This is a genomic window from Actinospineispora acaciae DSM 45401, from assembly GCF_000620785.1.
GTDB lineage: Bacteria > Actinomycetota > Actinomycetes > Mycobacteriales > Pseudonocardiaceae > Pseudonocardia > Pseudonocardia acaciae.
Window position 1 is genome coordinate 1 of record NZ_JIAI01000015.1, and the last position, 112519, is coordinate 112519.

The 112519-nt window shown below is 72.3% G+C and carries 119 protein-coding genes (1 of these 119 cut by a window edge); 23 read left to right on the forward strand and 96 right to left on the reverse strand.

Translation table 11 applies throughout. From position 1 onward, the window contains the following. Positions 1-381, forward strand: a 381-nt coding sequence (locus N912_RS64745; protein ID WP_245645772.1) for an HNH endonuclease signature motif containing protein, incomplete at its 5' end; no start/stop codon positions are given. Here N912_RS64745 and deoC read toward each other — a convergent pair. Genes deoC through N912_RS0140090 form a run of 4 tightly spaced genes read right to left on the reverse strand, consistent with a single transcriptional unit; the run spans position 382 to position 3585 of the window. Then, positions 382-1032, reverse strand: coding sequence for a deoxyribose-phosphate aldolase (gene deoC / locus N912_RS0140075; protein WP_245645773.1), 651 nt, complete (start codon positions 1030-1032; stop codon positions 382-384). Between the two features lie 26 nt (positions 1033-1058). Beyond that, positions 1059-1496, reverse strand: coding sequence for a (deoxy)nucleoside triphosphate pyrophosphohydrolase (locus N912_RS57630; protein ID WP_051581466.1), 438 nt, complete (start codon positions 1494-1496; stop codon positions 1059-1061). Further along, positions 1493-2902 carry an ATP-binding protein gene (locus N912_RS0140085; protein WP_028926861.1) on the reverse strand — a complete coding sequence of 470 codons (1410 nt, stop codon included), beginning with the start codon at positions 2900-2902 and terminating at the stop codon, positions 1493-1495. Before N912_RS0140085 ends, N912_RS57630 begins: the two co-directional genes overlap by 4 nt. Then, positions 2899-3585 carry a response regulator transcription factor gene (locus N912_RS0140090; RefSeq protein WP_211261568.1) on the reverse strand — a complete coding sequence of 229 codons (687 nt, stop codon included), beginning with the start codon at positions 3583-3585 and terminating at the stop codon, positions 2899-2901. The genes N912_RS0140085 and N912_RS0140090 overlap by 4 nt, the downstream gene beginning before the upstream one ends. Before the next feature lie 187 nt (positions 3586-3772). Between N912_RS0140090 and N912_RS0140095 the strand changes: the two genes are divergently transcribed. From N912_RS0140095 to N912_RS64125, 5 genes are all read left to right on the forward strand, one after another. Beyond that, the gene (locus N912_RS0140095; protein ID WP_028926863.1) at positions 3773-4837 is read left to right on the forward strand and encodes a LolA family protein; all 1065 of its coding nucleotides are present in this window, start codon (positions 3773-3775) and stop codon (positions 4835-4837) included. Continuing rightward, positions 4834-5820, forward strand: a complete 987-nt coding sequence (locus tag N912_RS0140100; protein ID WP_051581467.1) for an ABC transporter ATP-binding protein — start codon at positions 4834-4836, stop codon at positions 5818-5820. The genes N912_RS0140095 and N912_RS0140100 overlap by 4 nt, the downstream gene beginning before the upstream one ends. Then, positions 5817-6650: an ABC transporter permease subunit gene (locus tag N912_RS57635; protein ID WP_037069097.1), complete on the forward strand. Its 834-nt coding sequence runs from the start codon at positions 5817-5819 to the stop codon at positions 6648-6650. The genes N912_RS0140100 and N912_RS57635 overlap by 4 nt, the downstream gene beginning before the upstream one ends. Positions 6651-6668: 18 nt before the next feature. Next, a complete protein-coding gene (locus N912_RS0140110) occupies positions 6669-6965 on the forward strand; it encodes a 4a-hydroxytetrahydrobiopterin dehydratase (protein WP_028926865.1) in 297 nt (98 codons plus the stop codon). 126 nt (positions 6966-7091) lie between these two features. Then, positions 7092-7511, forward strand: a complete 420-nt coding sequence (locus N912_RS64125; protein WP_037069099.1) for a hypothetical protein — start codon at positions 7092-7094, stop codon at positions 7509-7511. Here the strand turns inward: N912_RS64125 and N912_RS0140120 are convergent. From N912_RS0140120 to N912_RS0140145, 6 genes are all read right to left on the reverse strand, one after another. After that, positions 7508-8479, reverse strand: a complete 972-nt coding sequence (locus N912_RS0140120) for a 5-oxoprolinase subunit C family protein (RefSeq protein ID WP_028926866.1) — start codon at positions 8477-8479, stop codon at positions 7508-7510. The two genes, N912_RS64125 and N912_RS0140120, sit on opposite strands and share 4 nt — an antisense overlap. After that, positions 8469-9362 (reverse strand): 5-oxoprolinase subunit B family protein, encoded by an 894-nt coding sequence (locus tag N912_RS0140125; protein WP_037069100.1) that lies wholly within the window; start codon positions 9360-9362, stop codon positions 8469-8471. The genes N912_RS0140120 and N912_RS0140125 overlap by 11 nt, the downstream gene beginning before the upstream one ends. Continuing rightward, the gene (locus N912_RS0140130; protein WP_028926868.1) at positions 9359-10705 is read right to left on the reverse strand and encodes an acetyl-CoA carboxylase biotin carboxylase subunit; all 1347 of its coding nucleotides are present in this window, start codon (positions 10703-10705) and stop codon (positions 9359-9361) included. Before N912_RS0140130 ends, N912_RS0140125 begins: the two co-directional genes overlap by 4 nt. After that, complete coding sequence (locus tag N912_RS0140135) at positions 10702-10959, reverse strand: acetyl-CoA carboxylase (RefSeq protein ID WP_028926869.1); 258 nt, start codon at positions 10957-10959, stop codon at positions 10702-10704. Before N912_RS0140135 ends, N912_RS0140130 begins: the two co-directional genes overlap by 4 nt. 26 nt (positions 10960-10985) lie before the next feature. Further along, entirely contained in the window at positions 10986-11708 is a 723-nt protein-coding gene (gene pxpA / locus N912_RS0140140) for a 5-oxoprolinase subunit PxpA (protein ID WP_084211697.1), read from the reverse strand. A gap of 67 nt (positions 11709-11775) precedes the next feature. Beyond that, complete coding sequence (locus N912_RS0140145) at positions 11776-12768, reverse strand: pirin family protein (protein WP_028926871.1); 993 nt, start codon at positions 12766-12768, stop codon at positions 11776-11778. A 109-nt stretch (positions 12769-12877) separates the two neighbouring features. Here N912_RS0140145 and N912_RS0140150 point away from each other — a divergent pair, with 109 nt between their 5' ends. After that, a complete protein-coding gene (locus N912_RS0140150; RefSeq protein ID WP_028926872.1) occupies positions 12878-13327 on the forward strand; it encodes a MarR family winged helix-turn-helix transcriptional regulator in 450 nt (149 codons plus the stop codon). A 58-nt stretch (positions 13328-13385) separates the two neighbouring features. Here the strand turns inward: N912_RS0140150 and N912_RS0140155 are convergent, their stop codons facing one another. Further along, positions 13386-13760 (reverse strand): tetratricopeptide repeat protein, encoded by a 375-nt coding sequence (locus tag N912_RS0140155; protein ID WP_028926873.1) that lies wholly within the window; start codon positions 13758-13760, stop codon positions 13386-13388. Between the two features lie 170 nt (positions 13761-13930). Between N912_RS0140155 and N912_RS57645 the strand changes: the two genes are divergently transcribed. Beyond that, positions 13931-15496: an FAD-dependent monooxygenase gene (locus N912_RS57645; RefSeq protein WP_051581469.1), complete on the forward strand. Its 1566-nt coding sequence runs from the start codon at positions 13931-13933 to the stop codon at positions 15494-15496. Here the strand turns inward: N912_RS57645 and N912_RS0140165 are convergent. Further along, complete coding sequence (locus tag N912_RS0140165) at positions 15456-16598, reverse strand: GuaB3 family IMP dehydrogenase-related protein (RefSeq protein WP_028926874.1); 1143 nt, start codon at positions 16596-16598, stop codon at positions 15456-15458. The genes N912_RS57645 and N912_RS0140165 overlap by 41 nt on opposite strands. A gap of 118 nt (positions 16599-16716) precedes the next feature. After that, positions 16717-18234 (reverse strand): IMP dehydrogenase, encoded by a 1518-nt coding sequence (guaB, locus tag N912_RS0140170; RefSeq protein ID WP_028926875.1) that lies wholly within the window; start codon positions 18232-18234, stop codon positions 16717-16719. 152 nt (positions 18235-18386) lie between these two features. On the opposite strand from guaB, the gene N912_RS0140175 reads away from it, so the two are divergent. Then, on the forward strand, positions 18387-18767 hold the full coding sequence (locus tag N912_RS0140175) for a DUF5319 domain-containing protein (RefSeq protein WP_084211699.1): 381 nt from the start codon (positions 18387-18389) through the stop codon (positions 18765-18767). A 68-nt stretch (positions 18768-18835) separates the two neighbouring features. Here N912_RS0140175 and N912_RS61165 read toward each other — a convergent pair whose 3' ends face one another. The 4 genes from N912_RS61165 to N912_RS57655 form a co-directional block, all read right to left on the reverse strand. Then, the gene (locus tag N912_RS61165) at positions 18836-20419 is read right to left on the reverse strand and encodes an anti-sigma-D factor RsdA (RefSeq protein ID WP_051581470.1); all 1584 of its coding nucleotides are present in this window, start codon (positions 20417-20419) and stop codon (positions 18836-18838) included. Between the two features lie 20 nt (positions 20420-20439). Next, entirely contained in the window at positions 20440-21009 is a 570-nt protein-coding gene (locus N912_RS0140185; protein WP_037069101.1) for a sigma-70 family RNA polymerase sigma factor, read from the reverse strand. Positions 21010-21275: 266 nt separating this feature from the next. Further along, positions 21276-21872: a response regulator transcription factor gene (locus tag N912_RS0140190; RefSeq protein WP_028926878.1), complete on the reverse strand. Its 597-nt coding sequence runs from the start codon at positions 21870-21872 to the stop codon at positions 21276-21278. 84 nt (positions 21873-21956) lie between these two features. Next, on the reverse strand, positions 21957-22943 hold the full coding sequence (locus tag N912_RS57655) for a hypothetical protein (protein ID WP_051581471.1): 987 nt from the start codon (positions 22941-22943) through the stop codon (positions 21957-21959). Between the two features lie 406 nt (positions 22944-23349). Here N912_RS57655 and N912_RS0140200 point away from each other — a divergent pair, with 406 nt between their 5' ends. Beyond that, entirely contained in the window at positions 23350-23646 is a 297-nt protein-coding gene (locus tag N912_RS0140200) for a WhiB family transcriptional regulator (protein WP_028926879.1), read from the forward strand. A 96-nt stretch (positions 23647-23742) separates the two neighbouring features. Here N912_RS0140200 and groL read toward each other — a convergent pair whose 3' ends face one another. Then, complete coding sequence (groL, locus tag N912_RS0140205) at positions 23743-25374, reverse strand: chaperonin GroEL (RefSeq protein ID WP_028926880.1); 1632 nt, start codon at positions 25372-25374, stop codon at positions 23743-23745. A 262-nt stretch (positions 25375-25636) separates the two neighbouring features. Further along, complete coding sequence (groES, locus tag N912_RS0140210) at positions 25637-25933, reverse strand: co-chaperone GroES (RefSeq protein WP_028926881.1); 297 nt, start codon at positions 25931-25933, stop codon at positions 25637-25639. A gap of 216 nt (positions 25934-26149) precedes the next feature. Between groES and N912_RS0140215 the strand changes: the two genes are divergently transcribed. The 3 genes from N912_RS0140215 to N912_RS0140225 are packed head-to-tail and all read left to right on the forward strand — an operon-like array spanning position 26150 to position 28404. Then, entirely contained in the window at positions 26150-27724 is a 1575-nt protein-coding gene (locus tag N912_RS0140215) for an alkaline phosphatase D family protein (protein WP_037069103.1), read from the forward strand. A 48-nt stretch (positions 27725-27772) separates the two neighbouring features. Beyond that, a complete protein-coding gene (locus N912_RS0140220; protein ID WP_028926883.1) occupies positions 27773-27994 on the forward strand; it encodes an AbrB/MazE/SpoVT family DNA-binding domain-containing protein in 222 nt (73 codons plus the stop codon). Continuing rightward, on the forward strand, positions 27991-28404 hold the full coding sequence (locus N912_RS0140225) for a type II toxin-antitoxin system VapC family toxin (protein WP_051581472.1): 414 nt from the start codon (positions 27991-27993) through the stop codon (positions 28402-28404). The genes N912_RS0140220 and N912_RS0140225 overlap by 4 nt, the downstream gene beginning before the upstream one ends. Here N912_RS0140225 and rimI read toward each other — a convergent pair. From rimI to N912_RS0140260, 7 genes are read right to left on the reverse strand one after another with little or no spacing between them, the layout of a single operon-like run. Then, positions 28373-28849: a ribosomal protein S18-alanine N-acetyltransferase gene (gene rimI, locus N912_RS0140230; RefSeq protein ID WP_051581473.1), complete on the reverse strand. Its 477-nt coding sequence runs from the start codon at positions 28847-28849 to the stop codon at positions 28373-28375. The two genes, N912_RS0140225 and rimI, sit on opposite strands and share 32 nt — an antisense overlap. Continuing rightward, positions 28846-29577: a tRNA (adenosine(37)-N6)-threonylcarbamoyltransferase complex dimerization subunit type 1 TsaB gene (tsaB, locus tag N912_RS0140235; RefSeq protein ID WP_028926886.1), complete on the reverse strand. Its 732-nt coding sequence runs from the start codon at positions 29575-29577 to the stop codon at positions 28846-28848. Before tsaB ends, rimI begins: the two co-directional genes overlap by 4 nt. Positions 29578-29598: 21 nt before the next feature. Further along, positions 29599-30327 (reverse strand): HAD family hydrolase, encoded by a 729-nt coding sequence (locus N912_RS0140240; protein ID WP_037069105.1) that lies wholly within the window; start codon positions 30325-30327, stop codon positions 29599-29601. Next, positions 30324-30779, reverse strand: a complete 456-nt coding sequence (gene tsaE / locus N912_RS0140245; protein ID WP_028926888.1) for a tRNA (adenosine(37)-N6)-threonylcarbamoyltransferase complex ATPase subunit type 1 TsaE — start codon at positions 30777-30779, stop codon at positions 30324-30326. The genes N912_RS0140240 and tsaE overlap by 4 nt, the downstream gene beginning before the upstream one ends. Positions 30780-30784: 5 nt before the next feature. After that, positions 30785-31900, reverse strand: coding sequence for an alpha/beta fold hydrolase (locus tag N912_RS0140250; protein ID WP_051581474.1), 1116 nt, complete (start codon positions 31898-31900; stop codon positions 30785-30787). Next, the gene (gene alr / locus N912_RS57660; RefSeq protein ID WP_037069106.1) at positions 31897-33087 is read right to left on the reverse strand and encodes an alanine racemase; all 1191 of its coding nucleotides are present in this window, start codon (positions 33085-33087) and stop codon (positions 31897-31899) included. The genes N912_RS0140250 and alr overlap by 4 nt, the downstream gene beginning before the upstream one ends. A gap of 39 nt (positions 33088-33126) precedes the next feature. Then, complete coding sequence (locus N912_RS0140260; RefSeq protein WP_028926890.1) at positions 33127-34611, reverse strand: bifunctional ADP-dependent NAD(P)H-hydrate dehydratase/NAD(P)H-hydrate epimerase; 1485 nt, start codon at positions 34609-34611, stop codon at positions 33127-33129. A 50-nt stretch (positions 34612-34661) separates the two neighbouring features. Between N912_RS0140260 and N912_RS0140265 the strand changes: the two genes are divergently transcribed. Further along, positions 34662-35393 (forward strand): aspartate/glutamate racemase family protein, encoded by a 732-nt coding sequence (locus N912_RS0140265; protein WP_028926891.1) that lies wholly within the window; start codon positions 34662-34664, stop codon positions 35391-35393. Here the strand turns inward: N912_RS0140265 and glmS are convergent. Both glmS and N912_RS57665 read right to left on the reverse strand, forming a co-directional pair. Continuing rightward, a complete protein-coding gene (gene glmS / locus N912_RS0140270) occupies positions 35380-37239 on the reverse strand; it encodes a glutamine--fructose-6-phosphate transaminase (isomerizing) (RefSeq protein WP_028926892.1) in 1860 nt (619 codons plus the stop codon). The two genes, N912_RS0140265 and glmS, sit on opposite strands and share 14 nt — an antisense overlap. Before the next feature lie 10 nt (positions 37240-37249). Then, entirely contained in the window at positions 37250-37843 is a 594-nt protein-coding gene (locus N912_RS57665) for a TetR/AcrR family transcriptional regulator (protein ID WP_051581475.1), read from the reverse strand. A 69-nt stretch (positions 37844-37912) separates the two neighbouring features. Between N912_RS57665 and N912_RS0140280 the strand changes: the two genes are divergently transcribed. Together N912_RS0140280 and N912_RS0140285 are read left to right on the forward strand one after the other, a co-directional pair. Then, positions 37913-38377 carry a cupin domain-containing protein gene (locus N912_RS0140280; protein WP_028926893.1) on the forward strand — a complete coding sequence of 155 codons (465 nt, stop codon included), beginning with the start codon at positions 37913-37915 and terminating at the stop codon, positions 38375-38377. Between the two features lie 22 nt (positions 38378-38399). Beyond that, positions 38400-39239 carry a dienelactone hydrolase family protein gene (locus N912_RS0140285; protein ID WP_245645775.1) on the forward strand — a complete coding sequence of 280 codons (840 nt, stop codon included), beginning with the start codon at positions 38400-38402 and terminating at the stop codon, positions 39237-39239. A gap of 48 nt (positions 39240-39287) precedes the next feature. On the opposite strand, the gene N912_RS0140290 is transcribed toward N912_RS0140285, so the two are convergent. From N912_RS0140290 to N912_RS0140330, 9 genes are all read right to left on the reverse strand, one after another. Continuing rightward, on the reverse strand, positions 39288-40127 hold the full coding sequence (locus N912_RS0140290) for a hypothetical protein (RefSeq protein WP_028926895.1): 840 nt from the start codon (positions 40125-40127) through the stop codon (positions 39288-39290). Continuing rightward, a complete protein-coding gene (locus N912_RS0140295) occupies positions 40118-40438 on the reverse strand; it encodes a hypothetical protein (protein WP_028926896.1) in 321 nt (106 codons plus the stop codon). Before N912_RS0140295 ends, N912_RS0140290 begins: the two co-directional genes overlap by 10 nt. Before the next feature lie 125 nt (positions 40439-40563). Beyond that, the gene (gene glmM / locus N912_RS0140300) at positions 40564-41916 is read right to left on the reverse strand and encodes a phosphoglucosamine mutase (RefSeq protein ID WP_028926897.1); all 1353 of its coding nucleotides are present in this window, start codon (positions 41914-41916) and stop codon (positions 40564-40566) included. Between the two features lie 19 nt (positions 41917-41935). Beyond that, positions 41936-42373 carry a 30S ribosomal protein S9 gene (gene rpsI, locus N912_RS0140305; protein WP_156994332.1) on the reverse strand — a complete coding sequence of 146 codons (438 nt, stop codon included), beginning with the start codon at positions 42371-42373 and terminating at the stop codon, positions 41936-41938. A gap of 44 nt (positions 42374-42417) precedes the next feature. Beyond that, complete coding sequence (rplM, locus tag N912_RS0140310) at positions 42418-42861, reverse strand: 50S ribosomal protein L13 (RefSeq protein WP_028926899.1); 444 nt, start codon at positions 42859-42861, stop codon at positions 42418-42420. Positions 42862-43078: 217 nt separating this feature from the next. Then, the gene (locus N912_RS0140315) at positions 43079-43366 is read right to left on the reverse strand and encodes a WXG100 family type VII secretion target (RefSeq protein WP_028926900.1); all 288 of its coding nucleotides are present in this window, start codon (positions 43364-43366) and stop codon (positions 43079-43081) included. A 22-nt stretch (positions 43367-43388) separates the two neighbouring features. Next, positions 43389-43700 carry a WXG100 family type VII secretion target gene (locus tag N912_RS0140320; protein WP_028926901.1) on the reverse strand — a complete coding sequence of 104 codons (312 nt, stop codon included), beginning with the start codon at positions 43698-43700 and terminating at the stop codon, positions 43389-43391. Positions 43701-43824: 124 nt separating this feature from the next. Continuing rightward, positions 43825-45054 carry a type VII secretion-associated protein gene (locus N912_RS0140325; protein ID WP_028926902.1) on the reverse strand — a complete coding sequence of 410 codons (1230 nt, stop codon included), beginning with the start codon at positions 45052-45054 and terminating at the stop codon, positions 43825-43827. Continuing rightward, positions 45051-49031 (reverse strand): type VII secretion protein EccC, encoded by a 3981-nt coding sequence (locus tag N912_RS0140330; protein ID WP_028926903.1) that lies wholly within the window; start codon positions 49029-49031, stop codon positions 45051-45053. Before N912_RS0140330 ends, N912_RS0140325 begins: the two co-directional genes overlap by 4 nt. 182 nt (positions 49032-49213) lie before the next feature. Here N912_RS0140330 and eccD point away from each other — a divergent pair, with 182 nt between their 5' ends. Next, positions 49214-50704 carry a type VII secretion integral membrane protein EccD gene (eccD, locus tag N912_RS0140335; protein ID WP_084211672.1) on the forward strand — a complete coding sequence of 497 codons (1491 nt, stop codon included), beginning with the start codon at positions 49214-49216 and terminating at the stop codon, positions 50702-50704. Next, positions 50701-52131: a type VII secretion-associated serine protease mycosin gene (gene mycP / locus N912_RS57670; RefSeq protein ID WP_051581476.1), complete on the forward strand. Its 1431-nt coding sequence runs from the start codon at positions 50701-50703 to the stop codon at positions 52129-52131. Before eccD ends, mycP begins: the two co-directional genes overlap by 4 nt. A gap of 143 nt (positions 52132-52274) precedes the next feature. Here the strand turns inward: mycP and eccB are convergent, their stop codons facing one another. The 5 genes from eccB to N912_RS0140365 are packed head-to-tail and all read right to left on the reverse strand — an operon-like array spanning position 52275 to position 58499. Then, positions 52275-53711, reverse strand: a complete 1437-nt coding sequence (gene eccB / locus N912_RS0140345) for a type VII secretion protein EccB (RefSeq protein ID WP_028926905.1) — start codon at positions 53709-53711, stop codon at positions 52275-52277. A gap of 36 nt (positions 53712-53747) precedes the next feature. After that, the gene (locus tag N912_RS57675) at positions 53748-55187 is read right to left on the reverse strand and encodes an ABC transporter ATP-binding protein (protein WP_051581477.1); all 1440 of its coding nucleotides are present in this window, start codon (positions 55185-55187) and stop codon (positions 53748-53750) included. Next, the gene (locus N912_RS0140355; RefSeq protein ID WP_084211674.1) at positions 55184-56020 is read right to left on the reverse strand and encodes an ABC transporter permease subunit; all 837 of its coding nucleotides are present in this window, start codon (positions 56018-56020) and stop codon (positions 55184-55186) included. The genes N912_RS57675 and N912_RS0140355 overlap by 4 nt, the downstream gene beginning before the upstream one ends. Further along, positions 55996-56943 (reverse strand): ABC transporter permease, encoded by a 948-nt coding sequence (locus N912_RS57680; RefSeq protein ID WP_051581478.1) that lies wholly within the window; start codon positions 56941-56943, stop codon positions 55996-55998. The genes N912_RS0140355 and N912_RS57680 overlap by 25 nt, the downstream gene beginning before the upstream one ends. After that, the gene (locus tag N912_RS0140365) at positions 56928-58499 is read right to left on the reverse strand and encodes an ABC transporter substrate-binding protein (protein ID WP_037069110.1); all 1572 of its coding nucleotides are present in this window, start codon (positions 58497-58499) and stop codon (positions 56928-56930) included. The genes N912_RS57680 and N912_RS0140365 overlap by 16 nt, the downstream gene beginning before the upstream one ends. Before the next feature lie 273 nt (positions 58500-58772). Between N912_RS0140365 and N912_RS57685 the strand changes: the two genes are divergently transcribed. Genes N912_RS57685 through N912_RS0140390 form a run of 5 tightly spaced genes read left to right on the forward strand, consistent with a single transcriptional unit; the run spans position 58773 to position 64443 of the window. Beyond that, the gene (locus N912_RS57685) at positions 58773-59765 is read left to right on the forward strand and encodes a TauD/TfdA family dioxygenase (RefSeq protein WP_211261569.1); all 993 of its coding nucleotides are present in this window, start codon (positions 58773-58775) and stop codon (positions 59763-59765) included. After that, the gene (locus N912_RS0140375) at positions 59762-60745 is read left to right on the forward strand and encodes an ornithine cyclodeaminase family protein (protein ID WP_211261570.1); all 984 of its coding nucleotides are present in this window, start codon (positions 59762-59764) and stop codon (positions 60743-60745) included. The genes N912_RS57685 and N912_RS0140375 overlap by 4 nt, the downstream gene beginning before the upstream one ends. Then, positions 60736-62049 carry a type III PLP-dependent enzyme domain-containing protein gene (locus N912_RS0140380; RefSeq protein ID WP_028926909.1) on the forward strand — a complete coding sequence of 438 codons (1314 nt, stop codon included), beginning with the start codon at positions 60736-60738 and terminating at the stop codon, positions 62047-62049. Before N912_RS0140375 ends, N912_RS0140380 begins: the two co-directional genes overlap by 10 nt. Next, positions 62039-63061 (forward strand): PLP-dependent cysteine synthase family protein, encoded by a 1023-nt coding sequence (locus N912_RS0140385; RefSeq protein ID WP_028926910.1) that lies wholly within the window; start codon positions 62039-62041, stop codon positions 63059-63061. Before N912_RS0140380 ends, N912_RS0140385 begins: the two co-directional genes overlap by 11 nt. Then, complete coding sequence (locus N912_RS0140390) at positions 63058-64443, forward strand: MATE family efflux transporter (protein ID WP_028926911.1); 1386 nt, start codon at positions 63058-63060, stop codon at positions 64441-64443. Before N912_RS0140385 ends, N912_RS0140390 begins: the two co-directional genes overlap by 4 nt. A 105-nt stretch (positions 64444-64548) precedes the next feature. Here N912_RS0140390 and truA read toward each other — a convergent pair whose 3' ends face one another. The 54 genes from truA to N912_RS0140660 form a co-directional block, all read right to left on the reverse strand. Then, complete coding sequence (gene truA / locus N912_RS66850; protein WP_084211676.1) at positions 64549-66390, reverse strand: tRNA pseudouridine(38-40) synthase TruA; 1842 nt, start codon at positions 66388-66390, stop codon at positions 64549-64551. A 71-nt stretch (positions 66391-66461) separates the two neighbouring features. After that, positions 66462-67211: a 50S ribosomal protein L17, sunset domain variant gene (gene rplQ, locus N912_RS0140400; RefSeq protein ID WP_028926912.1), complete on the reverse strand. Its 750-nt coding sequence runs from the start codon at positions 67209-67211 to the stop codon at positions 66462-66464. Between the two features lie 80 nt (positions 67212-67291). Then, positions 67292-68335, reverse strand: coding sequence for a DNA-directed RNA polymerase subunit alpha (locus N912_RS0140405; protein ID WP_028926913.1), 1044 nt, complete (start codon positions 68333-68335; stop codon positions 67292-67294). Between the two features lie 83 nt (positions 68336-68418). After that, positions 68419-69024, reverse strand: a complete 606-nt coding sequence (rpsD, locus tag N912_RS0140410; protein WP_028926914.1) for a 30S ribosomal protein S4 — start codon at positions 69022-69024, stop codon at positions 68419-68421. Positions 69025-69041: 17 nt separating this feature from the next. Further along, positions 69042-69449 carry a 30S ribosomal protein S11 gene (rpsK, locus tag N912_RS0140415; protein WP_028926915.1) on the reverse strand — a complete coding sequence of 136 codons (408 nt, stop codon included), beginning with the start codon at positions 69447-69449 and terminating at the stop codon, positions 69042-69044. Next, positions 69449-69829 (reverse strand): 30S ribosomal protein S13, encoded by a 381-nt coding sequence (rpsM, locus tag N912_RS0140420; protein ID WP_028926916.1) that lies wholly within the window; start codon positions 69827-69829, stop codon positions 69449-69451. Before rpsM ends, rpsK begins: the two co-directional genes overlap by 1 nt. A gap of 150 nt (positions 69830-69979) precedes the next feature. Then, on the reverse strand, positions 69980-70093 hold the full coding sequence (gene rpmJ, locus N912_RS0140425) for a 50S ribosomal protein L36 (RefSeq protein ID WP_010148647.1): 114 nt from the start codon (positions 70091-70093) through the stop codon (positions 69980-69982). Positions 70094-70121: 28 nt separating this feature from the next. Beyond that, entirely contained in the window at positions 70122-70343 is a 222-nt protein-coding gene (infA, locus tag N912_RS0140430) for a translation initiation factor IF-1 (protein ID WP_028926917.1), read from the reverse strand. A 173-nt stretch (positions 70344-70516) separates the two neighbouring features. After that, positions 70517-70954, reverse strand: a complete 438-nt coding sequence (locus N912_RS0140435; protein ID WP_037069112.1) for a DUF1707 SHOCT-like domain-containing protein — start codon at positions 70952-70954, stop codon at positions 70517-70519. A 75-nt stretch (positions 70955-71029) separates the two neighbouring features. Continuing rightward, positions 71030-72415 carry an NAD(P)(+) transhydrogenase (Re/Si-specific) subunit beta gene (locus N912_RS0140440; RefSeq protein WP_028926919.1) on the reverse strand — a complete coding sequence of 462 codons (1386 nt, stop codon included), beginning with the start codon at positions 72413-72415 and terminating at the stop codon, positions 71030-71032. After that, positions 72412-72741, reverse strand: coding sequence for an NAD(P) transhydrogenase subunit alpha part 2 (locus N912_RS0140445; RefSeq protein WP_211261571.1), 330 nt, complete (start codon positions 72739-72741; stop codon positions 72412-72414). Before N912_RS0140445 ends, N912_RS0140440 begins: the two co-directional genes overlap by 4 nt. Beyond that, positions 72741-73829 (reverse strand): Re/Si-specific NAD(P)(+) transhydrogenase subunit alpha, encoded by a 1089-nt coding sequence (locus N912_RS0140450; RefSeq protein ID WP_245645790.1) that lies wholly within the window; start codon positions 73827-73829, stop codon positions 72741-72743. Before N912_RS0140450 ends, N912_RS0140445 begins: the two co-directional genes overlap by 1 nt. 239 nt (positions 73830-74068) lie before the next feature. Beyond that, the gene (gene map, locus N912_RS0140455) at positions 74069-74911 is read right to left on the reverse strand and encodes a type I methionyl aminopeptidase (protein WP_084211703.1); all 843 of its coding nucleotides are present in this window, start codon (positions 74909-74911) and stop codon (positions 74069-74071) included. A 22-nt stretch (positions 74912-74933) separates the two neighbouring features. Then, positions 74934-75482, reverse strand: a complete 549-nt coding sequence (locus N912_RS0140460; RefSeq protein ID WP_028926923.1) for an adenylate kinase — start codon at positions 75480-75482, stop codon at positions 74934-74936. Positions 75483-75541: 59 nt separating this feature from the next. Continuing rightward, entirely contained in the window at positions 75542-76852 is a 1311-nt protein-coding gene (gene secY, locus N912_RS0140465) for a preprotein translocase subunit SecY (protein WP_028926924.1), read from the reverse strand. A 187-nt stretch (positions 76853-77039) separates the two neighbouring features. Beyond that, the gene (gene rplO / locus N912_RS0140470; protein WP_028926925.1) at positions 77040-77483 is read right to left on the reverse strand and encodes a 50S ribosomal protein L15; all 444 of its coding nucleotides are present in this window, start codon (positions 77481-77483) and stop codon (positions 77040-77042) included. Then, entirely contained in the window at positions 77480-77671 is a 192-nt protein-coding gene (rpmD, locus tag N912_RS0140475) for a 50S ribosomal protein L30 (RefSeq protein ID WP_028926926.1), read from the reverse strand. Before rpmD ends, rplO begins: the two co-directional genes overlap by 4 nt. After that, positions 77671-78312, reverse strand: coding sequence for a 30S ribosomal protein S5 (gene rpsE / locus N912_RS0140480; RefSeq protein WP_028926927.1), 642 nt, complete (start codon positions 78310-78312; stop codon positions 77671-77673). Before rpsE ends, rpmD begins: the two co-directional genes overlap by 1 nt. A 28-nt stretch (positions 78313-78340) precedes the next feature. Beyond that, positions 78341-78778, reverse strand: a complete 438-nt coding sequence (rplR, locus tag N912_RS57695) for a 50S ribosomal protein L18 (protein WP_037069114.1) — start codon at positions 78776-78778, stop codon at positions 78341-78343. Then, complete coding sequence (rplF, locus tag N912_RS0140490) at positions 78779-79318, reverse strand: 50S ribosomal protein L6 (protein ID WP_028926929.1); 540 nt, start codon at positions 79316-79318, stop codon at positions 78779-78781. It lies immediately after the preceding gene. Between the two features lie 13 nt (positions 79319-79331). Continuing rightward, positions 79332-79730, reverse strand: coding sequence for a 30S ribosomal protein S8 (rpsH, locus tag N912_RS0140495; protein WP_028926930.1), 399 nt, complete (start codon positions 79728-79730; stop codon positions 79332-79334). Between the two features lie 79 nt (positions 79731-79809). Next, positions 79810-79995 carry a type Z 30S ribosomal protein S14 gene (locus N912_RS0140500; protein WP_028926931.1) on the reverse strand — a complete coding sequence of 62 codons (186 nt, stop codon included), beginning with the start codon at positions 79993-79995 and terminating at the stop codon, positions 79810-79812. 7 nt (positions 79996-80002) lie between these two features. Beyond that, complete coding sequence (rplE, locus tag N912_RS0140505; protein WP_028926932.1) at positions 80003-80572, reverse strand: 50S ribosomal protein L5; 570 nt, start codon at positions 80570-80572, stop codon at positions 80003-80005. Continuing rightward, positions 80572-80898: a 50S ribosomal protein L24 gene (rplX, locus tag N912_RS0140510; protein WP_028926933.1), complete on the reverse strand. Its 327-nt coding sequence runs from the start codon at positions 80896-80898 to the stop codon at positions 80572-80574. The genes rplE and rplX overlap by 1 nt, the downstream gene beginning before the upstream one ends. Next, positions 80899-81267, reverse strand: coding sequence for a 50S ribosomal protein L14 (rplN, locus tag N912_RS0140515; RefSeq protein WP_028926934.1), 369 nt, complete (start codon positions 81265-81267; stop codon positions 80899-80901). It lies immediately after the preceding gene. A 4-nt stretch (positions 81268-81271) separates the two neighbouring features. After that, positions 81272-81562 (reverse strand): 30S ribosomal protein S17, encoded by a 291-nt coding sequence (gene rpsQ / locus N912_RS0140520; RefSeq protein ID WP_028926935.1) that lies wholly within the window; start codon positions 81560-81562, stop codon positions 81272-81274. A 166-nt stretch (positions 81563-81728) separates the two neighbouring features. Then, positions 81729-81980, reverse strand: a complete 252-nt coding sequence (gene rpmC, locus N912_RS0140525) for a 50S ribosomal protein L29 (RefSeq protein WP_028926936.1) — start codon at positions 81978-81980, stop codon at positions 81729-81731. Beyond that, positions 81980-82399, reverse strand: coding sequence for a 50S ribosomal protein L16 (rplP, locus tag N912_RS0140530; protein ID WP_028926937.1), 420 nt, complete (start codon positions 82397-82399; stop codon positions 81980-81982). The genes rpmC and rplP overlap by 1 nt, the downstream gene beginning before the upstream one ends. Before the next feature lie 3 nt (positions 82400-82402). Beyond that, on the reverse strand, positions 82403-83272 hold the full coding sequence (rpsC, locus tag N912_RS0140535; protein WP_028926938.1) for a 30S ribosomal protein S3: 870 nt from the start codon (positions 83270-83272) through the stop codon (positions 82403-82405). Then, a complete protein-coding gene (rplV, locus tag N912_RS0140540) occupies positions 83272-83730 on the reverse strand; it encodes a 50S ribosomal protein L22 (RefSeq protein WP_051581479.1) in 459 nt (152 codons plus the stop codon). Before rplV ends, rpsC begins: the two co-directional genes overlap by 1 nt. Before the next feature lie 34 nt (positions 83731-83764). Next, positions 83765-84046, reverse strand: coding sequence for a 30S ribosomal protein S19 (gene rpsS, locus N912_RS0140545; RefSeq protein WP_028926940.1), 282 nt, complete (start codon positions 84044-84046; stop codon positions 83765-83767). Between the two features lie 16 nt (positions 84047-84062). Further along, positions 84063-84899, reverse strand: coding sequence for a 50S ribosomal protein L2 (rplB, locus tag N912_RS0140550; protein WP_028926941.1), 837 nt, complete (start codon positions 84897-84899; stop codon positions 84063-84065). 13 nt (positions 84900-84912) lie between these two features. Next, positions 84913-85212, reverse strand: a complete 300-nt coding sequence (rplW, locus tag N912_RS0140555) for a 50S ribosomal protein L23 (RefSeq protein ID WP_028926942.1) — start codon at positions 85210-85212, stop codon at positions 84913-84915. Continuing rightward, positions 85209-85874, reverse strand: a complete 666-nt coding sequence (rplD, locus tag N912_RS0140560; protein WP_028926943.1) for a 50S ribosomal protein L4 — start codon at positions 85872-85874, stop codon at positions 85209-85211. Before rplD ends, rplW begins: the two co-directional genes overlap by 4 nt. Continuing rightward, positions 85871-86536: a 50S ribosomal protein L3 gene (gene rplC, locus N912_RS0140565; protein WP_028926944.1), complete on the reverse strand. Its 666-nt coding sequence runs from the start codon at positions 86534-86536 to the stop codon at positions 85871-85873. Before rplC ends, rplD begins: the two co-directional genes overlap by 4 nt. A gap of 9 nt (positions 86537-86545) precedes the next feature. Beyond that, positions 86546-86851 carry a 30S ribosomal protein S10 gene (rpsJ, locus tag N912_RS0140570; RefSeq protein ID WP_003938093.1) on the reverse strand — a complete coding sequence of 102 codons (306 nt, stop codon included), beginning with the start codon at positions 86849-86851 and terminating at the stop codon, positions 86546-86548. A 258-nt stretch (positions 86852-87109) separates the two neighbouring features. Next, positions 87110-88303 carry an elongation factor Tu gene (tuf, locus tag N912_RS0140575; RefSeq protein ID WP_028926945.1) on the reverse strand — a complete coding sequence of 398 codons (1194 nt, stop codon included), beginning with the start codon at positions 88301-88303 and terminating at the stop codon, positions 87110-87112. 123 nt (positions 88304-88426) lie between these two features. After that, on the reverse strand, positions 88427-90526 hold the full coding sequence (fusA, locus tag N912_RS0140580) for an elongation factor G (protein WP_028926946.1): 2100 nt from the start codon (positions 90524-90526) through the stop codon (positions 88427-88429). A gap of 85 nt (positions 90527-90611) precedes the next feature. After that, the gene (gene rpsG, locus N912_RS0140585; protein WP_028926947.1) at positions 90612-91082 is read right to left on the reverse strand and encodes a 30S ribosomal protein S7; all 471 of its coding nucleotides are present in this window, start codon (positions 91080-91082) and stop codon (positions 90612-90614) included. Next, the gene (gene rpsL, locus N912_RS0140590) at positions 91082-91456 is read right to left on the reverse strand and encodes a 30S ribosomal protein S12 (RefSeq protein WP_028926948.1); all 375 of its coding nucleotides are present in this window, start codon (positions 91454-91456) and stop codon (positions 91082-91084) included. The genes rpsG and rpsL overlap by 1 nt, the downstream gene beginning before the upstream one ends. A 557-nt stretch (positions 91457-92013) precedes the next feature. Then, the gene (locus N912_RS0140595) at positions 92014-92796 is read right to left on the reverse strand and encodes an HAD family hydrolase (protein WP_028926949.1); all 783 of its coding nucleotides are present in this window, start codon (positions 92794-92796) and stop codon (positions 92014-92016) included. Between the two features lie 177 nt (positions 92797-92973). Beyond that, positions 92974-93762 carry a trehalose-phosphatase gene (gene otsB, locus N912_RS0140600; protein ID WP_037069116.1) on the reverse strand — a complete coding sequence of 263 codons (789 nt, stop codon included), beginning with the start codon at positions 93760-93762 and terminating at the stop codon, positions 92974-92976. Between the two features lie 90 nt (positions 93763-93852). Then, the gene (locus N912_RS0140605) at positions 93853-97761 is read right to left on the reverse strand and encodes a DNA-directed RNA polymerase subunit beta' (RefSeq protein WP_028926951.1); all 3909 of its coding nucleotides are present in this window, start codon (positions 97759-97761) and stop codon (positions 93853-93855) included. Between the two features lie 61 nt (positions 97762-97822). Further along, positions 97823-101353: a DNA-directed RNA polymerase subunit beta gene (rpoB, locus tag N912_RS0140610; RefSeq protein WP_028926952.1), complete on the reverse strand. Its 3531-nt coding sequence runs from the start codon at positions 101351-101353 to the stop codon at positions 97823-97825. Between the two features lie 391 nt (positions 101354-101744). Then, positions 101745-103532, reverse strand: a complete 1788-nt coding sequence (locus N912_RS0140615) for a hypothetical protein (protein WP_156994327.1) — start codon at positions 103530-103532, stop codon at positions 101745-101747. A gap of 19 nt (positions 103533-103551) precedes the next feature. After that, positions 103552-104070 carry a hypothetical protein gene (locus N912_RS57700; protein WP_051581481.1) on the reverse strand — a complete coding sequence of 173 codons (519 nt, stop codon included), beginning with the start codon at positions 104068-104070 and terminating at the stop codon, positions 103552-103554. Then, positions 104067-104972: a hypothetical protein gene (locus tag N912_RS65365; RefSeq protein WP_211261572.1), complete on the reverse strand. Its 906-nt coding sequence runs from the start codon at positions 104970-104972 to the stop codon at positions 104067-104069. The genes N912_RS57700 and N912_RS65365 overlap by 4 nt, the downstream gene beginning before the upstream one ends. Positions 104973-104992: 20 nt before the next feature. Next, a complete protein-coding gene (locus N912_RS57705) occupies positions 104993-105580 on the reverse strand; it encodes a hypothetical protein (protein ID WP_051581483.1) in 588 nt (195 codons plus the stop codon). Between the two features lie 106 nt (positions 105581-105686). Beyond that, the gene (locus tag N912_RS57710; RefSeq protein ID WP_051581484.1) at positions 105687-107021 is read right to left on the reverse strand and encodes an MlaD family protein; all 1335 of its coding nucleotides are present in this window, start codon (positions 107019-107021) and stop codon (positions 105687-105689) included. Then, entirely contained in the window at positions 107018-108232 is a 1215-nt protein-coding gene (locus tag N912_RS0140640) for an MCE family protein (RefSeq protein ID WP_028926955.1), read from the reverse strand. Before N912_RS0140640 ends, N912_RS57710 begins: the two co-directional genes overlap by 4 nt. Continuing rightward, positions 108229-109497, reverse strand: a complete 1269-nt coding sequence (locus N912_RS57715; RefSeq protein ID WP_051581485.1) for an MCE family protein — start codon at positions 109495-109497, stop codon at positions 108229-108231. Before N912_RS57715 ends, N912_RS0140640 begins: the two co-directional genes overlap by 4 nt. After that, positions 109494-110510, reverse strand: coding sequence for an MCE family protein (locus N912_RS57720; protein WP_051581486.1), 1017 nt, complete (start codon positions 110508-110510; stop codon positions 109494-109496). The genes N912_RS57715 and N912_RS57720 overlap by 4 nt, the downstream gene beginning before the upstream one ends. After that, positions 110507-111607: an MCE family protein gene (locus N912_RS57725; RefSeq protein WP_064745528.1), complete on the reverse strand. Its 1101-nt coding sequence runs from the start codon at positions 111605-111607 to the stop codon at positions 110507-110509. The genes N912_RS57720 and N912_RS57725 overlap by 4 nt, the downstream gene beginning before the upstream one ends. Further along, on the reverse strand, positions 111604-112519 hold the 3' portion of the coding sequence (locus N912_RS0140660) for an MCE family protein (RefSeq protein ID WP_028926956.1). Its footprint extends 614 nt past the window's final position; 916 of the gene's 1530 nt are visible here — the last part of the coding sequence; the start codon falls outside the window, past its right edge — the gene reads right to left on this strand; the stop codon is at positions 111604-111606. Before N912_RS0140660 ends, N912_RS57725 begins: the two co-directional genes overlap by 4 nt.

Below are 112519 nucleotides of genomic sequence, written 5' to 3' on the forward strand. Positions count from 1 at the left end.
CGACTGCTCTGCGACGCCTGCGTCGTCCCGGTCGTACTCGGCGGCAACAGCGAAGTCCTCGACGTCGGCCGCACACAACGCACCGCCACCAAACCACAACGCGACGGACTCACCGCACGAGACCGCGGCTGCGCCTACCCCGGCTGCGACGCCAAGGCCTACCGATGCCAAGTTCACCACGTCGTGCACTGGGCTCACCGAGGCCGCACCGCGATCCATTCGATGGTGATGCTCTGCGTCACCCACCACCGCATGATCCACCGCGCCGGCTGGACCATCCACATGGTCGACGGATGGCCAGAATTCATCCCACCAAAATGGCTCGACTACACCCAAACACCACGACGCAAACCCAAACCATACGACATACTGCGAACCTGATTAGGTCGTTGCGGCCAGTTCCTCGTTGATGAGTGCGATGCTCGCGCTTGCTCCCAGGCGGGTGGCGCCGGCAGCGATCAGGTCGGTTGCGAATGCATAGGTACGGATTCCGCCGGACGCTTTGATGCCGAGCGGGGCATTGCCGAGCGCTTTTCGGATCAGGGTGACGTCGGTGAGCCTGGCGCCACCGGTTGGGTGGTATCCGGTGGAGGTTTTGACGAAGTCGGCGCCGGCGGCGGCGACGATTCCGACCAGTCGGGTCAGTTCCTGCTCGGTCAGCGCGGTGGCCTCGATGATGACCTTGAGGGTGGCGCCCTCGGTGGCGTCGCGGACGGCGCGGATGTCGGACTCGGCCGTGTCGAAGTCACCACCTTTGACGGCGCCCAGGTTGACCACCATGTCGATCTCGGTGGCGCCTTCGGCGCGGGCCTGGGTGGCCTCGGCGGACTTGATTGTGGAGCGGGACGCGCCGAAGGGGAAGCCGACGACGGTGCACAGTGCGACGGTCGAGCCGGTGAGGGTGGCGGCGGCGTGGCTGGCCCAGTAGGGGTTGACGCAGACCGCTTTGAGCTCGTACTGGATGGCTTCGGCGCAGAGCCGCTCGATGTCGGCGGCGGTCGCCTCGGGTTTGAGCAGGGTGTGGTCGATCATGGACCCGAGGGCTGACGGCATGGCGGTCAGGGTGCCGGCGAGTTCGGCGGGCTGTCAATCGGGTGGTGGTGGGCGCGGGCGAGCAGGGCGGCCAGGTCGGGGAGCAGGGCGCGGTCGGCATCCAGCCAGTCGAGGTCGGCGAGGGTGGCGGGGTGGAGCCAGCGCACGGCGGCGTGTTCGACGGCGCGGGGTTCGGGCGAGCGGGCCAGCAGGGTGGCGGCGTAGATCCGGAGGAGCTTGGTGGTGCCCAGCGGCTGGTCGGCGCCGACGCGGTGGGTGACGGTGATCCGGGCGCCGAGTTCTTCCCAGCATTCGCGGCGCAGCGCGGCCACCTCGGACTCGCCGGGCTCGACCTGGCCGCCCGGCAGCTCCCAGCGGCCGGCCAGCTCGGGTGGCTCGGCGCGCCGCTGTGCCAGCAGACGGCCGGCGCGCACGATCGCGGCGCCTACGACTATGCCCGTCATGCGATCGAGTCGTCCGGCGGGGTCGCGGCGGGCCAGCGGGCCTCGACTCGGGCGCCGCCGTCGGGGGCGGTGGACATTCGGACGGTGCCGGAGCGGCCGGTGACCAGCGCGGAGACCAGCGCCAGCCCGAGCCCGGCACCGCCGCTCACGCCGCCGCGGTCCGCCTCCAGGCGGGTGAAGCGGTCGAACACCCGCTGTTGGTCCGCCTCCGGGACGCCTGGGCCGTCGTCGTCCACCACCAGGCGCGCGGCCCGACCCGCCGGCAGCACCGACACCCGTACCCGTGACCGGGCGTACCGGCACGCGTTGGCCAGCAGGTTGTCCAGCACCAGCGCCACCTCGCCCGGAGACGCCGCCGCCCACACCGGGACCGGGGCGGTGAGCGTCACGGCGGGACCGGGGGCGGGTTCGGGCGCGGAGGTCTGGGTGGCGCGCGCGATGGCGGTGCTGGCCTCGGCGACCATGTCCACGGCGGTGGCGGGTGGGCGGGCGCCGGCGTCCGCGCGGGCCAGCGCGAGCAGGTCGGAGAGCAGCTCGGACAGCCTGGCCGCCTCGGTGGCGACCGAGCGCAGGGTGTCCTCGGCCAGGGCCGGGTCGGGGTGCATCACGGCCACCTCGGCCTGCGCGCGGATGGCCGCGACGGGGGAACGCAGCTCGTGGGCGGCGTCGCCGGTGAAGCGTTCCAACCGGGCGGACGCGCTGTCCCGGCGGGCCAGCAGCTCGTTGAGCTCCTCGGCGAGCGAGCGCAGCTCGTCGGTTGCCGGTGGGACCGGCAGGCGCTCGCCGGGCGGGAGGCTGGCGGCGGCGGAGCGCATCCGGCCCACCGGCCGCAGCGCCAGGCCCACCGCGGTCCAGGCGGCCAGCGACACCCCGAACGCGGCGAGCACGGCGGCCAGGCTCAGGCCGATGGCGCCGCGGCGCAGCACCGAGCTGTAGCCGACCAGGTCGGCGGCGGCCAGCACCAGCCGGGGCGAGCCGTCCGGGGCGATCGCCGAGACCCCCAGCCAGCGGGTCGGCGCGCCCGGGCCGTACTCGGTGACCGAGTCCCCGCTGGCCAGCCGGCGCAGCAACTCGGGGCTCAGCGGCAGCGGGCGACCGTCGTCGAGGGGGCGGCCGGCGGTGTCCGAGACCCGGATGTGGATCTCGCCGGAGACGCCGTCCAGGGAGGCGTCGCCGGGCACCACCGAGTCTTCCGGCACGCCGGCGGAGAGCCGGCCGACGGCGGTCGCGGCGGCGCGGGCCAGCTCGACGTCCACCGCGCCGGTGATGGTGATCCCGACCAGGCCGGTCGCCACCCAGGCCAGTGCGCCGGAGGCGAGCATGGCCACGCCGGCGACGGCGACCGTGATACGCACCCGCAAGCTGCGGCGGGCCCACCAGCCGGCGAGCACCGCCGGCGTTTTCACCCCGAGGCTCCCACCCGGTAGCCGTGGCCGCGCACGGTGCGCAGCAGGTGTCCGGCTCCCACGGCCTGCAGCTTACGACGCAGGTAGCCGACGTATACCTCGACCGCGTTGCGACTCGCCGCCTGCTCGCCGCCCCAGGCCAGTCGCAGCAGCTCGTCCTTGCTGAGCACCGTGTCCGGCCGGCTGGCCAGGGCGTGCAGCACCGCGAACTCGCGCGGGCTCAGCTCCACCGAGTGGCCGGCCCAGCTGACCTGCTTGGTGGCCGGGTCCACGGTCAGCTCGCCGAGGCGCAGCCGCCGCCCGGACCCGCCGCGCTCGGCGTCCCGGCGCCGCAGCAGCGCCTTGACCTGCGCCACCAGCACCACGAACGAGAACGGTTTGACCAGGTAGCCGTCCGCGCCGAGGTCCAGCCCGTCGGCCTGGTCCACCTCGCCGTCCTTGGCCGAGATCAACAGCACCGGGGTGTCCACGCCCTCGCGGCGCAGTTGCTCGAGCACCCGGTAGCCGGACAGGCCGGGGATGATGATGTCCAGCAGGATCAGGTCGAAGCTGCCGGTGAGCGCGGCGCGCAGCGCGGTGGGGCCGTCGGCGGCGGTGACCACGTCGAGGCCCTCGGCGGTCAGCCCACGGCCGAGGGCGGTCCGCACCCCGGCCTCGTCGTCCACAACCAGCACCCTTGGCATCGGGAACGAAGCTACGCCCACAACCGTCTCACCCGGATCGGCCCCTCTCAGGGCGTTCTCAGAGCGGATGGTTCAGGCTGAGGCGCATGAATCCCCGAGGCCCGGCGGTCCTCGGCCCAGGCATGACGGCCGGGGTCGGGCGCGCAGGCTGCCCGGGGGGCGCCGCACCCGAGCCGACGAGCCGCGCATGAGCACCGTCAAGATCGCGCTGATGGTGTCCGGGGTGGCCGCCGTGGCGCTGGTATCGGTGCTGGTCACCGGGCCGTTCGGAGGTCCGGCCCCGGCGCCGGCCGGAGCGCCGTTGCCGCCGGTCAGCGCGGGTGAGCTGATCGCCTCGATCCGCGGCGCCAAGCCCGGCCCGATGGCCGGCACGGTGTCGGTGGACGTCCGGCTCGGGCCGGCCGCCGCCTCGCTGTGGCCCCGGCGGGGCTCGGAGGTGGCGCGGCTGTGGTCGGACGGCGACGGGCGCCGGCGCGTCTCGCTGCCCGGGGCGGACGGCGAACGCACGATCGTGGACGACGGCGACACCGTCTGGTGCTGGAACTCGACCACCCGATCGGTCATGAAATTTCCCTCCGGCCCGGCGGCGGGCGGCACGGGCACGAACGCGAGCCCGGGTCCGCTGGGCCTGCTCGCCGGCGACGAGCCGCTGGCCAACCCCGCCGACGCCACCACCGCGGTGCTCGGGCTGCTGGCGTCGGACAGCATGGCCAGGGTGGACCCGCCGACCAGCGTCGCCCGCCGCGACGCCTACCAGCTCGTGCTCGCCCCGCTGCCCACCGAGCGCACCATGCTGCGCGAGATCAGGGTCGCGGTGGACACCCAGACGCGGCTGCCGCTGGAGGTGTCGGTGCTGGCCAACGGGCTGCCCGAGCCGGCGCTACGGATCGCGTTCACCGACGTCGGCTTCGGCCGGCAGGACCCGGCGCTGTTCCGGTTCGCCCCGGCGCCCGGCGTCGCGGTGCGGGAGCGCCCGGCCCCGCCGCCCGCCCCCACCCTGGTCGGCAAGGGCTGGGACACGGTTGTGGTGCGCCGGGACCGTGGCGCCGCGGCGACCTGCGGCGGCGGGCGGGCGGCGCCGTTCCCGCCCCGGTTGAGCAGCCCGATCAGCGGCCCGTGGGGGCAGGGACGGCTGGTGAGCACGCCGATCGGCACCGCCGTGCTCACCGCCGACGGCCGGCTGGCCACCGGCGCGGTCCCGGTCCAGGTGGTCACCGAGGCGCTGGCCGGCACCGAGGCCCCGGCCCGATGAGGTCGCCCGGCTCGACCCGACCGCCGAGGGGGACCGACCTGCCGGCCCCGCCCACCGCGCACCGGCTCCCGCCCGCGGTGCGGCTGCGCGCGCTGCGCAAGGTGTACCGGCACGTGGTGGCGCTGGAGTCGGTGGACCTGGACGTGCCGGCAGGCTCGATCCTGGGCCTGGTCGGCTCGAACGGCTCCGGCAAGACGACGCTGCTGCGCCTGATGCTCGGCCTGGCCCGGCCCACCTCCGGCAGCGTGCGGCTGCTCGGCGAGCCGATGCCGGCCAGCGCCGCGTCGGTGCTGCCGCACGTGGGCGCGCTGGTCGACGGGCCGGGGTTCCAGCCGTTTCTGTCCGGGCGCGACAACCTGACCCGCAGCGCCAGCGCCGAACCGCTGCTCCCGACCGCCGCGATCCCGGGCGCCGTGGACGCCGCGCTGCACCGGGTGGGGCTGGACCGCACCGCCGCGGACCGCCGTTACCGCTCGTACTCCCTCGGCATGAAGCAACGCCTCGGCCTGGCCGCCGTGCTGCTGGCCCCGCGCCGGCTGGTGGTGCTGGACGAGCCGACCAACGGGCTCGACCCGGCCGGCACCCACGAGGTCCGCCGGCTCATCACCGAGCTGCACGCCGCCGGCTGCACCATCCTCATCGCCTCGCACCTGCTCGCCGAGGTGGAGCGGACCTGCACGCACGTGGCGGTGCTGACCGGCGGGTCGGTGGTGGCCACCGGCGAGCTGGCCGCGCTGCCGACCGCCGACGACGCCGCGCTCGAAGTGACCACCGCCGAGCCCGACGCCGCGCTGTCCGCCCTGCGCTCCGCGCGCGTCGCCGGGTACGTCGAGCGCGGCATGGTGGTCGCGCCGCTGGCCGGGACGTCGCCGGAGGAGGTGCTGCGCACGCTGGTACGGGCCGGGGTCCCGGTCACCGAGGCCCGCCGCACGCGCACCGGGCTGGAGGAGCTGTTCGTCCGCCTCACCGAAGAGGGATCATGATCGCCAGGCTGCTGCGCGCCGAGCTGGTCTACGTGCTGCGCCGGCGCCGGACGGTGGTCGCGCTCGGGGTGCTCGCGGCGGTGCCGGTGGTGCTCGGCGTCGGGGTGGCGGCCAGCTCGGGACCCGGCGGTCCGGGGGTCGGGACGGAGGCCGGCATGCCCCGGTCCGGGCTGATGGCGGCATCGGCGGAGAACGGGCTGATGCTGCCGGTCATCGCGCTGGTGGTGGCGCTGGCGCTGCTGTTGCCGCTGGCGGTGAGCATCCCGGCGGCGGACGCGCTGGCCGGCGAGGCCGCGCACGGCAGCCTGCGCGGACTGCTGCTGGCGCCGGTGAGCCGGCCGAGGCTGGTCGCGGTCAAGGCGGCCGGCGTGCTCGCGGTCGCCGCGCTGGCGGTGCTGGCGGTGACGGTGGCCGGCGTGCTCGCCGGGCTGGGCATCGTGGGCGGCGGCGGGGCGCTGCTCACCCTGTCCGGGACGACCATAGAGCCCGGCGCGGCGCTGGCCAGGGTGGCGCTGGCGGCGGGCTGGACGTTGCTGCAGGTGCTCGCGGTCGGCGCGGTCGCGCTGGCCGTCTCCTCGGTCACCGACCGCGCGATGGTGCCGGTGGGCACGGTGGTCGGCGGCGTGGTCGTCTCCGGCCTGCTCGCCGGCGTGCCGTCGCTGGACTGGCTGCGCCCGTGGCTGCTGACCACCCGCTGGCCCGCGCTGGTCGACGTCCTGCGCGACCCGCTGCCCGGCGACACCCTGGCCCGAGGCGCACTGCTCGCGCTCGGCTACCTCGCACTCGGTCTGGTGATCGCGGTAGCCGGCACCGTGCGTCGGGAGGCGTGAACGGGCACCATGCCCGGCATGGCCGAACTTCTGAACGATGATGCCGTCACCGAAGCGCTGCGCGGGCTGCCCGGATGGGAACGTGACGGCAACACGATCGTGCACTCCGCGAAGCTGCCCAGCTTCCCGGCCGCCATCGCGGTGGTCGACCGGGTGGCCGAGCTGGCCGAGCGCGCCAACCACCACCCGGACATCGACATCCGCTGGCGAACCCTGACTTTTCGCTGCTCGACGCATTCCGAGGGCGGCATCACCGACCTCGACATCGCGCTGGCCGCCCAGATCTCCGAGCAGATCCGCTCCGCCCAGTCCTGACGTCACCCCACCGGGCACCGAACACCACGATTGTTATCTCATGTAACACGCTTCGCGGCGCCACCGATCCCACCGGCAACCTCGCAACATCAAGTCAACCTCAAGCCGCGCCGCGAAGGATCCACCATGAGCCAACCCGGCCCCGACCGGCAACTACCGCAACTACCCCGCTACCCGCACCCGCCGCTCGCCTCGCGCCTGCCCCAGCGCCCGCTCCCCGGCACCCGCCCGCAGGCCCTACCGCCCCCACCGAAACCACCGGCCAACGGCTTCGGGATCGCCGCGCTGGTGCTCGCCGTCATCGGCCTGGTCTTCGAGTTCGTGCCGCTCAGCGGCTTCGTGTCGTTCATCAGCGGCGCGGTCGGCGTCGGGTTCGGCGTCCTTGGCGTGCTCCGCGACGGCAGGGGGCTGGCCAACCTCTGGCTCTGTGGCCTCGGCGCGGCGCTCAGCCTCACCGCCCTGGTGCTGGGCATCTGGAACATGGCGGCCACCACCCAACCGACCGCCGCACCGGCCGACGACCCCGGCTCGGCCGGCCGCCGCTAACCGAGCGCGGCGGCGAGGCGTTCGGCCCGCCGGCGGTGGTCGCGGCGGGCGGTCAGGGCCTCGTCGAGGGTGACCTCCACGAACCTGGTCCGGGTGTTGGGCGCGGACTGCGCCACCACGTCCAGGTCGCAGCTGATCACCGTGGCGATCATCATGTAGCCGCCGCCGGACACCGCGTCCCGGTGCAGGATGATCGGCTCGACGCTGCCGGGGACCTGGATGGACCCGATCGGGTACGGCGCGTCGACGATGTTGGACGGGTCCTGCCCGGCACCGAACGGCGGCGTCCGTTCCACCGTCTCCAGCCCGGGTCCGTCGTAGCGGAACCCGACCCGGTCGGCCACCGGGGTGAGCGTCCAGGTGGTGGACAGGAACGTCTCCCGCCCGGCCGGGGCCAGCACGTGGTCGTAGAGGCCCATTACGACCCGGACCTCGACGTCCTTGGACAACACCGGCCACAGCTCCTCGGGCACCGCCCGACCCGGGGTCGACGGACCGGACCCGGCACCGACCGGCAGCACGTCCCCGGCCACCAGCGAGCGGCCCTCCACCCCGCCCAGCGCCCCCAGCGCGTACGTCGACCGGCTGCCGAGCACGACCGGCACGTCGATCCCGCCGGCGACCGCGATGTACGCCCGGGCACCGCCCTTCACGAACCCGAAGTCCAGCACGTCCCCCGCCGCCACCGCGAACGACTCCCACAGCGGCCGCTCCTCGCCGTTGACCTTCGGCGGCAGCGACGCGCCGGTCACCGCGACCACCGCGTCCTCGGTGAACACCAACTCAGGCCCCAGGTAGACGCACTCCAGCGCGGCGTCCCCGGGCGAGTTGCCGACCAGGCGGTTCGCGGCGGCCAGCGAGTACAGGTCCAGCGCCCCGGACGGCGGGATGCCCAGGTCGTAGTAGCCGTTGCGGCCGGTGTCCTGCACCGTGGTGGACAGGCCGGGCTTGCGCACCTCAATCGGCACGGAGCACCTCCAGCAGGCGGGCGTTGAAGCCGTCCGGGTCCTCCAGGAACGGCCGCGGGCCGAAGTCGACCTCGCGGGCGCGGATCCGGTACTCACCGGCGGAGACCTGGCCGAGCAGCGAGTCGTACTCGTCGCGCTCGACCGGCGTGAACTTCACGATGTCGCCGGGGCGGAAGAAGACCATGAAGTCCGCGAAGTCGGGCATCGACTGGGACGGGTCGTAGATCGGCGCGGGGGTGATGCCGAACATCTGGTAGCCGCCGGCGCCGCGCACGGAGTAGATGCAGCCGAAGCAGCCGCCGTGCCCGACCGTCTGCTTGGGCGTGTCGGTGCGGGGGCGCAGGTACTTGGGGACCACGAGCTGGCGCTCCCGGGGCACCATCTGGAACATGAACGGCAGCCCGGCCACGAAGCCGACCATCGAGGTGAACCACGGCGAGCCGGAGTGCGCCGCGATGAACTCCTCGGCGCCGGACAGCCCGTTGATCCGCGCCGCGTACTCGATGTCGGTGGCGTCCGGGTCCTGGTGGCGGTCGCGGAAGCGCAGCAGCGTCTCGGTCGTCCACGGGTCGCGGTAGAGCACCGGGATCTCCACCACCCGGGTGGCCAGGCTGAAGTCCGAGGCGTCGCCGACCTTGCGCTCGATGTCGCGCAGGTGCTCCAGCAGGGTGTCCGGCTCCAGCACGTCCGGGTCGTAGCGGACCTGGTAGGACGCGTTCGCCGGGCAGATCTCCAGCACGCCGTCCGGGCGCTGCGCGCGCAGCGAGGTGGTGATCGCCATGGCCCGGAAGTTCGCCCGCAGGCTCATCTCCTCGGCCAGCTCGACGAAGATGTGCTCGTCCCCGCCCCAGCTGTACCGGGCCGGCGTGGCGTTCTCGCTCATGATCCACCCTCCGACAGCCACCGTTCGAGCGTGCCGGTGTCGAACGTGCCCTCGACGAACCACGGCTGGTCCAACAGCTCGAGGAGGAACGCCGTGGTGGTCGGGACGCCCTCGATGACCAGCTCGCCGAGCGCGCGCCGCGACCGCGCCAGCGCCGTCGGCCGGTCCGGACCCCACACCACGACCTTGGCCAGCAGCGAGTCGTAGAACGGCGTGACCTGCCCGCCCTCAGCGACCCAGGTGTCCGTCCGCACCCACGGCCCGCCGGGCAGCTCGACGGCATCCAGACGCCCCGGCGCCGGCAGGAAGCCGCGGTCCGGGTCCTCCGCGCACACCCGGAACTCGACGGCGTGCCCGCGCGCGGTCACGTCCTCCCGCCGGGGCAACGGCGCCCGGGACGCCAGCCGCAGCTGGGCGGCCACCAGGTCCAGACCGGTGACCATCTCGGTGACCGGGTGCTCGACCTGGATGCGGGTGTTCATCTCGATGAAGAAGTACTCGCCGGACTCCTCGTCGACCAGGAACTCGCAGGTCCCGGCGCCGCGATAGCCGACATGCCGGCACAGCCGCACGGCCGCCGCCGTCATCTCCTCCCGGGTCCGAGACGAGATGCCAGGCGAGGGCGCCTCCTCCACGACCTTCTGCCGGCGCCGCTGCAGCGAGCACTCGCGCTCGAACACATGGATGGCGTCCGAGCCGTCCCCGAGCACCTGCACCTCGACATGCCGGGCGCCGCGCACGAACCGCTCCAGGTACATCCGTCCGTCGCCGAACGCGCTCGCCGCCTCCCTGGACGCCTGCCCGAACGCACCCGCCAACTCACCGGAGTCGGAGACCACCCGAATGCCGCGCCCACCACCGCCGGCCGCCGCCTTGAGCATCACCGGATAGCCGACCTCGGAAGCGGCGGCCACCGCGGCGGCCACGTCGTCGACTCCGTCCTCCGTGCCGGGCACCGTCGGCACCCCGGCCTCCGAAGCGACCCGCCGCGCCCGCACCTTGTCGCCCATCCGCTCGATCACCGCCGCGTCGGGGCCGACGAACGTCAGGCCCGCGTCCGTGACCGCCGCCGCGAACCCGGCCCGCTCGGACAACAGCCCGTACCCCGGGTGCACCGCGTCCGCCCCGGACTCCCTGGCCGCCGCCACGATCGCGTCAGCCACCAGGTAGCTCTTGGCCACCGGCGCCGGGCCGATGTTCACCACGGCGTCCGCCAGCCTGGCGTGGGCCGCGCCGGCGTCCGCGTCACTGGCCACCGCCACGGTCTCGATGCCCAGGTCACGAGCCGCCCGGATGATCCGTACCGCGATCTCACCCCGGTTCGCGACCAGCAGCCGCTTCATCCCGAAGCCTCGTCGACGTCCACGACCAACAACGCCTGACCGGCGTCCACCACCGCCTCGGCGTCCTCCGCATACTCCACGACGGTCCCGGCCACCCCGGCCTCCACCGGGTAGAACGTCTTCATCACCTCGACCAGCCCCACCGTGTCGTCCGGCCCGACCTTCTGGCCGGCCTTGACGTACTCCGGGCTGTCCGGGTCCGGCCGGCGGTAGAACACGCCGGGGATCGGGGACACGACCTCGTGACGGGGCATCACGGCACCTCGCTGTGCTGGTGGTTTTATGACAGGTACGGCTGGAGCGCGGCGTGCACGGCCTTGGCCAGGTCCACCGCCCCCGGCGTGTCGGAGTGCACGCACACGCAGTCTGCCCGCATCGGGATCTCGGTGCCGTCCACCGAGGTGGCGACCCCGTCCCGCACCGCCCGCACCGCGCCCTCGGCGGCTGCGGCCGGGTCGTACGCCACGTGCTCCCTGGTGATGATCAGCGAGCCGTCGGCGCGGTAGTCCAGGTCGGTGTAGTACTCGGCGATGAACCCCTGCGCCCGCGCGCCCCACACGCGCTCGTGCACCGTGTTCGCCATGCCCATCAACGGCACGTCGAACACGTCGGCGGCGGCGCCGACGGCCTTCGCGGTCGCCTCGTCGCGGGCCGCCAGGCCGTACAGCGCGCCGTGCGCCTTGATGTGGTTGAGCTCCATGCCCCGCTCGCGCAGGAAGCCGGCCAGCGCGCCGACCTGGTAGACCACCGAGGCGGTCAGCTCGTCGGCGTCCATCTTCAGCTCCCGGCGGCCGAAGCCGTCGCGGTCCGGGAAGGAGGGGTGCGCGCCGACCCTGACCGAGTGCCGCTCGGCCAGGGCCACCGTCGCACGCATCACCACCGGGTCCGAGGCGTGGAACCCGCAGGCCACGTTCGCCACCGTGATGTAGGGCATGATCCCTTCGTCGTCACCGCAGCGGTAGATGCTGTAGGCCTCGCCCATGTCGCAGTTGATCGCAACCATGATGCGGCTCCTCACCTCTCGCGGGTGCCTGACACCATCCCAGACCGCAACCGAAACCGCATGCCCGTCAGTCCTGGCCGGACTCCCCGGACACGTCGCCGTGCGGCACGTGCTGGGCGGGGATCACGCCGAGCTTGCCGGCCTGGTAGTCCTCGAAGGCGGTGAGCACCTCGGCGCGGGTGTTCATCACGAACGGCCCGGCCCACGCGATCGGCTCGCGGATCGGCAGCCCGCCCAGGATCACCACGTCCAGCCCGGCCAGCCGCGACTCCTGCTTGACCGCGCCACTGACCGTCAACACCTCGCCCGGGCCGAGCACCGCGAGCTGGCCGGTCCGCACCGGACGGCCCTCGGCGCCCACCGTCCCTGCCCCGGAGAGCACGTAGACCAGCGCGTTGAAGTCCCGCCGCCAGGGCAGCCTGACGGTCGCGCCCGGGCTGATCGTGGCGTGCATCATGGCCATCGGCGTGTACGTCGACCCCGGGCCTCGGTGCCCGGCGATGTCGCCCGCGATCACCCTGACCAGCGCGCCACCGTCGGGCGTGGTCAGCAGCACCGAGTCCGACGCGCGCAGGTCCTGGTACTTCGGTTCGAGCCACTTGTTGGCCCTGGGCAGGTTCACCCACAGCTGCAGCCCGTGGAACAGGCCACCGCTGACCACCAGGTGCTCCGGCGGCCGCTCGATGTGCAGCACGCCGCTACCGGCCGTCATCCACTGCGTGTCGCCGTTCGTGATCGAGCCGCCGCCGCCGTGCGAGTCGGCGTGCTCGAAGATCCCGTCGATGATGTAGGTGACCGTCTCGAAGCCGCGGTGCGGATGCCAGTCGGTGCCCTTCGGCTCGCCGGGGGCGTACTCCACCTCGCCCATCTGGTCCATGTGCACGAACGGGTCCAGCTCGCGCAGGTCCACCCCGGCGAACGCCCTGCGCACCGGGAAGCCCTCGCCCTCGAAGCCGGACGGCGCCGTCGTCACCGACCGCACCGGCCGCTCGACGGCCTCCGGCGCGGGCTCCGGGATGCGGGCCAGGGTCGTGATGTCAGAAACTGTCACGGCTGGCATGATCTCCTCCTCACGAAGTCCTTAAAATCTGAACGACCCGTGGAACGTCGGCTTACCGGTCAAACATTCCCCAGTCATCAAGTTTTGAAGCACACTAGAATCACCGCCCGTGACCGGTTGGCGAGACGAGGCGCGGGAGCGCGCCTGGCGCACCTACATCGAGGCAAGTGTGCGCCTCCAAACCCGCCTGGACGAGTGCCTGCAACACGACACCGGGCTGAGCCTGATCGACTATCACGTGTTGCTGCTGCTCAGCGAGGCGAACGACCAGCGGCTGCGGATGGGCGAGCTGGCCGGCAGGCTGGTGTTCTCCCCGAGCCGGCTGACCTACCAGGTCTCCTCGATGGAGAAACGCGGCCTGGTGCTGCGCGAACGCACCCCGGAGGACCGCCGAGGCACCCGGGCGGTGCTCACCGCGGCCGGCCTGCACGCCCTGCGCGCCGCCTGGCCGCCGCACAGCCGCGCGATCCACGACCTGTTCCTGGACGACCTGGACGACGACGAGGTGGAATGCCTCGGACGGATCTTCTCCCGGGTCGGCGCGCGCCTCGGCGGGTGACCGCTCGCGAGTGACGAGCATGGCCGTAGCCACGCTCGCCACTCACGACGTCCCCGGGTCAGGCCGCCGGCTCGTCGACCACCTCGAACCCGCGCTCGATCCAGTCCTCCGCCACCGGCTCGCCGGACAGCGCACCGGCCAGCCGCAGGTGTCGGCCGGCCTCGTCGTGACGGTTGCGCCGCTGCAGCGTCCGCCCCAGCAGCAGGTGCGCGTACGCCTCGACGGGATCCCGCTCGAGCACCTCACGCAGCTGCGCCTCGGCCCGTCCCAGCTGGGCGGAGTGGAAGTAGGCGCGCGCGAGCAGCAGCCGCAGCGACACGTCGCCGCCCGCCTCCCCGACCAGCTCGGCCAGCATCCTCGACGCCGTCACGTAGTCCCCGGCCTCGAAGAACATCACCGACCGCTCGTAGTTCTCCATGAACGTCTCGGACATCCCGCGCTACCTCCTCTCCCCTCACTCTCCGCGCGCTATAACACAGCGGCCCTCCCGCGCATTCCCACCACGAGGTGGGGCTGTCCCCCGCCGCGACCTCGGGTTTGCCCCGGATCTTCTCGGGCCTGCTCCCTCGCCGGTCACCGGTAGGAGCTGACAACCTCAGGACCGTGGACGCCGAGGTGCCGGTGCTGATCGTCGGGGGTGGGCCGGTCGGGCTCACCGCCCGGGCGCTGCTGGAGCGCTGGGGGGTACGGACCCTGCTGGTCGAGAAGCGGCGCGAGCTGTCGCCGTTCCCCCGGTCCCGGCTGGTCAACGTCCGCTCGATGGAGATCTTCCGCCAGCTGGGGCTCGCGGAGGCGATCACGGCGCGCGCGTTCGCGCCGGAGTACGGCCGGATCCGGTTGCGCGACACCCTGTTCGACGGCGACTTCGCCACCGACGCGATGGCCGGGATCAACGCGCCGATACCGGAGAGCCCGGTGATCGGCGCGCTCACCTCGCAGGACCGGCTGGAGCCCACCCTGCTCGCCGCGGCGGACGCCCAGGTGCTGTTCGGGGCCGAGCTGGTCGAGCTGCGCCAGGAGCCCGACGGCCTCGTCACCGCCGTGCTCGCCGACCGGCACGGCGGCGGCAAGGCTCGCGTCCGCGCCCGTTACCTCCTGGCCGCCGACGGCGCGAACTCCACGGTCCGGCACCGGCTGGGGATCGACACCACCGGCCCCGGCGCGTTGCGAAGCTTCACCACCGTCGTGTTCGACGCCGACCTGGACGGCTGGTCCGCCCGCCAGCCCGCCGGCGTCTACGCCACCGCGCACGGGTCGTTCCTGCCGCTGTACCCGGAAGGCGGCTGGGCCTGGCTGGTCCCCACCCCCGACGACCCCGACCGCGCCGACTGGCCCGGCCTGGTCTCGCGCGCCCTCGGCGACGCCACCATGCACCCCGAGGTGCTGCGCGTGCAGCACTGGATGGTGAACGCGTTCGTCGCCGAGCGCTTCGGCCACGGCCGTGTCCTGCTGGCCGGCGACGCCGCGCACGCGATCCCGCCCTCCGGCGGCCTTGGCATGAACGTCGGCCTCGCCGACGCGCACAACCTGTGCTGGAAGCTCGCGGGCGTCCTCAACGGCTGGGCCGGACCGGACCTGCTGAAGACCTACGAGACGGAACGGCAACCCGTCGCGCACCTCAACCTGCGCCAGGCCGTGGCCAACAGCCAACTCTGGGTCCAGGCACAGAACCGGCGCCAGGAACAGCTCCGCAACGGCGGCGCGACCCAGGTCGAGCTGCCCTGGTCGCAGCGGTACTTCGCCCAGCTCGGCCTGGTGCTCGGCGTCGCCTACCGCTCCACCGCCGTCCTCACCGACGACGACACGCCGCCCCAGGACGACCAGGGCACCGACTACGTCCCCACCGCGGCGCCGGGCCACCGCATGCCGCACCTCTGGCTCACCGACGGCGAGTCCACGCTCGACACGCTCGGCGAGTGGTTCACGCTGCTCACGCCCGACCCCGCTTACTGGGAACGGCTGACCACGCCACCGTGGCCGCTGCGCATCGAGGCCCTGCCCGAGGCGCTCGGCTGCGGCCCGCACGGGGCATTCCTGGTGCGGCCCGACGGCCACATCGGAGCCCGCTGGCGTGACCGCCCGCCGCACCGGGGCGCCCTGCACGACGCCCTGACCGCGATCACCCGCGCTACCGGCGGATGGTCAGCCCCACCCGCTGGAACTCCTTGAGGTCGGAGTAGCCGGTCTTGGCCATCGCGCGGCGCAGCGCACCGAACAGGTTGATCGTGCCGTCCGGCCAGTCCGAGGGGCCGAACAGCACGGTCTCCAGGTCGCGGCCCCTGGGCTCCAGCCCGATCACCTCGCTGCGCGGCAACGACGGGTGCGCGGCGGCCGGGGTCCAGTACAGGCCGGAGGCCGGCGAGTCGTCCGCGTCGGCCAACTGCTCGCCGAGCATCACGGCGTCCGCGCCGCAGGCGATCGCCTTCGCGATGTCGCCGGAGCCGAAGATCCCACCGTCCGCGATCACGTGCACATACCGCCCGCCGGTCTCGTCCAGGTAGTCGCGGCGGGCGGCGGCGGCGTCCACGATCGCGGTGGCCATCGGCACCCCGATGCCCAGCACGGCGTCCGTGGTGGTGGCCAGCGACTCGCCGTAGCCCACCAGCACGCCCGCCGCGCCGGTGCGCATCAGGTGCATGGCCGTGCGGTAGTCGCCGACCCCGCCGGCCACCACCGGCACGTCCAGGTCCGCGATGAACTGCTTGAGGTTCAGTGGCTCGGCGGCGGCGTGCGAGACGTGCTCGGCGGAGATGATGGTGCCCTGCACGAAGAGGATCTCCACCCCGGCCGCGAGCAGGTGCGGGGTCAGCTCACGGGCGCGCTGCGGGCTGACCCTGGCGGCCACCGTCACCCCGGCCTCGCGCGCCGGGCGCAGCGCCTCGGCGAGCAGGTCGGGCTGGATCGGCGCGGTGTGCAGCTCCTGCAGCAGCCGCACCGCCGCCGGCACGCCGCCCTCCTCGATGTCGCCTTCGGAGGCCTCCACCACGCGGGCCAGCATCGCCTCCGGGTCGGCGTGCCGCGCCCACAGGCCCTCGGCGTTGAGCACGCCCAGCCCGCCGAGCTGGCCGATCCGCACCGCCGTGGCCGGGGACACGATCGCGTCCGTCGGGTGGGTCACCAGCGGTATCTCGAACCGGTAGGCGTCGAGCTGCCAGGCGGTGGACACCTCCTGGGACGTCCTGGTCCGCCGCGACGGCACTATCTCGATGTCATGCAGGTCGTACGCCCGGCGGGCGCTGCGGCCCATGCCGATCTCTACAAGGTCACGCACGGCCGCTAGTGTCCCCTGCCCGGCGCGCGGGGGCGGATCCGGGATCCTTCGCGGTGTGCTGAAACGCGCGACTCGGTGTGCTGAAACGCCCGACTCGCGGACGCATGAGGGCGGGTGGTCACCTGGTCACGTAATTGGGGGCCTCGACGGTCATGGTGATGTCGTGCGGGTGGGACTCCTTGAGGCCGGCGGCGGTGATGCGGACGAGCTGGGCCTGTTGGAGCTCGGGGATGGTGGTGCTGCCGGTGTAGCCCATGCCGGAGCGCAGGCCGCCCAGGAGCTGGTACATGACCTGGGTCAGGGCGCCTCGGAACGGGACGCGGCCCTCGATGCCCTCGGGCACCAGGTTCTCCTCGCTGAGCACGTCGTCCTGGGCGTAGCGGTCGCGGGAGAAGGACTTGCCGCCGCTGTCGCTGCTGCGCCCGCGCATGGCGCCGAGCGAGCCCATGCCCCGGTAGGTCTTGAACTGCTTGCCGCCGACCAGGATCAGCTCGCCAGGGGCCTCCGCCGTGCCGGCCAGCAGGCTGCCCAGCATGACGGTGCTGGCACCGGCGGCGATGGCCTTGGCGATGTCGCCGGAGTACTGGATGCCGCCGTCGCCGATCACCGGGACGCCGGCCGGCTCGCACACCTGGGCCGCCTCGTAGATCGCGGTGATCTGCGGCGCGCCCACGCCGGCCACCACCCGGGTGGTGCAGATCGAGCCCGGGCCGACGCCGACCTTGACGCCGTCCGCGCCCGCGTCCACCAGCGCCTGCGCGCCCTCGCGGGTGGCCACGTTGCCGCCGACGATGTCGACGCCGTCGCCGGTCTCCTTGGCCAGCCTGGCCACCATCTCCAGCACCCGGCGGGAGTGCCCGTGCGCGGTGTCCACCATGATCACGTCGACGCCCGCCTCGGTGAGCAGCATGGCCCGCTCGACGGCGTCCTCGCCGACCCCGACCGCCGCGCCGACCAGCAGCCGGCCGTCCGGGTCCTTGGTGGCCATCGGGTACTGCTCGGTCTTCACGAAGTCCTTGACGGTGATCAGCCCGCGCAGGATGCCCGCGCCGTCCACGATCGGCAGCTTCTCGATCTTGTGCCGGCGCAGCAGCCCGAGCGCGGCCTCCGCCGTCACCCCGACCTGGGCGGTGACCAGCGGCTGGCGGGTCATCACCTCGCTCACCCGGCGGCCGTGGTCGACCTCGAAGCGCATGTCCCGGTTGGTGATGATGCCCAGCAGGGTGCCGTCCGGGTGGGTCACCGGCACGCCGGAGATCCGGTAGCGGGCGCACAGCTCGTCCACCTCGCGCAGGGTGGCGTCCGGCGCACAGGTGACCGGGTCGGTCACCATGCCGGCCTCGGAACGCTTGACCACCTCGACCTGCGCGGCCTGCTCGTTGGCCGACTGGTTGCGGTGCAGCACGCCCATGCCGCCCTGGCGGGCCATCGCGATGGCCATCCGCGCCTCGGTCACCGTGTCCATCGCCGAGGACACCAGCGGCACCCGCAGCCGCACGTTGCGGCTCAGCTGCGACGAGGTGTCCACCGTGCTGGGCAGGACATCGGACTCCGACGGCAGGAGCAGCACGTCGTCGAAGGTCAACCCGAGCCGGGCGAACTTCGGCGGGAGTCCGGCGGTCACCTCGGTGGTCATTGCGGTGGTCAACCCCTCGACGCGGTCTGGAACGGCCCCCTCAATCCTATCCGGCGCCTCTCGTCGCTCGTAGCGTGGCGCCGGGCCCACCGCCGCGCGCATACCACGGACTCCGGTCACGGCGCGGGACGAATCCGAGTACGGTGGAGCGCGTGTCGCAGGATGCCCTACCACCGGACCCGTTCGCCGGCGACCCGCACGACCCGGCGCGGGCGCTGGACAGCCTGCCCGCCGAGGACGTGCTGGAGCCGTTGACCCCCGAGGAACGCGAAGAGATCGTGGAGGATCTCAGCGACCTCGCCGTCTACCAGGCGTTGCTGGAGGAGCGCGGCATCCGGGGCCTGGTGGTGGACTGCGCGGACTGCGGTGAGCAGCACTTCCACGAGTGGAACCTGCTGCGGGCCAGCCTGCGCCAGCTGCTCGACGAGGGCCACATGCGCCGCCACGAGCCCGCCTTCGACCCGGACCCCACGCACTACGTGACCTGGGAGTACTGCCGGGGCTACGCGGACGCGGTGTTCAGCGCGGGCTGAACCGTCAGGCAGGCACAACAAGAGGGGCACCCGTCGGGGCGCCCCTTTTTTGTTTCGCCTTTGACCGTCTAGTTCTGCGGGGGTGGAGCGTTCCCGGCCGGCGCGTTCGCGGTCGGGTAGGGGCGAGCCGGGGCCATGAAGTTCTCGGCGTGCCCGCCCCGGCTCTGGCCCTTCGGCTTCTCGTGCTGCTCGCCGCCGCCGCTCGCACCACCGCTGCCGGAGCCGCCACTCCCGCTACCGCCGCCGCCCTCGTTGCCGTCACCCTCGCTCGGCTTGTTGCGTTGCTTGGTGTTGTCCGGGGGCTGCTTCGTCGTCTCGGTAGCGGGCTTGGTCGTCTCCGGCCGGGTGGTGTCCGTGGCCGGCTTGGACTCCGGGGGCTTGGGCTCCTGCGACGGCTTCGGCCCCGGGGTCGGCCTGCTCTCCGGACCCGGGCGGGTGGAGTCCGACGGCCTTGTCGAGTCGGGCGCCGGGCGGGCCGGGTCGGAGGGCTTGGTGGAGTCGGGCGACGGGCGGGGTTGCTCGGACGGTTTCTGCGACTCCCGCCGGGGGTCGCCGGGGAAGCCCGGGATGCCCGGGGTCGTGCCGGGGAAGCCCGGGAAGCCGGGGTACGTACCGGGGTTGCTTCCGGGGAAGCCGGGGACGTTGGTGGGGTTCGGCCCGGGGAAGCCGGGGTTGCCGGGGAGGGGGAAGCCGGGGCCGCCGGAGCTGCCCGTCTCCGACTTGGGGTAGTCGGGAGCGGACCGGGGGTCGTAGATCGGGCCGCCGCTGCCGGGCTTCTCCGAGCCGCTGGAACCGCTCGAACCGCCGGAGCTACCGGATCCGCTCGAGCTGCTCGAGCTGCTGCTCGACCGGCCGCTGCTGTGCCGGCGCTTCTCGTGCTCGCGCGCCTTCTCGCTGTCCTTGGGGGAGCCGTCCTCGCGGGTGTCGACCCTCTCGCCGTCCTTGGTGTTGTCGGCGACGTCGAGCAGGTTCTCGCTCCTGCGGGTCAGCTCCTCGCGGCGCTGCTGTTCCCGCACGTGCTCCAGGTCCGGCGCGACACCGGCCAGCGCGGCCCTGGCGTCGGCGGGGCGACCCTCGGCCAGCGCCTGCTGCGCGGTGGCCAGCGCCACGTTCACCCTGTCGGCGGCCTCCACGGACTTGGCCCGGTTGGGGTTGAGCAGGCTGGACACGCCCCAGAGCGGGTCGCCCGGCTGGGCCGTGCTGGCGCCGATGGCCACACCGGACAGCGCCATCACCGCGACCGCCGCGGCGGCGGCCACCGGAACCAGCCGGCGCCTCGGCCGTGCCGCGCGCTGGCCGGCCACGATGGCCTCGGACGCCTCCTCGATGGAGATCATCTCGGGGAACGGCTCGGACTCCACGTCGGTGCGCCACGCCTGCAGCATGGCCAGCACCTGCTGGTCGTCGTTGTACCCGGAGTCGAAGCGGTGGTCGAGCCCGGCGATCGACGGCCCGCCGCCGATGGTGCGGCCGGCGGCCAGCGCGTCGAGCAGCTCGTCGTCCGCGCGGATCGCCAGCAGGTCGACCGGGTCGACCTGGTCGTCGATGTCAACGGAGAAGTCGTACGGCGACGCGCCGGGGGGTGCGCCGGGGCGGTCCGACCCACGGCGTCTGCGCCGCGAGGCGCCATCGCCCTGCCAGGGGTTACGCATTTCTCAGACCACCTCCTCTGCTACCGACCCTCGGACATCGCCTTGCGCAGCCGGCCGAGCGCCCGATGCTGGGCGACCCGGACGGCGCCAGGCGTGGAACCGACGGCCTCCGCCGTCTCTTCGGCGGACAGCCCGTTCACCACGCGCAAGACCAAGATCTCGCGTTGTTTCTCCGGAAGTACCTGGAGCAGCCTCCCCATCTCACCGGCGGACTCGAACCGCAGCGCGTGCTGCTCCGGTCCGTCGCCAACCTCGGGACTGTCCGGTACATCGGAGACAGGGTCCGACTTGTTACGCCCCGCCGCGCGATGTGCGTCAATAACCTTGTGGGCCGCGATACCGTAGACGAACGCGAGGAAGGGGCGACCCTGGTCTCGGTAGCTTGAGAGCGCCGTGAGCACGGCCATGCACACCTCCTGCGCGACGTCGTCCGCCGAGGCGAACGTCCGCTCTGTGCGCCCGAGGCGGGCACGGCAGTAACGGACCACCAGCGGGCGGATGGTCTTCAGGACGTACTCGATCGCCACGCGGTCGCCGCGGATCGCGGCGGCCACGTAGGCATCGAACTCGTCGTCCGTCGAATCACTCATCGCTGATAGTCGTCCAGGTGTTACCGACACGGCCCCTCCAGTGCCCGGGGAGGGTACTGCGTCGAGCGACAGGACAACCCCAAAGCCCCCGAGAGCCCCAACCGTAGCGGGTGGGACCTCGCTGCCCTGAGAGTATTTCCGCGCCGTCCACGACCGCCCGAGCCACCAGGAGTAAGACGCGCGAGACCGGATGAGGTTGCATCTGCAAGCTCATCCGGTCTCAGGCTGACAGCCGCGCACGGCGGCGGTCGATGTGGGTATTCGGACTACGAAACCAGGCCCCGACGGAATCCGTGGGCCACCGCCTGGGCGCGATCACGGACGCCGAGCTTACGGAACAGTCGGCGGGCGTGCGTCTTGACGGTGTCCTCGGACAGGTAGAGCTCTCGCCCGATCTGGCCGTTGCTCTTGCCCTGGCTCATCCCCCGCAGTACCTGCAGCTCCCGCTCGGTGAGCTGCACACCGGGATCGGTGGGCGCCCGTGGAGTGGGAACCGCCGTGCTGGCAAGGGTGTGGGCCAATGCGGCCACCAGCTCGGGACGCGAGGCGTCCCAGCGCAGGTAACCACGGGCTCCCCCGGCAATGGCCGCGGCGATGCTGCCAGCGTCATCCGGTGCCCCGAAGACGATGACATTTGCCTGAGGGTGCGCTGCGACGAGGCGACGCGTCGCCTCGACGCCGGTGGGAACCGCGCGTTGGGTTCCCACGAGCACGACGTCCACCGGCTGCCGGGAGTACCGGGCCAGCAGTTCGTCGCCGTGCGCCACACAGTCGATCCGGTGCACCCCCGGCACCGCGGACATCACGCGAGTGAGCCCCTCGCGAACGCTACGACGATCGTCGCAGATCAGTACCGTCGTCACAGGGACTCCTTCCTACAGCTGCTCCTGCAGCCGGGTGACATCTCATCCCCCGTATCGGCTGGCAGGGAATCTACCTTGACACGATCAGGGCCTATTTTTGCACTCCATTCGGGAAGAATGCGCTGAGCGGCACGTCCCGGGTGGGTGATTGACCTCCGAATGGAGCAGCGGAGGGCCTGATATTGCAGGCACCCAGGGTGAACGGTCGAACGCACGCCGCCCCCGAGGGTCGGTCCGACGGCGGATGCATGCCAGAACGTGCACGCCCCGGCGCCGGCAGCCCCCCGATCGGGCTAGATCCACACCACCGATCAGGTCAGCGATCAACAACTGGATCGGCCACTCCAGGCTGGCCAGCCGGGCGCGGCGGGTTCGGCCGGCCAGCGTGTCGAGCGTGTCGACCAGCTCGTCGACCGGCCGGCCGGTGCCGGCGTGGGCCACCGAGAGGACCAACGTCGACTTGATCTCGTGCCGGACCGCGCGGGCTTCGGTGGCGGCGGCGAGGGCGTGGCGGGCGGCGGGCTCCGCCTGGTCCGGGCGGCCGGTGCTCAGCGCCAGTTCGGCCCGCACCCAGTGCCACCGGACGGCCGGCCGCCATGAGGGGTGCTTCAACGCCGCCGCCCGCGCACGGCCCAACAGCCGTTGCGCCAACCCGGTGTCGGCTAGCCCGATCGCATCAGCCGCCAGCCCGAGCAGCGCGTCCACCCCGGCCGCCGCGAGATCCAGGCCGAGCCGCTCGGGATCGGCCAGGTTCGCGGGGGCCGGGCTCGCGGGGGCGGGGCTCGCGGCGGTGGTGGCCAGCGCGAGGCCTAGGCCGTCCCAGCGGCGCGCCTCGGCGTGGCCGCCCAGCTGGCGCAGGTGCGCGGCACGGGTCACCGCCGCGTGTGCGCGCACCGCCGTGGGCGTCCGGCGGTCTCGGTATAAGTGGTCCAGCAGCTCGGCGGCGGCCGCGTAGTCGCCGCGCGCGCCGAGCACCACCGCGGCCAGCCAGCGCCGCCGCGCCGGGTCGCCGGGTCGCACGATCAGCGGTGCGTCCGGCCGGTCGCCGAAGGCGATGCGCTCCACGGCCACCGGGGGCTCTGTCTCTGGCGCCTCTGGCGTCCGGGGCATCGTCTCCGGAGTCCCTGGCGCGCGCTCGGGCACGCGCGCCGGCTCGGCTCGCTCCCGAGCCTCCGGCGCAGTCCCCGACCGCAACCCCCGCACCAGGGCATTGTCACCTACGTCACAAATCGGCCGTCGGCCGCCACCCCGATGCCGGCCGAGGCCGGGCTTCGCGAAGCCCAAGCAACCGGCGGTTGTCAACTGTCCGGCGGCCCGGTTCACCCGAAGCGATGTGATTGTGAGGCTTGCTTACGACTGAACGCTTGTCAGGGCAGAAACCCGCTCCTAATGTGACAGTCAAATGTTTGACCAAACTGGTGCCCGAACCTGCTGATCAGGCTCGAGCCAACGGTAGAGGCGTACCGGGGGTAGAAACATGGCTGATACGCGCAGGTTGCCCGGTCCCAACGCGGACCTGTGGGACTGGCAGCTGCACGGCGCATGTAGGGGCATGGACAGCGCGTTCTTCTTCCATCCGGAAGGCGAGCGCGGACCGGCCAGGGCGAACCGCGAGGCCAGGGCGAAGGCCGTCTGCGGCGGGTGCGGCGTGCTGGACCAGTGCCGGCGGCACGCGCTGCGCGTCCAGGAGCCGTACGGCATCTGGGGCGGGCTGTCCGAGTCCGAGCGCGACGGGCTGATCAGGACCAGGAAGCGCCAGCTCACCCTTCACTAGTCGCGACGCGGGCCGTTCGTGCCCGACGCGGACTCGTGAAGACGTCCACGCCGTGCCCGAACGGCCCGCGCGGCGGTTCCTACGCCCGAGGGAGCGTCAGAAGCCCCCGTGCCCGTGGCCATGGCCGTGCCCGTGGCCGCCGGCGGGTGCCTCCTCCTCCGGCTTGTCCACCACGGTGCTCTCCGTGGTCAGCACCATGCGCGCGATGGACGCGGCGTTGACCACCGCGGCCTTCGCCACCTTGGCCGGGTCGACGATGCCGCTCTCGACCAGGTTGTCGTAGGTCTCGGTGGCCGCGTTGAAGCCGCCGCCCCAGTCCTGCGTGGCGACCTTGGCGACCACCACCGAGCCCTCGTGCCCGGCGTTGGCCGCGATCCAGCGCACCGGTGCCTCCAGCGCGCGGCGCACGATGGCCACGCCGGTCGCGGCGTCCCCGGTCAGCCCGAGGCCGCCGGACAGCTCGGCGGCGGCGTGCACCAGCGCGGAGCCACCGCCGGGCACAATGCCCTCCTCGACCGCCGCGCGAGTCGCCGCCACCGCGTCCTCGATGCGGTGCTTGCGCTCCTTGAGGGCGGTCTCGGTGGCCGCGCCGACCTTGATCACGGCGACGCCGCCGGAGAGCTTGGCCAGCCGCTCCTGCAGCTTCTCCCGGTCCCAGTCCGAGTCGGTGGTCTCGATCTCGGCCTTGAGCTGGGCGACCCGGGCGTCCACGTCGGCCTTGGCGCCGGCGCCGTCCACCAGGGTGGTGGTGTCCTTGGTGACCACCACGCGGCGGGCCTTGCCGAGCACCTCCAGCCCGACCTCGGACAGCTTGAGCCCGATGTCCGGGTTGACCACCTGGCCGGCGGTGGAGACCGCCAGGTCGTCCAGGAACGCCTTGCGGCGGTCACCGAAGAACGGCGCCTTCACCGCGCACACCTTGAGCGTCTTGCGGATCGAGTTGACCACCAGCGTGGACAGCGCCTCGCCCTCGACGTCCTCGGCCACGATGAGCAGCGGCTTGCCCTCGCCGAGCACCTTCTCCAGCAGCGGCAGCAGCTCGGCGATGGCGCCGATCTTCTCCCGGTGCAGCAGGATGTAGGCGTCCTCGAGCACGGCCTCCATCGACTCGGAGTCGGTGACGAAGTACGGCGAGAGGTAGCCCTTGTCGAACTGCAGGCCCTCGGTGATCTCCAGGTCGGTGGCCAGCGTGGAGCCCTCCTCCACGGTGATCACGCCGTCCTCGCCGACCGCGTCCATCGCCTGGCTGATCAGCTCGCCGATCTCGGCCTCCCGGGAGGCCACGGTGCCGACCTGGGCGATGCCGGCCTGGCCGGACACCGGGGTGGAGCGCTCGGTGAGCACCTCGGCCACCTTGTCGGCGGCGGCCGCGATGCCCTGGCCCAGCGCCGTCGGGTTGGCGCCGGCGGCCACGTTGCGCAGGCCCTCGGCGACCATGGCCTGGGCCAGCACGGTCGCGGTCGTGGTGCCGTCACCGGCCACGTCGTTGGTCTTGGTGGCCACGGTCTTGGCCAGCTGGGCGCCGAGGTTCTCGAACGGGTCGTCCAGCTCGATCTCGCGCGCGATGGTGACGCCGTCGTTGGTCACGGCCGGGCCACCGAACTTCTTGTCCAGTACGACGTGCCGCCCGCGCGGGCCGAGGGTCACCTTGACCGCGTCGGCGAGCTGGTTCACCCCGCGCTCCAGCGCCCGCCGCGCCGACTCGTCGAAATTGATCTGCTTTGGCATGACTCTCCTTTTTATGGCACGACCGCGATCGCGTCGCCAGGGCGCGCCTTGGTCGGTCGGCTTCGGTCGGGCGGTTGGGCGCCCTGCCGCCGCCATCACGGAGGGCCTTCGGCCTGGCGTGCCACTTTTTAGACCGGGCCACTCGTACGGAGGTTGGGCCGTCGATAGGCGTCCGGGTCGTGGTCGTGGATCGGGTTCGTGTCTAAACGGCGGACGCCGCCCCAGCTGGGGCCGGGGCGGCGTCGCGTTCGATAGACCAGGGTCAGTTGACGACCGCGAGCACGTCGCGGGCGGAGAGGATGAGGTACTCCTCGCCGTTGTACTTGACCTCGGTGCCGCCGTACTTGGAGTAGATGACGACGTCGCCGACGCTCACGTCCACCGGGACGCGGTTGCCGTTGTCGTCGACCCGACCCGGGCCCACCGCAAGGACCTTGCCCTCCTGGGGCTTCTCCTTGGCGGTGTCCGGAATGACGATGCCAGACGCGGTCGTCGTCTCGGCCTCACTGGCCTGAACGACGATCTTGTCTTCGAGCGGCTTGATGTTCACGCTCGCCACGTGTGCCCTCCCCTTCCTGGGGTGTTCCTAGTTGTTGGGAACGGCGGCTGCGGCGCCCCGCCGTCGCGGGTGCCGGGGCTCCGTGCTGCCGCGCAATTGGCACTCTACCCACGAGAGTGCCAGTGCTCAACGCCGACCCGCCGCGCGCCGAGGTTGTGCGCGGCGAACACGTTGGGGGTTTACCGGACGTTCGTCGGGGTGGTGTTGGGTGGGGGCATGGTTTCGCGGCGCGCGGTGTTGCGGGGTGGCCTGGTCTCGGCGGCGGCGCTGGCCGCGGGCGGGGTGGCCTGCGCACCCGCGCCGGTCCCGGCCGCGCCCGCGCGCGGTCCGGTGTTCACCCTCGGCGTGGCCTCCGGCGACCCGTCCCCGGACGGCATGGTGCTGTGGACCCGGCTGGCCCGCGACCCGCTGGCCGAGGACGGGCTGGGCGGGATGCCAGGCGGCGCGGCCAGCACCGTGGACGTGGGCTGGGAGCTGGCCACCGACCAGCGCTTCGCCGAGGTGGTCCAGCGCGGCACCGAGCGCACCGGCGCCGAGCTGGGCTACGCGGTGCACGTGGAGCCGGTGGGGCTGACGCCGGGGCGGGAGTACTGGTACCGGTTCCGGGTGGGGTCCGGTCCCGGCGCCGAGATCTCCCCGGTGGGACGCACCCGGACCGCGCCGGTGGCTCCCGAGCTGGGCGCGCTGACCATGTGCTTCGTGTCCTGCGCGCGCTACGAGCACGGGCTGTTCACCGCGTACCGCCGGCTCGCCGAGGACCAGCCCGACCTGGTGCTGCACCTGGGCGACTACAGCTACGAGTACGCCGCCGGCGCGAAGAGCTCGGCCCCCTCGGCCCGGCAGGTCGCCGGCGGGGAGGAGCGGACGCTGGCCGACTACCGGCGCCGCTACGCGCAGTACCACGCCGACCCCGACCTGCAGGCCGCGCACGCGGTCGCGCCGTGGCTGGCCGTATTCGACGACCACGAGGTGGCCGACAACTGGGCCGGCATGGTGCCCTCGCACCCGGAGCCGGACTTCGCCGGGCGGCGGGCGGCCGCGTTCCGGGCGTACTTCGAGAACCTGCCGCTGCGCGCGGCGGCCCGGCCGAGCGGGCCGGACATGCGGCTGTACCGGCGGGTGGACTGGGGCGCGCTGGCCACCTTCCACATGCTGGACACCCGGCAGTACCGGGGCGACCAGCCGTGCGGCGACAAGTACCCGACCGACTGCCCGGAGCGGACCGACCCGGCGCGCAGCCTGCTCGGGCCGGAGCAGGAGGCCTGGCTGCTCGACGGGTTCGCCAGGTCCCGGGCGCGCTGGGACGTGCTCGGCCAGCAGGTGTTCCTGTCCCAGCTGGACCTGACCCCGGGCGCCGGGCACAGCTACAACCCGGACGCCTGGGACGGCTACGTCGGCCAGCGGGACCGGGTGGTGAACGGCTGGACCAGGGCGGGCGTGCGCAACCCGGTGGTGCTCACCGGCGATGTCCACGCGCACTGGGCGGCGGAGGTCAAGGCCCGGTTCGACGACCCGGCCTCGCCGACCGTGGGCACCGAGCTGATCACCACGTCGATCGCGTCCGGCGGCGACGGCTCGGAGCAGCGCCCGGAGACCGCCGGGGTGCTCGCGGACAACCCGCACGTGAGGTTCTTCAACAACCGGCGCGGGTACGTCCGCACCACGATCACGGCGGACACCATGACCGCCGACTTCCGGGTGGTGCCGTATGTGACCCGGCCGGGCGCTCCCGGCGAGACCAGGGCCAGGTTCGTGATCGCCGACCGCAACGCCGGCCTGCACCTGGCCTGAGCCGAAGAGGGGCTAGCGGCAGCAGGTAGGAATTCTTACACTTGAGGTATGAAGGCTGTCGTGTCCGAGAAGGGCCAGGTCACGATCCCGGTGCAGCTGCGCAAGCAGCTGGGGATCAGGGCCGGTGAGGTGCTCGAATTCCACGAGGACGGCGGCCGGCTGGTGGCGCACAAGCTCCGGGAGCGGGACCCGGTGGACAGCGTGTACGGCGTGCTCGACCTGGGCCGGGGAACCGACGAGCTGATCGACGAGCTGCGCGGACCCGCGTGATCACGGCGGTTGACACGAACGTCCTCATCGACGTGTTCGGTGCGGACGAGAAGTACGGCCCGTCGTCCCGGGACGCGCTGCGCGCGAGCCTCGACGCCGGCCGGATCGTGGTGTGCGACATCGTGTGGGCGGAGACGACGGCCGCCTTCCGCGGCGAGGATGACGCGGGGAACGCGCTGCGCACGCTGGGCGCCGACTTCGTCGCCACCGATCCGTCGGCTGCCTCGGCGGCCGGCGAGGCGTGGCGCCGGTACCGTCGCTCGGGCGGCCCCCGGACCAGGGTGATCGCCGACTTTCTGGTCGCGGCGCACGCGCTATACCACGCCGACCGGCTGCTGACCAGGGACCGGGGGTTCTTCGGTTCCTACTTCCCCACGCTCACGCTGGTCGAGCCGGGCGACGCATCGTGAACGCGTCGGCGCCGCTGGGCTGGTAGTAGTTGCGGCGCACGCCGAGGGGCTCGAAGCCGGTCGAGCGGTACAGCCCGAACGCGGCCTCGTTGTCGGTGCGGACCTCGAGGAAGACGGTGGCCCGCAGCGCGTCGGCGTGGTCGAGCAGGGCGGCCAGCAGGCGGCGCCCGACGCCGAGGCGGCGGTAGTCCGGGTGCACGCCGATGGTGTGGATCTCGGCCTCCGGGTCCGGCGGGCCGGCCACCACGGCCAGGCCGCCGTAGCCGACCAGCCGGGCGCCGTCGCGGGCGGCCAGGTAGTGGTGCCCGGAGCACAGCGCGTCCCGGAACGCCCGCGCCGACCACGGGTCGTCCTCGGCGAACAGCAGCCGCTCCAGCCGCGCGCAGTCCTCGGCGTCGGCCAGGTAGAGCGGGCCGACCGTGATCGTCCGGCTCGGCCCGTTCATCCCGCCCGCGCCGGGGTGGCGCGCTTGCGGGGTCCGGGTGGGACGGCGTCCGGGCGGCGCAGGTAGTACGGCTCCAGTGGGGCAGGGGTGGCGCGGGCGCGGAGTTCGGCTTCGGCCACGGTGACCAGGCCGTACGGTGTGGGCGCGGCGGCGGGCGGACACTCCGGCAGGCCGCCGAGGGCGTCCGCGTGCGCGGCGGCCACCGGCCCGGCCACCCGGCGCACGCCGAGCCCGGCGACCTTCTCGGCCAGCGCGGCCGGGGTGTCCACGGCGGGGCCTTCGGTGCGGCGGCCGTGCTCGTCGTAGGCCGCCCAGTACAGCTCGCGGCGGCGCGCGTCGGCGACCACGAGCAGCGGCTCGGCCGTGACGTCCGTGACGTCCGTGACCGTGACCTGGGCGGCGGCGGCCACCGCGTCCAGCGAGCACACCCCGTACACCGGCACGTCCAGCGCGTCGCCCATCGACGCGGCGCTGACCAGACCCACCCGCAGCCCGGTGAACGGCCCCGGCCCGGCGCCGCAGACCACCGCGTCCAGCTCGTCCAGCCTCCGGCCCGCCTCGGCGCACACCTCCCGCACGGCCGGCATCAGCTGCTCACCGTGCCGGCGCGCGCCGGGGTACGCCCGCTCGGCGAGCACCGCGGGTCCGCCAGCCTCGCCGGCCTCGGGCAGCGTGAGCAGCCCGACGACTACCGCGTCGGTCGCCGTATCCAGCGCGAGCACCAGCACGGGGACAAGCTTACGGAGCGCTCACCAGTCGGCGAGCACGGCGGGCAGGTCGGACAGGCGCTGGATCACCGCGTCTGGGCTGACGTCCACCGGGACCCGCTGGTGCGCGGGGATGTCGCTGTGCGGCACCAGCACCGCGCGCATGCCGACGGCCTTGGCCCCGGAGATGTCGTCGTACGGGCGGTCGCCGACGTAGACCACCCGGGACGGGTCGGTGGCGCCGACGGCGGCGATCGCGGCCTCGAAGGCCTCCCGGTGCGGCTTGGTCCAGTCCAGGTCCGAGCTCCACACGCAGGCGTCGAACAGGTCGAGCACCCCGTCGCGGCGCAGGAAGTCCTCGTGCCAGTCCGCCGGCCAGCCGGTGGAGGACAGCACGCCCAGCGCGGCGCCCCGGTCGCGCAGCACGCCGAGCAGCGGCCCGACCTCGGGATCGGTGTAGGTGGCGGCCGTCCAGTGCTCCCGGTACGCGGCCAGCGCGTCCTGTCGGTACGGCGGCTCCGGGTGGCCGGCGGCGCGCAGCTCGGCGGCCGCGTCCTCCACCACCTGGGTCATCCGGAACGCGCGGTGGGTGTCCCTGGCCAGCTGCCAGCGGGCCTCCTCGGCGGCCAGCAGCGCGGCGGCGGCCCGCTCGGCGGCCGGCGCGTCGCCGGGGTGCAGCACGTCGGCGTACGCCCGCCAACCGGCCAGGTGGTCCATGGTCACCCACGGGGTCAGGGTGCCGCCCCAGTCGAAGATCACGGCTTCGATCACGTCGGGGCACCCTCCTGCCAGCTCAGCTCGGCCACCCTGGTCTCGTCTCCGTCGTCTCCGCGGCGCAGCCGCACCAGCAGCCGGCGCGCGGCCAGCGGTTCGGCAAGGCCCTCGCCCCACTCCACCACCACGGCGGCCGACTCCAGCTCGGTGTCCAGGTCCAGGTCGTCCAGCTCGGCCCGCCCGCCCAGGCGGTACGCGTCCACGTGCACCAGCGCGATGCCGCGCCCGCCAGGCGCCGGTGGGTGCTCGCGGGCGATCACGAACGTGGGCGAGGCCACCTGGCCGGTCACGCCGAGCCCGCGCGCGATGCCCCTGGCCAGCACCGTCTTGCCGGCGCCGAGCGGGCCGGAGAGCAACACCACGTCACCGGCGTCCAGCGTGGCGCCGATGCGCGCGCCGAGCTCCTCGGTGTCCGCCTCGGTGGGCAGCACCAGGTCGGTGTCCGTCATCAGGCTCATGCTCGTTTCCTCAGCCGTCGCAGCAGCCCGGACCGGCGATCGTCCACCCTGGCCAGCAGCTCGGCCAGCGCGTCGTTGACCTCGTCCGGCCGCTCCAGCATCGCCAGGTGCCCGACGCCGGGCAGCTCGACGAGCGTGGCGTCCGGCAGCTCGGCGGCGATCACCTCGCTGTGCCGCGCCGGGATGATCCGGTCCGCCTCGCCGGTGAGGATCAACGACTCGCAGCCGGCCAGCGCGGGCAACGCGGCCACCCGGTCGTGCGAGTCCAGGGTATCGGTGAAGTCCACCAGCGCGTCCACCGCGTTTGCGCTGATCATCGAGTGCACGAAGTCGACCAGCCAGCTCGACACCGTGCGGTCGCCGTAGGCGTATGCCCTGGTCACGCCCCAGACCAGGTCGTTGACCATGGCTCGCGCCCGCTCCACCAGCCGGGGCTGCCAGCCGGCCAGCGCCCCGACCGTGCGGGTCAGCGGGTTGCGCCTGGACAGGAACGTGGCCGGCAGGCCCTCGGCGCCGACCTCGCCGGCCGAGGTGTTCAGCAGCGCCACCCCGGCCACCCGCCGGTCGAACAGCCCCGGCTCGCGCTCGGCCAGCGCCATGATCGCCATGCCGCCCATGGAGTGCCCGACCAGCACCAGCGGGCCGTCCGGGGCCAGCGTGCGCAGCACCGCGTCCAGGTCCGCGCCGAGCTGGGCGATCGTGCAACTGGCCCGGCTGGCCCGCTCGGAGCGGCCGTGGCTGCGCTGGTCGTAGAGCACCAGCCGCACCGCCGGGTCGGTCGCCTCGGCCAGCGCCCGGCGCTGGAAGTGCCAACACCGGCGGTCCAGCGCGAAGCCGTGCACCAGCACCACCGTGATCCCCGCGCCGCGCCGGGTGGGCGGTTCGATCACCTCGGCGGACAGCCGCACGCCGTCGTCGGCGGTGACCGACCACGGCGTGCCGGGCGGCAGCGCGCCCAGCTCGGCGGGGGTGTCCGCGTCGGCGTGCGCCCGCCGCTCGCGGGACAGCCTGGACCAGCGGGTGGCCACTCCGACCGCCGCGCCGGTGGCCGCCGCGCCGAGGACGCCGCCGGCCACCTGACCGGCTATTCGCCAACCCCGCCGCCGGCTCACCCCGGCCCCTTCGAGTGCATACCAAATACGGTGCGGGACACCCGGCCCCGCCGCAACCCGGTCACGATCTCGTAGTGGATGGTGCCCAGCGCATCGGCCCAGTCCTGCGCGGTCGGCTCACCCCGCCCGCCGGGGCCGAACAGAACCGCCTCGTCGCCCTCCTGGACCGGGTCGTCCCCGCAGTCGACGACTATCTGGTCCATGCACACCCGGCCGACCACCGGCCGGCGCCGCCCGCCCAGCAGCACCTGCATGCCGCCCACCCCGCTGGGCCGGCTGCCCAACCGGCGCGGCACCCCGTCCGCGTACCCCACCGGGACCAGCGCCAGCGTGGTGCTCGTCCGGGTCGTCCACTCGTGCCCGTAGGACACCCCCTCGCCAGCACGCACCCGCTTGACCAGCGCCACCCTGGCCCGGAACGTCATCGCCGGGCGCAGCGGGGTGTCCGGGACCGGGCGTCCGAGCGGGTCCAGCCCGTACACCGCGATGCCCGGGCGGACCAGGTCGTAGTGCAGGTCGGGGCGGGTCAGGGTGGCCGCCGAGTTGGCCAGGTGGCGGATCGGGCTCAGCCCGGCCTCGCACGCCACCCGCCATGCCGCGTCCAGCCTGGCGGCCTGGCGGTCCAGCATCGGGTGCTCGGGCTCGTCGCCGTGCGCCAGGTGGGACCAGACGGCGATCACGTCGAGGTGACCGTCCACCGTGGCCTTGGCGGCCGCGTCCACGAGCGCGGGCCAGTCCGCCTCGGCGCCTCCGTTGCGGCTCAGGCCGGTGTCGATCTTGAGGTGGACCCGGGCGGGGCGGTCGGTGCGGATGGTGGCCTCGATCACGGAGTCGAGCTGGCGCGGCGTGGCCACGCTCAGGTCGATGTCGCGTGCCACGGCGGGGGCGTAGTCGGCGTCGGGCAGGTCCAGCCAGCTCAGCACGGGCGCGGTGATGCCGCCGGCGCGCAGGTGCAGCGCCTCGGCCATGGTGCACGCGCCGATCCAGCTCGCCCCGGCCTCCAGCGCGGCCTGCGCGACCGGGACGGCTCCGTGGCCGTAGCCGTCGGCCTTGACCACGGCCATCGTGGCGGCGGAGCCCACCAGGTCGGCGAGGTGTGACACGTTGTGCCGGATCGCGTCCAGGTCGACGGCGACCTCGGCGCGTGGCGCGGCGGCACCGTGGTCGAGGTCGGCGTTATATGACATGGCTGCCATGGTCTCATCCGGGCCTGACGGGTTCGTACGTCAGACGGCCCGCGCCGCCGCCCGCACCCGGCGGATGGCCTCCGGCACCGCCGCGAGCAGGCCGGACGCGCCGATCGGAGCCCCGGGCGTGCGGTCGGTATGACGATGCCGGCCGGTGGCGGCGAGTGACGCGGCGTGAGCATGCAGGTACGCGGCGCAGCCGGCCGCCCACCACGGCTCCAGGCCGGCCGCGAGCAGCGCCCCGATCAGGCCGGAGAGCACGTCCCCCGAGCCCGCGGTGGCGGCCCAGGACCCACCGGCCGGGTTCGCCAGCGCGCGGCCGTCCGGGTCGGCGACCACCGTGACATGGCCCTTGAGCAGCACGGTCGCGCCCAACGACGAGGCGGCGCGGCGGGCGGCGGCCACCCGGTCCGGGCCGACGTCGCCGGCGAGGCGGGCGAACTCGCGGTCGTGCGGGGTGTAGACGGCGGGCAGCTCGGCGGCGGCGTCGGCCAGGTTGGGGGTGTTCGCGAGCAGCGTGATGGCGTCGGCGTCCAGGCACACCGGCACGCCCTGGTCGAGCACGGCGGCCAGCGTGTCGCGTCCCGCCGAGCCGGTGCCGATGCCGGGGCCGACGGTCCACGCCTGTGCCCGGCCGGAGTCCGCGACCGAGCCCGCCGCGACCACCTCCGGCCAGCGGGAACGAACCTCGTCGGCGGCGCCGCCGGCGAACCTGACCATGCCGGAGGTGGCCGCCACGGCGGCGCCGGCGGACAGCACGGCGGCCCCGGGGTACGTCGTGGAGCCGGCCGCGATGCCGACCACGCCCTGGGTGTACTTGTCGTCGGCCGGGCCGGGCACCGGCCAGCGCGCGCCCACGTCGGAGGCGTCCAGCGCGTGCAGGTCGGCGTCCGCCGGCAGGTACGGACCCAGGCCGATGTCCACCAGCCGCACCGGGCCGCAGGCGTGCGGCGCCAGCGCGTGCACGGGCTTGTACGCGCCGAACGTCACGGTGGCCGCCGCCGTGACCGAGGGACCGTCCACCGTGCCGGTGTCCGGGTCCACCCCGCTGGGCAGGTCCACCGCGAGGATCGGCACGCCGGCGCCGCAGGCGGCGGCGCACAGCGCGGCGGCCGGCTCCCGCAGCGCGCCCCGGCCGGAGATGCCGACGATCCCGTCGATCACCAGGTCGGCGTCCCGCACCGCGCCGTCCCCACCCCCCGACACGACCCGGCCACCAACCCGACGCAGCGCGCCCAGCCCCGCCGGGTGCGCGCGTTCCGGCGACAACAGCACGGCGGTCACCCCCGCACCCCGGCGGCGCAGCTCGTAACCCGCCCACAGCGCGTCGCCGCCGTTGTTCCCCGCTCCGACCAGCAGCGTCACCCGCCGCCCCGCCACCCCACCGGCGCGCTCGCGCAGCAGCTCGGCGGCCCGCACGCTCACCCCGTACGCGGCGCGGCGCATCAGCGCGCCCTCCGGGACGCGGGCCATCAGCGCCGACTCCGCGACCCGCACGTGCTCAGCCGTCCACATCCGCCGCATGGCGCAGACGGTAGCGGCGGACCCCGCCTGCGGCACGTACGGTCCTAGCCATGAGGCACTTCGGCGTACTCGCACACAGCACCGAGGGGGCAGCGCTGTGCTTCCTCTCGTTCTGCCAGGAGGGGTTCGGCGAGCTCGGGGCGCACGACCACCCGGACGTCACCCTTGACTGCATCTCGATGGCCCGCAGCATGCCCGCCTGGGACGCCGGCGACCACGCGACGATCAGGGACATCCTGGCGACCAGCGTGGACCGGCTGGCGCGCGCCGGCGCCGAGTTCTTCGCCTGCCCGGACAACACCGCGCACCAGGCCCTGGAACTACCCGGGACCGAGCTGGCGCTGCCCGGCGTGCACATCGCCGAGGTGGTGGCCGAGCGCGCCAAGGCCGACGGCCGCACCAAGGTCGCCGTCCTCGGCACCCGCTACCTGATGGACGGCCCGGTCTACCGCCGGGCGCTGTCCGCGCGGGGCATCGCCTCGGAGGTCCCCGAACCGGCCGACCGCGAGCTGGTCAACAAGATCATTTTTGACGAGCTGGTGAACGGCGTGTTCGACGACGGCTCGCGGCGGGAGTACGTGCGGATCATCTCCTCGCTGGCCGATCGCGGCTGTGACGCCGTGGCGCTGGTGTGCACCGAGATCCCGCTGCTGATCACCGCCGAGGACTCGCCGCTGCCCGTGCTCGACTCCACCCGGCTGCTCGCGCGCGCCGCGTTCGAGGTGTCCGTAGGCCGCCGTGACCTGCCGACCTGGAACGGCGGCCCTATCACTCGACGGTGACGGACTTGGCCAGGTTGCGCGGCTTGTCCACGTCGTAGCCCCTGGCCCGGGCGATCTCGGCGGCCAGCACCTGCAGCGGCACCGTGGACACCAGCGGCTGCAGCAGCGTCGGCACCGCCGGCACCTCCAGCAGGTGGTGGGCGAACGGGCGGATGGTCTCGTCGCCCTCCTCGGCGATCACCACCGTCCGGGCGCCGCGCGCGGTGATCTCCTGGATGTTGGACAGCAGCTTGGCGTGCAGCACGGCGCGGCCCTTGGGCGAGGGCATCACGACCACGACCGGCAGCCCGTCCTCGATCAGCGCGATCGGCCCGTGCTTGAGCTCGCCGGCCGCGAACGCCTCGGCGTGCATGTAGGCCAGCTCCTTGAGCTTGAGCGCACCCTCCAGCGCCACCGGGAAACCGACGTGGCGGCCCAGGAACAGCACCGCGCGCGAGGGCGCCAGGTCGCGGGCCAGCTCGCGCGCGGCCTCCACGCCGTCCAGCGCGGCGGCCATCGCGTCCGGCATGGCCTCCAGCTCGGCGAACTCGCGGGCCACCTCGTCCGGGTACTTGGTACCGCGCGCCTGCGCGAGCGCCAGCCCGACCAGGTAGTTGGCCGCGATCTGGGAGGTGAACGTCTTGGTCGCGGCCACCCCGATCTCCGGGCCGGCGTGGGTGTAGAGCACCGCGTCGGACTCGCGCGGGATCTGCGCGCCGTTGGTGTTGCAGATGGCCAGCACCCGCGCCTTCTGCTCCTTGGCGTGGCGCACCGCCTCCAGGGTGTCCATGGTCTCCCCGGACTGGGAGATGGCCACCACCAGCGTCTGCCGGTCCAGCACCGGGTCGCGGTATCTGAACTCGCTGGCGAGCTCGACTTCGACCGGCAGCCGCGTCCAGTGCTCGATGGCGTACTTGGCCAGCAACCCGGAGTGGTACGCGGTGCCGCAGGCGACCACGAACACCTTGTCCACGTCGCGCAGGTCGCCGTCGGCGAGGCGCTGCTCGTCCAGCACGATCCGGCGGTCGGTCAGGTGCCCGCGCAGCGTGTTCGCGACAGCGGTGGGCTGTTCCTCGATCTCCTTGAGCATGAAGTAGTCGTGGCCGCCCTTCTCGGCGGCGGCCAGGTCCCAGGTCACCCGGAACGGCTTCGCCTCGGCCGGGTTGCCGTCCAGGTCGGTGACATCGTAGCCGTCGCGACGGATGGTGACGACCTGGTCCTGGCCCAGCTCGACGGCGTCGCGGGTGTGCTCGATGAACGCCGCCACGTCCGAGGCCAGGAACGTCTCGCCCTCGCCGAGGCCGACGACCAGCGGGGACGACCGGCGCGCGGCCACGATCATGTCCGGGTGCTCGGCGTGGGTGAACAGCAGGGTGAACGCGCCGTGCAGCCGCCGGCACACCGCGCGCACGCTGGCCGCGAGGTCGCCGGCCGTCGGGCCGTCCGCGTAGGCGCGCGCCACCAGGTGCGCGGCGGCCTCGGTGTCGGTGTCGCTGGTCAGCTCGACGCCGGCGGCCTCCAGCTCGGCGCGCAGCGGGGCGAAGTTCTCGATGATCCCGTTGTGCACCACGGCGACCTTGCCGGTGCCGTCGCGGTGCGGGTGGGCGTTGCGGTCGGTCGGGCCGCCGTGGGTGGCCCACCGGGTGTGGCCCATGCCCGCGGTGCCTTCGAAGGGCACGTCCAGCTCGTCCAGCCGGGCCTCCAGGTTGCGCAGCTGGCCGGCCTTGCGCTCGACGGCCAGCCCGCCCCGGCCGTCCAGCACCGCGACCCCCGCCGAGTCGTAGCCCCGGTACTCCAGCCTGCGCAGACCGTCCAGGATGACGTTCAGCGCCGGCCGGTTGCCCACATAGCCCACGATTCCGCACATGGGCACCAGCCTAGGACGTGCCGGCTGCCGGGCCGTTGCGGTCGGGTGAAGGCTCCAGCCCGTCGAGCGCGATCTCGACGAACCGCCGCCAGTCGCCGATGTCCTGGCGGCTCACGGCGGCCAGCGCCCCCACGATCATGTACAGGTCGCCGACGGTGGCGTCCGGCCGGATGACGCCGTCCGCCTTGCCGCGTTCGAGCAGCGCGCCGCCGAGGGCCTCCAGCTCGGTGCGGACGGTTCCGAGGGGCGCGGTGTGCCCGAGGGCCGCCTCGATGGCGCCGGACAGTGCCCGGCCCCGTTCGTGCACCTCGCCGACGTGACGCAGGAAGCAGCGCAGCGCCCGGCGGGCGTCCGGCTCGGGCAGGCAGCGCTGCCTGGCGAACGCGAGGATCTCGACGAACCGCCGCTCGGCGACCGCCTCGACCAGCGCCACCCTGGTGGGAAAGTGCCGGTAGACGGTGCCGACGCCGACGCCGGCGGCACGCGCCACCTCGGCCATCTGCACCTCGTCGCCGTGCTCGGCGAACAGCTCGCTCGCCACCTCCAGCACCCGGGCGCGGTTGCGTCCGGCGTCGGCTCGGGTCCTGCGGGCCGGGCTTGACATCCAGCTCGTCCCTCCGCGATGCTCGCTTAAACGGAATCTGAATCCGATTCTGGATAAGGAGGTTGGTCCGTGTCGAAAGATCGCTTCATTCTCCTGGACGCGGGCGCGGCCCGGCCGGGGCGCATCCCGGTGCCGCCCGCGTTCGCCGTCAAGGCCCGCACCGAGGACACCGAGGGCAGGTTCTCGCTGCTGGAGGTGGTCGTCGCGCAGGAGATCCCCCGGCACGTGCACCACGAGGCCGACGAGGCCATCTACGTGTTGGCCGGCGAGCTGACCGTGGAGTTCTCCGACCGGGTGCACACCGCGTCGGCCGGCCAGTTCGTGCTCCTGCCGCACGGCGTCCCGCACGCCCTGCGCCCCGGCTCGACACCGCCGCCACGGGTGCTCCAGATCTCCTCGCCGGGCGGCTGGGAGTGCTTCGTCGAGGACATGATCGAGGCGCGGACGGAGATCAGCACCGGTGGCCGGCTGGACCCGGCGCGGCTCAACCCCATCGCGGCCAGGTACGGCATCAGGTACGAGGAAACCGCCTGACCGGGTGCGGTAGCGTCTGCGCGTGGTTCGCACCCGAGGCCCAGCGGCACCGACGCTGCCCCGATCGGCCCGCAAGGCGATCGGCGAGCTGGCCAGCCCCGGGCCGCACCGGGTGCTGCGCGGCGAGCTCGGGCTGGTCGGGCTGCCCGGCGTGATCTACGCGCCGGCCGAGGGCACCGGGCTGCCGGCGGTGGCGTTCGGGCACGACTGGCTGCAGTCCGTGGACCGCTACCTGCCGCTGCTGCGGCACCTGGCCTCCTGGGGGTTCGTGGTCGCCGCGCCGGCCAGCCACCGGGGGCCGCTGCCCAGCCACGCCCGGTTCGGCGCCGACCTGCGTACCGCGCTCGACGTGTGCGCCGGCGTGCGGCTCGGCGTCGGCGACATCAGCGTGGACCGGCGCCGGCTCGCGCTGGTCGGGCACGGCATGGGCGGCGGCTGCGCGGTGCTGGCGGCGGCCGACCGGGAGCGCGCCGGTGAGCCGGTGGCCGCGGTGGTGACCCTCGCGGTGTCCGAGACGCGCCCGTCCGCGATCGACGCGGCGTCGGCCGTGCACGCCCCCGCCCTGCACCTGGCCGCCGGCCGCGACCAGATCAGCCCGCCGCCGGGCAACGCCGACGCGGTGGCCGACGAGTGGGCCGGCCCGGTGATCCTGCGCGCCCTCCCGAAGGCCAACCACCTGGGCTTCCTCTACGGCCGCTCGCTGGTCGACAACCTGCTCGCGGGCAAGCCCCACACCCCCACCGCCCGCCTGGCCCGCGCCCTGACCACCGCCTTCCTCCTCCACGCCGTAACCCCCGACCAGGCCCTGTCCGACCTAGTCACCGCCGACCTCAAAGGCACCGACCTCGTCCTAGCCCGGTAAAAACCGCCCGCGAGTCGGGACATTTGTCAGGGTGAGTCGGGATATTTGTCAGAAGGGCCGGTCGGGGAGCTGAGCGACATGTACTCCCCGGTCGGTGCCCGGCCGGATCCCGTCGGTGCCGGGCAGCAGCGGACCGGTGCCCGGGGCGGCGGGGAGCGGCCGCCAGGGCTCGGAGACCCACACGCCGACGTCTTCGGCCGGGGGCGGCAACGGCACGGACAGCCACGGGGACGGCCGGGGCAGGCAACCGGTGTCGCCGTCGCACCACACGTCGGGTCCGGCGTTGCCGTGCGGACTCGGCTCGGTCATGCCCGCCCGCAGCGCGGCCAGTACACCCGAGTGCCGTTCCACGAGCTCGTCGAGCGCGCGCCAGCGGTCCGGGTCGTGCGGCGCCTCGTCGGCGGCGCCGGCGGCGTCGATGTCGCGGTGCGCGAGGCCGGGGGTGGGGTACGGGCCGGCGTCGAGCGCCTCGGCGGCCCGCAACACCCCGTCGACCACCGCATCCAGCACCGTGCCGATTCGGGCCGCCGCACGCTCGATCGCATCCGCCAGTGAGGCGGCGTCGGCGGCGCTCGCCGCGACCGCGTCGGCCACCGAGGCACAGCGGTGCGCCGCCGGCTCGGGCATCCCGCCGGCCGTGACCACCTCCGCGATCCCGGTGCGGTGCGCCGCCAGCTCGGTGGACACCCAGCGCAGCTCGTGGGCCACGGCGGCCATCCGCTCGGCGTCGAACCCGAGCAGCGACCGCCAGCGTTCCTCGTCGGCGTCCGACCACGGGGCGAGGCCACCGGACTCCCGCCGGCGCGGATGGCTCCACCACCGCCGGTACGCCGGCTCCCAGGCGCGCACCAGCTCCAGCACCTGGCCGAGCGCCCGGTTCACCCGCACCCGCCCGCGGGACTGTCGCCGGCCAGCCCGCGCGCGATCCGGCTCAGCCGATGCCGTACCGACCCGTCGCACTCGGTGATCGCGTCCGCCCCGCGCCGCAGGCCGTCCGCGAGCAGGGCGAGCTCCTGGGCGTCGGTGCCGAGCGCGGCGGCCAGCTCATCCTGGCGTACCGCGAGGTCCGCACCGAGCGCCTCGACCTCGGCCGCCGTACCCCGCACCTTGGCGGCCATCGCGGCCAGCCCGTCGGTCACTGCGGTGAGCTGGTTCGCGCGCGCCCGGAGCAGCGCGGGGTCTACCTGGATGTCCGCCATGGGCGAAGCCTGCCCGGTATGGGACGACCGGCTGGCCATGATCGTGGATCTCGTGTGCGATCGCACACGCTCAGGGTGCCGAGGCACCCCGCCTGCTTAGCGCGGAGGCTGACAAATATCCCGACTCACCCTGACAAATGTCCCGACTCGCGGATGCGTTGGGCGAGGTCTCCGGCGATGCGGTCGGCTTGCGTCCGGGTGGGGGCTTCGACCATGACGCGGACCAGTTGTTCGGTGCCGGAGGGGCGGAGCAGGACCCGGCCGGTGTCGCCCAGCTCGACCTCGGCCTTGGCCACCGCCTCGCGGACCTCGGGGGCGCTCGCTACGGCGGCCTTGTCGGTGACCGGGACGTTGACCAGCACCTGGGGCAGGGCGGTGAGTACGGATGCGAGCTGGGCCAGCGAACGGCCGGTGGCGGCCATCCTTGCCATCAGGCGCAGCGCGGTGAGCAGGCCGTCGCCGGTGGTGGCGTGGCCGGGCAGGACCACGTGGCCGGACTGCTCGCCGCCCAGGGCGTAGCCGCCGGCGCGCAGCTCCTCCAGCACGTACCTGTCCCCGACGGCCGTGGTGCGGACCTCGACCCCCGCCGCGCGCATGGCCAGGTGCAGGCCCAGGTTGCTCATCACGGTGGCCACCAGGGTGTCCTTGGTCAGCTCGCCGCTCTCGCGCAGCGCCAGCGCCAGCACGGCCATGATCTGGTCGCCGTCCACCGGCGCCCCGGAGGCGTCCACCGCGAGGCAGCGGTCGGCGTCGCCGTCGTGCGCGATGCCCAGGTCGGCGCGGTGCTCGCGGACGGCGGCGATCACCTTGTCCAGGTGCGTCGAGCCGCAGCCGTCGTTGATGTTCAGCCCGTCCGGGGCGGCGTGGATGGCGATCACGTCGGCGCCGGCCCGCCGGTAGGCCTCCGGGGCGAGCTCGGAGGCCGCCCCGTTCGCGCAGTCGACCACCACCCGCACCCCGGCCAGCGAGGCGCCGCCGGTGCCGGCCGCGAGCAGGTGGCGCAGGTAGCGCTCGCCGGCGTCGGGCAGCTCGCGCACCCGACCGACACCCGCGCCGGTCGGCCGGGCGCTCGGCTCGGACATCCGGCGCTCGATCGCGTCCTCGACGGTGTCGGGCAGCTTGTGCCCGCCCTCGGCGAAGAGCTTGATGCCGTTGTCCGGCATCGGGTTGTGCGACGCGGAGATCATCACGCCCAGATCGGCGTCGAGGTCGCCGACCAGGAACGCCAGCGCCGGCGTGGGCAGCACGCCGGCCAGCAGCACGTCGGCGCCGGCCGAGGCCAACCCGGCGGTGACCGCCGCTTCCAGCATCTCGCCGCTCGCGCGCGGATCGCGGCCCACGACGGCCCGGGGCCGGTGCGAGCGGTCGCGCTCGGCGAGCACCTGGGCCGCCGACGCCGCGAGCGCCATGCCCAGCTCGGGCGTGAGCTCCGCGTTCGCCAGGCCCCGGACGCCGTCTGTGCCAAACAGCCGACCCATCAAGCTGGCCGCGGTCTCGTCAGCGCTTGCTGTACTGAGGCGCCTTGCGGGCCTTCTTCAGGCCGTACTTCTTGCGCTCCGTGACCCGCGCGTCCCTGGTGAGGAACCCGGCGCTCTTGAGCGCGGGGCGGTCGTCGGAGTTGAGCTCGACCAGCGCCCTGGCGATGCCCAGCCGCAGCGCGCCGGCCTGGCCGGAGATGCCGCCGCCGGTCAGGGTGGCCAGCACGTCGTAGTTCTCCACCCGGTCGGTGATCACCAGCGGCTCGCGGACCAGCTGCTGGTGCACCTTGTTCGGGAAGTACGTGGGCAGGTCCTTGCCGTTGAGCCGGAAGTTGCCCGAGCCCGGCACCAGCCGGACCCGCACGATGGCTTCCTTGCGGCGCCCGACGGTCTGCACCGGCTTGTCGCGCACCGGGGCTTCCTGAACGGGGGCAGCGGGCGCGGCGGGGGCGCTCACCTGCTCTTCTGTCTCTTCCACTTCCTGGCTCGTCTCCGGGGTGCTCACTGGCTCACCTGTACGATCTCGAAGGCCTGCGGCTGCTGCGCGGCGTGCGGATGGGTGGGACCGGCGTAGACCTTGAGCTTCTTGGCCATCGCCCGGCCCAGCCGGTTCTTCGGCAGCATGCCCTTGATCGCCTTCTCCACCAGCCTGTCGGGGTGCTTGTCCAGCATCTCGCCGACCGAGCGCTGCCGCAGGCCGCCCGGGTAGCCGCTGTGGCGGTAGACGAACTTCTGGTCCCGCTTGTTGCCGGAGATCGCCACCTTCTCGGCGTTGACGATCACCACGAAGTCGCCGGTGTCGACGTGCGGCGCGAAGGTCGGCTTGTGCTTGCCACGCAGCAGGGTGGCTGCCTGGCTGGCCAGCCGGCCCAGCACGACATCGGTCGCGTCGATGACATGCCAGGCCCGGGTAACCTCACCGGGCTTAGGACTGAACGTGCGCACGTGCCTACCTCGTCGTCTCTGGCTTCGGGAGCTGCCTGCGGTCCGGCGCGAACCCGCGCCTCGCCCCAAGGGTGCTCAGGCGAGCTGAACCACCGCTCGCAGCACAACTGTTTTCGAGGGTACCCGCCGCCGTCTCGACGGGTCAAAACGGGTCACGCGCGGCACCGGCGCCGGCCGCTGGGCGCCGGTGCCGGTGCCGTCTCGCGGGGCCGGGCGGTCACGCCCAGCGGCTGGCGTTCGCCCGTTCGACCTGCTGGTATCCGTCGTTGGCGTGGCCGAGGGCGATGCCGATCTGGGCCAGCACCTGGTTCAGGTCGGCGGCGGAGGTGTCCCATTGCCGCTGCTTGACCTGGTAGTCCTCGGCGGCCTGGCCGGTCCAGGTGGACACCATCGGGGCCAGGAACCGCTTGAGGTCGTCGAGCTGGGCGTTGAGGCGTTGCGCGGTGCTCGCCACGTTCTGCTGGGCGGCGGCGATCTCGCCGAATGTCACCAGGATCTCGGACATGGTGTGCGTCTCCCCTCTCGCCTCAGCCCAGTGCGCCGCGGATCGTGGACATGCCCTGCGCGTGCTGTTGCTCGGCGGCCAGGTAGTTGCGGCCGGAGCCCTGGATCGACTCGCCGATGCCGCGCAGCGCCTCGTTCAGGGCGCGCGCGTCGGTGTCCCAGCGGACCATCAGGCCCTGGAACGCGGTGGACGCCTCGCCGCGCCAGGCGCCGGCCAGCGGCGCGAGCTGGTTGCGCAGGGCGGCGAGCTGGGACTGGACCTGGTCGTTCACCTGTGCGACGTGCTGGGCGGCACGCTGCATCTCCTCCGGAGTGGTACCGAACCCCGCGGCCATCGATGATCACTGCCTTTCGGGTGTGAGCTTCGCGGCCGGTTGGGCCACATTGACGGGCACCACGCTGGCAGCGCGGCGGGCCGCCGGGGGCGGAATGCGGGGATTCGTGTGCGATTGCGAACGGTCAGGGTGGGTGCAGGCGGATGGAGGCGATCACTTCGGCGCAGGCGGCGCGCACCGCGTCGGCCCCGGCGGGGGTGCGCTGGCAGCCGACGCTGAGCTGGGCGTCGCGGTCGAACAGGACGTACCAGTCGACCTCGGCGCCGCGCCGGGGCTGGCGCTGGCGGTAGGTGCTGAAGCCTCGGGCGCCGGGCGGAGTGGGGGCGTCGAGGTCGGTGTCGAGGTCGGTCAGGTCGGCGCCGGTGGCGCGAGCCAGCCGCAGCCGTTCGGCCAGCTCGCGCACGGCGCGGTCGCGTTCGGCGATGCCGTCGTAGCCGAGCGGGTGCTGTTCTATGGAGATCAGGTCCGAGCCGTCGGGGGCGCCGGCCGGGGTGAGCAGCGTGCGGCGCAGGTCGGGGTCGCCGCCGGAGTGGTGCCAGCCGGCCGGCAGGGACACCGTGTAGTCGTACTGGGCCAGGATGCCGGCGGTGTGGGCGGGCGGGGGTGGATCTTCGACGACGGCGGCGGCAAGGCCGGCGGTCACGGCGGCCAGCGTGGGCACGGCGAGGGCGGCGAGGGCTGCTCTGGCGCGGCGGCGACGGCGACGGCGCGGCGGGGGCGCGAGCAGGCCGTCGGCCAGGGCGGGCGGCGGCGGGGTCGGGGACGGGGTCCGGCGGGCGGTGGGGAGTACGGACGGGCGCAGGGCGCCGAGGACGGCCAGCCGGTCAGGGTCGGGCGGCACCAGCGGGGGCTCGCCGACCAGGTCGGCCAGCGGCGCCAGCCAGCGTCCCGGATCCGGTGCGAGCAGTAGGACGCCGCCGGTGAGGGCGTGCGGCGGGATGCCGGCGGCGGCGGTCACGGCGGCCAGCGCGTCGGGCGGAGCACCGCCGGGCGGGCGACGACAGGCCAGCGCGCGCTCCCCGGACAGCACCGTCGCGGTCACCCCGGCGGGGTCGGCCTGGATGACGGCGAGCGGGCCGGGCGGGACGGGGGTGCGGGCGGTGGCCTCGGTCGCGGCGGCCAGCGCGGACGAGCGGGTACGGACCGAGCCGGCGTGCCCGGCCACGGTGGCCGCGGCGGCGCGGACGGCCGCGTCCGTCCAGTCCGGCGGGTGGACGACCACCAGCTCGTCCGCCACCGCGTCGCCCAGCGCCTCCGCGACGGACCGCGACGCGAGCACACGCGCGCGCCCACCTTGAACGTCCACCACCGCGAGCCGGATCCGTTTGGCGCCCAGCTCGACGGCCAGCCTCACGTCCCGTCCGGTTCGAGCAGCGCCACCTGCATCCGGCGCCGGCCGGAGCGCCGCCCGAGCAGCACGCCCCGCCCGGGCGGCAGCGGCTCCGGCTTGAGTCCGTCCAGCAGCGGCCCCTCCTCCGGGCTGCCGCTCATCACCAGCGCCGGCGAGGCCAGCTCACGCAGCCGCCCGAGCACCGGCTCGAACAGCGCCCGGCTGGCGCCGCCGGTGCGCCGGGCCAGCACCAGGTGCAGCCCGACGTCCTTGGCCTGCGCCAGGAAGTCCAGCAGCGCCAGCACCGGGTTCGCCGCGTTCGGGCCGGTCCCGGTGGCCACCAGGTCGTAGTCGTCGACCAGCACGTACACCTCCGGCCCCGACCACCAGGACCGCTCGCGCAGCTGCGCGGGCGTGACGTCGGGACCGGGCAGCCGCCCGCGCAGCGACGCGGCCACCTCGCCGAGCGCGCGGGCGGCGGCGTCGGCGCCGGTGGCGTAGCCGATCAGGTGGCTGTCCGGCACCTGGCCGAGCAGCGTGCGGCGGTAGTCCAGCAGCACGATCCGGGCCTGCTCGGGCGCCAGCCGGGTGGTGACGCCCTCGGCCAGCACCCGCAGCAGGTTGGTCTTGCCGCACTCCGGGTCGGCGAAGCAGAGCAGGTGCGGCTCGGCGTCGAAGTCCACATGCACGGGCTCCAGCCGAGCCTCGTCCACCCCGATCGGCAGCGCGTGCGGCGGGGCGTCCTGGCCGGCTACGACGGCCATCATGGCGACCAGCTCGCGGTAGTCCAGCTGGTCAGGCAGCAGCCGCACCGGCGGCACCGGCGGGCCGGTCCACGCCGAGGCGATGCCGTCCACCGCCGCCGCCAGCCCACCGCCCAGGGAGTCCACCGCCGGGCGGGCGATCACGCACTGCCCGCCGTCCGAGGCCAGCCCGCGACCGGGCTTCGCGGGCACGGCGGCCGCCCGGCGCCGGTCCACCTCGGAGTCGGACGGGTCGCCGAGGCGCAGCTCGAACCGGGTGCCGAGCAGGTCCTTGAGCGCCGGGCGCAGCTCGGTCCAGCGGCTGGCCGAGACCAGCAGGTGCACCCCGTAGGACAGCCCCCGGGCGGCCAGCGGCGCGAGCTGGGCCTCCAGCTCCTCGAACTCGGTGCGCAGCGTCAGGTAGCCGTCCACCACCAGCAGCACGTCGCCGTGCGGGTCGTCGGCCAGCTCGCCCCGCTCGCGGCGGCGGCGGAACTCGGCGGCGGAGTCGATCCCGGCGGCGCGGAATGACCGCTCCCGGTCGGCGAGCAGGCCGGTGACCTCGGCGACCGTGCGGCGCACCTGGTCGGGCTGCTGGCGGTCCGCGACCCCGCCCACGTGCGGCAGCCCGGCCAGCGCGTCCAGCATGCCGCCGCCGAAGTCCAGCACGTAGATCGACAGCTCGCGCGGGGTGGTGGTCAGCGCCAGGCCGAGCAGCAGGGTGCGCAGCAGGGTGGACTTGCCCGACTGCGGGGCGCCGACCACCACGCCGTGCCCGGCCGGGCCGGACAGGTCGGCCAGCAGCGGGTCCCAGCGCTGGTGGTACGGCCTGTCGATCAGCCCGACCGGCACCCGCAGGCCGCCGCCGGCCCGGGTGCCCAGCCCGCGCGGACCCCGCCCGAGCGGCGGCAGCAGCGCGTCCAGCGCCGGCGGGTCGTCCAGCGGCGGCAGCCAGACCCGGTGCGCGGGCGGGCCCTGGCCGGCCATCGCGGCGACCATCAGCTCCAGCACGGTGCGGGCGGCGGCGTCCGGCGTCGGTGCGGCCAGGGCCTCGGTGACCGGCGGCCCGATCACCTGCGTGTCGTCCGTACTCGAGGATCCCACCGGCCCGGCGGTGAACGGCCGGGGCCGGCTGGCGGTGACGTTCGACGGCCTCGGCGCCGAGGCCCGCACCGGCCTCGGCCCGGACACGTACGCGGCGCGGAACCGCACCAGCTCGTCGGTGCCCAGGGCCAGGAACCCGGAGCCGGGCATCGGCGGCAGCTGGTAGGCGTCCGGCACCCCGAGCACCGCCCGCGACTCCGCCGGGGAGAACGTGCGCAGCGCGATCCGGTACGACAGGTGCGACTCCAGCCCGCGCAGCCTGCCCTCGTCCAGCCGCTGCGACGCCAGCAGCAGGTGCATCTGCAGCGAGCGGCCCAGCCGCCCGAGCGTCACCATCAGCTCCACCAGCTCCGGGCGCTGGTCGAGCATCTCGGAGAACTCGTCGACGACGATCAGCAGCGCGGGCAGTGGCGCCAGCTCGGTCGCCCCGGCCTTCCGCTTGGCCTCGTACTCGGCGACGCTGGCCAGGTTGCCGGCCGCGCGCAGCGCCTCCTGCCGGCGGGTGATCTCGCCGGCCAGCGCGTCGGCCATCCGGTCCACCAGGGTCAGCTCGTCGGCCAGGTTCGTGATCACCGCCGAGACGTGCGGCAGCCGCGCCATGCCCAGGAACGTCGCGCCGCCCTTGAAGTCGACCAGCACCATGTTGAGCTGGTCGGACGGGTGGGTGGCGGCCAGCCCGAGCAGCAGCGTGCGCAGCAGCTCGGACTTGCCGGAGCCGGTCGCGCCGATGCACAGCCCGTGCGGGCCGTGGCCGCCCTGCGCGGACTCCTTGAGGTCCAGCAGCACCGGCTGGCCGTTCTCCCCGACGCCGATCGGCACCCGCAGCGCGTCCTTGGGCGAGTCCCGCCAGCGGGCCCGCGCGGCCGGCACCTCGGCCGGGTCGTCGATGCCGAGCAGCTCGGGCAGCCCGACGGTGTTGCGCAGCGGGCGGCCGGTGTCCGGCTCGGCGCCCAGCGGCGCCCGGTAGCGCGCCATCCGCCTGGCCAGCACGGTGGCCTCGACCAGGCTCAACGCGTCCGGGCGGCCGATCCAGCGGGGCGGTGCGCCCTGTTCGATGCTCATGCCCAGCCGTTCGGCGTCCACCAGCAGGGTCAGCTCGCCACGCTCGCCGCCGGCCGGGCCGTCCAGGCGCAGCACGGTGACCTCGGGGCGGTCCAGCCACTGCGCGCCGGCACGGCGCACGTCCACCCCGTCCACCACGACCAGCAGCCTCGGCGGGTTCCCCGTAGAGGTCACAGCGGTCACACCCGCAGCCGCCAGCCACTCGCCGACCTCGGCCGGGCGCGAGGTGACCATCCGCAGCGCGCCGATGTCGTCGGACAGCGTCGGGTGCTGGGCGTGCGGCAGCCACTTCACCCAGTCCCACAGCGGCAGCGCCTCCGGCGACGCGATCACCGCCAACCGCGCCTCGGCCGGGCTGTGCCACACCGCGTACTGGGCCAGCATCGCCCTGGCCAGCGCCCGCGCCGCCGCCAGCCGCTCGTCGGGGCTACTCCCAAGGCCGGCCGCACGCAGGCACACCCGCCGCAGCGCGCCCAGCGCCACCGCCACCGGCAGCTCGGGCACCACCGAGTGTGCCCTGATCAGCCGGCGCAACGCCCACGCGCACACCGGCTCCAGCTCGTTCAGCGGGCCGGTCTGCGGGGCCACCAGCCGGGTGGCCAGCCGCTGGCGGCCGCGCCCGACCCTGATCTGCGCGAAGTCCGGGTCGGTCTCCCTGCGCTCCCAGAGCCGGTCGGTGCCGAGAACTGCGAGCAGCGCGCTCGGGTCGGGTTGGGTCCATTCCAGCGCGGCGCGCTGCGCGCCGGCCACGGTCCGGATCCGGCGGCGGACCTGGGCCAGGTAGCGCAGGTAGTCGCGGCGGTTCTCGTCGGTCTCGGCGCGCTGGGTGCCGCCCCGGCCCATGCCGCCGGCCATCAGGCCCACGGTCGACAGCGCGAACATCCCGCCGAACAGCCAGGACGTCGGGTTCTGCGCGCCCATCACGACGATGAACCCGATCGAGCCGAGGATCATGAGCGCGGGCATCAGCCGCTGGGCCAGGCCGGCGGGGACCGGTTTGGCGGGCTCCGGGGGCGGTTCCAGCGGCAGCTCGCCGCCGGGCAGCCGGGGCGGGTTGCCTCGCGGCGCGCGGCGCACGGTGCGGGTGCTCATGACCGGGGCGTCCTCCCTGTGGCCTTCCGTCGGTCCCGCTCGCGGGCCGTGAGTTCCGCGAAACCGTCCACACGGGCGATCAGGCGCGGCAATACTAGGAAGCCCGACCCGGTCGCCGAGGCCTTTTGGCCAAACCGCTCTCCCGGTGCGCGACCGGATCCCCCCATGCCGTGGGAGGCGCTATGACCAGGCCAGATGCCGGTGTCGCGACGCCGGGCGGGCGGGCGGAGGGCACCCAGTTCTGCCGGGTGACGGTGCTGGCCCCCCGGTCTCGGATGGACGTGGCGCTGCCCACCGACCTGACGGTCGCCGAGCTCGTCCCGATGCTCACCGAGCTGGCCAGGGAGAGCGGGCCCCGGCGCCACCCGGGGCCGTCCGGTCCGACGGCGCCGGCCGCCTGGTGCCTGGCCGCGGCCGCCGGGGCGGCGCTACCGCCGAGGGCCACGCTGGCCGGGCTGGGTGTGCTGGACGGGGACGTGCTGCGGCTGCGCCACCAGTCCGACGCGCCACCGCCTCCGGTGTTCGACGACCCGGTGGACGCGGTCGCCGAGGCGGTGCGCGCCCCGGACGGGGCTGGACCGCCGGCCGGCGAGCCGTTCGCGGTGCGGCCGTGGGACACGCGGTGGCGCCGGCTGTCCGGGTTCTCCGCCGCCGGGCTGGCCTCGGTGGCGGGCGCCGGGTTGCTGGTGGCGGCCAGGGGCCTTGGCGAGCAGCCGGACGCGGTCGCCGCGGTGATCGGGGCGTTGGCCGCGGGAGCGGGGCTGACCGGCGGGATGCGCGGCGTGCGCGCCGACGCCCCGGCCGGGGTGCTGCTGGCCTGCACCGCCGTGCCGCTGTCCGCCGCCGCCGGGTTCGCCGCGCTGCCGGGGATGCCGGGCGCCGGGCACCTGTTGCTGGCCGCCGCGCTGGCCGCCGCCGCCTCGGCCGCCGGGCTGGCGCTGCTCGGCACCGCGGCTCCCGCGCTGGTGGCGAGCCTGATGGTGGCCGGGACGACGGCGCTGGCCGCGCTGCTCGGCGTGTTCGACATCGGCTCGGTGGGCGGGGTGGCGGCGGGCGCCGCGGCGGTGGCGATCGGCCTGCTGCCGCTGCTGCCCCGGATCAGCGTCGGGCTGGCCGGGTTGCCGCCGCCGGTCATCCCGACCAGCTCGGACGAGATGCTGGCCGCCGACGCGCAGTGGGAGTTCGCCTCGCCCGAGGAGATCCGCTACCGGTCCCGGCTGGCGCACACCTATCTCGCGGGCCTGGTGCTGGGCTGCTCGGCGGTGGCCGCTGTGGGTGCGATGGTGGCGGCCGGTGCTTCGGCCGGCGGAGACAGCGGCGGTTGGGCCGGGCCGGCGTTCGCCTCGGTGGTGGTCGCGGTGCTGCTGCTGCGGTCGCGGGGGTATGTGACGGCGGCCGCGTGCGCCGCGCCGATGGCCGCCGGGCTGGTGGCCGGCACGGTGTTGGTAGCGGGGCTCGCGGTGGCCGGGTCAGGGCTGGTGCGGCTGGTCGCGGCGGCGGCGCTGCTGGTGGTCGCGTCGGTGGCGGTGTGGCTGGTACGGGCGGGGCCGGCGCGGGAGTCGTCGCCGGTGCTGCGGCGCGCGGTGGACATCGTGGAGGCGGTGCTCGTGGTGGCCACGTTCCCGCTGGCGCTGGCCGTCATGGAGCTCTACCGGCTCGTCCGCGCGCTGTGAGCCGGGCGGGGCGGGCGGCGGCCGGGCGGGCGGCGGCCGGGCTGGCCGTGGCGGGATGCGCGCTGCTGGTGGGGACGATGGCGGCGCCGGTCATGGCCCCAACGACGGTGACGGCTGGGTCGACCGGGAAGGCTGGGGCGGCGGCCATGGTGAAGGAGGACCTGCCCCGGCCGCCGCCGGTGGACATGGGCCGGCTGCCGGCGAGCGGGACGCCGGCCGGTCAGCCGGGGGCGCGGCAGAAGTACAGGTGCGTCGGCGCCGCCGGGCCGGTGGGCGCCGGTTCGGCGAACGAGCGGCTGTGGGGGCAGCGGATGTTCCGGCTGCCCGAGCTGTGGAACTCCAGCGAGGGCGGCTCGGTCCGGATCGCGGTGATCGACACCGGGGTGTCGCAACACCCGAGGCTGGCCGGGCGGCTGCTGGCCGGGGGCGACTTCGTGGCCGGCGGCGACGGGCTGGCCGACTGCGACGGGCACGGCACGCTGGTGGCCGGGATCGCGGCCGCCTCGGTGGACTCGGGATCCGGGTTCGCCGGCGTGGCCCCGGAGGCGCAGGTGCTCTCGGTACGCCAGTCCAGCCCGCGCTACGCGGTGCCGGGGCCGGGCGGGGCCGAGTCGCCGGCCGGCAACCTGGAGACCCTGGCCTCGGCCGTGCTGCACGCCGTGGACCTGGGCGCCGACGTGATCAACATTTCCGAGGTGGCCTGCGCGCCGGCCGGTGCTCGCGGCGCGGCCGAGCTGCAGGCGGCCATCCACCGCGCCGTGCAGCGCAACGTGGTGGTGGTCGCGGCGGCCGGCAACCTCGGCTCCGGGCGGCAGGACGAGTGCCCGGACCGGCCGAGGGCGGGCACCGTGGTGTACCCGGGGTGGTTCGACCAGGACGTGCTCACGGTGGCCTCGGTCGGCCCGGGCGGGGTGGCCTCGCGGTTCAACTACCCGGGCCCGTGGGTGGACGTGGCCGCGCCGGGCGAGCGGCTGGTCTCGCTGTCCGCCGGCGGTTCCGGGGTGACCGACCAGATGCCCGGCTCCGAGGCCGGCACCCCGATCGACGGCACCAGCTTCGCCGCGCCCTCGGTCGCCGGCCTGGCGGCGCTGATCCGGGCCAGGTACCCGAGGCTGAGCGCCGCCCAGGTGATGGACCGGATCACCGCGACGGCCAGCCAGCACGCGTCCGGGCGGACGGACAGCGCGGGGTACGGGGTGGTCGACCCGGTCGCGGCGCTCACCAGGGGCCCCGCGGTGCTGCCGCCGCCCGGCGACCCGGCGGGGGCGGACGCCGGCACGCTGCGGCTCGCCCCGCCCACCCGGCCGGCGTCGGTGCCGCCCGGGGCGCTCTGGGGCGGGCTGCTGGCGCTGCTGGCCACCGTGCCGGCCGGCGCGTTCGCGGTGAGCAAGCTGCGCGCCGGGTGGCGAACAGACACCCGGCGCTGACGACGATTGCGTGTGCTGGAACACCCGACTCGGTGTGCCAGTGACATTGGCTCGCTCGCAAGCTCGCTCACCTGAAGTCGGTCGCTGCGCTCCCTCTCTGGCGCCCGACTCGCGGGTGGTGGGCGCGGGCGGGGGTACGGGGGTCAGCCGGCGGCGAGGACGTCGACGGTGCGTTGGGCTTGGGCGACGTCGAGGGTGGGGCCGGCGGGGAGGGCGCGCAGGGCGTCCACCGGCACGGGCGTCCAGGCGCGGACGCCCAGGGCGGTGGCCGTCTCGGCGTTCGCGATGGGGTAGCCGACGCCGGTCTCGGACACCAGCCAGAGCTGCTCGCCGTCCCGGTCACGGTCCCGGTCGCGGCGTGGGGAGCAGTCCGTGTCCCCGGCCACCGCGCAGGCCACCAGGGCGGTGCCGGCGGGCAGCGACACCTCGTCCAGCTTGGCTCCCTGGCCGTCCGCCTGGGCCAGCCGGGTCGCCGCGTGCCCTGGCGGCAGCGGCTCGGCGGGGGCGGTCACGGTGCCGCCGCGCCCGGACGGGTCCCACTGCCAGCACGCCGCCGTGTCGGACAGGATCCGGGGCAGCACCGTCGGGTAGTCGGACAGCCCGGCCAGGCTCACCCTCGGCAGCGCGTTGATCTGCTCCAGGCGCACGGCGTCCGGGGGCTGGCGCGGGTTGGCGTTCAGCGTCGCCCGCACCAGGTTGGCCACCGGCTCGGCAACCTCCTGCACGCCGGTCGCCAGCACCAGGTAGTACCTGTCCGCCTCGCCGGGCCGGACCACCCGCACCACGTCGCCGACGGCGTGGCCGGGCAGCGCCGTGCTGTCCTCGCCGGCGCCGGCCGGCTCCACGGCGCCCAGCGCGCGGCCGTCGGGAATGGCGGCCAGCAGCATCGCCGACGCCGGACGGACCGGCTTGTCGCGCAGGTCGTAGGCGCCGGCCACCACGTCGCCGCCGTCGATGCGGTGCTTGCGGCCGCCCACGACCAGGTACCGGCGGCCGTCCGGCCCGGCGAGCAGCAGCCCGTCCCCCGGACCCAGCGGCACCGGCCGGCCCGCCCCGGCCACCAGCAGGGTGCCGGCCCCGGTGTCGCACAGCGCCCACGGGCCGCTCGGCGCGGGCGGGCGGTCCTCGGTGGGCAGCACCGCCTGCGCGCCGGGGACGGCGGCGGTCGCGGTGCGCGGCGCGGTGTCCAGGTCGGCGTCGTCGATCGGCACCGGGGTGGCGCTCGCCGAGGAGCCGCCGCTGCCCCGCTCGGCGGCGTAGCGGACCAGCCGGGCGGCCGCCAGGTTCGCCACCGGCACCAGCCGGGGCGGCTGCTGGATCACCGCGAACAGCCGGCCGGACTGCTTGCCCACCACCACCTGCTCGGCCTGCCACGCGGGCTTGGGCATCAGCTTCGCGTACGCGTACGTGGCCACCAGCGCGAGCATGGCCAGCGCGAGCCCGGTCGCCACCACCCGGCGCTGGCCCCGGATCTCCTCGTGCAGCAGCACCGGGTCCCGGCGGGCCAGCGCGGACTCCAGCCGCCGCTGCCCGAACCGGTACGCGTCCAGCTGCAGCTTGGTGACCGGCGTCCTGGCCATGCTCCTGGGTTCCTTCAGGGAGATCGTCCGGAGCACTCACGGTAGCGTCGGGGCACCCGCCCTCGGGGCCGTTTGGGCAGACACGTGCCCGCCGAGGCGCAGCACGTCGTCCGCGTGGCCCTCGATGATCCGCATGTCGTGGCTGATCAGCACCACCGCCAGGTCGCGGCCCGCGCGCAGCTCGCCGAGCAGGGCCATCACCGCGTCCGCGGTGGCCGGGTCGAGCGCGGAGGTCATCTCGTCGCAGACCAGCACGTCCGGGTCGGCGGCCAGCGCGCGGGCGATGGCCACCCGCTGCCGCTGCCCGCCGGACAGGCCGTCGGGGTAGCGCCCGGCCAGCTCGGCGGGCAGGCCCACCGCGTCGAGCAGCCCTGCGATGCGGTCCGCCCGTTCGCCGGGTGCGCAGCGGCGGTGCCGGATCAGCGGGCGGGCCAGGGTCGCGCCGATGGTCCGCCTCGGGTTGAGGCTGCCCAGCGGGTCCTGCGGCACCAGCTGCAGCCGCCGGCGCTGCTCGGGCTCGCGGCGCCGGACCGCCGGGTGCAGCGGCCGGCCGTGCAGGGTCAGCGTGCCGTCGGCGTCCGGGTGCAGCCCGACCAGCACCCGGGCCAGCGTCGTCTTGCCCACCCCGGACGGCCCGACCACGCCGAGCACCGCCCCCGCCGACAGCTCCAGCCCGACCCCGGACAGCACCTCCCGCCGTCCCCGCCGCGCCCCGTGCCACGCCGTCAACCGCTCGCCCCGCAACACCACGCCCGCGCCGCTGTTCACCGCGGCGGGGTGGCTGTGCCGGCGTTCGACGGCGGTCACTCCGGACCGTCGCGGCGGGCTCGCGAGCTGGTACGAGCGGTCGGCGATGTCGTCGACGAGCTGGCGGTCGTGACAGGCGAGCACGATCGCCATGCCGCGCTCGGTGGCCAGCGTCCGCAACAGCGCGCCCAGCCCGGCGCGCAGCGAGGCGTCCAGCCCCGCGGTCGGCTCGTCCAGCAGCAGCAGCTCCGGCCGCCGCGCCAGCGCCCGCCCGATCGCCACCCGCCGCTGCTGGCCGCCGGAGAGCTGCCCCGGGCGCCGCCGCAGCAGCTCGACCGGCAGCTCCAGCTCGGCCAGCAGCTCCCGGACCCCGTCGGGCGAGTGCGACGCGGCCAGCTCGGACAGCAGCGCCCCGACCCGCATCCGGGGGTTCAGCCGCCGCGCCGGGTCCTGGCCGACGAACCCGATCCGGTCCCTGCGCAGCGCCCGCAGCCCGGCCGGACCCAGCGCCAGCACGTCCTGCCCGCACACCCGCACGCCGCCGCCGGCCACCCGAAGCCCCGGCGGCACCGCCCCGACCAGCGCCCGCAGCAGCGTCGACTTGCCGACGCCGGACGGCCCGGTCACCGCGACCAGCTCGCCGGCACCCACCCGCAGCCCCGCCCCGTCCAGGATCGCGATCCCGGAGCCACGAGGCCGCACCACCAACCCGGAAACCTCGGCGATCACCGCGCGCCCACCTCCACCGCCCGGCGGCCACCCGGGGCGAGCGCGTCCGCGGCCAGGCTGACGCCGATCGCCAGCAGCCCGATGGCCAGCGCCGGGCTGACCACCGCCCACGGGTTGAGCAGGATCCCGGCGCCGTTCTCCCGCACCATCAGCGCCCAGTTGGCCTCCGTGGGCGCCACCCCGACGCGCAGGAACCCGGCGGTGGACACCAGGTACACCGCCTCCACGAACCGCAGCGCCAGCAGCGTGACCAGTACCGCGCGCAGGTTGGGCAGCACCTCCCGCCACACCAGGTGACCGATCCGCTCCCCGCCGGCCACCGCCGCCTCCACGAACCCGGCCGAGGCCAGCGGGGCGGCGGCCGAGGCCATCACCCGCACCGCGTACGGCAGCGCGAGCAGCACCGAGGCCAGCACCAGCGCCGCCCGCCCACCGTCCGGCCAGGCCAGCACGAACAGCAGCAGCCCGAGCAGCGGAGGCAACAGAATCAGCAGGTCAGCGCCGTACTCGACAAACCGACCGACGGTCGGTCTAAGAACGGCGGCCGCCCCCACCACGCCCGCGAGCGCCGTCACCACCACGGCGACCAGCGCCGAGGTCAGCAACAGCGACGAACCGCCCGCCAGCAGCCGGCTGAGCACGTCACGCCCCAACAGGTCGCCCCCGAGCGGCGCGGCCAACGACGGCGACCCGTACGGCGCGGTGACCGGCACGTCCACCGACCGAGGCGCCAGCACCGGCCCGACCACCGTCGCCACCAGCAACCCCGCCGCCACCGACAACGACACCGGCGCAGGGACCCGCCGCCTCACCGCGTCCCCCAGGTCGCCCACGCCCGGACCCCGTCCGCCAGCACCAGCAACACCATGATCAACGCACCCGTCACCGCCACCACGCCCGCGACCAGCGGGGCGTCCCTGTCGGTCACCGCCTGCGTCAGCACCGCGCCCAACCCCGGGATGTTGAACACCGTCTCGGACACCACGGTCCCGCCCAGCACCAGCCCGACCGACGCGACCACCGAGGTGGCCACCGCCGGCAACGCACCGGGCAGCAGGTGCCGCACCAACAGCCGCCCCCGGGGCAGCCCGTCCAGCACCGCCGCGTCCACGTGCGGCAAGCGCGCCTGCTCGGCCAGCGCGGCCCGCACCAACCGGGTGTTCCAGCCGATCTGCGGTATCGCGATGGCCAGCACCGGCAACACCACCGCCCGCGCCGGCAGCCCACCGCCCGAACCGACCGAAGCCACCGCCGGCAACAACCCCAGCCACAGCGCGAACACCAGCACCAACAGGCTGCCCACCACGAACTCCGGCAGCGCCAGCGTCACGGTCGCACCCAGCCCGAGCGCCCGGTCCACCGGACCGCCCGGCCGCAGCGCCGCCCAACACCCCAGCGCGAGCGCCGCCACCACCGTCAACAACAGCGCCAGCGCACCCATCCGCAGCGTGTTCGGCAGCGCCCCCCAGACCAGCGACGAGATCGGCTGGCCGCGCGCGGTGACCCCCATGTCGCCGGTGACCAGCCCGCCCATCCAGCGGGCGAACCGCTCGACCAGCGGCCGGTCCAGCCCGAGCTGCGCCCGCCGCGCCGCGATCGCCGCCGCCCCGGCACCGCGCTCCAGGCTGGCCGCCGCCGCGTCCCCCGGCAGGAACGCGACCGCCGCGAACACCACCGCCAGCAACGTGACCAACAGCGCCACCCGCCGGGCCAGCACCCCGGCCGCCGCGACCAGCAGGCCTACGCCGCGAGCCATGTCCGCTCGAGCTGCACCCGCCCGTACCCCGCCAGCCGGGGCAGCCCGCCGACCTTCGCGGTGGCCAGGTCCACCCCGTCGGCCATCCCCCAGAGCAGGTACCCCGACCGCTCGTACTCCATCCGCTGCAGCTCGCGCAGCGCCCCCGCCCGCGCCGCCGCGTCCGGGAACGCGACCGCGCGCTGGTAGGCGGCGTCGAACTCGGGATCCGCCTGCCCGGCCTCGTTCTGCCCGGCCCCGGACGCCATGGTCTTGCCGGCGAAGAACGTCACCGAGTCGTTCGTGCCCCAGTACGCGGTGTAGAGCGGCGCCTTGAGCCAGGTCTGGTCGTAGAACGTGCCCTGGTCCTGGCGCACCACGTCGACGTTGACCCCGACCTCGCGCAGCTGGGTCGCGATCAGCGTGGCCGCCTCGCCCTGGCCCGGGGCCTCCTCGCAGGTCACCAGCGGGTAGCGGGCCGCGCGGTCGAACCCGGCGGCGTCCAGCAGGGAACGCGCCCGGTCCAGGTCGCGGCGCCGTTGCGGCAGGTCGCGGGCGTACTGCGGGTCGCCGGTGCCGAGCACGTCGTTGGCGACGGTGCCGTACCCGGACAGCGCCTGGGCGACCAGCGCGTCGCGGTCCACCGCCAGCCGCAGCGCCTCCCGCACCCGGGGCTCGGCGAACGGGCCGTCCGCCACCCGCATCACCAGCGGCAGCGCCGAGTCGTTGGGCCGGCGCACCACCTGCACCCCGTCCCGCCCGGCCGCCGTGCGCGCCGCCACCGGACCGACGTTGGACGCCACGTCGATCTCCCCGGTGAACAGCGCGTTGGCCATCGCCTGCGGGTCGGTGAAGATCCGCACCTCGATCGCGTCCAGCAGCGGCGCGCCGCCGTACCAGTCGGCGTTGCGCACCAGCCGCGCGTTGCCGGCGTTGTAGGACTCCAGCCGGAACGGCCCGGTACCCGGCACCGAGCCGGCGTTGATCGCCGCGTCCGGGGTGTCGCGGGGCAGCACGAACGTGGTCAGCCGGAGCAGCAGCGGCAGGTCGGCGTTCGGGTAGTCCGAGGTGAGCACCACCGCGTTCGTCCCGTCCTCGGCGATCCCGCCGGGCTGTACGCCGGGAAGACGGGCCGCGCCGGACGGGGTGCCCCGCAGCCGCCGCAGCGACCACGCCACGTCCGCAGCGGTCACCGGCGCGCCGTTGTGGAACCGCGCGCCGTCGGCCAGCACGAACCGGTGCCGACGCAGGTCCGCGCTGGGCTCCCACTTGGCGGCCAGCCGGGGCGCCACGGTCTGGGGGCTGCCGGGCACGGTGAGCGGGTCGTAGGTGAGCGCGATGATCAGGTAGTCGCTCTCGTTGCTCTGCGTGCCGTGCGGGTCCCTGGTGATCGCAGCCGCCTTGCCCAGCGCGCCCACCCGCAGGGTGCCGCCGCCCTGGGGCGGCCCAGTCGGTCCGGACGGCCCGGCCGCGCCGGCCCCCTCGGGACCGGAACCACCACAACCTGCCAACAACGCCCCGGCACCCAGGCCCGCACCGAGGACGGCTCCGGCCCCGAGCAGTCTGCGCCGAGTCATGCCTCGGGTCGGCTCCACCGGACCTCCGCCCCTAGATGCAACTTCTCTGCAGTTGAACCCCTCCATACCTAGGCGAGCGGTCGGAGCGATCACAACCTCTGATCAGGTGAGCCTTGTCTCACTGAGGAGATCCTAGCCTTCTTGAGACGTGCTCCGATATCGGGCGTAGATATTTCTCTCAGGCAAGCCTTGCCTTGCTCGCGCCCCTCTATCTAGCGTGGTCACGACGCCGCACGCCGCCACGGCCCATCCCGACTCCACCGAGAGGAACCCGTGGATCCGGTCACCGTCCGCCTGTCCGAGGCATCGACACACACGCTGCGAACCCTTTCCGACCGACTCGCCCCAGCGCTCGCCGACGACCCGCGCGCCACCACCGTGAGCCTGCCCGAGCTGCCGCCCGGGCTGCGCGACGAGCTGCGGGCCTGCGCGCGCACCGGCCACGACGGGGTGACCGTGCTGCGCCGCCTGCCGGTGGACGCCGACCGGATGGGGCCCACGCCGGCCCGCTGGTCGGAGGTGTCCGACCAGGCCGGCGCGCAGTGGGCGGCGCAGATGCTGCTGCTGGCCCGCGCGCTGGGCCGCCCGATCGGCTGGGCCGGCCAGCAGGACGGGCGGCTGGTGCACGACATACTGCCCACCCGAGGCGAGGAGCGCGAGCAGACCGGTGCCAGCAGCGCCGTCGAGCTCAGCCCGCACACCGAGGACGCGTTCCACCCGGGGCGGGCCAACCTGCTGCTGCTGGCCTGCGTGCGCAACCCCGACCGGGTGCCGACCACCGCGGCCAGCGTGCGGCACGCCCGGCTGGCCGACACCGAGCGCGAGCTGCTCGCCGACCCGGCGCTGCCGATCCTGCCCGACTCCTCGTACGCCGAGGCCGACGGCTTCGGGGGCCAGGCGCCGCCGGTGGCCACGGTGTGGGAGACGGGCGCCGGCCTGGGCCTGCGCTACGACCCCGCGTACACGCCGCTGGACGATGGCAACCCGGCCTACCTGCGCGCGTACCGCCGCCTCGGGGCGGAGCTGGCGCGCGCGGCGGTCGGCGTGCGCCTGGACCCCGGTGACGTGCTGGTGATCGACAACGACGTGGCGGTGCACGGGCGGCAACCTTTCCGCGCCCGGTACGACGGCACGGACCGCTGGCTGCGCCGGGTCTCGGTGCGGGTGCCGGGGCGGCGCCGGCCGGACGCCGACGAGCACGGCTACGGACAGCGGGTGCTCGACCCGTTCGCCGGCCGGTTCGAGGACGAGGAGGACACGCCGTGACCCGCCCACCGCTGCGCGTGCTGAGCACCGACGACCTGGCCGGCATCGAGATCGCCCCGGCCGAGGTGGTGGACGTGGTGGAGCGCGCGTACCTCGCCCTGGCCGCCGGGACCAGCGCCAACCCGCGCAAGCTCACCGTCTCCCCGGCGGACGGGCACTCGGTGAGCTACGCGATGCTCGGGCGGGACGGCTCCCGCGAGCTGGTGGCCATCAAGACCTCGTACAAGCACGGCCTGCACGCCGGCCGCGACGAGCAGCACTACTACACGACGCTGCAGGTCTACGACGACAGGACTGGCCTGCCGGTGGCGCTGATGGACTGCGGCCGGATCGGCTCGCTGCGCACCCCGGCGGTGACGGCGCTGCTGGCCAGGGAGTGCGCGCCGGCGCACGCGCGCACCGCGCTGCTGGTCGGCACCGGCACCCAGGGCCAACGGGCGCTGCCGTTCCTGCTGGTCACGCTGCCCAAGCTGGACAGGCTGCTGCTGTCGGGGACGCATCCGGACGGCATCGCGGCGGTCCGCGCCGAGCTGCGCCGCCACCACCCCGACCGGGACGTGGAGCTGGTCACCGACGCTCACGCGGCGGCGGCCGACGCGGACGTGGTCATCGCCGCCGCCGGCGGGTCCACCCCGGTGGCCATCGAGGCGGCCGACACCAAGCCCGGGGCGCTGACCGTGCTGCTCGGGCACGGGCTGGCGCCGTCCACCCTGCACCGGGCCGACCGGGTGATCGCCACCAGCGCCGCGCAGATGGCCGTCACCGGCACCGACATGGTCGACGCGGACGGCAACCTGCGCGAGGTGCACGCCGAGCTGCCCGACGTGCTGGCCGGCCGCGCCCCCGGCCGCACCGCCCCGGACCAGCGGATCTTCGCCTACAACAGCGGGCTGGTGATCACCGACATCGCGCTCGGCCACCGGTTCGCCGAGCTGGCCGCCCAGCGCGGCCTCGGCCAGCTGGTCACGCTGTGGACCTGACCCTCCCGGCCAAGCGGGCCGAGCCGACCCGCCGGCTGCTGGATACCGACGTCAACCTGCTGTACGAACTCGCGGACGCGATCGGCGGGCCGTTCCACGTGCTGTTCGCCGAACCGTTCGACGCCGCTGTGGCCGGGTTCCGCGCGGCCGCGGCCGACGCCGGAGTGTCCGCGAGCGTCTACTACGCGAAGAAGGCGAACAAGGCGGCGCTGTGGCCCCGGCGCTGCGCGGAGACCGGGGTGGGCGTGGACGTGGCCAGCACGGGCGAGCTGGCGTCCGCGCTGACCGCCGGCGTCCGCGCCGCCAACCTGGTGGTGACCGGCCCGGCCAAGTCCGACGAGCTGCTGCGGCTGGCGCTGCTGCAGGGCTGCCTGCTCACCGTCGACGCGCCCGACGAGCTGGACCGCGCGCTGGAGCTGGCCGAGCGGTACGGGCGGCGCCCGCGCGTGCTGATGAGGGTGAACCCGCCCGGGTCGAGCAGCCGGTTCGGCCTGACCGAGCCCGAGCTGGACTCCGCGCTGCTGCGGTGCCGCGGCGTCGACCTGGAGGGGTTCGGCTTCCACCTGGAGGGGTACGAGGTGGCGCCGCGCGCCGCGCTGGCCGCCGAGCTGGTCGGCTGGGTTGAGCGGGCGCGCGGGCTCGGGCTGGCGGCGGACGCGGTGGACATCGGCGGCGGGTTCGCCGTCGACTACGTGGACGGCGAGCACTGGCGCGGCTTCCAGACCCGGCCGGACGACTTCCACGCCGGCCGCGAGTTCCCCGGCTACTACCCGTACCACTCGCCGGTGGCCGGCCCGGACATGCTGCGCGCGATCCTGTCCACCCCGGTCGACGGCGCGCCGACCCTGGCCGAGCTGCTGCGCGCGCGCAACGTCCGGCTGCTCTGCGAGCCCGGGCGGGCGCTGCTGGACCAGGCCGGCCTGACCGTGCTGCGGGTGCAGGGCGTCAAGGACCGCGACGGCTACGGCATCGTCACCGTCGACGGCACCAGCCTGAGCCTGTCCGAGCAGTGGTTCAACAGCGAGTTCCTCCCCGACCCGGTCCTGCTTGGTGACGCACCGGCGGCCGACGGGAAATACCCGGCCTGCGTCGGCGGCGCCACCTGCCTGGAGTCCGACCTGCTCACCTGGCGGAAGATCCCGTTCGGCCGCCGCCCCCGGGTCGGTGACCTGCTGGTCTACCTGAACACCGCCGGCTACCAGATGGACTCCAACGAGTCGGAGTTCCACCAGCTGCCGCTGCCGCCCAAGGTCGTCGTCCGCTGGGAGGACGACACCGTCCGCTGGAGGTGGGATGAGCGCTAGGCCACCGGTGGTCAGCCGGGTGTCCGACCTGATCGGCAACACCCCGCTGTTCGAGCTCTGCCGCACCCCCGCCAACACCCGCCTGCTGCTCAAGCTGGAGTTCTTCAACCCGACGGGCACCGCCAAGATCCGGATGGCCCGGCAGATGGTGCTGGACGCCGAGCGCAGCGGCGAGCTGCGCCCCGGCGGACGGATCGTGGAGTCCACCTCGGGCAACACCGGCCTGGGCCTGGCCGTGCTGGCGGCCGAGCGCGGCTACCGGTTCACCGCCGTGGTGGACGGGCACGCCAGCGCGGACAAGCTGCGCGCGATGCGGGCCATGGGCGCCGAGCTGATCTACGTCAGCGACGAAGGCGAGGACGGCCTGGCCACGGCCGCCCGGGAGGACTTCGCCGAACAGCTCGCGCACGCCACCGAGAACGCGATCTTCACCGAGCAGCACAACAACCCGAGCAACGCCGTCGGCTACTACCCGGTGGCCGACGAGCTGTGCGCGGCGCTACCCGGCGGGGTGGACTGGCTGATCGGCGCGGTCGGCACCGGTGGCTCGCTGTGCGGAACCGGCGTGATCCTGCGCGGGCGCTGTCCCGGGCTGCGGGTGGTCGGGGTGGAGCCGGTCGGCTCGATCGCGTTCGGCGGGCCGGCCGCGCCGTACCACCAGTCCGGCACCGGCACCCCCGAGGGCGCCACCATCGGCGCGCTGGTCGACTTCGACCTGATCGACCAGGGCTGCAAGGTCTCCGACGCCGACGCGTTCGCCACCGCCCGGGTGCTGGCCAGGCGCACCGGGCTGATGGTCGGCGGCTCGGCCGGCGGCGTGGTGTACCAGGCGCTGACCATGCTGGACGGGCTGCCACCCGGCTCGACCATGGTCGGACTGGTGTGCGACGGTGGCGAGAAGTACCTGGACACCGTGTTCGACGACGGCTGGATGAAGGAGCACGAGCTGCTCGACGACGACCTGGAGGCCCGGGTGGACGAGCTGCTGGCCGGCCTGGCGCCGGGCCGGTGACGACCGGCCTGACCCGGCGGGCGCTCACCGAGCACCGGGCGCTGGCCGCCCTGGCCACCCCGCTCGCCCTCACCCAGCTCGCCCAGGTGGCGCTGACCACCACCGACACCGTCATGCTCGGACGGCTGGGCGCGACCGCGCTGGCCGGCGGCGGCCTGGCCATCGTGCTGTTCAACCAGCTGCGCACCATGGGCGTCGGGCTGGTCACCGCGGTCGGCAACCAGGTGGCGGCCGCCGTGTCCCGCGCGGAGACGACCGGCGGTGTGGACGGGGGCAGCGCCCGGGACGAGGTCCGCGACCTGGTGCGGGCCGCCGTCGCGGTGGCCACCGTGGCCGGCGTGCTCGGCGGGCTGGTCATGGTCGGGTTCGGCCAGCTGCTCGGCTGGTTGGGCCAGGACGCCGAGGTCGCGGCGCTGACCAGGACCATGCTGGTCACGCTGGCCCCCGGGCTGCTGCCCTGCCTGTGGTTCCAGGCGCTGCGCCAGTACAGCGTCGGGATGCGCCGCCCGCGCGCGCTGCTGGTCATCACGCTGGTCTCGATCGTGATCAACGCCGGGCTGAACCTGCTGCTCGGCTTCGGCGCCGGGTCGTGGCCAGGGCTCGGCGTGGCCGGCATCGGCACCGCGACCAGCCTGGTCTACCTGCTGACGTTCGGCCTGCTCTACCGGGCGGTGCGCCGCGACCCGGAGCTGGCGCCCGCGCTGTCCCTGGCCGGCTGGCGCGCGTCGGCGCCGACCGTGCGCCGGCTGCTGCGCCTTGGCTTCCCGATCGCGGCCACCTACGGCTCGGAGGCCGGCTTCTTCTCCGTGGTGGCACTGGTCATGGGCGGCTTCTCGGCCGCCGCGCTGGCCGCGCACACGGTGGTCAACCAGCTCGTGTACATCGTCTTCCAGGCCAGCGTGGGCGCCTCGCACGGGGCGTCCATCCTGGTCAGCCGGGAGTGGGCGGCGGGTCGGCGGGACACCCCCGCCCGGCTGGCCCGCACCGCGCTGACCCAGGGCGCTTTGATCGTCGCCGCCGTCGCGGTCGTCTACCTGGTCGCCCCCGGCGCCATGCTCGGCCTCTTCCTGGACGCCACCGACCCCGCCGACGCGGCCGCGCTCGTGGTCGCCGGCCAGCTCCTCATGGTGGCCGCCGTCCTCCAGTTCGCCGACTCCGCGCAGAACATCGGCGTGGGCCTGCTGCGCGGCCTGGACGACACCACCGGCGGCTTCCGAGCCACCCTGATCGGCTACTGGCTGGTAGGCCTCCCGGTAGCGCTCGTACTGGGCCTCCCCCTCGGCCTAGGCCCCGTAGGCGTCTGGCTGGGCCTGCTCACCGGCCTAACCGCCACCGCCGCCCTACTCCTAGCCCGCTACACCCGCCGCCTCCACCGCCCCTAACCCCGCACCGCCCGTAACCCCGGGGTTGCTGACACACCCACTCCGTGGCCCGCACATGCACTGCAGCACGTGTGCAAGGTACGAAGTGGGTGTGCCAGCCCCGAACTAGCGCACGGCGAGGAGTTGGTACGGGGCTAGCAGGTCGCGTTCTAGGGCGTCGGTGAGGTTCTCGGCCTTGGCCCGGTAGCTGTCGCCGATCGCGACCCAGGGGCCCAGCGGGGGCAGCGCGTCACCGAGCTCGCGGACCTTGGTCAGCTGGGCGAGCACGAGGTCGCGCAGGTCGCGGTCCTCCTCGACGGTGAAGCCCGCCTCGGTGAGCAGCCAGCGGTACTCCGCCGGCGACTCCAGGAAGCTGCGGTCCGCGCTGTTCGCCCACGGCAGCGGGAAGTTCGGCTCGCCGTCCTCGACCGTGAGCATCACGTCGTAGAGCGCGAACCGCCCGCCGGGACGCAGCACCCGGAACGCCTCCGCGCACAGCGCCGCCTTGTCCGACACGTTCATCCCGACGTGCAGCATGATCGCCGCGTCGAAGCTCGCATCCGCGAACGGCAGCTCGGTGACGCCGCCCTCCCGGAACCGCACGGTGTCGGCCAGCCCACAGCGCTCGGTCAGCTCGGTGGCCACCTCGACGGTCTCCCTGGCCAGGTCCACGCCGGTCACCCGGCAGCCCCGGTGCCTGGCCAGGTACCGGGCCGGCCCACCGAGGCCCGCGCCCATGTCCAGCACGTGCCCGCCGGGCGGCGGCGCCAGCAGCTCGGCCAGCTCGACGGTGGCCGGTCGCCCCCCGCCGTGCAGCTCGTCCAGCGGCGCGAGGTCGTCGGAGTCCAGCGGGCTCACCGGCTTGCCGGCCGCCGCGAGCGCGTCGAGCAGGGCGGACAGCAGCGCGCTGCGCGTGTAGTGCCGGGTCGCCACGCCCGGCTCCACACCGGCCGCCGCGATCCGCTCCGTCGCGTCCGCCGGGCCGGCCACCGCGATCTGCTCGGTCGTCTCGTCGAGCCCGGCCGTCTTGGGTGTCTCGGACGTCTCGCTCGACTCGACCGCCCACGCGCCGAGCACCGTCGTGCTCACGCCACGCTCGGCACCGTCCCGCGACCGTTCAGCCATGCCAAACTCCTCGTCCGCCCGCGACCCCAGTGTTCTCGCCTCACTCGCCGGCGAGGCTCGAAGGGCGCTCTCCACGGGGTTGATCCCGTCTCGGTGCGGGTCGCGCCGTGGCAACCGCACCCTGCGAGTGATCGTGGCACGCTCGCCCAGCTCCTCCGGCGGCGGGTAGTCCACCGCGGTCAGGGTGAGCCCGTGCGCGGGGGCGACGGTGACCTCGCTGGCCCGTTCGGTGCGCGCCAGCAGCCCCGCCGGCCACTCCACCGGCCGCTGCCCGCGCCCCACCGCGAGCAGCGCGCCGACCAGCCCGCGCACCATCGAATGGCAAAACGCGTCCGCGCTGACCTCGGCGACCAGCACCCCGTCGCCGTCCTCGCGCCAGGCCAGCCGCTGCAGCTCGCGGACCATGGTGGCGCCCTCGCGGCGGCGGCAGTACGCCGCGAAGTCGTGCTCGCCCAACAACCCGACCGCCGCCGCGTTCATCGCCGCCAGATCGGCCGGATAAGGCCACGACACCGTGTCCCGCGCCCGCAACGGCTCCGCGCCGTACGGCGTCACCGCGACCCGGTACGCATAGTGCCGCCGCAACGCCGAGAACCGCGCATCGAACTCCGCCGGCACCGCCGCAACCTCGCGCACCCGCACGTCCGGGGGCAGCATCCCGGCCAGCCGCCGCACCAACCCGCCGAGCTCCACCGACCCCGGCAGGTCCACATGAGCCACCTGCCCGGTCGCGTGCACGCCGGCGTCCGTCCTCCCGGCCACCGTCAACGACACCGGCCGGCGCACCAACGTGCTCAGCGCCTCGGTGAGGACGCCGCACACGGTGCGCCGGCCGGGTTGCACGGCCCAACCGGAGAAGTCGGTGCCGTCGTAGCTGATGTCCAGCCGCGCCCTGACGGGCGCAGGCTCCGCCGTCAGGAGTCGCTCTCCTCGTCCTTGTCCCGCTGCGCCGGCGGCAGCTCGAAGCCGGCGGCCTCGGCGGCCTCGGCGCTGGCGAACCAGACCTCGGCAACCGTGCGGTCGTAGTGCGAGGAGCCCGGCACGTGGTAGAGCTTCGAGTCCTCGTTGCCCTTGACCGGGAACCCGTCCGGCTGGCCACCGTCGGCCAGCGGGGCGTGGCTGCCCTCGCCGTACGGGGCGTCCTCGGTGGACGCGCTCTCCTCCACCTCGGCGTCCTCGACGTCCGCGACCTTGGTCTCGGCGGTCTCGGCGGCGGGCGCCTCGGCGGCCTCGGTCGGCGCGGCGGCCGGCGTGCTGGCCCGCGAACCGGCCACCCGGCGCGCCCGGTCCGCCTCGGCCGACACCGTCTCCGAGGTGATCAGCTCGATCACCGCCATCGGGGCGTTGTCGCCCTTGCGCGGCAGCGTCTTGGTGATCCGGGTGTAGCCGCCGTTGCGGGACTCGAACAGCGGGCCCAGCTCGTTGAGCAGCCGGTGCACCACGTCCTTGTCCCTGATCACCTTCTGGATCTCCCGGCGGTTGTGCAGGTCGCCCCGCTTCGCCTTGGTGATCAGGCGCTCGGCGTACGGCCGCAGCCGCTTGGCCTTCGCCTCCGTGGTCTTGATCCGCCCGTGGGTGAACAGCGAGGTGGCCAGGTTGGCCAGCATCAGCCGCTGGTGCGAGGGCGAACCACCAAGGCGGGGGCCCTTCGTGGGCTGTGGCATCTCATGCGCTCCTTCATCGCGCCCGTGAGCGGCAAGCGGGCCTCTGGCACCACTTGCCACTCACGGGTAGGCCGCCGGGCCTACAGTTGCTCGGTCTCTGCGTAGTCCTGGCCGTCGTCGCCGAGGCGGTCCGGATCGAACGTCTCGGTGTCGTAGTCTGCGCCGGCCACGGACGGGTCGAACCCGGGGGGGCTGTCCTTGAGGGCCAGGCCCAGGCCGACCAGCTTCATCTTGACCTCGTCGATCGACTTGGCCCCGAAGTTGCGGATGTCCAGCAGGTCGGCCTCGCTGCGCCCGACCAGCTCACCCACCGTGTGAATGCCCTCGCGCTTGAGGCAGTTGTAGGAGCGGACCGTCAGGTCCAGCTCCTCGATCGGCATCGCGAACGCCGCGATGGTGTCCGCCTCCTGCGGCGACGGTCCGATCTCGATGCCCTCGGCGTCCACGTTCAGCTCGCGGGCCAGGCCGAACAGCTCGACCAGCGTCTTGCCGGCCGAGGCCAGCGCGTCGCGCGGGGTCATGGACGGCTTGGTCTCGACGTCCAGCACCAGCTTGTCGAAGTCGGTGCGCTGCTCGACACGGGTGGCCTCGACCTTGTAGGTCACCTTGAGCACCGGCGAGTAGATCGAGTCCACCGGGATCCGGCCGATCTCCGCGCCGCTCACCTTGTTCTGCACGGCGGGGACGTAGCCCCGGCCCCGCTCGACGACCAGCTCGACCTCGAGCTTGCCCTTGTCGTTCAGGGTGGCGATGTGCAGGTCGGGGTTGTGCACCGTGACGCCGGCCGGCGGCACGATGTCGCCGGCGGTGACCACGCCCGGCCCCTGCTTGCGCAGGTACATGGTGACCGGCTCGTCCTCCTCGGAGCTGATCACCAGCTCCTTGAGGTTCAGGATGATGTCGGTGACGTCTTCCTTGACCCCGGGCACCGTGGTGAACTCGTGCAGCACCCCGTCGATGCGGATGCTGGTGACGGCGGAACCCGGGATGGACGACAGCAGGGTCCGGCGCAGCGAGTTGCCGAGCGTGTAGCCGAAGCCCGGCTCCAACGGCTCGATGACGAACCGGGAGCGGGTCTCGCCGACCGCTTCCTCTGCCAGTCCTGGACGCTGTGAAATCAGCACGTGCGTTTTCCTCTCACTCCACGACGACCGCTATTTGACGCCGTGCAATGCAACCGAGAGCGCTCCCTTCCGCGCCTCGGGTCTTACTTCGAGTAGAGCTCGACGATCAGCTGCTCGGTGACCTGGGTGTCGATCTGCGCCCGCTCCGGCAGCTGGTGCACCAGGATGCGCAGCTTGTCCGGAACCACCTGCAGCCAGGCCGGCACCGGGCGCTCGCCCTGGGTCTCCTTGGCGATGATGAACGGGTCCATGTTCATCGACTTGGGCCGCACGTCGACGATGTCGTACTGCGACACCCGGAAGCTGGGGATGTTCACCTTGTGGCCGTTGACCATGAAGTGACCGTGGTTCACCAGCTGGCGGGCCATCCGCCGGGTGCGGGCCAGGCCGGCCCGGTAGACCACGTTGTCCAGCCGCGACTCCAGGATCTGCAGCAGGTTGTCACCGGTCTTGCCGGGACGGCGGTTCGCCTCCTTGTAGTAGCGGCTGAACTGCTTCTCCAGCACGCCGTAGGCGAACTTGGCCTTCTGCTTCTCCTGCGACTGCAGCAGGAACTCGGTCTCCTTGATCCGGATCCGGCCGTGCTGGCCGGGCGGGTACGGGCGACGCTCGAAAGCCTGGTCGCCGCCGACGAGGTCGACCTTGAGCCGGCGGGACTTGCGGGTCATGGGGCCTGTGTAACGAGCCATGTCTGGTTCTCCCTCCCCTAGACCCGGCGCCGCTTGGGCGGACGGCAGCCGTTGTGCGGCTGCGGGGTGACGTCGGAGATCGTGCCGACCTCGAGGCCGGCGGCCTGCAGCGAACGGATCGCGGTCTCCCGGCCGGAGCCGGGGCCCTTGACGAACACGTCCACCTTGCGCATGCCGTGCTCCTGCGCCTTGCGGGCGGCGTTCTCGGCGGCCATCTGCGCGGCGAACGGGGTCGACTTGCGCGAGCCCTTGAACCCGACGTGCCCGGCGGACGCCCAGGCGATCACGGCGCCCTGCGGGTCCGTGATCGAGACGATCGTGTTGTTGAAGGTGCTCTTGATGTGCGCGTGACCGTGCGCGACGTTCTTCTTCTCCTTGCGCCGCACCTTCTTCGGGCCGGCGCCGGCACGCGTCCTCGGCGGCATTACTTCTTACCTGCCTTCTTCTTGCCGGCCACTGTCTTCTTCGGCCCCTTGCGGCTGCGGGCGTTGGTCTTGGTCCGCTGGCCGTGCACCGGCAGCCCCCGGCGGTGCCGGATGCCCTGGTAGCAGCCAATCTCGATCTTGCGGCGGATGTCCGCCTGCACCTCGCGCCGCAGGTCACCTTCGACCTGGTAGCTGTCCTCGATGAAGTCGCGCAGCTTGACCAGGTCCTCGTCGGACAGGTCGCGGGCGCGCAGGTCGGGGCTCACGCCGGTGGCGGTGAGGATCTCCTTGGAACGGGAACGGCCGATGCCGTAGATGTAGGTCAGCGCGATCTCCATCCGCTTCTCGCGGGGGAGGTCGACGCCCGAGAGTCGTGCCATGCGGCGTTTCTTCTCCTCGGTGTCTTCCAGGTCTTCTTCCCGACCGCCCCGGCTGGACTCAACAGCCGGGCCCCGGCCTGGATTCCGGGGGTGAGCTCGCTCCTCGTGAGCGGCAGGTTCGGGAAGGGCCTCTTGGTTGTGTTGCGGTGATCAGCCCTGGCGCTGCTTGTGGCGCAGGTTCTCGCAGATCACCATGACCCGTCCGTGCCGGCGGATCACCTTGCACTTGTCGCAGATCTTCTTGACGCTCGGCTGGACCTTCACGTCCGTCGCTCTCTGTCTGGTGTGGTCGTCACTTGTAGCGGTAGACGATGCGGCCTCGGGTCAGGTCGTACGGCGAGAGCTCGACGACGACCCGGTCCTCGGGAAGGATGCGGATGTAGTGCTGCCGCATCTTGCCGCTGATGTGCGCGAGAACGCGGTGGCCGTTCTCCAGCTCAACGCGGAACATCGCGTTGGGCAGCGGTTCGACCACTCGGCCCTCGACCTCGAGCGCCCCGTCCTTCTTGGCCATGTCCTCCGCGTTTCGTGACTAGCTTCCGGTGTCGGACACGCGCCGACACCGGGACCGAGAGTGCGGGGAGGCACGACGGAACCAGCGCATCGACCGCGCCGTACCAACAGTGTACGTCTCCTTGCGCACCCATCCCAAACCGGGTACAACCGCTCGCCGCGTCCCGATGTCCGCTAAGCCGGGCGACACAGGGATCGGCCGGTGACCAGCCGAAGCGCGAGCACCGCTCCCCACGGCCCGGCCACCCAGGCCCACCAGGGATACACCGCCGCGCCGGTGGCCATCGAGACGATCCCCCAGATCACCAGGTTCACCACGCTGGCGAACAACCAGGCGCCCGCCTCGATCCGCCACGCCAACCGCCTGCCGCCGCGCACCCGCGCCGGCGCCCGCGTCTCATCACCCGCCGCCACCGGCCGGGCCGGCACCGGCTCCGGCGGCAGGTCGGCGGTCAGCGTCGCGAGGTCGCCGTCCGTGCGAGCGGCGTACGCGGCGGCGACCCGCTCGTCGAACTCGACAAGGGTGATCCGCCCCTCGCCGTGCGCCCGCCGCAGCCGCTCCGCCACCCGCTCCCGGTCCGCGTCCGCCACCCGCAGCTCGTTCCCGGCCATCGCAACCACCTCCGCGCAATCGAAACACCGTTATAGTAACACCGTTTCGTACGCGCAGTCGGCTCCATGGACGGGCTAGAGCGCCTTGAGCTCCTCGGTGACCTCGGTGACGGACTTCTTGGCGTCGCCGAACAGCATGGACGTCTTCTCGTCGTAGAACAGCGGGTTGTCGATGCCGGCGAACCCGGAGTTCATCGAGCGCTTGAGCACGATCACGTTCTTGGACTCGTCGACGTTCAGGATCGGCATGCCGTGGATCGGCGAGGACGGATCGTTGCGAGCGGCCGGGTTGGTCACGTCGTTCGCGCCGATCACCAGCGCCACGTCGGTCCGGTTGAACTCGCCGTTGATGTCGTCCATCTCCTTGAGCTGGTCGTACGGCACGTCCGCCTCGGCCAGCAGCACGTTCATGTGCCCGGGCATCCGGCCGGCCACCGGGTGGATGGCGTACTTCACGGTCACGCCCTTGGCCTCCAGCAGCTTGGCCATGTCCTTGACCGCGTGCTGCGCCTGCGCCACCGCCATGCCGTACCCCGGCACCACCACGACCTGCTCGGCATAGGCCATCTGAATCGCCGCGTCCGCCGCGCTGGTGGACTTGACGGTCCGGTCACCGCCCGCGCCCCCACCGACCGCGGTGCCGCTCCCACCGAACCCACCCGCCACGATGGACGGGATCGAGCGGTTCATGGCCTGCGCCATCAGGTTGGTCAGGATCGAACCGGAGGCGCCGACGATCATGCCGGCCACGATCATCGCGGTGTTGGACAGCGCCAGCCCGGTGGCCGCCGCCGACAGCCCGGTGAACGCGTTGAGCAGCGAGATCACCACCGGCATGTCCGCGCCGCCGATCGGCAGCACCACCATCACGCCGAGCACCGCGGCCAGCAGCAGGATGCCCACGATCAGCCACTGCGACGTCCCGCCCGCGCCGATCACCGCCGCCAGCACGACCGCCGCGACCAGCAGCACCAGGTTCAGCGCCGACTGCGCCTTGCCCAACCCGATCGGGCGCCCCGGCACGATCTCCTGCAGCTTGCCGAACGCGATCAGCGAGCCCCAGAACGAGACCGAGCCGATGATCGCGGAGAACAGCGAGGCCACCACGAAGTAGCCGGGATGACTCGCATACCCCGGGTCCTCCCGGAACTCCACCCAGGCGATCAGCGCGACCGCCCCGCCGCCGACGCCGTTGAACAGCGCCACCATCTGCGGCATCGCCGTCATTTTGACCTGCCGGGCGGACGGCACCCCGAGCAGCGTGCCGATCACGATGCCGATCACGATCAGCACCCAGTTCGACACCCCGGGGATGAGCAGCGTGGCCACCAGCGCGATGACCATCCCGCCGGCCGCGATCAGGTTGCCGTTCACCGCCGTCTTCGGGCCGGTCAGACCCATCAGGCCGTAGATGAACAGCGCGAACGCCACGATGTAGAGCGCGGTCACCAGCGTGTTCATCGCTGCTTCTCCTCGGACTGCGCGGCGCCACGCTTGGGGCCGCCCTTGAACATCCCGAGCATCCGGTCGGTGACCAGGAACCCGCCCACCACGTTGATCGTCCCGAACGCGATGGCGATCACCAGCAGGATCTTGGAGAACACGTCGAGGTGGTCGCCGCCGAGGCCGAGCACCACGATCCCGCCGAGCAGCACGATGCCGTGGATGGCGTTCGTGCCGGACATCAGCGGCGTGTGCAGCGTGTTCGGCACCTTGGAGATCACCGCGAAGCCGACGAAGCCGGCCAGCACGAGGATGGCCAGGTTGGCCAGCAGGTTGGACTCCATCAGCTCTCGCCTCCGGTCGGTTCGCCCTTGCCCGAGACGCAGGACTTGTCCAACACCTCGTCCGAGAAGTCCGGCGCCAGCCGGCCCTCCTCGTCGATCATCAACTCCAGCAGCGCGGAGATATTCCGGGAGTACAGCTCGCTGGCGTGCTCGGGCATGGTCGCCGGCAGGTTCAACGGCGAGGCGATCGTGACGTCGTGCTTGACGACGATCTCGCCCGGTTCGGTCAGCTCGCAGTTGCCGCCGGTCTCACCTGCCAGGTCGATGATCACGCTGCCGGCCCGCATGCCGCGCACCGCCTCCGCGGTGACCAACCTGGGCGCCGGCCGCCCCGGCACCAGCGCGGTGGTGATCACCACGTCGAAGCCGGTGATCGCCTCGGTCATCCGCTTCTGCTGCTCGGCGCGCTCGTCCTCGGTCAGCTCGCGGGCGTAGCCGCCCTCGCCGGCCGCCTCGATGCCCAGGTCCAGCCACTGCGCGCCCAGCGAACGGACCTGGTCGGCCACGTCGGGGCGCACGTCGTAGCCGGTGGTCCGGGCGCCGAGGCGCTTGGCGGTGGCCAGCGCCTGCAGGCCGGCCACCCCGACGCCGAGCACCAGCGCGGTGGCCGGCTTCACGGTGCCGGCCGCGGTGGTGAGCATCGGGAAGAACCGGGTGGACCGGTCGGCGGCCAGCAGGACGGCCTTGTAGCCGGCCACGTTGGCCTGCGAGGACAGCGCGTCCATGGATTGCGCGCGGGAGATCCGGGGGATGGACTCCATCGCGAACGCCCGCACCCCGGCGGCGTCCAGCTTCTGCACCACCTCTGGGTGCGCCAGCGGCGCGAGGAACCCGACCAGCGTGGTGCCCCGGCCCAGCTTGGCGATCTCCTCGTCGGTGGGCGGCGCGACCTTCACCACCACGTCGGCGTCCCACGGGTTGCCGATGGTGGCGCCGACGTCGGTGTAGTGCTGGTCCGGGATCAGGGCTGCCAGGCCCGCCTCGGACTCGACGACAATGTCCAGCCCCTTGGCGATCAGCCGCTCGGCGACCTTGGGCACCAGTGCCACCCGTCGCTCGCCGGCGCCCGACTCGCGGGGCACCCCTATCCGCGTCCGACCCTGATTCGCCTCACGGGCCGCCGCGTCGCCAGTAGCGTTCACAGCGACGAAGCATCAGGCATGATCAGCGATGCGTCTAGTCCAAGCCGTCGCCGCGTGGCAAAGTTAACCCAAACCGCCTGCATACCGCACACAGTATACCAAATACGCTCGCTCGCACACCCACCTCGTACGCCGCACACCTGCTGCAGCGCATGTGCGAGGCACGAAGTGGGTGTGCCGGGCGATCAGGTGGGCACGGTGACGGGGGCTGTGAGGATCCAGGGGCCGTCGGAGGTGATGGCTACGGTGTGTTCCCAGTGGACGGCGCGGGAGGCGTCGGCGGTGACGACGGTCCAGTTGTCGTCGAGGGTGCGGGTTTCGGCGGTGCCGGCGGTGAGCATCGGTTCGACCGCGAGCACGCCGCCCACCGGGAGCTTCGGACCGCGACCGGGCTGGCCGAGGTTCGGCAGGAACGGGTCCATGTGCATGGCGGTGCCGATGCCGTGCCCGCCGTACTCGGCGATGATCCCGTAGCTCACGCCGTCACGGCGCGCGGCCGCCTCGGCGGCGGTCTGCACCGCGTGCGAGATGTCGGTCAACCGCGCGCCCGGGACCGCCGCCGCGATGCCCGCGTCCAGCGCCTCCCGGCACGCGGCCGACAGCGCCAGGTCGGCCGGCGAGACCTCACCGACCGGGAGCGTGATCGCCGAGTCGCCGTGCCACCCGTCGACGATCGCGCCACAGTCCACCGACAGCAGGTCGCCGTCCGCGAGCACCTGCGACTTCGACGGGATTCCGTGCACGATCTGGTCGTTCACCGACGCGCAGATGCTGGCCGGGAAGCCGTGGTAGCCCAGGAACGAGGGCACCCCGCCGCCGTCCCTGATGACCTGCTCGGCCACCTCGTCCAGCTCCAGCGTGCTCACGCCGGCCCTGGCCTGGGCGGCGACCTCCGCCAGCGCGCGGGCGACCAGTTGGCCGGCGGCGTGCATGGCGGCCAACTGGTCAGGGGTCTTGCGCTCGATGTGGCGTCCTCCCCACCTGGAGACGCCGGCGCGCAGGGTGGCCAGCGGTCCGTTTCGTGTCATGTCCACAGCTCCGGAGCTCGGGTCAGCGCGGGCCGAGCACGTCGACGATCCGGTCGGTGATCTCGGCGACCTCGCCGACCGCGTTCACCGTGACCAGCTGCTCGGCGTAGTGCTCCAGCAGCGGCGCGGTCTCCTCACGGTAGACCTCCTGGCGGCGCCGGATCACGTCCTCGGTGTCGTCGGTGCGGCCCCTGGCCAGCAGCCGCTGCACCAGCACGTCCTCTCCGACCTCCAGCGAGACCACCGCGTCCAGCTCGTTGCCGGCGTCGCGGAGCAGCTCGTCCAGCGCGTCGGCCTGGGCCGCCGTGCGCGGGAAGCCGTCCAGGATGAAGCCCTTCTCGACGTCGTCCTCGGCCAGCCGCTCGCGCAGCATGCCCACCGTGACCTCGTCGGGCACCAGCTCCCCGGCGTCCATGTACCGCTGTGCGGCCAGCCCGAGCTCGGTCTTGTCACGCAGATTGGCCCGGAACAGATCCCCGCTGGAGATGTGCGGGACGTCCAACCGCTCCGCGAGCCGAACTGCCTGGGTACCTTTGCCCGCCCCCGGCGGACCAACCAGAACGAGTCGCACGCGCCACCGACCTCTCTTCCTCGTGAAGACCCTCACCCCGCACCGACGAAACTTCGAGGTTAACGGAGAAAACCCTCGTAGTTCCGCTGCATGAGCTGACTCTCAATCTGCTTCACGGTGTCGAGGCCTACGCCGACCATGATCAGAACCGCCGTCCCTCCGAACGGGAAGTTCTGGTTCTGGCCGGACTGGGTGATCCCGAGGAAGAAGTTCGGCAGCACGGCGATGATGCCCAGGTAGAGCGAGCCGGGGAGGGTGATGCGGCCCAGCACGAAGCTCAGGTACTCGGCCGTCGGGCGGCCGGGCCTGATGCCGGGAATGAACCCTCCGAACTTCTTCATCTCCTCGGCACGTTCATCGGGGTTGAACGTGATGCTCACGTAGAAGTACGTGAAGAAGATGATCAGTAGGAAGTAGAGCGTGATGTGCACCCAGTTGGACTGGTCGACCACATAGGTCTGCACGATGCGCTGGAACTCGCCGCCGACGTTTCCGGACAACCGGGAGATCAGGTCCGGCAGGTAGAGCAGCGAGGAGCCGAAGATGACCGGGATGACACCGGCCTGGTTGACCTTCAGCGGGAGGTAGGTGGACGTGCCGCCGTACATCCGGCGGCCGACCATGCGCTTGGCGTACTGCACGGGAATGCGGCGCTGGCCCTGCTCGATGAACACGACGCTGGCGATGATCGCCAGACCGAACACGCAGACACCGCCGAAGACCAGCACACCCTGGTTGTTCAGGATGTTGCCGCCCTCGGCCGGGATACGGGCCGCGATCGAGGTGAAGATCAGCAGCGACATGCCGTTGCCGATGCCGCGCTCGGTGATGAGCTCGCCCAGCCACATGATCACTGCGGTGCCGGCGGTCATGGTGATGACGATGATCGCCATCTGGTAGATGCTCGAGTCCGGGAGCACCGGCTTCTCGCAGCCCTGGAACAGCTGGCCCCGGGAGGCCAGCGCGACGATGCCGGTGGACTGCAGGACGGCCAGCCCGATCGTCAGGTACCGGGTGTACTGGGTCAGCTTGTTCTGACCCGACTGGCCTTCCTTCTTCAGCTGCTCGAACTTGGGAATGACCACCGTGAGCAGCTGGACGATGATGCTGGCCGTGATGTAGGGCATGATGCCCAGCGCAAAGATCGACAACTGCAGCAGCGCACCGCCGCTGAACAGGTTGATCAGCGCGTAGACGCTCTGGTTCTCGCTGCCCTCGATCTGCTTGATGCACTCCTGCACGTTCGGGTACGAGACCCCGGGCGAGGGCAGCGTGGCACCCAGCCGGTAGACGGCCACGATGCCGAGCGAGAAGAGGATCTTCTTCCGGAGGTCCGGCGTGGTGAATGCCGACCGGAACGCGCTGAGCACTCCTGGATCCTCCCGTGCTGGGGCGTCTGGGCGCCGTGTCGTGTGAAACGCCGTGCCGTCTGAACTCCGAGATCCGGCACTACCAGCCAAGATGCTGACACCCGAGGGTAACAGCACGCCGCCGGTGCGCGGACGAGGAGGGGCGGGGGCGCCGTACCGTCACCGGTTCGGCGCGCACCCGCCCGTACTACAGCTCGGTGACGGTGCCGCCGGCGGCGGCGATCTTCTCCTTGGCGCTGCCGGAGAACGCGTGCGCGCTCACGGTCAGCTTGACGGCGCCCAGGTCGCCGTTGCCGAGCACCTTCACCAGCTCGTTGCGGCGCACCGCGCCGGCGGCGGCCAGCTCGTCGGGGCCGACGGTGCCGCCCTCCGGGAACAGCCGCGCCAGGTCGCCGACGTTGACGACCTGGTACTCGACGCGGAACCGGTTGCGGAAGCCCTTGAGCTTGGGCAGCCGCATGTGGATCGGCATCTGGCCGCCCTCGAACCCGGCCGGCACCGTCTTGCGGGCCTTGGTGCCCTTGGTGCCGCGCCCGGCGGTCTTGCCCTTGCTGCCCTCACCCCGGCCGACCCGGGTCTTGGGGGTCTTCTCGCCCTTGGCCGGGCGCAGATGATGGATCTTGATGGTCATTTCGAGTTGACCTCCTCCACCGTGACCAGGTGGCGCACGGTGGCGATCATGCCTCGAACCGCCGGGGTGTCATCCCTGACCACTGACTGCCGGATCTTGCGCAGCCCGAGGGTCCGCAGGGTGGCCCGCTGGTTCTGCTTGCTGCCGATGGTGCTGCGCACCTGGGTGACCTTGAGCGACGAGGCCATCACACACCGACCTTGCCGGCACCGGCCGACGCCGCGCGGGCGCGCAGCATGGCCGCCGGTGCCACGTCCTCCAGCGGAAGGCCACGGCGGGCCGCCACCTCTTCGGGCCGCTGGATGCTCTTCAGCGCCGCCACCGTGGCGTGCACCACGTTGATGGCGTTGTCGCTGCCCAGCGACTTGGACAGCACGTCGTGGATGCCGGCGCACTCCAGCACGGCGCGGACAGGGCCGCCGGCGATGACCCCGGTACCGGGGCTGGCCGGCAGCAGCAGCACCACGCCGGCGGCCGCCTCGCCCTGCACCCGGTGCACGATCGTGCCGCCGATGCGCGGGACCCGGAAGAAGTTCTTCTTGGCCTCCTCGACGCCCTTGGCGATCGCCGCGGGCACCTCCTTGGCCTTGCCGTAGCCGACGCCGACCATGCCGTCACCGTCGCCGACGATCATCAGCGCGGTGAAGCTGAACCGGCGGCCGCCCTTGACGACCTTGGCCACCCGGTTGATGGTGACCAGCCGCTCGATGTACGGGGTCTTCTCCTGGGCCGCCCCGCCACGGCCTCCGTCCCGGCGGTCCCGACGGTCGCCGCGCTCTCCGCCGCCGCCGGATCCCTGACCGCCGTCGCGCCGTGTGCGTCCCGGCATCAGATTTGCTCCTTCATCGTGTGGTACATCAGAACTCCAGCCCGCCCTCGCGCGCCGCGTCCGCGAGCGCCGCGATGCGGCCGTGGTAGTCGCGGCCGCCCCGGTCGAACACCACGGTGCTCACGCCGGCGCTCTTGGCGCGGGCGGCCACCAGCTCGCCCACCTTGGCGGCGCGGGCCTTCTTGTCGCCGTCCAGCGCGCGGACGTCGGCCTCCATGGAGGACGCCGACGCCAGCGTGTGGCCGGCCAGGTCGTCGATCACCTGCGCGACCATGTGCCGCGCGCTGCGGGTGACCACCAGCCGGGGCCGCTGCGGGGTGCCGCTGATCTTCTTGCGCAGCCGGGCGTGCCGGCGGGTGCGGGCCAGCCGCCGCGTGGCGGATACCCGCGAGCCGCGCCGCTTGAGAGCCGCGCTGCTCGGCTGCGCACCGTTGTTGCTCGCTGCCTGAGAGGTGCCCGTTGCCATTTACTTACCCGTCTTCCCGACCTTGCGCCGGATGTTCTCGCCGGCGTAGCGCACGCCCTTGCCCTTGTACGGGTCCGGCTTGCGCAGCTTGCGAATGTTCGCGGCGACCTCGCCGACCAGCTGCTTGTCGATGCCCTGCACGGAGAACCGGGTCGGGTTCTCCACCGCGAACGTGATGCCCTCGGGGGCCTCGACGCTGATCGGGTGGCTGTAGCCCAGCGAGAACTCGAGGGTGGAGCCCTTGAGCGCGACCCGGTAGCCGACGCCGTGGATCTCCATCTTCTTCTCGTAGCCGGCGGTCACGCCGACCACCAGGTTGTTGACCAGCGTGCGGGACAGCCCGTGCATGGCCCGGTTGCGGCGCTCGTCGTCGGGCCGGGTGACCCGGATGGTGCCGTCGTCGTCCCTGGCCACCGCGATCGGCTCGATCACCGTGTGGGACAGGGTGCCCTTGGGCCCCTTCACCGTGACCTTCTGGCCGTCGATGGTGACGTCCACGCCGTTCGGCACGGCGACCGGAAGCTTTCCGATACGTGACATGGTCGCGTCCCCCTCACCAGACGTAGGCGAGGACTTCCCCGCCCACGCGCCGCATGCTGGCCTGCCGGTCCGTCATCAGGCCGGAGGAGGTGGAGATGATCGCCACGCCGAGGCCGCCGAGCACCCTCGGCAGGTTGTCGGACTTCGCGTACACCCGCAGGCCGGGCTTGGACACCCGCCGCAGGCCCGCGATGCTGCGCTCACGGTTGCGCCCGTACTTCAGGTCGATCACCAGCGAGCGGCCCACCTCGGCCTGCTCGGTGTCGTACGACGCGATGTAACCCTCCTTCTGGAGGATCTCCGCGATCGCCACCTTCAGCTTCGAATGCGGCATCACGACCCGGTCGTGGTACGCCGAGTTCGCGTTGCGCAGACGCGTGAGCATGTCTGCGATCGGATCGGTCATCGTCATGGTGACCCTGTCACCTTTCCCATCGCGGTTCCCCTTCCGGGGCCTGCGACGCTACGTCTTTGCCTGGTGCCGTCGGGTGTCACCACGACGACTTGGACACTCCGGGCAGCTCGCCCCGGTGCGCCATCTCGCGCACGCAGATCCGGCACAGCCCGAACTTGCGCAGCACGGCGCGCGGACGCCCGCAGCGCTGGCATCGGGTGTAGCCGCGGACCGCGAACTTCGGCTTGCGCGCGGCCTTGTTGACCAGCCCTTTCTTGGCCATCAGCCGATCAGCTCTCCTTGAACGGGAAGCCCAGGAGCCGCAACAGCTCCCGCCCTTCCTCATTGGTGGTTGCCGAGGTCACGACCGTGATGTCCATACCGCGCGGACGGTCGATCGTGTCCGGGTCGATCTCGTGGAACATGGACTGCTCGTTGAGGCCGAACGTGTAGTTGCCGTTGCCGTCGAACTGCGTCGGCGACAGGCCACGGAAGTCCCGGATACGGGGCAGCGCGATGGTCAGCAGCCGGTCCAGGAACTCCCACATCCGGTCGCCGCGCAGGGTGACCCGCGCGCCGATCGGCATGCCCTCGCGCAGCTTGAACTGGGCCACGGACTTGGTGGCCCGGCGCACCTCGGGGCGCTGGCCGGTGATGGTGGCCAGGTCGCGGACCGCGCCGTCGATCAGCTTCGAGTCGCGGGCGGCGTCGCCGACGCCCATGTTCACCACGACCTTGGTCACGCCGGGGATCTGCATCGGGTTGGCGTACCCGAACCTGTCCCGCATCGAGGCGGTGATCTCCTCGCGGTACCGGGTCTTGAGCCTGGGCAGCGCCTTCTCGGAGGTTGGCGCGGACATCAGATCTCCTTCCCGGTGCGACGCGAGATGCGTACGCGCTTGACGCGGCCGTCCTCGTTCGTGACGGTCTTCTTGCCGACCCGGGTCGGCTTGCCGTCGGAGTCGACGACCATCACGTTGGAGACGTGGATCGCGGCCTCCTGGGTCACGATCCCGCCGGACTGCGCGCCCCGCTGGGTGGTGGTGACCCGGGTGTGCTTCTTGATCCGGTTCACGCCCTCGACCAGCACCCGGTTCTTGGCCGGGTAGGCCTGGATGACCTTGCCCTTGGCGCCCTTGTCCTTGCCGGCGATCACCAGCACGGTGTCGCCCTTCTTGATCTTCATCTAGAGCACCTCCGGCGCCAGCGAGATGATGCGCATGAACCTCTTGTCCCGCAGCTCGCGGCCCACCGGGCCGAAGATGCGGGTGCCCCGGGGCTCGTTGTCCGGCTTGATCAGCACGGCGGCGTTCTCGTCGAAGCGGATGTAGGAGCCGTCCGGGCGACGCTTCTCCTTGGCGGTGCGCACCACGACGGCCTTGACCACGTCGCCCCGCTTGACTCCGGCGCCGGGGATGGCGTCCTTGACGGTGGCGACGATGATGTCGCCGATCCCGGCGTAGCGACGCCCCGAACCGCCGAGGACCCGGATGCAGAGGATCTCCTTGGCCCCGGTGTTGTCGGCGACACGCAGTCGCGACTCCTGCTGAATCATGGCTCTACTTCGCCTTTTCCAAGACCTCGACCAGCCGCCAGCGCTTGGTCGCCGACAGCGGGCGGGTCTCCATCAGCCGGACGCGGTCGCCCACGCCGGCGGTGTTGTTCTCATCGTGCGCCTTGACCTTGTTGGTCCGGCGGATGACCTTGCCGTAGAGCGGGTGCTTCACCCGGTCCTCCACGGAGACCACGATGGTCTTGTCCATCTTGTCCGACACCACCAGGCCCTCGCGGACCTTGCGGTACCCCCTGGGCTTCTGCTTCGGCGGCGTGCCCTGGCTCTGTTCGCTCATGCTGTGTCCTCCGCGACTCTGCGCGCGACCGCGATCGCGTCGCCAGGGCGCGCCACACTGACTCCGTTCCTGTCATTCCAAAGGGCGCCCTGCCGCCGCGATCCCGGGGCCTTACCGCCCGGGCGCGCGCCGTGGTCGTCCTGGGTGCCGCGATGTGGCGACATGATCACGCGGCCCCTTCGTCGTCATCGATCGGTGCGGCCGAAAGTCCCAGCTCGCGCTCGCGCATCACGGTGTAGACCCGCGCGATGTCGTGCCGGACGGTACGCAGCCGCCGGTTGTTGTCCAGCTGCCCGGTGGCCATCTGGAAGCGGAGGTTGAACAGCTCCTCCTTGGACTCCCGCAGCCGCAGCACCAGCTCCTCATCGGTGAGCTCACGCAGCTCCGACGCGGAGGTGCCCACCCCGGAACCCGCCATCAGAACTCACCACCCTCACGGGTCACGATGCGGCAGCGCATCGGCAGCTTGTGGATCGCGCGGCGCAGCGCCTCACGGGCGATCTGCTCGTTCGGGTAGCTCATCTCGAACATCACGCGACCGGGCTTGACGTTGGCGATCCACCACTCCGGGCTGCCCTTGCCGGAGCCCATCCGGGTCTCCGCCGGCTTCTTGGTCAGCGGCCGGTCCGGGAAGATGTTGATCCACACCTTGCCGCCACGGCGGATGTGCCGCGTGATGGCGATACGGGCGGACTCGATCTGCCGGTTGGTCACGTAGGCCGGCTCCATGGCCTGGATGCCGAAGTCGCCGAAGGTGACCTTGGTACCGCCCTTGGCCGCGCCGCTGCGCTTCGGGTGGTGCTGCTTGCGGTGCCTGACCTTGCGAGGCATCAACATGGCTCAGGCCTCCCCACTGCTTGACTCGGTGGTGGTGGCGGTCGGCTCGGCGGCGGGCGCAGCCTCGGTGGCCTGCGCGGGCGCGCCGCTGTCGCGGGACTGCCCGGCGGCGGCCCGGCCGGCCTCGGTGCTGGTCGCGGTGGTGCCGGCGGCGCCGGAACGGCGGCGGGTGGGCCGGTCGCGGCGACCGCCACGGCCCTGCTCGGCTGCGGCCGCTGCCGTCGCGGCCGCGTGCTCACGGCGCCCGCCGACCACGTCGCCCTTGTAGATCCACACCTTGACGCCGATGCGGCCGAACGTGGTGCGCGCCTCGAACAGCCCGTAGTCGATGTCCGCGCGCAGCGTGTGCAGCGGCACCCGGCCCTCGCGGTAGAACTCCGAGCGGGACATCTCGGCGCCGCCCAGGCGGCCCGAGCACTGCACCCGGATGCCCTTGACGGCCGGCGAGCGCATCGCGGTCTGGATGGCCTTGCGCATCGCCCGGCGGAACGCGACCCGGTTGGACAGCTGCTCGGCCACGCCCTGCGCGACCAGCTGGGCGTCCGACTCGGCGCCCTTCACCTCGAGGATGTTCAGCTGCACCTGCTTGCCGGAGAGCTTCTCCAGCTGGCCCCGGATGCGGTCGGCCTCGGCGCCGCGGCGGCCGATCACGATGCCCGGACGGGCGGTGTGGATGTCCACCCGCACCCGGTCGCGGGTGCGCTCGATCTCGACCTTGGAGATGCCGGCCCGCTCCATGCCCTTGGAGAGCATGCGGCGGATCGCGACGTCCTCCTTCACGTACTCCGCGTACTGCTTGTCGGCGTACCACCGGGACTTCCAGTCCGTGGTGATGCCCAGCCGGAAGCCGTGCGGATTGATCTTCTGACCCATCAGCGGGTACTTCCCTTCGCGGAGCGGCCGCCCCGTCCCTGCCGCGCGCTGCCGCGCCGGGACTCGGGCCGCGACTCGAGCTCGACCGTGATGTGGCTGGTGCGCTTGCGGATCCGGTAGGCCCGGCCCTGCGCGCGCGGACGGATCCGGGGCAGCGTCTTGCCCTCGTCGACGTACGCGCTGGCGATCACCAGGGTGTCGCGGTCCAGGTCCAGGTTGTGCTCGGCGTTGGCGATCGCGCTGGCGACCACCTTGTACACCGGCTCGCTGGCGGCGTGGACGTCGAACTTCAGGATCGTCAGGGCGTCCACCGCGCGCTGCCCTCGGACCAGGTCGACGACGCGGCGCACCTTCCGGGCACTCATCCGGACGTGCCGGGCCCGCGCGATGGCGCGCACCGGCTCGGCGTCCGCCGTGTCGACGGCGCCGCCGGTGGTGTCCTGGCTGGTTGCAGCCATCTGTAGTCCTCTGCTTCCCTCTGGTCCAGCCCGCTCAGCGGCGGCGCGCCCTGCGGTCGTCCTTGATGTGACCCCGGAACGTCCGCGTCGGGGCGAACTCGCCGAGCTTGTGCCCGACCATCGACTCCGAGATGAACACCGGGACGTGCTTGCGCCCGTCGTGCACCGCGATGGTGTGCCCGATCATGTCGGGAATGATCGTGGAGCGGCGCGACCACGTCTTGATCACGGTCTTCTTGCCCGACTCGTTGAGCACGTCCACCTTCTTGAGCAGGTGGTCGTCCACGAACGGGCCCTTCTTCAGGCTACGTGGCATGTCTCTACCTCCCTACTCAGCGCTTCTTGCCGGTACGCCGGCGGCGGACGATCAACTTGTCGCTTGCCTTGTTGCGGCGGCGGGTGCGGCCCTCGGGCTTGCCGGCCGGGTTCACCGGGTGCCGGCCGCCGGAAGTCTTGCCCTCGCCACCACCGTGCGGGTGGTCAACCGGGTTCATCGCCACGCCGCGCACCGTCGGGCGCTTGCCCTTCCAGCGCATCCGGCCGGCCTTGCCCCAGTTGATGTTGCCCTGCTCGGAGTTGCCCACCTCGCCGATGCTGGCGCGGCAGCGGACGTCCACGTTGCGGATCTCGCCGGACGGCAGCCGCAGCTGCGCGTACGGGCCGTCCTTGGCCACCAGCTGCACGCGGGCGCCGGCCGAGCGGGCCATCTTCGCGCCGCCACCGGGGCGCAGCTCGATGGCGTGGATCACGGTGCCGGTCGGGATGTTGCGCATCGGCAGGTTGTTGCCGACCTTGATGTCCGCGCGCGGGCCGCTCTCCACCATGTCGCCCTGCTTGAGCTTGTCCGGCGCGATGATGTAGCGCTTCTCGCCGTCGCGGTAGTGCAGCAGCGCGATCCGGCTGGTCCGGTTCGGGTCGTACTCGATGTGCGCGACCTTGGCCGGTACGCCGTCCTTGTCCGCCCGCCGGAAGTCGATCAGCCGGTAGGCCCGCTTGTGGCCACCGCCCTTGTGCCGCGTGGTGATCTTGCCGTGCACGTTGCGGCCGCCCCTGCCGTGCAGCGGACGGACCAGCGACTTCTCCGGGTGGTCCCGGGTGATCTCGGCGAAGTCGGAGCCGCTGGAGCCACGCCTGCCCGGCGTGGTCGGCTTGTGCCTACGAATGCCCATCGTTGCTCCTCCCTCAGCTCGCCGGTCCGCCGAAGATCTCGATCGGACGGCTCTCCTCGGAGAGGGTCACGATCGCGCGCTTGGTGTCCTTGCGCTTGCCGAACCCGGTGCGGGAGCGCTTGCGCTTGCCCGGCCGGTTCAGCGTGTTCACGCTGGTGACCTTGACACCGAACACCTTCTGCACGGCGATCTTGATCTCGGTCTTGTTCGCCGTCCGGGGGACCAGGAACGTGTACTGGCGCTCCTCGAGCAACCCGTAGCTCTTCTCCGAGACCACCGGCGCGATCAGCACGTCGCGCGGATCGGGGATCACTGGTCCTCCTCCTTCTTGGCGCGCGGCTTGACGGCCGCGACCGGGCCGGCGAGGAAGCTGCGCAGCGCCTCGGCGGTGAACACCACGTCGTCGTTGACCAGCACGTCGTAGGTGTTCAGCTGGTCCGGCGCGATCACGTGCACGTTCGGCAGGTTGCGCAGCGACAGCCAGCTGGCCTCGTCCTCGCGGCCGACGACCACCAGGATCCGCTTGCGCTCGCTCACCGAGGCGATGGCCCGGCGCGCGATCTTGGTGGACGGCACGGGGGTGGCGACGATCTCGGAGAGCACGTGCAGCCGGTCGTTGCGCGCCCGGTCGGACAGCGCCCCGCGCAGCGCGGCGGCCTTCATCTTCTTGGGCGTGCGCTGGCTGTAGTCGCGCGGGACAGGGCCGTGCACGATGCCACCGCCGGCGTACTGCGGCGCCCTGGTCGAACCCTGGCGGGCGCGGCCGGTGCCCTTCTGCCGGTACGGCTTGCTGCCGCCGCCCCGGACCTCGCCGCGCGTCTTGGCCTTGTGCGTGCCCTGGCGGGCGGCGGCGAGCTGGGCCACCACCACCTGGTGCATCAGCGGCTTGTTCTCCGCGACGTCGAAGACCTCGGCGGGCAGCTCGATGGAGCCGTCCGTGCCGCCCTCCGGCTTGCGGATGTCCAGCTTCGTCATTTGGCCTCACCCTTCGCGGCCGTCTTGACCAGCACCAGGCCGCCCTTGGGGCCGGGCACGGCGCCCTTGATGAGCAGCAGCCCGGCGTCGGCGTCCACCCGGTGCAGCGTGAGGTTCTGGCTGCTGACCCGCTCGTTGCCCATCCGGCCGGCCATCTTCAGGCCCTTGAACACCCGGCCGGGGGTGGCGCAGCCGCCGATGGACCCGGGCGAGCGGTGCTTGCGCTGGGTGCCGTGGCTGGCGCCGAGGCCGGAGAACCCGTGGCGCTTCATCACGCCGGCGGTGCCCTTGCCCTTGCTGGTGCCGACCACGTCGACCACCGCGCCGGACTCGAACACCGAGGCGGTCACCTCCTGGCCGAGCTGGTACTCGCTCGCGTCCGAGGTCCGCAGCTCGACCAGGTACCGGCGGGGGGTGGCCCCGGCCTTGGCGAAGTGGCCCGTCCTTGGCTTGTTCACCCGGCGCGGGTCGATGGCCCCGAACGCCAGCTGGACGGCGGAGTAGCCGTCGTTGTCCGGGGTCCGGATCTGGGTCACCACGCACGGCCCGGCGCGTACCACCGTCACCGGCACGACGCGGTTGTTCTCGTCGAACACCTGCGTCATCCCGAGCTTGGTGCCCAGGATCCCGGTCACCTGCTTCTCGTCACTCGACGTTGTCATCTCACTGCCCTACTGAATGTTCACGTCGACGGACGCCGGGAGGTCGATGCGCATCAGCGCGTCCACCGTCTTCGGCGTCGGGTCGAGGATGTCGATCAGCCGCTTGTGGGTACGCATCTCGAAGTGCTCGCGCGAGTCCTTGTACTTGTGCGGCGAGCGGATGACGCAGTACACGTTCTTCTCGGTCGGCAGCGGCACCGGACCCACCACCCGCGCGCCGGTGCGCGTCACCGTCTCGACAATCTTGCGAGCGGACGCGTCGATCGCCTCGTGGTCGTAGGCCTTGAGCCTGATGCGGATCTTCTGTCCCGCCATGGTGGTCGGCCGTCCTCTTCTTCCTGCCGCTGTTCTGCAAGGTCCCCCCGGTCCACGAGGTCGGGCGTGTCGCGCTCGTGGCGCAGACTTCTACCCGATCGTCGTTGGTCTCGAGGGACTGGCTTGTGCTGGCCCACACTGGCGGGCCCGCTCACACGGGGGCCGATCGACACTGAATCGAATCGGTGCCGATCGGCCCCAGTGAGCAACTCATCCAGGATGCCACATTGCCCAGTGGCAACCCAAATTGGGTCGTTGTTACTTGTGGATCTTGGTGACTCGTCCCGCACCCACGGTGCGACCACCCTCACGGATCGCGAAGCGGAGGCCTTCCTCCATCGCGATCGGCTGGATGAGCTGCACGGACATCTCGGTGTTGTCACCCGGCATGACCATCTCGGTGCCGCTGGGCAGCGTGACAACGCCGGTCACGTCCGTGGTACGGAAGTAGAACTGCGGGCGGTAGTTGTTGAAGAACGGCGTGTGCCGGCCGCCCTCGTCCTTGGCCAGGATGTAGACCTGGCCCTCGAACTCGGTGTGCGGGGTGATCGAGCCCGGCTTGACCACGACCTGGCCGCGCTCCACCTCCTCGCGCTTGATGCCGCGCAGCAGCAGGCCGACGTTGTCACCGGCCTGGCCCTCGTCGAGCAGCTTGCGGAACATCTCGATGCCCGTGGTGGTGGTCTTCATCGACTTCTCCTTGATGCCGACGATCTCCACCTCCTCGTTCACCTTGATGATGCCGCGCTCCACCCGGCCGGTCACCACGGTGCCGCGGCCGGTGATGGTGAACACGTCCTCGACCGGCATCAGGAACGGCTTGTCGGTGTCGCGGACGGGCTCGGGGACGTTGTCGTCCACCGCGTCCATCAGCTCGAGGATGTTCTTGGCCCACTCGGCGTCGCCTTCGAGGGCCTTGAGCGCCGAGACGCGGACGATCGGCAGGTCGTCGCCGGGGAACTCCTGCGAGCTGAGCAGCTCGCGGACCTCCAGCTCGACCAGCTCCATGATCTCCTCGTCGTCGACCATGTCGGCCTTGTTGAGCGCGACGACGATGTAGGGCACACCGACCTGGCGGGCCAGCAGCACGTGCTCGCGGGTCTGCGGCATCGGGCCGTCGGTGGCCGCCACCACCAGGATGGCGCCGTCCATCTGGGCGGCACCGGTGATCATGTTCTTGATGTAGTCGGCGTGACCGGGGCAGTCGACGTGCGCGTAGTGCCGCTTCTCGGTCTGGTACTCGACGTGCGCGATCGAGATGGTGATACCGCGCTGCCGCTCCTCCGGGGCCTTGTCGATCTGGTCGAACGCGCTGGCCTCGTTCAGGTTCGGGTACTTGTCATGCAGGACCTTGGTAATTGCCGCCGTCAGCGTGGTCTTGCCGTGGTCGATGTGACCAATGGTGCCAATGTTGACGTGCGGCTTGGTCCGCTCGAACTTCGCCTTCGCCACTGCTGGGTCCTCCTGGACTTGATTCTGTGGTTCTCCGCCGTGCTGACGGCAGGTCTTCGTGATATGCAGATCGGAACGGCGACGCTACTCCACCGCTCCGACCTGGTTGAACCGGGTTACGCCTTACTCGCCGGTGGCCTTGGCGATGATCTCCTTGGCCACGTTGGTCGGAACCTCGGCGTAGGAGTCGAACTGCATGGAGTAGTTCGCCCGACCCTGGGTCCGCGAGCGCAGGTCGCCCACGTAGCCGAACATCTCCGACAGCGGGACCAGCGCCTTGACGACGCGGGTGCCGGACCGCTCCTCCATGGCCTGGATGTGGCCACGGCGGGAGTTGAGGTCGCCGATCACGTCGCCCATGTAGTCCTCGGGCGTGGTGACCTCGACGGCCATCATCGGCTCCAGCAGCACCGGCTTGGCCTGCCGCGCGGCCTCCTTGAGCGCCATCGAACCGGCGATCTTGAAGGCCATCTCGGAGGAGTCGACCTCGTGGAACGCGCCGTCGAGCAGGGTGAGCTTGATCCCGACCAGCGGGTAGCCGGCCAGCACGCCGTACTGCATGGCGTCCTGGGCGCCGGCGTCCACCGACGGGATGTACTCCCTGGGCACCCGGCCACCGGTGACCTTGCTCTCGAACTCGTAGAGCGCGCCGTCGCCGGTCTCCAGCGGCTCCAGCGCGATGATCACCTTCGCGAACTGGCCGGAGCCACCGGTCTGCTTCTTGTGCGTGTACTCGTACTTCGGCACCGCCCGGGTGATCGTCTCGCGGTACGCCACCTGCGGCTTGCCGATGTTGGCCTCGACCTTGAAGTCCGACTTCATCCGGTTGACCAGCACCTCGAGGTGCAGCTCACCCATGCCCTGGATGATGGTCTGGCCGGTCTCGTCGTCCAAGTTGACCCGGAAGGTCGGGTCCTCCTCGGCCAGCTTCTGGATGGCCGTGGACAGCTTCTCCTGGTCGGCCTTGGTCTTCGGCTCGATGGCCACCGAGATGACCGGCTCGGGGAAGGTCATGGACTCCAGCACGATCGGCGCCTGCGGGTCGCACAGGGTCTCGCCGGTGGTGGTCTCCTTGAGCCCGATCACCGCGTAGATGTGACCGCAGAGAGCCTCGTCGACCGGGTTCTCCTTGTTGGCGTGCATCTGGAAGATCTTCCCGATGCGCTCCTTGCGGTCCTTCGTCGAGTTGATCACCTGGGCGCCCGCGGGCACCCGGCCGGAGTACACCCGGATGTAGGTGAGCTTGCCGAAGAACGGGTGCGCGGAGATCTTGAACGCCAGCGCGGAGAACGGCTCGTCCTTGCTGGGCTTGCGGCTGGCCGGGGTCTCCCCGTCCGGCAGCGTGCCCTCCACCGGCGGCAGGTCCAGCGGCGACGGCAGGTAGTCGATCACCGCGTCCAGCATCGGCTGCACGCCCTTGTTCTTGAACGCCGAGCCGCACAGCACCGGGTAGGCGACCCGGTCGGTCACGATCTTCCGGATGCCGGCCTTGATCTCGTCGGTGGTCAGCTCCTCGCCGCCGAGGTAGCGCTCCATCAGGTCGTCGTCGGTCTCCGCGACCGCCTCGACCAGCTTCTCGCGGTACTCCGCGGCCTGCTCGGCGAGCTCGGCCGGGATCTCCTCGATCGCGTAGTCCTCGCCCTTCTGCACCTCACCGCGCCAGGTCAGCGCGCGCATGCCGACCAGGTCGATGACGCCGATGAAGTCGCCTTCGGACCCGATGGGCAGCTGGATGGGCAGCGGGGTGGCGCCGAGGCGCTCCCGGATCGTGCCCACGGTGAAGAAGAAGTCCGCACCGATCTTGTCCATCTTGTTGACGAAACAGATCCGGGGCACGTCGTACTTGGTGGCCTGCCGCCAGACCTGCTCGGACTGCGGCTCGACCCCCTCCTTGCCGTCGAAGACGGCGACCGCGCCGTCGAGCACCCGCAGGTTCCGCTCCACCTCGACGGTGAAGTCGACGTGGCCGGGAGTGTCGATGATGTTGATCTGGTGGTCTTTCCAGAAGCAGGTGGTCGCGGCGGAGGTGATCGTGATGCCGCGCTTCTGCTCCTCCTCCATCCAGTCCATCGTGGCGGCGCCGTCGTGCACCTCGCCGATCTTGTAGTTGATCCCGGTGTAGTACAGGATCCGCTCGGTCGTGGTGGTCTTGCCGGCGTCGATGTGCGCCATGATGCCGATGTTGCGGACTCGGCGCAGGTCGGTGAACACGTCCCGTGCCATGGTGGTACTTCCCCTCTCGCGTGGGTGCTCTCTTGGGGCGACCCTCGCGGGTCTCAGGTGCTGGTGGAGCCGGACGGTCTGCCCGTCACCACCGGTAGTGGGCGAAGGCCTTGTTGGACTCCGCCATCTTGTGGGTGTCCTCGCGCCGCTTGACGGCGGCGCCCAACCCGTTGCTCGCGTCCAGCAGCTCGTTCATCAGGCGGTCGACCATGGTCTTCTCCCGGCGCTGCCGAGCGAACGTGACCAGCCAGCGCAGCCCGAGCGTGGTGGACCGGGACGGCCGCACCTCGACGGGAACCTGGTAGGTGGCGCCACCGACCCGGCGGCTGCGCACCTCCAGCGCGGGCTTGACGTTGTCCAGCGCGCGCTTGAGCGTGACCACGGGGTCGGTGCCGGTCTTGTCCCGGCAGCCCTCCATGGCCGCGTAGACGATGCGCTCCGCGATGGACTTCTTGCCGTCGACCAGGACCTTGTTCACCAACTGGGTGACCAGCGGCGAGCTGTAGACCGGGTCGGAGATCAGCGGGCGCTTCGGAGCGGGACCCTTGCGAGGCATCAGCTCTTCTCCTTCTTCGCGCCGTACTTGCTTCGGGCCTGCTTGCGGTTGCGTACCCCCTGGGTGTCCAGCGAACCGCGGATGATCTTGTAGCGGACGCCGGGCAGGTCCTTCACCCGGCCGCCGCGCACCAGCACGATGGAGTGCTCCTGCAGGTTGTGGCCCTCACCCGGGATGTAGGCGGTCACCTCGATCTGGCTGCTCAGCCGGACCCGGGCGACCTTGCGCAGCGCGGAGTTCGGCTTCTTCGGCGTGGTGGTGTACACGCGCGTGCACACCCCGCGGCGCTGAGGGCTCTCCTTCAGCGCGGCAGTCTTGGTCTTGGCGACCTTGTCCTCGCGGCCCTTGCGGACCAGCTGCTGGATCGTGGGCATGAACCGGTGACTTCTTCCCGTTTGGCGGCGTGCTGGTTGGTCTCTGGGTAGTTCTGGTGGTCCTGGGTGCCCGCCCGGAGCGGAGGACGTCCGTCCCCCGAGGTCGGGCGTGTCGCCCTCGGAACCGGTTCATGGCGCTCCACGGAGCACTCAGTGAAACGTTCCGGGGTGACCCGCGATTCCGTACTCCGCGCTCGCGTTCGAGCCTCATGTCGACGCGAGCGGCGGTGGCAACGAGCACGCGGAGCGGCCCGGCTCTCGTCCTTCTAGCCGGGCACTACCGCAAAGGATACCTGGCCCGTGATGAGAGGGTCAAAACGGGTCATGACCATGCGCGGAACCGCGAGCGACGTTCTCGCGCGGGTCCGTATCCAGTCACCACCGAGCCTGCCCGATAGCCGGCGGGTCCGCAACCATCTTCACCGGCTCGCGTAACCGGTTGGGTACCCGGTGTGACCGGCTGTGCCGTTCGGCGGAGGTGACGGTGGGCAGGGTGGCGGGCGGCGACTCGCCGGAGTTCGTTGATCGGTCCCGTCTGTGCGCCCAGCGGTGGCGTGTCATGCCCCTCGGCGGTGCAGGCGGCCGGCGGCGAGCTCGGTCAGGTCCACCTCGTCCAGCGATCCGACCACCACGTCGGCGCGCTCGCCGGCGAGCAGCTCGGCGTCGTCCGCCCTGGCCACGCCGAGCGCGGCCATCCCGCCGGCCTTGGCGGCGGCCACCCCGCTCGGGGCGTCCTCGACCACGAAGCACCGGGCGGCGGGGGCGCGCAGCTCCTCGGCGGCGGCCAGGAAGATGTCCGGCGCCGGCTTGCCGTGCTCGAAGTCACGCCCGGAGATGTCCACGTCCAACGCGTCGGCCAGGGTCAGCCCGGTCGTGATCCCGTCGGTGGCGAGTTCGTGCTCGCGGACGAACGTGTCCAGCCGGATCCGGCGCAGCATCAGCCCGGCGTTCTTGGACGAGGACGCCGCCGCCGTCGGCACCCCGGCCGCCCGCACGGCGAGGAAGAACCGCAACGCGTCCGGGAACGCCTCGAACGCGCCGGCCTCGATCAGCGCGACGATCTTCCGCTGCTTGCGGTCCGCGTACTCCTGTGACCGCCGCTCCAGGTCCGGGACGCCGAAGTACGCCAGCGCGGACCGCGCCCCGCTCATCCTCGGCTTGCCGGACAGCTCGCGCTGGTACACCTCGCTGGTGAACGCCTCCGGCGTCCAGCTCGTGCGCCCGGCGATGTCCGCCCAGTCGCCCTCCATCAGCTCCCGCAGCGCGTCCCGCCACGCCGGCTCGTGCGGCGAGTCCACAAGCACCCCGTCCACATCAAAGATCGCCCCCAGAAACGCCACCGCCGGAGTATCCCACCGGCCCTCGATCCCGCGAGTCGGGGATTCCGTCAGGGTGAGTCGCGGATTTCGTCAGGCTCGAACCCAACCTGACAGAAACCGCGACTCACCCTGACGTTTTCCCCGACTCGCGGTCGGAGGTACGGGCGGGGGGGTACGGGCGCGCGCTTGGGGGCGGGGTTAGCGGGCGAGGGTGTCGAGGAGGTGGGCGACGTCGGGGACGGAGTCGAGTACGAAGTCGGCGGCGGTGGGGCGGCCGAGGGTGGTCGGGTCGCCTACGTAGATGGAGACGCCTCGGCCGTGCAGTGCGCGGAAGGCGTCTTCGTCGGTGACGTCGTCGCCCAGGTAGAGGGGCACGGTGTCGGGGGTGGTCAGGCCGAGGGTGTCGAGCAGGTAGAGCACGGCTCGGCCCTTGTCCCAGTCGAGGTTGGGCTGTAGCTCGTAGACCATCTTGCCGGGGGTCAGCTTGAGCTCGTTGGAGCGCTCGGTCAGGAGCCGGCGCACGAGCGCGGCCACGCGTTCGGCCGCGTCGGCGTCGGCGAGCCGATAGTGCACGGCGACCGAGGCGCGCTTGCGCTCCACCTGCACCCCGTCCAGCCAGCCGACGCCGTCGTCCAGCTCTTCGCCGACGTCGGCGACCAGGCTCTCGAACCCGGTGGCCGCCTCGTGGCGCAGGGTGCCGCGCTCGGGGTGCCAGATGTCGAAGCCGTGGCTGCCGGCGACTGTCAGGTCGTGCATGCCCATCAGGTCCTGGACCACCGCCCGGTCGCGGCCGCTGACCACGCACACCGGACACCGGCCTGCCAGTTCGTGCACGATCCGCCGCATGTCCGGCGTCATGCGCGCGTCCTCCGGCCGGTCCACGATCGGCGTCAGCACGCCGTCGTAGTCCAGGAACACCGCCGGACGCCGCCCGCCCAGCGCGCGCCCGAACTCCTCACCGTCCCGCAGCGCATGCGCAAGCCCCACGCTCGCACAGCCTACGGACCCGGGTACGAACGAGAGCCGGGGCCGCTCTGACGAACGGCCCCGGCTCTTGGGTTCGGACTTCGGCTTCGACTACCTGTAGTCGCGCCCGAAGTCGTAGTCGTCCAGTGGCACGGCGGCGCCGGTGCCGGTGCCGAACACGTCGGGGGCGTAGTACCCGTCGTCGTAGTTCGGCAGGGCGTAGGCGGCCGCGCGGGCCTCCTCGGTGGGCTGCACCTCGATGTTGCGGTACCGGTTGATGCCGGTGCCGGCCGGGATGAGCTTGCCGATGATGACGTTCTCCTTCAGCCCGACGAGGCCGTCGCGCTTTCCGTTGATCGCCGCATCGGTGAGGATCCTGGTCGTCTCCTGGAAGGAGGCCGCGGACAGCCACGACTCGGTGGCCAGCGAGGCCTTGGTGATGCCCATCAGCACCGGACGGCCGGACGCCGCCTCGCCGCCTTCGGCCACCACCCGGCGGTTGACGTTCTCGAACTCCGCCCGCTCGGCGAGCGCGCCGGGCAGGAACTCCGTGGAGCCGGAGTCGATGATGGTCACTCGCCGCAGCATCTGCCGGACGATCACCTCGACGTGCTTGTCGTGGATGTCCACGCTCTGCGTGCGGTACACCTTCTGCACCTCACGCACCAGGTGCAGCTGCACCTCGCGCGGGCCCATGACTCGCAGCACCTCGTGCGGGTCGGCGGTGCCCTCCAGCAGGAGCTGCCCGACGCCGACGTGGTCGCCGTCGGCCAGCGGCCGCTCCTCGCCGTTCACGGTGGTCATGGCCAGCCACTGCCGCTTGGACAGCTTGTCGTAGATGATCTCCTCGCCGCCGTCGTCCGGCGTCAGGGTGATCTTCCAGAACTTGTCGCCGTCCTCGATGGCGATGCGGCCGTCCACGTCCGCGATCGGCGCCTTGCCCTTGGGCACCCGGGCCTCGAACAGCTCGGTGACCCGGGGCAGGCCGGAGGTGATGTCGTCGCCGGCGACGCCACCGGTGTGGAAGGTACGCATCGTCAGCTGCGTGCCCGGCTCACCGATGGACTGCGCGGCCACGATGCCGACCGCCTCGCCGACGTCCACCAGCTTGCCGGTGGCCATCGAGCGGCCGTAGCAGGTCGCGCAGATCCCGGTGGCGGACGCGCAGGTCAGCGCGCTGCGAACCTTGATCTGGTGGATGCCGGCCTCGTACAGCCTGGCCAGCGCCGGGTCGCCGAGGTCGTCGCCCTTGCCCACGACCAGGTTGCCGTCGGCGTCCTTGACGTCCTCCGCCGAGCACCGCGCGTACACACTGGTGCGCACGTAGCGGTGCGGGATGCGCTCCTCGCCGGTGCCGCCACCGGGCTCGGTGACCGGCATGACGATCCCGCGCTCGGTGCCGCAGTTGACCTCGCGGACGATGACGTCCTGCGACACGTCGACCAGCCGCCTGGTGAGGTAGCCGGAGTCGGCGGTGCGCAGGGCGGTGTCCGCCAGGCCCTTGCGGGTGCCGTGCGTGGAGATGAAGTACTCCAGCACGGACAGGCCCTCGCGGAAGTTGGCCTTGATCGGACGGGGGATGTACTCGCCCTTCGGGTTGGCCACCAGGCCCCGCATGCCGGCCAGCTGGCGCGCCTGGGTCATGTTGCCCGCCGCGCCCGACTTCACCAGCATCGGGATCGGGTTGTCGTCAGGGAAGTTGTCCTCCATGGCCTTGGCCACCTCTTCGGAGGCCTGGGTCCAGATCTTGACCATCTCGTCGTTGCGCTCCTGGTGGGACAGGGCGCCCCGCTGGTAGCGCTTGTTGATCTGGTCGGCCTTGGCCTCGTAGGTGTCCAGGATCTCCTGCTTGTTGCCGGGCACCACCACGTCGGTGACCGCCAGGGTGACCCCGGAGCGGGTGGCCCAGTAGAAGCCGGCGTCCTTGAGCCGGTCCAGCACCTGGGCGACCTCGGTCATCGAGTACCGCTCGGCCAGGTCGTTGATGATCGCGGCCTGGCGCTTCTTGGGCAGCGGCTCGTTGATGAACGCGTAGTCCGCCGGGAGCAGCTCGTTGAACAGCACCCGGCCCAGGGTGGTCTGGGCCCGCCAGACCTGGCCGTCCTCCAGCTCGATGCCGTCCACCGGACGCACCCCGGGCAGCCGAACGGTGATCGGCGCCTGCAGGTGCAGCATCTTCCGGTCGTAGGCCATGATCGCCTCGGCGGACGAGGAGAACGTCTGGCCCGCGCCGGTCGCCTCCGGCTGCTCCTTCGTGAGATAGAACAGCCCGGTGACCATGTCCAGCCGGGGCATGGCCAGCGGCCGGCCGGACGCCGGCGAGAGGATGTTGTTGCTGGCCAGCATCAGCACCCTGGCCTCGGCCTGCGCCTCGGCGGACAGCGGCAGGTGCACCGCCATCTGGTCACCGTCGAAGTCGGCGTTGAACGCCTCGCAGACCAGCGGGTGCAGCTGGATGGCCTTGCCCTCCACCAGCTGCGGCTCGAAGGCCTGGATGCCCAGCCGGTGCAGGGTGGGCGCCCGGTTGAGCAGCACCGGGTGCCCGGCGATGACCTCTTCCAGCACGTCCCAGACCTGCGAGCGGCCGCGCTCCACCATCCGCTTGGCGGACTTGATGTTCTGCGCGTGGTTCAGGTCGACCAGCCGCTTCATCACGAACGGCTTGAACAGCTCCAGCGCCATGCCCTTGGGCAGGCCGCACTGGTGCAGCTTGAGCTGCGGGCCGACCACGATGACCGAACGGCCGGAGTAGTCGACGCGCTTGCCGAGCAGGTTCTGGCGGAACCGGCCCTGCTTGCCCTTGAGCAGGTCGGACAGCGACTTGAGCGGGCGGTTGCCCGGCCCGGTGACCGGGCGGCCCCGGCGGCCGTTGTCGAACAGCGCGTCGACGGCCTCCTGGAGCATCCGCTTCTCGTTGTTGACGATGATCTCGGGCGCGCCGAGGTCGATCAGTCGCTTCAACCGGTTGTTCCGGTTGATCACGCGGCGGTACAGGTCGTTCAGGTCGGACGTGGCGAACCGGCCACCGTCGAGCTGCACCATCGGGCGCAGGTCCGGCGGGATGACCGGCACGCAGTCCAGCACCATGCCCTGCGGGTTGTTGCCGGTGGCCTGGAACGCGGCCACCACCTTCAGCCGCTTGAGCGCGCGCAGCTTCTTCTGACCCTTGCCGGTGCGGATGGTCTCCCTGAGGTTCTCCGCCTCGGCCTCGATGTCGAAGGTCTGCACCAGCTTCTGGATCGCCTCGGCGCCCATCGCGCCGGTGAAGTAGTCGCCGTACCGGTCGTAGAGCTCCCGGTAGAGCATCTCGTCGGCGATCAGCTGCTTGGTGGCCAGCTTGGTGAAGGTGCTCCAGATCTCCTCGAGCCGGTCCAGCTCGCGCTGGGCCCGGTCGCGGAGCTGGCGCATCTCGCGCTCGCCGCCCTCCTTGACCTTGCGGCGGACGTCGCTCTTGGCGCCCTCCGCCTCCAGCTCGGCGATGTCGGCTTCCAGCTTCTGCGCGCGGGCCTCGAGGTCCGCGTCGCGGCGCTGCTCGACCCGCTTGCGCTCCACGCTCATCTCGTTCTCGAGCGTGGGCAGGTCGTTGTGGCGCAGCTCGTCGTTCACGCTGGTGATGACGTAAGCGGCGAAGTAGATGATCTTTTCGAGATCCTTCGGCGCCAGGTCGAGCAGGTAGCCGAGCCGGCTGGGCACGCCCTTGAAGTACCAGATATGCGTGACCGGCGCGGCCAGCTCGACGTGGCCCATCCGCTCGCGCCGGACCTTGGTGCGAGTGACCTCGACACCGCAGCGCTCACAGATGATGCCCTTGAACCGGACGCGCTTGTACTTGCCGCAGTAACACTCCCAGTCCCGGGTCGGGCCGAAGATCTTCTCGCAGAAGAGCCCGTCCTTCTCCGGCTTCAGGGTGCGGTAGTTGATCGTTTCGGGCTTCTTGACCTCGCCGTAGGACCACTGGCGGATGTCCTCGGCGGTGGCCAGGCCAATGCGTAGTTCATCGAAGAAGTTGACGTCTAGCACGTGGCTTCAGTCTCCCCTTGCAGGTCTTGCGGGTGGCAGGTGGCTCGGAGTGGCAGGGCGATCAATGGACCACGTCATCCACGGACATGGAGTCGGACCCTGGTCGGCTGGACAGGTTGATGCCCAGGTTGGCGGCGGCCCGTTCCAGGTCCTCGTCGTCGGAGTCGCGCATCTCGATGGCGGCGCCGTCGCTGGACAGCACCTCCACGTTCAGGCACAGCGACTGCAGCTCCTTGAGCAGCACCTTGAACGACTCGGGAATCCCCGGCTCCGGGATGTTCTCGCCCTTGACGATCGCCTCGTAGACCTTGACCCGGCCCACCACGTCGTCGGACTTGATGGTCAGCAGCTCCTGCAGCGTGTACGCCGCGCCGTAGGCCTGCATCGCCCAGCACTCCATCTCGCCGAAGCGCTGGCCACCGAACTGCGCCTTACCACCCAGCGGCTGCTGCGTGATCATCGAGTACGGGCCGGTGGACCGCGCGTGCAGCTTGTCGTCCACCATGTGCGCCAGCTTCAGGATGTACATGTAGCCGACCGCCACCGGGTACGGGAACGGCTCGCCGGAGCGGCCGTCCAGCAGCGTCGCCTTCCCGTCCGGGCCGACCATCCGGTCGCCGTCGCGGTTGGGCAGCGTGGCCGCCAGCAGCCCGGTGATCTCGTCCTCCTTGGCGCCGTCGAACACCGGGGTCGCGGTGTTCGTGCCCGGCGCCACCGAGTAGAGCTCCTCGGGCATGCGCGACGCCCATTCCGGTGTGCCCTCGATGTCCCAGCCGGACTTGGCGATCCACCCGAGGTGGGTCTCCAGGATCTGGCCGATGTTCATCCGTCGCGGAACACCGTGGGTGTTGAGGATGATGTCCACCGGCGTGCCGTCCGGCAGGAACGGCATGTCCTCGGCGGGCAGGATCTTGCCGATCACGCCCTTGTTGCCGTGCCGTCCGGCCAGCTTGTCGCCGTCGGAGATCTTCCGCTTCTGCGCCACGTACACCCGGACCAGCTCGTTGACGCCCGGGGCCAGCTCGTCGTCGTCATCGCGGGAGAACACCCGGATGCCGATGACCTTGCCGTTCTCCCCGTGCGGCACCTTGAGGCTGGTGTCGCGGACCTCGCGGGCCTTCTCGCCGAAGATCGCGCGCAGCAGCCGCTCCTCCGGGGTCAGCTCGGTCTCGCCCTTGGGCGTGACCTTCCCGACCAGGATGTCGCCGGGCTGCACCTCGGCACCGATCCGGATGATGCCGCGCTCGTCCAGGTCCGCCAGGACCTCCTCGGAGACGTTCGGGATGTCCCGGGTGATCTCCTCGGCGCCGAGCTTGGTGTCCCGGGCGTCGACCTCGTGCTCCTCGATGTGGATCGAGGTGAGCACGTCGTCCTGCACCAGGCGCTGGGACAGGATGATCGCGTCCTCGTAGTTGTGGCCCTCCCACGGCATGATCGCGACCAGCAGGTTCTTGCCGAGCGCCATCTCGCCGTTCTCGGTGCACGGCCCGTCGGCCAGCACCTGGCCGACCTCGACCCGCTGCCCCTCTTCCACGATGGGCTTCTGGTTGTTGCAGGTGCCCTGGTTGGTGCGGCGGAACTTGTTGAGCCGGTAGGTCTGGCGGGTGCCGTCGTCGGCCATCACGGTGGCGTAGTCGGCGCACAGCTCCTCGACCACGCCCGCCTTGTCGGCCACCAGCACGTCGCCGGCGTCCACGGCGGCCCGCAGCTCCATGCCGGTCCCGACCAGCGGGGCCTCGCTGCGCAGCAGCGGCACCGCCTGGCGCTGCATGTTCGCGCCCATCAGCGCGCGGTTGGCGTCGTCGTGCTCCAGGAACGGGATCAGCGCGGTGGCCACCGACACCATCTGGCGCGGCGAGACGTCCATGTACTCGACGCCACGCGGGTTGATGAAGTCGACCTCACCGCCCTTGCGCCGCACCAGCACCCGGTCCTCGGCGAAGTGACCGTCCTCCTTCAGGGGGGCGTTCGCCTGCGCGATGACCTGCCGGTCCTCCTCGTCGGCCGTCAGGTAGTCGATCTGGTCGGTGACCACACCGTCGACGACCTTGCGGTACGGCGTCTCGATGAAGCCGAACGGGTTCACCCGCGCGAAGGAGGACAGCGAGCCGATCAGGCCGATGTTCGGGCCTTCCGGCGTCTCGATCGGGCACATCCGGCCGTAGTGGCTGTGGTGGACGTCCCGGACCTCCATGCCGGCCCGTTCCCTGGACAGGCCGCCGGGGCCGAGCGCGTTCAGCCGCCGCTTGTGGGTCAGGCCCGACAGCGGGTTGTGCTGGTCCATGAACTGGGACAGCTGGCTGGTGCCGAAGAACTCCTTGATCGCGGCCACCACCGGCCGGATGTTGATCAGGGTCTGCGGCGTGATCGCCTCGACGTCCTGGGTGGTCATCCGCTCCCGGACGACCCGCTCCATCCGGGACAGGCCGACCCGGATCTGGTTCTGGATCAGCTCGCCCACGGTGCGGATGCGCCGGTTGCCGAAGTGGTCGATGTCGTCGGTCTCCACCGGGACCTCGACCGCGTCCTCGCCGGTGCCGACCGCCATCGTAGTCTCGCCGGCGTGCAGCCGGACCAGGTACTCGATGGTGGTGATGATGTCGTCCTCGGTGAGCGTGCCCACCTCGACCGGCACCTTCAGGCCCAGCTTCTTGTTCACCTTGTAGCGGCCGACCTTGGCCAGGTCGTAGCGCTTGTCCTTGAAGAACAGGTTCTCCAGGAGGGTCTGCGCGCTCTCCCTGGTGGGCGGCTCGCCCGGACGCAGCTTGCGGTAGATGTCCAGCAGCGCCTCGTCCTGCCCGGCGGTGTGGTCCTTCTCCAGGGTGGCCAGCAGGGTCTCCGAGAAGCCGAACCGCTCGCGGATCTGCTCGGCGGTCCAGCCGAGGGCCTTGAGCAGCACGGTGACCGGCTGGCGGCGCTTGCGGTCGATGCGGACGCCGACCGTGTCGCGCTTGTCGACGTCGAACTCCAGCCAGGCACCCCGGCTCGGGATGATCTTGACGGAGTAGACGTCCTTGTCGGTGGCCTTGTCCACGGTGTGGTCGTAGTAGACGCCCGGGGACCTGACCAGCTGGGACACCACGACGCGCTCGGTGCCGTTGATGATGAAGGTGCCCTTGTCGGTCATCACCGGGAAGTCACCCATGAACACCGTCTGGCTCTTGATCTCGCCGGTGCTGTTGTTGGTGAACTCCGCGGTGACGAACAGCGGGGCCGCATAGGTCATGTCCTTGTCCCGACACTCCTCGACGGAGGCCTTGACCTCGTCGAAGCGCGGGTCGGAGAAGGACAGGGACATCGACCCGGAGAAGTCCTCGATCGGAGAGATCTCCGTGAGGATCTCCTCGAGGCCACCGACCGGGTTCTCGTCGCCGGCGTCCACCCGGCGCTGGAACCAGGCCTCGTCGCCGACCAGCCATTCGAAGGCCTGGATCTGCAGGTTGAGGAGGTCGGGAACCTCGAGCGGCTCACGGATCTTGGCGAAGGAGACACGGGTCGGCGCACCCGGGAAACTCGGGTTGGCCGTGACCGGGGTACCGGTCAATCTTGCGTTGGAAGTGACAGTGGTCGCTGTGGCGCGGGAGACAGCCAAGATGCGTCCTTCCGAGAACTACGCTCTGCTGGCATGCGCCGTCTCGGGCGGGTACCGTCTGGCTAGTGACCCGGGCGGGAGGTCCGGGCATTGGGCCGGCCAGGTGGTGGCTGCTGAAGCGACGCGTGCCTGTGTTGTCAGTGCGCTTCCCTCAGTCAGAACACATGAACCCGGTACCCGGCGGCACGCACACGGGTCTTGGGGTCATGTCTCCTGAATGAAGGCAGCGCAAAGAGGCAGTCTAGCCGCAAATGCAGCCGCTGTCCAGAGGGGTCGCCGAGCAACCATCCTGCCACCAAGAGTGACGTGCCCCGGCCCCGGAGTCAAGACGCTAATCGACGGTAAGCGGTCTCTTTTGGAGGACGACCGGCACCAAACCGACTCCAGACGGTCATCTCTGGCTGATACCCGACACCTTCCACTGACCGCCCACCCGCTCGGCCGTGACCGCGAACCGGACCGACGCCTTGAGCGGGGCGGAGCTGTCCGCCCGGCGGCCGACCTGGTTCACCAGCACCAGCAGGGTCGCCCTGCGCTCGGTGATCCGTTCGACGCCGGCCTCCGCGACGCTGGACTCCAGTGACGCCTTCTGCTGCGGGCCGAGCCGGCGCACCTCGGCGAACTTCTCCTTGAACTCGTCGGCGTAGGAGCCGGCGATGTAGGACAGCGCGCGCTGCTCGTCCTCGTCGAGGTGGGCGGCGTCGTAGGAGTAGATCGCCTCGATGGCCTTGCTGATCTGGTCGCGGACGTCGGCGGTGACCGCCTTGTCCACGAAGGCGAGGTTGTCGGTGCGGCGGGCATCGACGGCCTCGTCGGCCTTGGTGGTGAAGATGTACGCGCCGGCGCCGGCCACGATGGTGACCAGCAGGAGGGCGAGCAGGGCCGCGAGCGGCTTGGGGTGGGAGGCGCCGGTCTCCGTGCCCGGCTCGGGGGTCGTCGTCTCGGCGGCTTCGGGGGCCTCTGGCGTGTCCTCGACGTGGTAGCTGGCCGTCGGGTCGTAGGTCTCGTGCATCACCGTCGGCTGGTCCACACGCGGGATCAGCTCGGTGTGGGCCTCGGGGCGGCGGGGCTGGTCGTCGTAGTGGTCCTCGTCCTCGTCGTCGTCGTCGAGGCTGTCCATGGTCCACTCGGCGGTGTCGCCGAGGTCGTGGCCCGCGCCTGGGGCATCGTCGTCGGGGTGGTGGTCGGGCTCGTGGTCGTCGTGGTCGGGCTCGGCGACGGGGAGGCGGACGCGCAGGGTGGCGGCGTGCACGGTGTTGATGTGCACGGTGTCGGCGTGGATGCCGCCGGAGGGCTCGTGGTCGGGGTCGTCGGCGTCCTCGGTGTCGTCGAACGGCTCGGGCTCGGGCTCGGGCGCGGGCTCGGGGTCGGGGTCGGGGTCGGCCAGGTCGGTGTAGTCGTGGTCGGCTTCGGCGAGCGCGAAGTCGGCGAGGTCTTCCTGGTCGTGCTCGGCGACCTCGGCGGGGGGCTCGTCCTCGGCCTGCTCGGGCTCGGGCTCCGCCGACCGCTCGGTGTCATCGGCGGGTTCGGCGTACTCCGGTTCGAGCCAGTCCGCGACGGGGTCGGCTTCTGGCTCGGGTTCCGCCTCCGCCTCCGCCGGGGTTGCGTGGTCGTCGTCCTCGATCCGGGGCATCACGCCGGTGGCGGAGGGCTCCTCGACCGGTATGTAGGGGCCGAAGAGCTGTTCGGCCACCGAGCCGGGCGGCGCGGGCTCGGGGTCCTTGGGGCGCGAGCTCTCGACGGCGGTCTCGACGGCCCGCAGCGCCCTGTCCACGGCGGAGGGGCGGCCGGCCGAGTCGTCGGGCTCGTGCACGGGCGGCAGGTACGGGTCGTCGGTGAACGCGGAGAAGCTGGAGTCGTCGGCTGGGGCGCGGTCGGGTTCGGAGCGCGGCGGGGTGAACACCCGCGTCGGGTAGTCCAGGTTCGGTCCCTGCCGGCGGCGGGGTGGGTCGTTCGGCGGCTGGCCGGTGCGGGTCGACGGGGGCGGCACCCAGCGGCGGGTCGGCGGATCGAGCGGCGCGGGCGACGACTCGTCGCCGCGCAGGGCCTCTTCCCATTCGTCGACGACCTGGTCCGGGTCTTCCTCCGGCGCCGTCTGGTCGCTGACCGGGCGGTAGAACCGGGTCGGCGGATCGACCCGGCTCGGACCCGAGCCGGGGGTATGACGCTGCACTGTCATGGGGCTTGTGCTCCTGGCCTCATGCGTTCACGTATCCGGAGCTTGCGACCTTCCAGCCGGCGTCGGTGCGGTTCAGCGTCAGCTTCATCCGCACCTGGTGCACGGTCGGGCGGCCGTTGGCCAGCGGGGTCTGGGTGACGTCCAAGGCGGCGATGGCGGTCGCGGTGCCGGCGTCGGCGTCCAGCTCGGTCAGCGCGGCGTCCACCACCCGGGCGTTGTTGCTGCTCGAAGCGCGCTTCATCTCGTCGGCGTACTTCGCGCTGTCCTGGCGCAGCCGGTCCAGCATCGGCCCGGTGGCCACCGCCTGCCACGCGCGCAGGCTCTCGTCGGGGTGGGCCGAGTCGGCGGTCTGCAACACCACGACCACCTGCCTGGCGACCCGCAGCGCGTCGTCACGCGCCTGCACCGTCTGCGCGCCGTCGCCGTCGACCGCCCGCCACCACGAGTAGCCGGCCCAGCCGGCGACGACCACCGCGGCCACCGCGAGGACGGCCAGCAGCAAGGTGGCCATCCGCCACGGGTTGCTCGGACCGTTCATTCCGGAGTGACCTCCGAGATCTTCCACCGGCCGTCGATCTTCTTGGCGTCCACGACCAGCCGCGCGGTGGCCCCGGTGGGCTCCTTGGGCGCGCCGGGGGCGCCGCGCTCGCCGGTCTGGTCGACCATCATCAGCAGCTGCGCGCGGTCGCCCTGCAACTGGCGAACGCCGGCGGCCCGCACGAAGGTCTGCAGGGTGGCCTGCTGGGCCGGTGCGAGCTGCTTGACCGGCTCGAACACCCGGCCGAACTCGGTGGCGAACTTCCCGGTGATCACGGCCTGGGCCGCCGCCTCGGTGGCCGGCAGGGACTTGTAGTCGTAGGAGTACACGGTGGTGACCGCGGTGGTCACCTGGCCGATGACCTCGGCGGTGGCCGCGTTGTCCACGAACGCCTGGTTGGCGTGCGACCCGGCGCCGCGCGCGGCGAGCGCCCCCACGGCCGCGACCACCGTGCCCGCCAGCAGCACCACCGCGGCGCAGGCCAGCACGATCAGCGTCCTGACCCGCCGCGCCTTGGCCCGGGGGCTGGGGCGGATGGGCGGCAGGACGGGCACGAACGGCTCGTCGTCGTCCTCGGGCGGCCTGCTCGCGGTCGTGCCGGCGGTGACGGTGGTGGCGGCGGTGACGGTGGTGGCGGCGGGCTTGGCCTCGGGCTCGTCGGCCGGCTTGGACAGCGACTCGAAGATCGGCGTGGCCACCGGTTCGGACACGGGCTCGGTGTCGATCTTGGTGTCGGTCGTGGTGTCGGTCGTGGTGGCCGGCTCGGCGGTGGGGTCCTCGGCGGGGCCTTCGGCGGCGGCGGTCACGGGCTCGGCGCTCTTGGTCGGCTCGGCGCTCTCGGGCGGCTCGGTGCCGGCGCCCGGATCGCTGCCCGACACCGTCTCGCTGCGAGGAGTTGACATGCGACGAATTCCTTACCAGGTCAGGACCGGATCGGGCTGGCGGCGCTCGCCTTCCAGCCGGCGTCCGGGGTCCGCACCAGGTCGATCTTGACCCGGACCTGCTTGGTCTCCGGCGGGCTGGGTGCCCCGTTCACCGTCCGGACGGTGCTCACGTCGACGGCGGCCACCGCGGAGGCCTTGCCGCCGGCCACGTCCAGGTCGGACAGCGCGGCGTCGACCAGCTTGGCCGTGGTGGTGGTCTGCGCGGTGCGCACCTTGTCGGCGTACTGCTGGCGGTTCTTGGTCAGCTCGTCGAGCATCGGCCCGGTCACCGACGACGCCCAGGTGTCCAGGCCCTTGTCCACCGTCCGGTAGTCCAGCGTCTGAAGGTTGACCGCGATCTGCCGCGCGGCGGCCAGGGCGTCCTCCCTGGTCGTCGCCGTCTCGGAGGTCGTACCGCTGGTCGCGTTCCACCACAGCGCCCCGAAGAGCACCACGCCGACCAGTCCCAACCCCGCCGCGACGGCGGCCGCCCAGGTGGCCACCCTGATCTGGTCCGAGCGGCCGGCGCCGGCCGCGGCGGGCACCGAGGTGCCGGCCGTTCCGCGTCGCGCCAGGAGGGCTTTCATACCGGTGAGGGTAGAGCGGAGCGACGAGCCGTCATGCCGGCACCCCCCGCAAGCCGGTGACCCCGATCTCAGTCCCCATCCCAGTCAACATCGCAGGGCTCCGCGTTCACCCGCCCGGCAGCAGGCTGGGGGTCAGCCCGAAGTGGCCGTCGGACGGGGGTGCGTCGAGCAGCCCGGGCAGCGCCGGCTGGCCGGGAAGGGCCGGTCCCGAGGCCGGATCCGCACCGCCGTGACCGCCCCGCCCGTGCTGGCCGGGCAGCGGATCGATGCCGGCCCTCGGCCCGTCGGAGTAGAACTTCCGGAACCAGTCCGGCACCGGCCCCGGCCTGCCGTTCTCGAACGGGTACTGCGGCTTGACGCCGCGCACGTCGATCGGCGAGTACAGCGGCTCGCGGCAGAACGCCCGGTAGTTCGTGGGCTGCGGGCTGATGTCCGTGCCGGGGCGCTTGTGCGTCGCCTCGTAGCCCTTGGTGCACGGCGGCGGGTCGTTCACGTTGAGCACCAGGCCCAGGTGCGCGGTGCCGTCGCCGGGCACGATGGTCGGGATGTAGGAGACCAGGATCGGGTACGCGATCAGGATCGAGCGCAGCGACCAGAGGTGCTCCTTGGTGATCCGGCTGGTGGTGAGCGCCTCCCGGATGGTGTCGCTCAGCCCGGGGCCGGACTCGTCGATCAGCGCGCTCAGCTCGCGGGCCGCATCCGGGCCGTCGTCCACGATCCGCCGGATGTCCTTGTCGCTGTCCTTGAGCTGCTGGGTGACCTTCCGCAGGTCCGAGCTGAAGGACTTGATCGGGTCCGCCAGGTCGTTCTGGGTGCGCAGCACCGTCCGCGCGTCATGGATCAGCGCCAGGGTCTGCGGCAGGTACTGGTTCGCGGTCTGGGTCAGCGAGTTGGTCGAGTCCAGCAGCAGCCCGAGCTTGGGCCCCAGCCCGTCGAACGCCACGCCCAGCTCGCCGACGACCGTGCGCAGGTCGTTGAGCGGCACGTTCGCGGCCAGCTTGTCCAGGTTCTCCAGCACGTCCTGCACCGGCACCGGGGTGCTCACCCGGTCCGCCGCGATCGCGCTGCCGTCCTCCAGGTAGGGCGCGGCGTCGGCGTTCGGGCGCAGGTCCACGTAGCGCTCGCCGACCGCCGAGCGGTCCGCCACCACCGCGTTCAGGTCCTTCGGGATCTTCGGCGCGGACCCGTCGATGACCAGGTCCGCGACCACGCCGTCGTCGGTCAGTTGCAGCGGGCCGACCGCGCCGACCTTGACCCCCCGGAACGTGACCTCGGCGCGCTCGAACAGCCCCGAGGCGTCCGCCAGCGGCATCTTGACCGTGTAGTCCCTGGGGCCGATGAACGCGAACAGGCCGAGGAACTGCGCGCCGATGTAGACCACGAGCACCACGGTGAGCGCGACGAAGGCGCCGATCCGGATCGCGGTGGCGCGGGTGATCATTTGTCTCCTCCCAGGCCGGGCAGCAGTCCGGACAGGCCGGTGTCCTTCTTCTCGGACGGCGGCTGGGTGGACGGCTGGGTCGACCCCTCCGGCTGAGGGCCGGGCAGCAGCCCGAGCAGCTGGCCGGACTGCCCGGGGGTGACCTGGGGCAGCGTGTCCAGCGGGCTGGGCGGGGTGACCAGCGGGGTGCTGGAGTTGAGCAGGTTGTCGATCAGGTCCTGCAGGTTCAGGTCGATCCAGACGTTCAGGTTCGCGTGGTCGCCCTTGGCCACGTCCAGGATCGCGTCGGTGAACGGCGGGGTGAGGACGAGCTCCAGCGACTTGGGCAGGGTGTCCCCGGTGGCGGCCAGCTGGGTCAGCGTGGGCCGCAGCGCGCGCAGGTCGGCCACCAGGTCGTCGCCGCCTCGGTGCACCACCTCGGTGGCCACCTTGGACAGCCGGTCCAGCGCCTCGAGCAGGCCCACGAGCTGGCCGCGCTGCTCGTTGAGCACGGCCAGGCCCGGCTCCAGCTCGGTGAGCACCTGGTCGAGGTTGCCGCGCTGCTCGACCAGGGCGGCGGACAGCCGGTTCACCCCGTCCAGCGCGCGGGTGATGTTGTTCTTCTGGCCGTCCAGGGTGGTTGTCAGCCTGTTCAGGTCGCCCAGCAGCGCGCGCACGTCGGCCTCCCGGCCGGACAGCGCCTTGTTCAGCTCGGTGGAGATGCTCTGCAGCTGGCCCAGCCCGCCGCCGTTGAGCAGCATGGACAGCGCGCCGAAGATCTCCTCGACCTCCGGGTTGCGGTTGGTGCGCTCGATCGGGATCACCGAGCCGTCGGCAAGGCGGCCGGTGCCGGACTCGGGCGCGGCGGGCGCGGCCAGCTCGACGTACTTCTCGCCGAGCAGGCTGGTCTGCTTGAGCGCGGCTGTCGCGTTCGCGGGCAGCTTGACGTCGCCGTTGAGCACGACCCGGACGTTGGCGAACCAGTTCTTCGGGTCCAGCTCGACGGTGCGGACCTGGCCGACCGTGACGTTGTTGACCTTGACGCCGGACTGCGGCACCAGGTCCAGCACGTCCCGGAACACCACGGTGACCTCGTACGGCTGGTCGCCGAGGTCGGCGCCGCCGGGCAGCGGCACGCCCTGCAGCGACACCGAGGCGCACCCGCTGGACAGCCCGAACAGGGTCGCCACCATGCCGACCACGGCCGCGGTCCGCAGCCGCCGCCCGATCATCGGCCACCTCCGAGCAGGTCGGTCAGGACGGGCACCTTGGGCTTCTCCTTGGCCGGCGCCTGGGGCTGGGTGCCCGCCGGTTGCTGGCCGCCCGGCGCCGGTGAGCCGGCCGGCGCCCGTGACCCGCCGCCGAGCAGCGGCACCTTCGGCGCCTTGAGCTGGGACAGCATCGACGGCGAGAGGGTGGGCAGCGTGATCAGTCCGGCGGTGCTGGTGCAGCCCTCCAGGAGGGCGGGCGGCAGCAACGGTCGGAGGATGTCGCCGAGGCCGGGCGCGTTCCCCAGCTGGCACAGCAGCGTCTGCAGCGCGTTGAGCCGGGTGTCCAGCGTCCCGGACGACCCGTTGTAGGCGTTGACCAGGCCGCTCACCGCGGTCGGCGCGGTGTCCAGCAGCTGCTCGAGGCCCTTGCGCTCCTTGTTCACGGCGGCCAGGATCTCGGCCAGCTTGTCCACGTTCTTCCGGACCCCGGCCCGGTTGTCGTGGATGAACTTGGCGACCTCGCCGAGCACCGTGGACAGCTCGTGCAGGGTCTCCCCCAGGTTCTTCCTCTCGCCGGCCAGGTAGCCGTTGACCTGGGCGAACTGCTGGGTGAACGCGCGCACCTGATCGTCGTTCTGTTTCAGGTTGGTGGTGAACGACTGCAGGTTGGTGACGGTGCCGGCCAGGTCGTCGCGGGACGCGGACAGCGTGGTGATGGCCTGGGAGAAGTTGTCCAGCGAGGTGTTCGTCAGCTTGCCGTTGCCCTCCAGGTTGCGGGCGAACGTGCTCACCGCTTCGGACAGCGCGCCGGCGTTGTTCACCCCCTGCGGGCCGAGCGCGGTGGACAGCTTCTGCACGCTGGAGAGCAGGTCGTCGAACTCGGCGGGGACGGCGGTGCGCTCCTTGGGGATGGTCGCGCCCTCCGGCAGCGTCGGCCCGCCGGTGTACACCGGGGCGAGCTGCAGGTAGCGGTCCGCCACCACGGTCGGCGCCACCACGGCGGCCAGCGCGCCCGCCGGCACCTGGACGTCGGAGTTGACGTGGAAGTCGACCCTGACCAGGGTGCCCTCCGGCCGCACGTCGTCCACCTCGCCGACCGGGACCCCGAGCATCCGCACGTCCGCGCCCGGGTACATGCCGACCACGCTGGTCAGCATCGCCGAGTAGTGCTTTCCGCTGGACCGGTTCAGCAGGTAGACCACGCCCGCGACCACCACCAGCAGGACCACCACGCCGATCGCGATCGTCGTGACCAGCCCACGCCGGGACGAGGTTGGCGCGCTCACCGGTTACCTCCCACCGGGGACAGCGACGGCACCGGCAGGTTGCCGGTCGCCCCGGGTTGCAGGCCGGGCACCACCGGCGGCACCAGGCCGTCGACGAAGTTGTCGAACCAGCGGCCGTTGCCCAGCGCGTTGGTGAACACCGTGGCGAACGGCCCCAGCCGCTGGATCGAGGCGGTCAGGTTGTCCAGGTTGCGCTGCAGCGTGTCGGTGAGCCTGTCCAGCTCGTCCAGGGTCGGCCCGATCTGGTCCTCGTTGTCCCTGATCAGCCCGCGCAGTTGCTGGGCCAGCCGCCTGGTGCCGTCCAGCAGCTGGCTGATCGCGTGCTCGCGGGCGCGCAGCTCGTCGAGCAGCTTGGTGCCGTCGGCCAGGATGCGGTTGATGTCCTCGTTGCGGGCGGCCAGCACGGACGTCGCCCGGTTGGTGTTGTCCAGCAGGTGGGAGAGCTGGCGGTCCCGGGAGGCGATGGTCACCGACAGCCGGGACAGGCCGTCCAGCGAGGCGCGGACCTCGTCCGGGGTGTCCCGGAAGGTGTCGGACAGGGTGCGCAGGCTGGTCGCGAGCTGGCCGGTGTCCAGGTCGCGGACGGTGTCGCTGAGCTGGTTGAACGCGGCCACCACGTCGTAGGGGGCCATGGTCCGCTCGCGGGGGATCGGGCCGGACAGCGGCTTGTCCCCGGCCGGGTCGATGGCCAGGTACTTCTCGCCGAGCAGCGTCTTGATCTGGATGGACGCGCTGCTGGCGTTGCCGATGTCCACGTTCTTGGCCCGGAAGGTGACCAGCACGCTGGTGCCGCTGAGCTCCAGGTCGGTGACCTTGCCGACCTTCACCCCGGCCACCCGCACCTCGTTGCCCGGGTCCAGCCCGGCGGCCTCGGAGAACAGCGCCTGGTACTTGTCGCCGGAGCCGATCACCGGCAGGTAGTCGGCCTCGTACGCCAGGAACAGCAGGCCCAGGATGACCAGGATGCTGGCGAGCCCGATCGTGATCGGGTTACGGCTTCTGAACGACCTCATCGGCCACCGCCATGGTGCTCGTCCTTCTTGTCGTGACCGGCGTTCTGGTCGTGGCCGCCGTTATCCGCGTAGCAGCGCTGGGCGGTGTTCAGGTGCGGCTCCAGCCTCACGTTGCCGCCACCCGGCACCGCGAGCTGACCGCCGATGTCACACAGGTAGAAGTTGAACCAGGAGCCGTAGGTGCCCAGCGGGATGAGCGTGTCCAGCTTGCCCGGCAGGGTGTGCAGGAACCGGTCCACCAGCGGCTGGTTGTCGTTGAGGTTGCCGGCCAGCCGGCCGAGCTGCTCGATGTCGGCCTTCAGCGGCGGGCGGGCGTCCTCCAACAGCCCGGCGGTGGCGTCGGTCAGCTCGCCGATCGAGGAGATGGCATCGCCGATGGTGTGCCGGTCCTGGGACAGCCCGGACACCAGCTGCCGGACGGTGATCACCAGCTGGGTGAACTCCTTGTCCCGGGCGTTCACCGTGTCCAGCACCTGGTTCAGGTTGTCGATGACCTGCCCGATGACCTGGTCCTTGTCGGCGATCGCGGTGGTCAGCGACGCGGTGTGGGACAGCAGGCTGTTGATCGTGCCGCCCTCGCCCTGCAGCACCTGGATGAGCTCGAAGGACAGCTGGTTGACCTGCTGCGGGGACAGCGCCCGGAACAGCGGCTTGAAGCCGTCGAAGAGCTGGGTCAGGTTGACCGCCGGGTGGGTCTGCTCCAGCGGGATGGTGGCCCCGGCGACCAGCCGTTCCCCCGGCGGGCCGACGCCCTGGCTCAGCGCGATGTAGCGCTGGCCGATCAGGTTGCGGTACCGGATGGTGGCCTCGGTGGAGCGCGGCAGCACCACGTCCCGGGACACGGTGAACTCCAGCAGCGCGACCTTGCGGTCCACCAGCCGGATGTCGGAGACCTCGCCGACCCGGACCCCGGCGATGCGCACCTCGTCGCCCTTGTTCACCCCTGTCGCGTCGGTGAACTTGGCGCTGTACTCCGAGGTGCTGCCGGGGATCTGGTTGGCGATGGTGGCGGCCAGCGCGGCCGTGCACAGCAGCATCGCCACGGCGAAGACGACGAACTTGGTGAGCGGCGCGCCGATGCCGCGCAGTGACCTCACCTGACCGTCACCTCCGCCCCGCGCAGCAGCGGCCCGACCAGCAGGCTCGACCACGCCGGCACCTCGGCGGGGTCGGCGCCGGTCATGTCGGCCACCAGCCCGGACACCAGCTGCTGTTCCGGCCGGGTATTGGCGATGCTCAGCCCGCCCTTCGTGTTGGTGGTGAACGCGATCGGGGCCACCGGCCGGTCGGACGGCCCCGGCGCGGCGGCCTGGGGCTTCTCGCCCTTCGGACGGTCGAGGGGCGGCGCGGTGGACGACGGCCCGAGCAGTCCGCCGCCGCCGAGCAGGCCGCCGCCCGGCTGGCCCGGCGTGCCCGACCCGCCGGCGTCACCGAGCAGTGGGAGCTCCTGGGGCGCGGGCAGTCCGCCGGTCAGGCCCTTGGTCAGGTTGCCGAGCTGGGAGGCCTGGCCGCTGGCCGGCGGGTGCTCAGAGCCGTCCAGGAACGGCCCGCCGGGGTACTGGACCTGCGGCATCGCGGACTTGTAGCAGGCCGGCCCGCGCTTGTCGGTGAACTCCGGCTCGTCCTGGTGCGGCAGGTACTTGCCGCGCTGCGCCGCGACCTCCAGCGTGATGTTCACCGCCGGCCGGTTGGTGCCCTTGCCCAGCGCCTGGTCGATCACCGGCACCGCGTCGGAGACCCGGCGGAACAGGCACACGTACTCCGGCGAGTAGCGGGCCAGCAGCTCCAGCGTCGGGCGCAGCTCGTGCACCAGGTCGATCAGGTTCTCCTTGTTGTCCTTCAGGAACCCGTGCAGGTCGTCGGCGGCGGTGGTCGTCGTGTCGTAGAAGGTCGCGAAGTCGTCCTTCTTCTCCACCAGCGTGTGGCTGGTGGTGGTCAGGTTGTTCAGCGCCTCGATCAGGTCCGGCGCGGCCTGGGTGTAGGTGTCGGTGAGCTTGGGCAGCGCCTTG

Coding starts and splice junctions, on each gene's coding strand:
- deoC (WP_245645773.1), bottom strand. CDS start 1,032: ATGATCGACCACACCCTGCTCAAACCCGAGGCGACCGCCGCCGACATC.
- N912_RS57630 (WP_051581466.1), bottom strand. CDS start 1,496: ATGACGGGCATAGTCGTAGGCGCCGCGATCGTGCGCGCCGGCCGTCTG.
- N912_RS0140090 (WP_211261568.1), bottom strand. CDS start 3,585: ATGCCAAGGGTGCTGGTTGTGGACGACGAGGCCGGGGTGCGGACCGCC.
- N912_RS0140095 (WP_028926863.1), top strand. CDS start 3,773: ATGAGCACCGTCAAGATCGCGCTGATGGTGTCCGGGGTGGCCGCCGTG.
- N912_RS0140100 (WP_051581467.1), top strand. CDS start 4,834: ATGAGGTCGCCCGGCTCGACCCGACCGCCGAGGGGGACCGACCTGCCG.
- N912_RS57635 (WP_037069097.1), top strand. CDS start 5,817: ATGATCGCCAGGCTGCTGCGCGCCGAGCTGGTCTACGTGCTGCGCCGG.
- N912_RS0140110 (WP_028926865.1), top strand. CDS start 6,669: ATGGCCGAACTTCTGAACGATGATGCCGTCACCGAAGCGCTGCGCGGG.
- N912_RS64125 (WP_037069099.1), top strand. CDS start 7,092: ATGAGCCAACCCGGCCCCGACCGGCAACTACCGCAACTACCCCGCTAC.
- N912_RS0140125 (WP_037069100.1), bottom strand. CDS start 9,362: ATGAGCGAGAACGCCACGCCGGCCCGGTACAGCTGGGGCGGGGACGAG.
- N912_RS0140130 (WP_028926868.1), bottom strand. CDS start 10,705: ATGAAGCGGCTGCTGGTCGCGAACCGGGGTGAGATCGCGGTACGGATC.
- N912_RS0140135 (WP_028926869.1), bottom strand. CDS start 10,959: ATGCCCCGTCACGAGGTCGTGTCCCCGATCCCCGGCGTGTTCTACCGC.
- pxpA (WP_084211697.1), bottom strand. CDS start 11,708: ATGGTTGCGATCAACTGCGACATGGGCGAGGCCTACAGCATCTACCGC.
- N912_RS0140145 (WP_028926871.1), bottom strand. CDS start 12,768: ATGCCAGCCGTGACAGTTTCTGACATCACGACCCTGGCCCGCATCCCG.
- N912_RS0140155 (WP_028926873.1), bottom strand. CDS start 13,760: ATGTCCGAGACGTTCATGGAGAACTACGAGCGGTCGGTGATGTTCTTC.
- guaB (WP_028926875.1), bottom strand. CDS start 18,234: ATGACCACCGAGGTGACCGCCGGACTCCCGCCGAAGTTCGCCCGGCTC.
- N912_RS61165 (WP_051581470.1), bottom strand. CDS start 20,419: ATGCGTAACCCCTGGCAGGGCGATGGCGCCTCGCGGCGCAGACGCCGT.
- N912_RS0140185 (WP_037069101.1), bottom strand. CDS start 21,009: ATGAGTGATTCGACGGACGACGAGTTCGATGCCTACGTGGCCGCCGCG.
- N912_RS0140200 (WP_028926879.1), top strand. CDS start 23,350: ATGGCTGATACGCGCAGGTTGCCCGGTCCCAACGCGGACCTGTGGGAC.
- groL (WP_028926880.1), bottom strand. CDS start 25,374: ATGCCAAAGCAGATCAATTTCGACGAGTCGGCGCGGCGGGCGCTGGAG.
- N912_RS0140215 (WP_037069103.1), top strand. CDS start 26,150: ATGGTTTCGCGGCGCGCGGTGTTGCGGGGTGGCCTGGTCTCGGCGGCG.
- N912_RS0140220 (WP_028926883.1), top strand. CDS start 27,773: ATGAAGGCTGTCGTGTCCGAGAAGGGCCAGGTCACGATCCCGGTGCAG.
- rimI (WP_051581473.1), bottom strand. CDS start 28,849: ATGAACGGGCCGAGCCGGACGATCACGGTCGGCCCGCTCTACCTGGCC.
- tsaE (WP_028926888.1), bottom strand. CDS start 30,779: ATGACGGACACCGACCTGGTGCTGCCCACCGAGGCGGACACCGAGGAG.
- alr (WP_037069106.1), bottom strand. CDS start 33,087: ATGTCATATAACGCCGACCTCGACCACGGTGCCGCCGCGCCACGCGCC.
- N912_RS0140260 (WP_028926890.1), bottom strand. CDS start 34,611: ATGCGGCGGATGTGGACGGCTGAGCACGTGCGGGTCGCGGAGTCGGCG.
- N912_RS0140265 (WP_028926891.1), top strand. CDS start 34,662: ATGAGGCACTTCGGCGTACTCGCACACAGCACCGAGGGGGCAGCGCTG.
- glmS (WP_028926892.1), bottom strand. CDS start 37,239: ATGTGCGGAATCGTGGGCTATGTGGGCAACCGGCCGGCGCTGAACGTC.
- N912_RS57665 (WP_051581475.1), bottom strand. CDS start 37,843: ATGTCAAGCCCGGCCCGCAGGACCCGAGCCGACGCCGGACGCAACCGC.
- N912_RS0140295 (WP_028926896.1), bottom strand. CDS start 40,438: ATGGCGGACATCCAGGTAGACCCCGCGCTGCTCCGGGCGCGCGCGAAC.
- glmM (WP_028926897.1), bottom strand. CDS start 41,916: ATGGGTCGGCTGTTTGGCACAGACGGCGTCCGGGGCCTGGCGAACGCG.
- N912_RS0140315 (WP_028926900.1), bottom strand. CDS start 43,366: ATGTCCGAGATCCTGGTGACATTCGGCGAGATCGCCGCCGCCCAGCAG.
- N912_RS0140320 (WP_028926901.1), bottom strand. CDS start 43,700: ATGGCCGCGGGGTTCGGTACCACTCCGGAGGAGATGCAGCGTGCCGCC.
- N912_RS0140330 (WP_028926903.1), bottom strand. CDS start 49,031: ATGAGCACCCGCACCGTGCGCCGCGCGCCGCGAGGCAACCCGCCCCGG.
- eccD (WP_084211672.1), top strand. CDS start 49,214: ATGACCAGGCCAGATGCCGGTGTCGCGACGCCGGGCGGGCGGGCGGAG.
- eccB (WP_028926905.1), bottom strand. CDS start 53,711: ATGGCCAGGACGCCGGTCACCAAGCTGCAGCTGGACGCGTACCGGTTC.
- N912_RS57680 (WP_051581478.1), bottom strand. CDS start 56,943: ATGGCTCGCGGCGTAGGCCTGCTGGTCGCGGCGGCCGGGGTGCTGGCC.
- N912_RS0140365 (WP_037069110.1), bottom strand. CDS start 58,499: ATGACTCGGCGCAGACTGCTCGGGGCCGGAGCCGTCCTCGGTGCGGGC.
- N912_RS0140385 (WP_028926910.1), top strand. CDS start 62,039: ATGAGCGCTAGGCCACCGGTGGTCAGCCGGGTGTCCGACCTGATCGGC.
- rplQ (WP_028926912.1), bottom strand. CDS start 67,211: ATGCCACAGCCCACGAAGGGCCCCCGCCTTGGTGGTTCGCCCTCGCAC.
- rpsD (WP_028926914.1), bottom strand. CDS start 69,024: ATGGCTCGTTACACAGGCCCCATGACCCGCAAGTCCCGCCGGCTCAAG.
- rpsK (WP_028926915.1), bottom strand. CDS start 69,449: ATGCCGCCGAGGACGCGTGCCGGCGCCGGCCCGAAGAAGGTGCGGCGC.
- rpsM (WP_028926916.1), bottom strand. CDS start 69,829: ATGGCACGACTCTCGGGCGTCGACCTCCCCCGCGAGAAGCGGATGGAG.
- infA (WP_028926917.1), bottom strand. CDS start 70,343: ATGGCCAAGAAGGACGGGGCGCTCGAGGTCGAGGGCCGAGTGGTCGAA.
- N912_RS0140435 (WP_037069112.1), bottom strand. CDS start 70,954: ATGGCCGGGAACGAGCTGCGGGTGGCGGACGCGGACCGGGAGCGGGTG.
- N912_RS0140440 (WP_028926919.1), bottom strand. CDS start 72,415: ATGAACACGCTGGTGACCGCGCTCTACATCGTGGCGTTCGCGCTGTTC.
- N912_RS0140445 (WP_211261571.1), bottom strand. CDS start 72,741: ATGGAGTCCAACCTGCTGGCCAACCTGGCCATCCTCGTGCTGGCCGGC.
- map (WP_084211703.1), bottom strand. CDS start 74,911: ATGACACGAAACGGACCGCTGGCCACCCTGCGCGCCGGCGTCTCCAGG.
- rplO (WP_028926925.1), bottom strand. CDS start 77,483: ATGACCATCAAGATCCATCATCTGCGCCCGGCCAAGGGCGAGAAGACC.
- rpmD (WP_028926926.1), bottom strand. CDS start 77,671: ATGGCCTCGTCGCTCAAGGTCACCCAGGTGCGCAGCACCATCGGCAGC.
- rpsE (WP_028926927.1), bottom strand. CDS start 78,312: ATGCCGGGACGCACACGGCGCGACGGCGGTCAGGGATCCGGCGGCGGC.
- rplR (WP_037069114.1), bottom strand. CDS start 78,778: ATGGCAACGGGCACCTCTCAGGCAGCGAGCAACAACGGTGCGCAGCCG.
- rplF (WP_028926929.1), bottom strand. CDS start 79,318: ATGTCACGTATCGGAAAGCTTCCGGTCGCCGTGCCGAACGGCGTGGAC.
- rpsH (WP_028926930.1), bottom strand. CDS start 79,730: ATGACGATGACCGATCCGATCGCAGACATGCTCACGCGTCTGCGCAAC.
- N912_RS0140500 (WP_028926931.1), bottom strand. CDS start 79,995: ATGGCCAAGAAAGGGCTGGTCAACAAGGCCGCGCGCAAGCCGAAGTTC.
- rplE (WP_028926932.1), bottom strand. CDS start 80,572: ATGTCCGCGCCAACCTCCGAGAAGGCGCTGCCCAGGCTCAAGACCCGG.
- rplX (WP_028926933.1), bottom strand. CDS start 80,898: ATGAAGATCAAGAAGGGCGACACCGTGCTGGTGATCGCCGGCAAGGAC.
- rplN (WP_028926934.1), bottom strand. CDS start 81,267: ATGATTCAGCAGGAGTCGCGACTGCGTGTCGCCGACAACACCGGGGCC.
- rpsQ (WP_028926935.1), bottom strand. CDS start 81,562: ATGAGCGAACAGAGCCAGGGCACGCCGCCGAAGCAGAAGCCCAGGGGG.
- rpmC (WP_028926936.1), bottom strand. CDS start 81,980: ATGGCGGGTTCCGGGGTGGGCACCTCCGCGTCGGAGCTGCGTGAGCTC.
- rplP (WP_028926937.1), bottom strand. CDS start 82,399: ATGTTGATGCCTCGCAAGGTCAGGCACCGCAAGCAGCACCACCCGAAG.
- rpsC (WP_028926938.1), bottom strand. CDS start 83,272: ATGGGTCAGAAGATCAATCCGCACGGCTTCCGGCTGGGCATCACCACG.
- rplV (WP_051581479.1), bottom strand. CDS start 83,730: ATGGCTGCAACCAGCCAGGACACCACCGGCGGCGCCGTCGACACGGCG.
- rpsS (WP_028926940.1), bottom strand. CDS start 84,046: ATGCCACGTAGCCTGAAGAAGGGCCCGTTCGTGGACGACCACCTGCTC.
- rplB (WP_028926941.1), bottom strand. CDS start 84,899: ATGGGCATTCGTAGGCACAAGCCGACCACGCCGGGCAGGCGTGGCTCC.
- rplD (WP_028926943.1), bottom strand. CDS start 85,874: ATGACGAAGCTGGACATCCGCAAGCCGGAGGGCGGCACGGACGGCTCC.
- rplC (WP_028926944.1), bottom strand. CDS start 86,536: ATGACAACGTCGAGTGACGAGAAGCAGGTGACCGGGATCCTGGGCACC.
- rpsJ (WP_003938093.1), bottom strand. CDS start 86,851: ATGGCGGGACAGAAGATCCGCATCAGGCTCAAGGCCTACGACCACGAG.
- fusA (WP_028926946.1), bottom strand. CDS start 90,526: ATGGCACGGGACGTGTTCACCGACCTGCGCCGAGTCCGCAACATCGGC.
- rpsG (WP_028926947.1), bottom strand. CDS start 91,082: ATGCCTCGCAAGGGTCCCGCTCCGAAGCGCCCGCTGATCTCCGACCCG.
- rpsL (WP_028926948.1), bottom strand. CDS start 91,456: ATGCCCACGATCCAGCAGCTGGTCCGCAAGGGCCGCGAGGACAAGGTC.
- N912_RS0140615 (WP_156994327.1), bottom strand. CDS start 103,532: ATGACAGTGCAGCGTCATACCCCCGGCTCGGGTCCGAGCCGGGTCGAT.
- N912_RS57700 (WP_051581481.1), bottom strand. CDS start 104,070: ATGAACGGTCCGAGCAACCCGTGGCGGATGGCCACCTTGCTGCTGGCC.
- N912_RS65365 (WP_211261572.1), bottom strand. CDS start 104,972: ATGTCAACTCCTCGCAGCGAGACGGTGTCGGGCAGCGATCCGGGCGCC.
- N912_RS57705 (WP_051581483.1), bottom strand. CDS start 105,580: ATGAAAGCCCTCCTGGCGCGACGCGGAACGGCCGGCACCTCGGTGCCC.
- N912_RS57710 (WP_051581484.1), bottom strand. CDS start 107,021: ATGATCACCCGCGCCACCGCGATCCGGATCGGCGCCTTCGTCGCGCTC.
- N912_RS0140640 (WP_028926955.1), bottom strand. CDS start 108,232: ATGATCGGGCGGCGGCTGCGGACCGCGGCCGTGGTCGGCATGGTGGCG.
- N912_RS57720 (WP_051581486.1), bottom strand. CDS start 110,510: ATGAGGTCGTTCAGAAGCCGTAACCCGATCACGATCGGGCTCGCCAGC.